This is a genomic window from Streptacidiphilus sp. EB129 (assembly GCF_041262645.1).
Lineage (GTDB): Bacteria > Actinomycetota > Actinomycetes > Streptomycetales > Streptomycetaceae > Streptacidiphilus.
Window position 1 is genome coordinate 55,911 of the sequence record NZ_JBGCCS010000003.1, and the last position, 115,343, is coordinate 171,253.

Genomic DNA, 115,343 nt, shown 5'->3' on the forward strand with positions numbered 1-115,343 from the left:
GACGGCCCGGCGGGAAGGACCGAGGATGACGCTGCGGACCCTGGAGGGACAGGTCGCGCTGGTCACCGGCGCCGGACGGGGCATCGGACGGGAGATCGCACTCGGCCTGGCCGAGGAGGGGATGCACCTCGGCGTGCTCGGCCGGCACCGGGAGACGCTGACCGACACCCTGCGGTCCTGCGCCCGGCACGGGGTCCGCTGCGTCGCCGTGGTGGCGGACGTCACGCACCCCGGCGCGGTACGCGAGGCGGTGCGCAGCGTGGAGCGCGACCTGGGGCCGGTGGATCTGCTGGTCAACAACGCCGGCCAGGTCGACCGGGCCGAGGTGCCGCTGTGGGAGGCGGACGCCGCGCAGTGGTGGTCCGTGGTGGAGACCAATCTGCGCGGCCCGTTCAACCTGATGCGCTCGGTGCTGCCGGGCATGGTCGAACGCCAGCGCGGGCGGGTGGTGAACCTGAACTCGGGCTTCGCGCTGCGCCCGGAGTGGCGCTACTCCGCGTACGCGACGTCCAAGGCCGCGCTGCTGCGGCTCAGCGACAACGTGGCCGGTCCGCTGCGGCCGCACGGGGTGACCGTGCTGGACGTCAGTCCGGGGGCGGTGGCCACCGAGATGACCGCGGGCATGCCGATGTTTTCCGACATGGTGCACTGGGGCAGCATCCCGCTGCTGGTCTCCACCGTGGTGGACGCGGCGCGCGGGCGGCTGGACCTGCTGCACGGCCGGTTCCTGCACCTGGGCCAGGACAACATCGGCGAACTGCTGGAGCAGGCCGGGGCGATCAGCGAGTTCGACGCCCGGACCCTGCGGCTGCGCCCCTACGGGCCCGGGGACCCGCTGCGCTCGCACGCCTGACGACGCCTGTCCGACGATGTCTGATTGCATGAATGTGCCTTCCTTCGTATAGTTATCCCGACGGAGGAGGAGTCATGGCATTCCCGCCTGGGGCCGGCACGACGTTCAGAGCAGCGGTGGCAGGGGCGAGCGGCTACGCGGGGGGCGAGGTGCTGCGCCTGCTGCTGAACCACCCCCGGATCGAGATCGGCGCGCTCACCGGCGGCGGCAACGCCGGCACCCGCCTGGGCGAGCTCCAGCCCCATCTGCTGCCGCTGGCCGACCGGGTACTGCAGCCCACCAGCCAGGAGGCGCTGGCCGGGCACGACGTGGTGTTCCTCGGTCTGCCGCACGGCCAGTCCGCCGCCGTCGCCGAGCAGCTCGGCGACGAGGTGCTGGTCGTCGACTGCGGGGCGGACTTCCGGCTGAACGACCCGGCCGACTGGGAGACCTTCTACGGCAGCCCCCACGCCGGCACCTGGCCGTACGGTCTGCCGGAGCTGCCCGGGGCGCGCGAGGCGCTCAAGGGCAGCAAGCGCATCGCCGTCCCCGGCTGCTACCCCACCGCCGTCACCCTGGCGCTGATCCCCGCCTACGCGGCCGGACTCGCCGAGCCCGAGGCGGTCGTCGTCGCGGCCTCCGGCACCTCCGGCGCGGGCAAGGCCGCGAAGACCCACCTGCTCGGCAGCGAGGTCATGGGCAGCATGAGCCCGTACGGGGTCGGCGGCGTGCACCGGCACACCCCGGAGATGACCCAGAACCTGAGCGCGGTCGCCGGGGAGCGGGTCGCGGTCTCGTTCACCCCCACCCTCGCGCCGATGTCCCGGGGCATCCTGGCCACCTGCAGCGTCAGGGCCAGGCCGGGCGTGACCGCCGAACAGGTCCGCGCCGCCTACACCGCCCACTACGCCGACGAGCCCTTCGCGCACCTGCTCCCGGAGGGTCAGTGGCCGTCCACCGCTGCCGTGCTGGGCTCCAACCACGCCCTGGTGCAGGTGGCGCTCGATCCCGCGGTCGGGCGGATCACCGTGGTCAGTGCCATCGACAACCTCACCAAGGGCACGGCCGGCGGCGCCGTGCAGAGCATGAACATCGCCCTCGGCCTCCCCGAGGAGCTCGGCCTCCCGCAGACTGGAGTCGCACCGTGACCAGCCCCCTCACCCCTGTAGCCGGCGTCGGAGTGACCGCGGCCCAGGGCTTCCGCGCGGCCGGCGTCACCGCCGGGATCAAGGCCTCCGGCACCCCCGACCTGGCTCTGGTGGTCAACGACGGTCCCGGGCGGGCCGCCGCCGGCGTCTTCACCTCCAACCGGGTCAAGGCCGCTCCGGTGCTCTGGTCCGAGCAGGTGCTGCGGGCCGGGCGGCTGGCCGCGGTGGTGCTCAACTCCGGTGGCGCCAACGCCTGCACCGGTCCGCTGGGCTTCCAGGACACCCACGCCACCGCCGAGAAGGTCGCCGCCGCGCTCGGCGTCGAGGCGGCCGAGGTCGCCGTCGCCTCCACCGGCCTGATCGGCATCCGGCTGCCGATGGACCTGCTGCTGACCGGGGTGGACACCGCCGCCGCCGCGCTCGGCGCGGACGGCGGCGAGGCCGCCGCCATCGCCATCAAGACCACCGACACCGTCCACAAGACCAGCGCGGTGACCCACCGGGACGGCTGGACCGTCGGCGGCATGGCCAAGGGCGCCGGCATGCTCGCGCCCGGCCTGGCCACCATGCTGGTGGTGCTGACCACCGACGCGGACGTCGACAGCGCCGCCACCGACGCCGCCCTGCGCGCCGCCACCCGGACCACCTTCGACCGGGTCGACTCCGACGGCTGCATGTCCACCAACGACACCGTGCTGCTGCTGGCCTCCGCCGCCAGCGGGGTGACGCCGGCCCAGGACGACTTCGCCGAGGCGGTCCGCACCGTCTGCGCCGACCTCGCGCTGCAGCTGGTCGGCGACGCCGAGGGCGCCAGCAAGGACATCCGGATCGACGTGGTCAACGCCGCCACCGAGGCCGAGGCCGTCGACGTGGCCCGAACCGTCGCCCGCAACAACCTGCTCAAGTGCGCCATCCACGGCGAGGACCCCAACTGGGGCCGGGTGCTCGCCGCGATCGGCACCACCGCCGCCGCCTTCGACCCCGACGCGCTCGACGTCGCCATCAACGGCGTCTGGGTCTGCAGGGGCGGCAGCGTCGGCGAGGACCGCGACCTGGTCGGCATGAAGGACCGTCAGGTCGTGATCACCGCCGACCTGCACGCGGGTACGGCCGCCGCCACCGTCTGGACCAACGACCTCACCGCCGACTACGTCCATGAGAACAGCGCCTACTCCAGCTGAGGACTGATGATCGTGCAGCTCGCACCCAAGGGCGAACAGGCCCGCAACAACACCGCGTTGCCCAAGGCGCTCACCCTGGTCGAGGCGCTGCCCTGGCTGGAGCGCTTCCACGGCAAGACCGTGGTGGTCAAGTTCGGCGGCAACGCCATGGTCGACGAGGCGCTGAAGCGGGCCTTCGCCCAGGACATCGTCTTCCTGCGCTACGCCGGGCTGCGCCCGGTCATCGTGCACGGCGGCGGCCCGCAGATCAGCGCCCAGCTGGACCGGCTGGGCCTGGAGTCCTCCTTCACCGCCGGACTGCGGGTCACCACCCCGGAGACCATGGACGTGGTCCGGATGGTGCTGGCCGGCCAGGTCCAGCGCGAGCTGGTCGGGCTGCTCAACGACCACGGCCCCTTCGCGGTCGGCATGACCGGCGAGGACGCCCACACCATGACCGCCGTCAAACGCTACGCCCAGGTGGACGGGGAGCCGGTGGACATCGGCCTGGTCGGCGACATCGCCCATGTCGAGCCGGGCGCGGTCAACGCCCTGCTCGCGGACGGCCGGATCCCGGTCATCTCCTCGATCGCCCGCGGCGGCGACGGCCATGTCTACAACATCAACGCCGACACCGCCGCGGCCGCGATGGCGGTGGCCCTGGACGCCGAGATGCTGGTGGTGCTCACCGACGTCGAGGGCCTCTACGCCGACTGGCCCGCCAGCGACGACGTGATCAGCCAGCTCAGCGCGTCCGAGCTGGAGAAGATGCTGCCCACGCTGGCCAGTGGGATGCTGCCGAAGATGGAGGGCTGCCTGCGCGCCGTGCGGGAGGGCGTGGGCACCGCCCGCGTGCTCGACGGGCGGGTCCAGCACAGCCTGCTGCTGGAGATCTTCACCGACGAGGGCATCGGCACCATGGTCGTGCCCGACGCCGAGACCGACACCGAACCGCTCATCACCGGGGGCCTCGCATGACGAACGCCGGCACGACGAACAGCCAGGAGCTGACCGCCCGCTGGCAGCACACCCTGATGAACAACTTCGGCACCCCGCGGATCCCGCTGGTCCGCGGCGAGGGCGTGCACCTGTGGGACGCCGACGGCAAGCGCTACACCGACCTCTTGGGCGGCATCGCCGTCAACGCCCTCGGCACCGCCCACCCGGCGATCGTCGCGGCCGTCAGCGAGCAGATCGCCACCCTCGGGCACATCTCCAACTTCTTCTTCACCGAGACCACGGTGACGCTCGCGGAGCGGCTGGTCGCCCTGGACGGACGCCCCGACGGCCGGGTCTACTTCTCCAACTCCGGCGCCGAGGCCAACGAGGCCGCCTTCAAGATGGGACGGCTCACCGGCCGCACCCACATGGTCTCCGCCCAGGGCGGCTTCCACGGCCGGACCATGGGCGCCCTGGCGCTGACCGCCCAGCCCGGCAAGCAGGACCCGTTCCGGCCGCTGCCCGGTGACGTCACCCATGTGCCGTTCGGGGACGTGGAGGCGCTGCGGGCCGCGGTCACCACCGACACCGCGCTGGTCATCCTGGAACCGGTGCAGGGCGAGAACGGGGTGGTCGTGCCACCGGCCGGCTACCTGCGCGCGGCCCGCGAGATCACCCGCGCCACCGGCACCCTGCTGGTGCTGGACGAGATCCAGACCGGCATCGGCCGCACCGGCCACTGGTTCGCCCACCAGGCCTTCGACGGGGTCGACCCGGACGTGGTCACCCTGGCCAAGGGCCTGGGCGGCGGCCTGCCGATCGGCGCGACCCTCGCCTTCGGCGACGCCGCCGGACTGCTGCACCCGGGCCACCACGGCAGCACCTTCTCCGGCAACCCGGTGGTCTGCGCGGCCGCGCTGGCGGTCCTGGACACCATCGAGTCCGAGGGCCTGCTGGACCAGGTCGCCAAGGTGGGGGAGCGGCTGCGCACCGGCGTCGAGGCCGTCGGCGACCCGCTGGTGGACCACGTCCGGGGCGCGGGTCTGCTGCTCGGCATCGTGCTCACCGGACCGCTGTCCGCGCAGGTCCAGGCCGCCGCGCAGCGGGCCGGGTTCCTGGTCAACGCGGCCGTCCCGGACGTGGTCCGGATCGCCCCGCCGCTTATCCTCACCGAGCGGGACGCGGACGCCTTCCTCGCCGTGCTCCCCGGCATCCTGCGCTCCGTACGAGAGGCTTCCTGACCCATGACCGATGCCCACGCAGACTCCGGCGCCACCGGACCGGTGTCCCAGCTGCCGCAGACGCGGACAGCCCGGCACCGTCGCATCGTGGACCTGCTGACCCGTCAGCCCATCCGCTCGCAGAGCCAGTTGGCCAAACTGCTCGCGGACGACGGGCTCGCGGTGACCCAGGCCACGCTGTCCCGGGACCTGGACGAGCTGGGCGCGGTCAAGATCCGCAACCGGGACGGCGCGCTGATCTACGCCGTCCCGGCGGAGGGCGGGGACCGCACCCCGCAGGCCCCGGTGGGGGAGTCCGGCAACGAGGGCAGGCTGGCCAGGCTCGCCTCCGAACTGATGGTCTCCGCCACCGCCTCCGGCAACCTGGTGGTGCTGCGCACCCCGCCCGGCGCGGCCCAGTTCCTGGCCTCCGCCATCGACCAGTCCGGCCTGCACGAGATAATCGGCACCATCGCCGGCGACGACACCGTCCTCCTCATCAGCCGCGACCCCTCCGGCGGCCAGGCCCTCGCCGACCGCCTCCTCCAGATGGCCCAGTCCTGACCCGGTCGGCACCGGCTCGGGCGCGCGGACGGACGGCATCTGCCGTCCGGGGAATCGGCCGTGGGCGCTACTAGCGTGGGGACATGAGCTACGAGGGCGACGAGGAACGCGAGATCCAGCGGCTGTGGAACGAGCTGGAGCTGCCGAGCGGGGCCTGGGCCGAGCTGCTGGACTCGCGGATCGTCATGCAGGCGAATGCCACGCATCTGCATGACGTTCCGGGCCGCGTCTTCGTGCGGACCGTGCCCGAGCCGTTCGAGGCGTTCTCCGGGCGCGGCATCGCCATCGGCCCGGCCGACCGGCCCCGTCCCGACGTCGCGATCGCTCTCGGCGAGGACATTCCCGAGGACGTGCGCGAACATGCGAAGGGCGCGTTCGGGCAGCCCATCCCGCTGCCCGAGCCGCTGGGCTTCCCCATTCCCACGGTCGCCTTCCACCGCTACCCCGCCTGAGGCAGCAGGGTCCTGCTTCGCGTGCCGCGTCGCGTTTCATGCCGCTTCGCGTTTGATTTCCATACGGGAGCGTGCATAATTATTCCAAGCACCGCATGAAGCCCGCACCGCATGCAGCGCCCCTGAACTGCTACGCACCCTGAATGGAGATAGCCATGACCGAGCGCGTCGTACTCGCCTACTCGGGCGGTCTGGACACGTCCGTCTGCATCGGCTGGATCGCCGAGGAGACCGGCGCCGAGGTCATCGCCGTCGCGGTCGACGTCGGCCAGGGCGGCGAGGACCTGGACGCGATCCGCCAGCGGGCGCTGGACTGCGGTGCGGTCGAGGCCGAGGTCGCCGACGCGCGGCAGGAGTTCGCCGACGAGTACTGCCTGCCGGCGCTCAAGGCCAACGCGCTCTACCAGGGCCAGTACCCGCTGGTGTCCGCGCTCTCGCGGCCGGTCATCGTCAAGCACCTGGTCGCCGCCGCGAAGAAGCACGGCGCCGGCACCGTCGCCCACGGCTGCACCGGCAAGGGCAACGACCAGGTCCGCTTCGAGGTCGGCATCAACTCGCTGGCCCCCGGCCTGACCTGCATCGCGCCGGTGCGCGACTACGCGATGACCCGCGACAAGGCGATCGCCTTCGCCGAGGCCAAGAACCTCCCGATCGTCACCACCAAGAAGAACCCCTACTCGATCGACCAGAACGTCTTCGGCCGCGCGGTGGAGACCGGCTTCCTCGAGGACATCTGGAACGCCCCGATCGAGGACGTCTACGAGTACACCCAGGACCCCGCCGCCGCGCGGGAGGCCGACGAGGTCGTCATCAGCTTCGAGGCCGGTGTCCCGGTCGCCATCGACGGCCGCAAGGTGACGATGCTCCAGGCCATCGAGGAGCTCAACAAGCGCGCCGGTGCGCAGGGCATCGGCCGGCTGGACATGGTCGAGGACCGGCTGGTCGGCATCAAGTCCCGGGAGATCTACGAGGCCCCCGGCGCGATCGCGCTGATCACCGCGCACCAGGCGCTGGAGAACGTCACCGTCGAGCGCGAACTCGCCCGCTACAAGCGGCAGGTGGAGCAGCGCTGGGCCGAACTGGTCTACGACGGCCTGTGGTTCTCCCCGCTCAAGCGGGCTCTGGACGGCTTCGTGAACGAGGCCAACCAGCATGTCACCGGCGAGATCCGGATGGTCCTGCACGGCGGTCGCGCCGTGGTCAACGGCCGCAAGTCGAGCGAGTCGCTCTACGACTTCAACCTCGCCACCTACGACACCGGCGACACCTTCGACCAGTCGCTGTCCAAGGGCTTCATCGAGATCTTCGGCATGTCCTCGAAGATCGCGGCCAAGCGCGACCTGGGCTGATGCGGCGATGAGCAACGACAACGTACGGATGTGGGGCGCGCGGTTCGCCGACGGCCCCTCCGAGGCACTGGCGGCACTGTCCGCCTCGGTGCACTTCGACTGGCGGCTCGCGCCCTACGACATCGCCGGGTCCAGGGCCCACGCCACGGTGCTGCACCGGGCCGGGCTGCTCTCCGACGGCGAGCTCGTCCGGATGCTGGACGGCCTGACCGTCCTGCTCGCCGACGTCGCGTCAGGCGCCTTCACCGGTACGGTCGCCGACGAGGACGTGCATTCCGCCCTGGAGCGCGGACTGCTGGAGCGCATCGGGCCCGACCTCGGCGGCAAGCTCCGCGCCGGGCGCTCGCGCAACGACCAGATCGCCACCCTGGGACGGATGTTCCTCCGGGACCACGCCCGGATCATCGGCGGCCTGATCCTGGACCTGCAGCAGGCCCTGGTGGGCCTGGCCGAGGCGCACCCGAACACGGCCATGCCCGGACGGACGCACCTGCAGCACGCCCAGCCGGTGCTGTTCGCGCACCATGTGCTGGCCCACGTCCAGGCCCTGGGCCGGGACGCCGAGCGGCTGCGGCAGTGGGACACCCGTACCGCCGTGTCGGCCTACGGCTCGGGCGCCCTCGCCGGCTCCTCGCTGGGCCTGGACCCGCAGTTCGTCGCCGCCGAACTCGGCTTCGAGGGCGGCTCCGCGGCCAACTCCATCGACGGCACCGCCTCCCGCGACTATGTCGCGGAGTTCGCCTTCGTCACCGCGATGATCGGCGTCAACCTCTCCCGGATCGCGGAGGAGGTGATCATCTGGAACACCAGGGAGTTCGGCTTCATCACGCTGCACGACGCCTTCTCCACCGGTTCCTCGATCATGCCGCAGAAGAAGAACCCGGACATCGCCGAGCTGGCGCGGGGCAAGTCGGGACGCCTGATCGGCAACCTGACCGGCCTGCTGGCGACGCTCAAGGCGCTGCCGCTGGCCTACAACCGGGACCTGCAGGAGGACAAGGAGCCGGTGTTCGACTCCTGCGACACGCTGGAGGTGCTGCTGCCGGCGTTCACCGGGATGATGGCGACCCTCACCGTGCACGAGGAGCGGCTGGAGGAACTGGCCCCGGCCGGGTTCTCGCTCGCCACCGACATCGCCGAGTGGCTGGTCAAGCAGGGCACCCCGTTCCGGGTCGCGCACGAGGTGGCCGGCGCCTGCGTGAAGTTCTGCGAGCCGCGCGGCCTGGAGCTGTCGGATCTGACGGACGAGCAGTTCGCGGAGATCTCCCCCTCGTTGACGCCGCAGGTGCGCGAGGTGCTCACGGTGCACGGCGCGATCGCCTCGCGCGACGGACGCGGCGGCACCGCGCCGTCCGCGGTCGCGGTGCAGCTGGCCGAGGTCAAGGCCGACCTGGCGGTCCAGCAGGAGTGGGTCGCCGCGAGGAAGTAGTGCGGACCGGCGACGGCGCGGGACCGGCGAACCGCCGGGCCCGCGCCGCCGGCGTTGCGGGGGGCGGGGTCCGCGCCCGGAGGTGTTGCAGAGGCGGGTGGTCGGGGGCGCGCGATTCGGTGCCGGCGGGTGCTGGGCGGGGCGACTGCCGACCGACGGCGTCGGCGCGGCGGGGCGCGGGGTGCGGCCGGATGCCCGCGGCGTCGTCGGGAGGTCACTCGTGCGGGTGGTCCGGGCCGGTGACGGGATCGGTCGGCGCAGCTGCGGACGTCTGCTGGGGTGATCCATTCGCGCCGAGCCACCCGGAGCCGCGTATGCCGTCAGCCGCCGATCCCACGCTGCGGAAGTTCTTCCTCGGCCTGCTGCAGGCCGTCGCCCGGGCGCACGGCCTCGCACTGGAGGACCGGGAGGACTGGGAACAGCAGGTCTGGCTGCGCGCCGCCGCCGCGCCGCCGGTGTCCGATCCGGTGTCGCTGCTGCGGGCGCTGACGCTGCAGGAGTTCCGGGACCTCTCGACGGTCCACGGTGCGGAGCACCCGGTCGGCCTGACCCCGCCCCGGGCCTGCGGCGGGTCGCCGGAGGAGCTGGCCCTGGCCGGTGAGCGGGACGCCGAGCTGCGCGCCATGGTGGCCCGGCTGCCCGCGCGCTGCCCGGCCCTGCTGACGGCGCTGCTGGCGCAGCCCCCGTACAGCTACCAGGAGCTGGTGGAGGAGCTGGGCATGCCGCGCGGCAGCATCGGGCCGACCCGGTCCCGCTGCCTGAACTGCCTGCGCCGGTCGCTGGGCCCGGACTGGCATCCGGGGTCGCTTCGGCCGGTGGTGCTGCCGGCCGTGCTGCCGGGGGCCGGACCGGTCACGGCGCCGGAACCGCCCCGAGGTGACTCCTGAGCGCCATCGCGGTGGCCTCCGGGCTGGGGTGTTCCGCGGCCCAGGCCGCGTAGCCGTCGGGGCGCACCAGCACCGTGGTGCCGAGCCCGCCGGCCGGGACCACGCAGGTCAGCCGGCCCGCCCCGGCCCACTTCGCGCCACGCTCCGGGTTCGCGCCCACCAGCACGAAGGTGCCGCCCCTGAGCGCCTCGTGCAGGCGGGCCGGGTCGTGCTCCCTCGGCGTGGCGAGCCTGAGGTCCGGGATCCGGCGCCCGGTCAGCGGGTGCGCGCCCCTGGGGGCGTGCGCCGCGTAGGAGACGTCGATGCCGGAGACGGCCCGTCCGCCGCGCCGGGCCAGCGGTGTGAGCCGGTCGGCCAGCGCGGAGACGGCTCCGCGCAGCACCCGGGTGGTGGTGGTCTGCGCCAGGGCGACCCGGATCAGCCCGCCCGAGGTGCGCAGCACCCTACGGCCGACCGGGTGACGTTCGGTCTGGTAGCTGTCCAGCAGCCCGGGCGGCGCCCAGCCCTGGACGGCGGCGGCCAGCTTCCAGCTCAGGTTCGCCGCGTCCTGGAGGCCGGTGTTCAGGCCCTGGCCACCGGCCGGGGAGTGGCAGTGCGCGGCGTCCCCGGCCAGGAACACCCGTCCCTCGCGGTAGGACGGCGCCTGCCGCTCGTCGCTGTGGAACCGGGACAGCCAGCGGGCGTCGTGCATGCCGTAGTCGTCGCCCAGCACCCGCCCGGCCAGCGACCGGACCTCGGCCAGTTCCACCGGCGCGCCGTCGGGCAGCTGCCGGTCCCGGTCCCAGGCCACCACCCGGTACCAGCCGTCGCCGAACGGGGCCACGAAGGCGAAGCCCTGCTCGTTGGCCCCGACCGAGAGCAGCTCGTCCGGGGCGTGCTCCAGGCGGACGTCGGCCAGCATCACCGAGTTGACCACGGCCTGGCCGGGGAAGGCGATCCCGAGCAGCTCGCGGACGGTGCTGCGGACCCCGTCCGCGCCCACCGCGTAGCGGGCGCGGTAGCGCACCGGGGCCGGGTCCGTGCCGGGGACCGGATCGGCGCCCCGGGGCTCGGCGTCCAGTTCCACGCCCTCGGAGTCCTGGCGCAGCCCGACCACCCGGGCACCGCGCACCAGGACCACCCCGGCCGCCAGCGCCCGGCGCTCCAGCAGCCGCTCGGTGTTGGACTGCGGGGTGATCAGCACGAACGGGAAGCGGGACGGCAGCGTCGACAGGTCCACCGTGAGCCTGCCGAAGATCTGCAGCGAGCCCAGCGCGGTGCCGGTGGCGATCAGCTCGTCGGCGAGATCACGCGCGTCCAGCTGCTCCAGGCTGCGGGCGTGCACGGCGAACGCCCGGGTGAGGTTCGACTCCTCGGCGCGTTGCTCCAGCAGGGTGACTTTCAGCCCTGCCGCGGCGAGGTCCCCGGCGAGCAGCAGACCGGTCGGTCCGGCACCGACGACGAGGACGTCGGCTTGCGCGACTGTCGGGTCGGCTGTCATATGGGTCCCCCAAGGTCGGTGCCCTCGTCCGGATGAGTGATGATCGAGCATGAAGATCGAACCCTGCGGTCTCCACTATGCCGCTGAATCGAAGGTTGGAAGTGGGGAACGAATGGGTAATGGGCAGTGAAACGTACGCCCGGTCCGGTCGGCTGTCGCCGTCGGGGCCGACCCACCTCCGGTCAGGGCAATCCGGTCCGCATCCCCTCATCCTCGCGGCCGGAGTACACAGAAAGGGAGGAAAGCGCGCATGGGCATGAGCGTGACCACCTCGATCGCCACCGAGGACGACGCCGAGCGGATCCTGAAACTCCAGTTCCTCTGCTACCAGAGCGAGGCCGAGCTGTACGGGGACTGGGGCATCGAGCCACTGACCCAGACTCTGGACAGTCTTCGGACCGAGTTGAAGGAGCGTCATGTGCTGGTCGCCCGACTGGGTGACGAAGTCGTCGGCAGCGTCCGCGGCTGGATGGACGCCGACGGCGTGGGGCGCATAGGCCGCCTCTGCGTGCACCCCCGGATGCAGCGCCATGGGCTCGGCACCCGCCTGGTGCGCGCGATGGAGCAGACGCTGGCGGCCGGCGACCAGCCGGTACGGGCCTACCGGCTGTTCACCGGGCACCGCAGCATCGGCAATCTGCGCCTCTACCAGCGGCTGGGCTACCGGCAGACGGAGGTTGAGGAGGTGTCCGGCCGGCTCAGCTTCGTCGCCATGGAGAAGCCGGTGCCGCAGCTCGCGGCCACCGCCTGACCGTTCCTCCGCCGGCTCCCTCTCTGAACACCGTGTCGCCCCGGCCGCTTCGGCCGGGGCGACATGTCCGTTTGGGTGATCTCCGTACCTTCTGTTTTACTTGTCCCCATGACCACGCACACGACCATGCTCCCGACCGGCGCCATGCCGGCCGGTGGTCGCTGTCTGCGTATGTGTCGAATGTGCGCCTGCTGCTGAGGGCCTGAGCCCCGCCACGCGTACCCCGCCGTTCCCGTACCGCCGCTGATCCCTGTAGCGCGCGTTCCGGCGGCGTACGAGTGCCTCCCGCACCTTCTCGCACCCCCTGATCTGTCCATCCCGCGCCGGGCCCTTTCGCCGTGCGCGCCAGACCCACGGACCTCCCTGTGATCACCACCACTGACCTGACCAAGGTCTACCGCTCCCACGGCCGGGAGACGGCCGCTCTGGACGGCGTCGACCTGCACGTCCGCGAGGGCGAGGTGTACGGCGTCGTCGGCACCAGCGGAGCGGGCAAGAGCACCCTCATCCGCTGCGTGAACCTGCTGGAGCGGCCCAGCTCCGGCACCGTCACCGTCGACGGCCGCGACCTCACCGCGCTGGCCTCGCGCGGCGACCGTGCCAACCGCGAGCTGCGCGAGGCCCGGAGCGCCATCGGCTTGGTCTTCCAGCACTTCAACCTGCTGGGCCGGCGGACCGTGCGGGAGAACGTCGAACTGCCGCTGGAGATCAGCGGCCTGGACCGGCGCGCCCGGGCCCGCCGTGCCGCCGAGCTGCTGGAACTGGTGGGCCTGGGCGACAAGGCCGGTGCCTACCCGGCACAGCTGTCCGGCGGCCAGAAGCAGCGCGTCGGCATCGCCCGCGCGCTGGCCGGCGACCCCAAGGTGCTGCTCTGCGACGAGGCGACCTCGGCACTCGACCCGGAGACCACCCGCTCGGTGCTGACCCTGCTGCGCGACCTGAACCGGCGGCTGGGCCTGACCGTGCTGCTGATCACCCATGAGATGGAGGTGATCAAGTCGGTCTGCGACTCGGCGGCGCTGATGCGCGGCGGCCGGATCGTGGAGTCCGGCACCCTGGGCGAGCTGCTGGCCGCCCCCGGCTCCCGGCTCGCCCGCGAGCTGTTCCCGCTGGGCGCCGCCCCGGAGCCGTCCGCCGCCGGAGAAGCCGCCGCCGGAGAAGCCGCCGCCGGAGAAGCTGCCGCCGTGGGGACCGTGCTGGAGATCACCTTCCACGGCGACGCCACCGCGCAGCCGGTCATCTCGCATCTCGCGCGCACCTACAACGTCGACATCACCATCCTCGGCGCGGCCGTGGAGACCATCGGCGGACGCCAGGTCGGCCGGATGCGGGTGGGCCTGCCCGGAACCTACGAGGAGAACGTGGTGCCCATCGGCTTCCTGCGCGAGCAGGGCCTGCAGGTCGAGGTCGGCGGTACCGGCGGCCCGGCCGCTGACGCCGGCACAGCTGACGCTGACGCACGCACCGAGGCGGAGGTGGCGGCATGACCTGGCAGGACATGCAGCCGCTGCTGCAGCAGGCCACCCAGGAGACGCTCTGGATGGTCGGCCTCGCCGCCCTGGTCACCGTGCTGGCCGGGCTCCCGCTCGGCGTGCTGCTGGTGCTCACCGGCCGGGACGGCCCGCTGCGCAACCAGGCCGTGAACAAGCTGATCGGCGCGGTCGTCAACGTGGGCCGGTCGCTGCCGTTCGTCATCTTGATGGTGGCCATCATCCCGTTCACCCGCTGGGTCGTCGGCACCACCCTCGGCTGGCAGGCCGCCACCGTGCCGCTGGCCGTCGGCGCGATCCCGTTCTTCGCCCGGCTGGTCGAGAGCGCCGTCCGCGAGGTGGACGGCGGGCTGGTCGAGGCGGTCCGGGCGATGGGCGGCTCCACCTGGACGGTGGTGCGCAAGGCGCTGCTGCCCGAGGCGCTGCCGACCCTGGTGTCCGCGCTGACCACGACCGTGATCGCACTGATCGGCTACTCGGCGATGGCCGGCACGGTCGGCGGCGGCGGGCTCGGCACGCTGGCCGTCAACTACGGCTACATGCGCTTCGAGACCGGCTTCATGGTCGTCATCGCGGTCGAACTGATCGTCCTGGTCACGGTGATCCAACTGCTCGGCGACCTGGTCGCCCGCCGCCTGGACCACCGCCGGGCCGGCTGACCCCACCACCTCATTACCCCACCACCTCATTACCGCACCACCTCATTACCGCAAGAGATCGAAAGCAAGAAAGGGCACTTTTCGTGCGTACTTCCCTGAAGGTCACCACCGTTCTCGTCACCGGCGCCCTGGGCCTCACCCTCGCCGCCTGCGGCTCGTCTGGCAGCGGCAGCAGCGCCGCCAGGGCGGACCAGCCCCTGGTCGTCGTCGCCAGCCCCACCCCGCACGCGCAGATCCTCGAGTACATCGAGAAGAACCTCGCGGCCAAGGCCGGGCTCAAGCTGGACGTGAAGGTCGTCACCGACTACGTCACCCCCAACACCGCCGTGCAGGACGGTTCGGCCGACGCCAACTACTTCCAGCACGTGCCGTACCTCACCGACTTCAACAAGACCCACGGCACCGACCTGGTCTCGGTCGAGACGGTCCACCTGGAGCCGCTCGGCCTCTACTCCCACAAGGTCAAGTCCGCGGCGGCGCTCGCCGACGGCGCGACCGTGGCGCTGCCCAACGACGCCACCAACGAGGGCCGCGCCCTGAAGCTGCTGGCCGACAACGGCCTGATCACCCTGAGGAGCGGGGCCGGCACCAGCGCCACCCCGGCCGACGTCACGGCCAACCCCAGGCACCTGCAGTGGAAGGAACTCGACGCCGCGCAGCTGCCGCGTTCGCTCGACGACGTCGACGCGGCGGTCATCAACGGCAACTACGCGCTGGACGCCGGGCTCAAGCCCGCCGCCGACGCGCTGCTGCTGGAGAAGGCGGCCGGCAACCCCTACGCCAACATCCTGGCGGTGAAGAACGGGGAGCAGAACGACCCGCGCGTGCTCAAGCTCGCCGCACTGCTGCACTCCCCGCAGGTGAGGCAGTACATCGAGAGCACCTTCCACGGCTCGGTGCTGCCGGCCTTCTGACCCGCCGCAGCTGACCTCCCGTCACCCCTCGGTTCCGGCGCGCCGGACCCAAGGGGTGACGGGAGCCCCCCTCCTGCCGCATGATCGTTCCAGCAGCCCCGCAGCGGAGCGGCGACAGACCAGGAGCCGTGGTGATGACGTCCAGTTTTCCCGAGATCTCGATCAGCACCGACAGGCTGGTGCTGCGCGCGTTCGAACCGGAGGACGTCCCCGCGCTCGCCGACATGATGAGCGACGAGCTGGTCCGGATCTGGACCACCGTCCCGCCCTGCTACACCGTCGAGGACGCCCGGCACTGGGTCTCGCTGGGCGCCCCCGCCGTGCGCACCCAGGGCCGCGGCATCGTGCTCGCGGTCCACGAGTTCCTCACCCAGCGGCTGGTCGGCAGCGTCCGGCTGCGCGGCACCGACTGGCGGCTGCGGGCCACCGAGGCCACCGTCGTCACCGCCCCCTGGGCGCGCGGCGAGGGCTACGCCGCCGAATCGCTGCTCGGCGTCGCACACTGGCTGTTCGAGGACCAGCGGTTCGAGCGTCTTGAGCTGCGCACGGCAGCCGGTAACTCCGCGGCCCAGCAGGTCGCCCAGAAGATCGGCTGTATCAGCGAGGGCGTGCTCCGCAACGCCTGGATCACCCGCGACGGCGAGCAGCCCGGCCGGTCCCGCAGCGACCTCATCCTCTGGAGCCTGCTGCCCGAGGACCTCGACGGGCTCGACGGCCACTCCCCGGACGCCCCCGACCCCAACTGGACCGACCCGAACTGGTGACGGAACGGCTACTCTCGCCTGGTGCCGTCGATCACCCCGACCGCGCGTCCGTACGAGTTCACGGCGCCGGTCGCGGCAGGAGCAGCGGCACCAGTCACAGCATCAGCCATGTCGACAGCGCATGAGCATGAGGGGGAGCAGCCTCGATGGCCGACCGGGTCACGGTGATCGGCTGGGACGGATCACCGCTCTCGCAGACAGCGCAGGCAGCCCTGGACGCGGCGACGCTGGTCGCCGGCGGCAGCTACCAGCTGCAGAACCTCACCATCCCGGCCGGCGCCGACCGGATGGCGCTCGGCAGCGTCGAACTCGTCGCCCGGCGGGTCGCCGACCACCGCGGCACCGCCGTCGTGGTGGCCGAGGGCGACCCCGGGTTCTTCGGGGTGGTGCGCACCCTGCGCCGCCCGGAGTACGGGCTGGAGCTGGAGGTGCTGCCGGCGGTCTCCTCGGTCGCCGCGGCCTTCGCCCGCGCCGGGATGCCCTGGGACGACGCCCAGGTGGTCAGCACCCACGGCCGCGGGCTGCGACGGGCAGTCAACGTCTGTCGTGCGCACCCCAAGGTCGCCGTGCTGACCTCTCCCGGGGCCGGTCCCTCCGAGCTCGCGCTGATGCTGCGTGACGTGCACCGCACCTTCGTCATCTGCGAGGCGATGGGCACCCCGGACGAGGACATCTCGATGCTCACCTCGGACCGGGTCCCGGACCACCTGTGGCGGGACCCCAACGTGGTGCTGGTGCTCGGCGGCGGCAGCGCACGCGGTCCGGTACCGCCGTCGGGCTGGATCGCCGGACGTCCGCTGGACTACCCCGGCCCCGGGCGCGGCTGGGCCGCCGAGCCGTCCCCGGCCGGAGGGTCACAGGCTGGAGCCTCTCAAACCGGAGTCTCTCAAGCCGGGGCGTCGCCGGCTGTGGCGTCTCAGGAGCCGGACGAACTCCCGGCCGCGGTACGGGCACTGGTGCTGGCCCGGCTCGGTGCCAGACCCGGGGACCTGCTCTGGGACGTGGGCGCCGGCCGCGGCTCGGTCTCCCTCGACGCGGCCCGCGGCGGCGCCGCCGTGATCGCCGTGGACCGCGACGGCGACGCCTGTGCCCGGCTGGACGTCAGCGCCCGTCGCCACGGCGTGGAACTGCAGACGGTGCAGGGCACCGCCCCGGCCGTGCTCGCCGACCTGCCCGAGCCGGACGTGGTGCTGGTGCGCGGCGGCGCGGAGATCCTGCGCGCCTGCCTGGGCCGCCGCCCGGAGCGGATCGTCGTGCTGCCCCGCGGCCTGCGGGAGGTGGAGGAGGCACGCCGGGCCTTCACCGAGGTCGGCTACTCCGTCGACGGGGCGCTGCTGCAGGCATCGCCGCTGGTCAACATGCCGGGCCAGAGCGGGCATTCGCTCGGCCCGGCGACCCCGGCGGTGGTCCTCTGGGGCGACCGCTGACGGCTGTGTCGGTGGTGGCCGGTAGGCTGACGCCTGGTTCTCACGGACCGGCCGTCCAGTGGTCGAGACAGCTGTTGGGACAGCTGCCGAACGTGGCGCAGACCACACGTCGAGTCGGCGTGCGGGTGCGCCCCTGGGCCGGGCGGAACGGGAGAATGCCGGTATGTCCCGGGCGATCGTGCCGATTGCCCGGGTTCAGTCGTTGTTGTTGAGGAGCAGACCGGTGCCTGCCGGTTCGTCGCAGCGAGGCGAGGACCGGAAACAGATGGGTGCTGCGGTCTGTGATCGCGCCGCCAAGGACGCCACGCGGCCCTGGAAGGAGCTAGTGACATGAGCGATACCGGCCACGTCCCGGCAGGGGGGCTGACCGAGCTGCCGCTCGCCGCCGACGGCGCGCAGCAGTCCCCGAACGGAGCGCACGCCCCGGGCGGGGAGCAGCCCGCGCGCGACCCCTTCGGCGCGGACCCCTCCTCGGGGGGCAACGACCTGGGCGCCCACTCCGCCGTCGCCGCGGGGGAGCCGCTGCGCCCCCCGTACACCTTCCTCGACCTGCCCGACGGCATGGACGACGACGAGGACGAGCTGCTGATGCCCGGCCCGCAGGGGTCCTGGAGCGAGTCGGCCACGCCGTCCTTCGGACGCGAGGTGCCGCTCGCCGCCCAGCCGCTTGCCCCGCAGCCCCTCGCCGCGCAGCAGCAGATGGCGATGGGGCAGGTCCCGTCGCAGGAGCCGATGCAGGACCGGACGGTGATGCTCAGCCAGCCGCTGTCGCAGGCCGGTCCCTCCCTGTCCTCCGAGCCCGCTGAGCCCACCCAGCCGGTCCAGGCGGAGCCGGCCGGCGTGCCGGTGGAGCCGTCCTGGCCTCCGCTGCAGCCGCCGATGTCCGCGATGGCACCGGCACCCGAGGCGCCGCAGCCCGCCGTCGCGGCCCCGCGCCGACCGCTGCACGCCGGTCCGCCCATCCCCGACCCGTCGCTGATGACGGGCCAGGTGCCGGTGCGCTCGCTCGCGGATCGCGGTCCCTCCTCGAACAACGACTCCCCGTTCACCGTCTACGCCCCCTCGACCCCGCCGCACGGCACGGTGACGACGGCGGTGGCGCCGCAGCCGCAAGCCGACCCGGAGTACCTGGACCTGTCCGCCACTGCCGCAGCCCCTGCCGTGCTGTCGGCTGAGGCGCCGTCGACCGAGGCGCCGTCGGCGCCGGTCGCGTCCGTCCCGGTGCAGATGCCGTCGCCGGAGAGCACCCTCGGCGGCAACGCCGCACAGCCGGCCGTCGAGGTGGTCGCGGCCCCCGTCGAGGCGACAGCCGGTCCGGTGTTCGTCGAGCCCGCCGCAGCGTCGGTCCCGGACCTGGTACCGGCGGTGGAACAGCCGTCCGAGATGCCGCAGTCGGCCGAGCCGCTGTCCTCGGAGCAGCTGCAGCAGCCGGAGCCGCTGACTTCGGAGCAGCCGCAGCAGCCGTCGGAGCAGCCGCCGACGGCATCCGAGCCGCTCGCCGTCGCGATTCAGCCCGAGGTGGCGATCCCCGCGCAGAGCACCCTGCCTGACGCCGGTTCGAGTCGCATCGCCGCGTTCATGGCACCTCACACCCCGGTCTTCGCGGTCCCGGTCGAGCCGGAGCAGCCGCAGCCGTTGCAGCAGCCCGAGCCCTCGCAGCCCGAAACCCCCCAGCCCGAAGCTTCGCAGCCCGAAGCTTCGCAGCCCGAGCCGCAGCTGGTGGAACCGCAGCAGCCCGAGCCCCCGCAGCCCGTCCCGGTGGAGCAGCCGGTCGCCCAGGAGGCGGAGACCACCGCCCTCGGGACCGGTCTGCTCACCGACCCCGTCGTCACCCCCCTGCCGCCCACGGCACTTGCACCCGAGCCGGAAGCGGAAGCCCTCCCTGTGATCCAGCCCAGCACGCAGTCCGACAGCACCGAGACCCCGGCGATAGTGACCGGGTCCGTCCCCCATCAGGTCCAGCCGGCCGAGCCGCAGCCCTCCGACTCGCTGCTTTCCGACCCGCTGCTTTCCGAGCCGCAGCTTTCCGACCCGCAGAGCCCGGCCTCCGCCGAGGCCCAGGCCCCGGTCGAAGCCCCCGCTCGGACGCCTGCCGAGACGCCGGCCGAGGCCGTCGCGGAGCCCCTCGCCGAGGCAGCTGCGCCGATCGCGGTCCAGGTCACCGAGGGTGAGCCGGTCGCGGCGGAGACCGGCCCGGCCGAGCAGCTCCCGGCCGAGCCCGTCGAGTCGCAGCCCCTGGAAGCAGCAGTCCCGGCCGAGCCCGGCGCGCCCACGGCCGAGGAACCCACCCCGGCGCAGACCCCGCTGCCCGCAGCCGAGACCGCCGCCTCCGACGGTCCTGCCGCGCCCGCCGCCGAGTCCGGCCCGGAGGGTGTGGACAGCGTGGAGAGCGCCGAGATCCCGCCCATGGAGGGCACCGCCGCCCCGGCGTACGACGACGAGATGCGCGACGCGGTCCACCGCGTCATGCGCGAGCGCCGCGACATCCGCAACGGCTTCCGCCCCGACCCGATCCCGCACGAGGTGCTGATCCGGGTGCTGGAGGCGGCCCACACCGCGCCCAGCGTCGGCTACTCCCAGCCCTGGGACTTCGTGGTGATCCGCTCCGCGAAGACCCGGGCCCGGATGCACGAGCTGGCGGAGCGTCAGCGGGACGCCTACGCCGAGTCGCTGCCCAAGGGCCGGGCCAAGCAGTTCAAGGAACTGAAGATCGAGGCGATCCTGGAGACGCCGGTCAACATCGTCGTCACCGCCGACCGCACCCGTGGCGGACGGCACACCCTGGGCCGCCACACCCAGCCGCAGATGGCCCCGTACTCGGCCGCGCTCGCGGTGGAGAACCTGTGGCTCGCCGCCCGCGCCGAGGGCCTCGGCGTCGGCTGGGTCAGCTTCTTCGACGAGCGGGAGATGGTCACCGAGCTCGGCCTGCCCGAGCACCTGGACGTGGTCGCCTACCTCTGCGTCGGCTACGTCAACGAGTTCCCGGCCGAGCCCGAGCTGGCGCAGGCCGGCTGGGCCAAGAAGCGCCCGCTGTCCTGGGTGGTCCACGAGGAGACCTACGGCCGCCGCGCGCTGCCCGGCGAGGAGCCGCACAGCGTGCTCCAGGAGACGCTGCGCGGGATCCGCCCGCTGGACGCCAAGGCGCTCGGCGAGGCCTGGGACCGGCAGAAGCGGATGACCAAGCCGGCCGGCTCGCTCGGGATGCTGGAGATAATCTCCGCACAGCTGTGCGGTCTCTCCCGGAAGTGCCCGCCGCCGGTGCCGGAACCCGCCTGCGTGGCGGTGTTCGCCGGGGACCACGGCGTGCACGCCCAGGGGGTCACCCACTGGCCGCAGGAGGTCACCGCGCAGATGGTGGCCAACTTCCTGGCCGGGGGCGCGGTCGTCAACGCCTTCGCGACCCAGCTCGGCGCCGAGGTCTGCGTGGTGGACGTGGGCGTCGCCTCGGAGCTGCCCCCGGCCGTCGACTCCGGACGCACCACCGGCCTGCTGCCGCGCAAGGTCCGCGCCGGGACTGCCGACATGACCCAGGGTCCGGCGATGACCCGCGAGGAGGCGCTGCGCGCCGTCGAGGTGGGCATCGAGACCGCTCGTGACCTGGTCGCCGCCGGCAACAAGGCGCTGATCACCGGCGACATGGGCATCGCCAACACCACTGCCGCGGCCGCGCTGATCTGCGTCTTCACCGGTGAGGACCCGTCCGTGGTGACCGGTCGCGGCACCGGCATCGACGACGAGACGCACGCCCGCAAGATCGCGGTGATCCGCCAGGCGCTGGACCTGCACCGCCCGGACACCACCGACCCGATCGGTGTGCTCGCGGCGGTCGGCGGTCTGGAGCACGCGGCCATCGCCGGGTTCCTGCTGGGCGCGGCGAGCCTGCGTACCCCGGTCATCCTGGACGGCGTGATCGCCGGCGCGGCCGCGCTGGTCGCCAAGGCCATCGCCCCCGAGGTGCTGGCCGCGTGCATCGCCGGGCACCGCTCGGCCGAGCCGGGCCACAAGGCGGCACTGGCGAAGCTGGGGCTGCGGCCGCTGATCGACCTGGACCTGCGTCTCGGCGAGGGCACCGGCGCCCTGCTGGCACTGCCGCTGGTGCAGTCCGCCGCGCGGGCGATGCACGACGTGGCGACGTTCGACTCGGCCGGCGTCACCGAGAAGCACTGACGCGACGCACCACCGACCCGCAGCAGCCAGAATCACAGGAGCGACCATGCCCGCCGTCACCGACCCCGCCGCCGCCCCGCCGTACCCCGCAGGCCTGCGGTTGACGGGCCGTCGCGTCGTCGTCCTCGGCGGCGGCACGGTGGCCCAGCGCCGGCTGCCCGCGCTGCTGGCGGCCGGGGCCGAGGTGCACCTGATCGCCCCGGAGACCACCCCGGCCGTCCAGGCCATGGCCGACGCGGGCGAGCTGACCTGGCACGCCCGCCGCTACCGGGCCGGCGACCTCGCCGGCGCCTGGTACGTCCTGGCCGCCACCGACGACCCGGCGGCCAACACCGCGGCGTCCGCCGAGGCGGAGGCCGACCGCACCTTCTGCGCCCGCAGCGACGACGCCTCCGCGGCCACCGCCTGGACCCCGGCCACCGGCCGCCACGACACCACCACCATCGCCGTGCTCTCCGGGGACCCGCGCCACTCGGCCGGCCTGCGCGACGGGATCGTGGCCGGCCTCAGGGACGGCAGCCTCGCCGCCGCGCACCACCGCGGCCACACGCCGGGCGTCGCCCTGGTCGGCGGCGGCCCCGGCGACCCGGACCTGATCACGGTGCGCGGCCGTCGGCTGCTCGCCGAGGCGGACGTGGTCGTCGCCGACCGGCTCGCCCCGCGCGAGCTGCTGGAGCAACTGCCGCCGCACGTCGAGGTGATCGACGCGTCCAAGATCCCCTACGGCCGCTACATGGCCCAGGAGGCGATCAACAACGCGCTGATCGAGCACGCCAGGGCCGGGAAGTTCGTGGTCCGGCTCAAGGGCGGCGACCCGTACGTCTTCGGCCGGGGCATGGAGGAACTGCTGGCCTGCGCCGAGGCGGGGGTCCCGGTCACCGTGGTGCCCGGGATCTCCAGCTCCATCAGCGTCCCGGCGGCCGCCGGGATCCCGGTCACCCACCGGGGCGTGACCCACTCGTTCAGCGTCATCTCCGGTCACGTCGCCCCGGAGGACTCCCGCTCCCTGGTCGACTGGGACGCCGCGGCGAAGATCGGCGGCACCCTGGTGCTGCTGATGGCGGTGGAGCGGATCGCCGCCATCGCCGCCGCCCTGATCGCCGGGGGACGCGCGGCCGAGACCCCGGTCGCCGTGATCCAGGAGGGCACCACCGCCGCGCAGCGCAGGGTGGACGCCACCCTGGCCACGGTCGCCGCCGTCGTCGAGGCCGAGCAGATCCGGCCCCCGGCCGTGGTCGTCATCGGCGACGTGGTCACCCTGGCCGGCCGAACCACCGGCTGAACCGCTGACCGAACCACCGGCTGAACCGCTGACCGAAGCAGCCCGCCGCGCCTTGGCAGGCGCACCCCGAGCAGGCAGGATCGACCCCGTGGCTGAGCTCATCTCGATCGAGGACCCGCAGGACCCCCGCCTGGCCGACTACGTCGCCCTGACCGACGTGGAGCTGCGCCGACGGCGTGAGCCCGAGCAGGGACTGTTCATCGCCGAGGGCGAGAAGGTGATCCGCCGCGCCCGTCAGGCGGGGTACCGGATGCGGTCGATGCTGCTCTCGGCCAAATGGATCGACGTCATGCGCGACGTCATCGACGAGGTCCCGGCCCCGGTCTACGCGGTGGCGCCGGAGCTGGCCGAACAGGTCACCGGCTACCACGTGCACCGCGGCGCGCTCGCCTCCATGCAGCGCAAGCCGCTGCCCGACGCCGCCGAACTGCTGTCCACCGCCCGCCGGGTGGCCGTGCCGGAGGGCATCGTCGACCACACCGACATCGGCGCGGTGTCGCCTTCGGGTCCACAGGAACGTGCGGTGCAGCGCGTCGCCGTCTTCGAGGACATCGTCGATCACGCCAATCTCGGGGCTGCCTTCCGTAACGCGGCAGCCCTCGGCGTCGACGCCGTGTTCCTGACGCCTCGTTGCGCGGACCCGCTGTACCGGCGGGCCTTGAAGGTCTCGATGGGGGCGGTGCTCCAAGTGCCGTGGACGCGTCTGGAGTCCTGGCCCCGGGACGTCGATCTCCTGCGTTCTGCGGGCTTCACCGTCGCCGCGTTGTGCCTGAGCGATCAGGCGATCACGCTCGACGAGCTCGCCTCGCGGGAGTACGAGAAGCTCGCCTTGGTTTTCGGCACCGAGGGCGACGGCCTCTCGCCGGAGGCCCTGGTTGCAGCGGATGAGCACGTTCGCATCCCGATGGGCTCCGGTGTCGACTCCTTGAACGTGGCAGCCGCCTCGGCTGTCGCCTTCTACGCGACGCGCCGCAAGCCGACCTGACCCGGCGTCCCCGCCATCTCGGATGCGGGATCAGCCCCGGGGATCATCCTCTGCATGGTGAAACTCCACGTACTCAGCGTTCGATCAGCCGAGGATTCCGGGCAGGAAGATCAGTGCTGTGGCGATGAAGATCAGGGCGATCGGGATACCGATGGGCATCGCAGGTCACGCGGCCTTGGCTTCGACGTAGACCTCGAGGTGCGCAGACATCAACACCTCCTGCTCGTGCTGGGTGTTATGCCGTCAGCCTGTGGCTATCCGGCTCGGTCGGCATCCTGGGCAGTTGCAACCGCGCCTGCCCGAGTGAACAACGGCGCGATCGGCAGTTCGTTCACAGCCAGAGCCAGGAACGCGGGGCCCACGTTCTGGTGTGTGCCGGGGTCCGCACCCGTGATGGCGGTGGCCGCCATGAACAGTGCGGACAGCAGGGCCACGCCGGTCGCCCCCGCGAGGGCGAAGGGTGCGGCGCCTGCGAATACGCGCCCGGCCGGGTGGGTGGAGCTGAGCCGGGTGCGCAGCCGTAGCGCGTGCGCGGCCAGGCTGGCGTGCTCGCGCAGCAGCGTCAGCCCGGTCAGGTCGGCCGTCGCCTCCTCATGCACCGCGGCGATCTCCTGGCCGTGGGCGGCGCGGTAGGGCGCCGGATACAGGCGCAGCAGAAAGCAAGCGGGGTCAGGGGCCTGGGCGGTCATGCCGTCACCGTCACCGTCCCGCTGACGCCGCAGCCCTGTCCCCATCCGCGCCGTGGTCTCCGGTTTCCGGGCGTCCGATCCTTCGGGCTGCCCCCGCCTTCAGGCCGCCGCGCCCGATCGGTATGTGCTCAACGGGCTGACACGTCGGATGTCTTGACAGTCCCTCAGGGCATCAGCACGATTACTCATCGGATGAATTCCCGCACATCGCCACTCCGATTGCCCTATGCGCGCCACACCTGCCCACGGTGTGGCCCATACATCCGATGACCTCCCTGGTGGGGTCGCACAGGAGGATTGATGACGTCCCCTCTTCGTCGATCGTCGGACCAGCAGCCCGTACGCCGGCGTCAGATCCTCGGTGCCGCCGCCGGTGCCGCGCTCGCCGGAACCGCCGTCTCCGTCGGCTTCGGCGGCGCCACGCCCGCGGCTGCCGCCCAGCCCGCCGCACCGTCGCCCGCCGGTGCGCCGAACCGCGCCGGCACGCCGAGCGGCGCCGGCACTCCCGTCCCCGCGCCGGTACCGGTCCCGCTCGACGCGCTCTACGACAACGACGGCATCGACACGGCGACCGCCCACGGCGGAAGTTTCGACGGCTCCGGCTACACCTTCCCCGGCGAGGTTCTGACGGCGGGACCGGTCACCGTCGGCGGCGTGCCCTACCTGCTGGGCCCGTCCACGGCCGGGGCGAACAACAACGTGGTGGCCCTGGGCCAGCGGATCGCCCTGCCGGCCGGCCACTACCTCAGCGCCCTGTTCCTCGTCGCGGGCAGCTACGGCGCCGCCTCCGGCACCGCCGTGGTCGGCTACGCGGACGGGACGACCACCCAGGCCGCGATGGTTGCCCCGGACTGGTACGGCGCCGGGGGAGCGCTGACCGCCCCGTACCGCTACACCCCGTCCGGGGCGCAGGACCCCAACCCGGTGTCGCTCTGGTTCTGCGAGGTCGACCTCGACCCCGCCCGCCAGGCGGTCGCACTGACCCTGCCCACCACCGCGGCCCCGGCGCCCAACGTGACCAGCATGCATGTCTTCGCGCTCAGCCTGCAGGCCGCCGCCCAGGGCCGCGCCGTCATCATCCGTGACGCGCGCTGCACCAACGCCCTGCTGGGCGGCAGCGCCCCGCAGACGGTGGAGGCCACCGTGGTCAACGCGGGCAGCGTCTGGCTCACCGCCGCCGACCAGGTCACCGTCAGCGTCGAGGTCGCCGGGGCGCGCACCACCGTCCCCGCCGGGATCACCCGGCTCGCGCCGGGCGAGCAGGCACGGGTCCGGATCGGCATCGCCCCCGGCGCCGGGAACACCCCCGGCACCAGCGCCACCGGCGACGTCGCCGTCGACGCCAAGGGTGGCCGGCTGGCCACCCGCTCCACCGGGCTGATCCTCGGCGTGCCCGACTACCAGCCCACCGACTCCTCGTTGGCGGCCCATCAGGCGCCGTACTGGTTCGACGACGCCAAGTTCGGCATCTTCATCCACTGGGGCGTCTACTCGGTGCCGGCCTGGGGGCCCGTCGGCAAGGAGTACGCCGAGTGGTACTGGGACCACATGCAGGACCCCAACGACCCCACCTACGCCTACCACGCCCAGACCTACGGTCAGAGCTTCAACTACGACGACTTCATCCCGCGCTTCACCGCGGAGAAGTTCCAGCCCACCAGCTGGGTGCGGTTGTTCGAGGACGCCGGGGCCGAGTACTTCGTGCTGACGTCCAAGCACCACGAGGGCTTCGCGCTGTGGGACTCCAAGGTCTCGGACCGCAACGCGGTCAAGCTCGGCCCGCACCGCGACCTGGTCAAGGACCTGTTCGACGCCTCCAGGACGCACACCCCGGGGCTGCACAACGGGCTGTACTACTCCCTCCCCGAGTGGTTCAACCCGGACAACCCGTGGATGGGCCACGCCCCGCGCAACCCGTACACGCTGGCCCCGGTCCCGTACACCGGCTACCAGTCGGGCCGGGACTACGTGAAGGACTACCAGACCAAGCAGGTCCTGGAACTGGTCGAGGGCTACGACCCGGACATCATCTGGTACGACATCGGCGGGGCCAACGACACCCGCGACGTCCTGGCCGAGTACTTCAACCGCGCCAAGAACCGCCCCCGGCCCAAGGACGTCACCGTCGACAACCGCGGCGGCATCCCGGCACACGACTTCACCACGCCGGAGTACACCACCTACCCCAACACCGTGGTGGCCAAGTGGGAGGCCAGCCGCGGCCTGGACCCCTTCTCCTACGGCTACAACTCGGCCACCCCGGACAGCCAGTACATGACGGGGGAGCAGGTCGTGCAGACCCTGGTGGACATCGTCAGCAAGAACGGCAACTTCCTGCTGGACATCGGCCCCAAGGCGGACGGCACCATCCCGGCGATCATGCAGCGGGTGCTGCTGGACACCGGCGCCTGGCTGCGGGTCAACGGGGAGGCGGTCTACGGCACCACCTACTGGTCGCGGATGGCCCAGCTCGGTGAGCTGCGCTTCACCGTCAAGCAGAACGAGGCCTTCTACATCCACTCCTTCGCCCAGCCGGGCGACACCCTGGTGGTACAGGCGCCGGTGCCGATCCGACCCAGCGACCGGATCACCCTGCTCGGGTACCACGGACGGCCGCTCAACTGGTCGATCGACACCAGCGGTTCGCTGGTGATCGAGGTGCCCAGGGCGGCCCAGCGCAGCGGCCTGTACGACTGGGTCTTCAAGATCGCCTGATCCGGCGGTCCGTGCGCCTCGCCGTGAGCGCTCAGCCCTGCTGGCCCGCCACCGTCCCGGTGCCGGGCCAGCTCTCGGTCATGGTGCCGTTGGCCAGCGGGGTGTAGCGGGTGGTGCTGGCCAGGAGGGGGCCGGAGGCGGCGGTGTGCTCCTCGCGCAGCACCGCACCGTCCGCGATCCGCCAGCTCCCGGTCCCCTGGGGGTCGCCGGTGGACGCGTGCGAGGCCAGCAGAACCGGTTCTGCACCGCCATCGGTGGGCAGGCCGAAGAGTTCCACCAGATCTTCCGGCACGGTCCCGTCCCGGCGGGTGAGCACCACGACGGCGGCCGGGGCACCCCGGTACCGCGCGGGCAGCACGGCGGTCAGCGTCACCGGCGGCACCGCCGTCGCCGAAGCCGTACCCGTACGGGTACCCGCAGCCGCCGAGGACGCGGCCGGCCCGGGGGCGGGGGCGGAGGGAACCGCTGGGCCGGGGCCGGTCGCGGTCGTGGTCGCGGGGACGGAGCGGCCGCCGCGCAGCAGCACGGTCGAGCCGTCGCCGGGGTCGGGGTAGCGGCGGTCGGCCCAGTCCACTCCGGCCAGCGCGCCGTCCTGGGCCATGGTCGACGCCACCAGCCCGCCGTTCGCGGACAGTCCGCCGTTCGCCGCCGGTCCGCCGGCGGACCCCGGTACGGCTGCGGGCTGCGCCGGGTGGGTGGCCGGCGGCGGCACGGCGCCGGGAGTGACCCCCAGTCCCTGGCTGTGCCGGTTCTCACAGCCCTGGGCGGCGGCGATGGCCAGCGCCACGCCCGCCGTCACGGTGACGAAGACCACCAGCCGCTGGCGCAGCAGCCGTCGCGCCGACGCCGGGCCCGGCCGCTGCTGGCCCGCGCCCGGCGGGGGAGTGCGGCGCCCGGCCGGTGTCGGCGCCGCGCCGGGACCGGCGGTGCTCGCCGAACCGGCCGAGGGGCGGGGCAGCGGCCGGGTGTCGTGCAGGTTCGGCCGGGGCTCGCGCAGCGTCGGCGGCATCGGCCGCCGCACGCCGGGGCGCGCCCCCGGCTGCTGGACGCCGGGCCGCTGCGCCCCCGGACGCTGTGCGCCCGACCGATCTGCACTCGGGCGCTCGGAACCCGACCGCTCGGCCCCCGGGCGGTCACCGGCTGACCGCTCGGCGGCCGACCGGTCCGCGGCCGAACGCTGCGCCGTGCCCTGCCGGATCTGCGGATGCGGCACCGCGGCCGGCGGGTGCGGCAGTTGGGCGCGGCCGATGGCCGCCCCACGTGCCGTCATCTCCCGCAACTGCTGGTGCAGTTGCGCGGTGGTGGGACGGTCGGCGGCCTCCTTGGCCAGGCAGGCGCGGATCACCGGGACCAGGGTCGCGGGCAGCCCGCTCAGGTCCGGCTCCTCGTGCACCACCCGGTAGAGCATCACCTCGGAGCTTCCGGAGCCGAACGGCGAGTCGCCCATCGCGGCGTAGGCCAGGGTCGTGCCGAGGGCGAACACGTCGGTGGCGCTGGTCACGGCGATGCCGCGGACCTGTTCCGGGGCCAGGAACCCGGGGGAGCCGACGGCCGTGCCGACGTGGGTCAGCGTGCTGGCACCGGTCGACCAGGCGATGCCGAAGTCGATGATGCGCGGGCCCTTGGGGGAGAGCAGGATGTTGGAGGGCTTGAGGTCGCGGTGCACCACCCCGGCCTCGTGGACGTGCACCAGGCCCTCGGCCAGCGCCGCGCCGATCGCGGCGACCTCGGGCCAGGGCAGCGGACCCTCGTCGCCGACCCGCTTGTAGAGCGAGGGGCCGGGTACGTAGGAGGTGGCCAGCCAGGGCCGTTCGGCGTCGATGTCCGAGTCCATCAACCGGGCGATGCAGCCGCCCCGGATCCGGGCGGCGGCGGCCACCTCGCGGGCGAAGCGGGTGCGGAACTCCTGATCCTCCGCCAGTTCGGCACGGATCAGCTTCAGGGCGACCTTCTGGCCCCTGCGGTCCGATCCCAGGTAGACCACGCCCATGCCGCCGGTCCCCAGCCGCCGATGGAGACGGTAGGGGCCGACGACACGCGGATCCTCCCGCCGGAGCCGCATCATCGCCACACATCCATCCCGCCGTCAGGTCCCCGTGCCGGGACGTGTTCTGCTGGTCGCAAGCCCTGCTGATCTTCAGTGCCAGGCCACAGCTTACGGACTGGGCCGGGTGGTGCGCTGATACGCAACGCCTGGGTACCCGTCGGATTGTCGGACTTGCGGCGGCCCGCGACCCCTCCGCGCTCCCCGGACGCCACCCCTGAGCGCCCCCGGGTGCCGCCTCGGGGCCGGCTTTCGGGGTGCTTCTCCGGGACACCCCTCAGGGGTACCCCTAATACCGGCGGGGACGGGACTCCCCCTGCGGTAGTAGTCCTCAGGTACCGGGCTCCTCCTCCGGGATGCCCGAGAAGGAGTCCCGGGGCATGACGCCCCGGAAGGTTCCCGACCGTAGTTTTGTTACCAGCGGTGGGCGGGCAGCTCGTCCCCCGAGGTACTCCGCCCATCGCGACCACGTGCAGTGACGCAAGAGCGCAGTGATGCAGTGACGCCAGAGATGTAGGCACCGCGTAGCGAACGCGGAGACGACGAGAGTGGGATGCGGGCATGTCTGTGTACACGGGAGAACCAGCACGCCGAAGCTCCGTCCGCCGTTCCGCCGAGCGGCACCAGGGCAGCCGCAACCCGCTGGTGGCCCTGGCCATCGCGCTGCCGGTCGCCGCACTCCTGGCGTTCGCCTTCGGGGGCTGGTCCCAGTTCGAGGTGCAGGCCACCTCGGTGGTGCATCTGATGAGCCGCTGAGGCGGCATCACAAGGACTGCGACGTCGCGTCCGGACTGTCGGTGAGGGCAGCCCGGACGCGACGGTCGCGCAGAACCCCGTCGCACCCGGCCCACCCGCACCCGTCCCACCCGCGCTTGGCCCGCACACGGCCGGCCGGGCCCGGCGACGCCGAAGGCCCCCGTCCGACCTGCGGACGAGGGCCTTCGTGCGTGCCTGCTGGTGCGCGATACTGGGATTGAACCAGTGACCTCTTCCGTGTCAGGGAAGCGCTCTCCCGCTGAGCTAATCGCGCGGGACGTACTGCGGTACTGCGATGCGACAGGCATACAAGCCCCCGAGGGGGCAGTGCGCGATACTGGGATTGAACCAGTGACCTCTTCCGTGTCAGGGAAGCGCTCTCCCGCTGAGCTAATCGCGCCTGAGACCCCGAGCGGTGAACCGCTCAAAACCTCTGTGAGGTGGAGACGGGATTTGAACCCGTGTACACGGCTTTGCAGGCCGTTGCCTCGCCTCTCGGCCACTCCACCGAGCAAGGGCCCACCTACGACCCTCAACCGAGCGGACGACGGGATTCGAACCCGCGACCCTCACCTTGGCAAGGTGATGCTCTACCAACTGAGCCACGTCCGCATGCTCCCCATTCGGCCCACCGCTCGTTTCCTTGCGGTCCGCGTCCTGGCGACGTGTTGAACTTTAGCGGATTCCCGGCCCAGCTCAAATTCCGTATCCGCGCAGCGTGCCGCCGGGGTCCCCGCCGTGACCTGCGGCAGCCCCTCGGGACGGGCCACGGCAGGCGCTCCCACCACCCGTTACCTAGACTCCGCGCAGCGCGGAGACCCCGCAGACCCGCAGAGAATCAAGAGCGAACGTGACCGACAATTTTCCGCAGCTCGTCCCGCTGGCCCGTTTCGACGACCGCGTCGCCACCGGCCTGCTGGACGTCACCGACGACCCGGCCGCCCTCGACGGCACCGGCTTCTGGGCCGTCGTCGCCGACTTCGAGGGCGGCCTCACCTGCGCCCGCTTCGCCGACGTCCGCCCTGCCGGCCCGCACACCGTCTCGTCCGGCCGCTGGCGCGGCCCTGCCCGCGACTCCTGGACCAGCTCGCTCGACCACGCCGCCTACACCGCCGGGGTGCGCGCCATCCGCGACCGGATCGCCACCGGGGAGGTCTACCAGGCCAACCTCTGCCGGGTGCTCTCCGCGCCGCTGCCCGACCCCGGGCACGGCGCCGACGTGGACGCCCTCACCCGGCTGCTCGCCCACGGCAACCCCGCCCCCTACGCGGGCACGATCCGGCTGCCCGGGCACAGGGTCGAGGTCGCCACCGCCTCGCCCGAGCTGTTCCTCGCCCGGACCGGGCAGACCGTCCGCTCCGGGCCGATCAAGGGCACCGGACGCACCGAGGCGGACCTGCTGGAGAAGGACTACGCGGAGAACGTCATGATCGTCGACCTGGTCCGCAACGACCTGGGCCGGGTGTGCGGCACCGGCAGCGTCACCGTCCCCGACCTGTGCGCGGTCGAGAAGCACCCGGGGCTGGTGCACCTGGTCTCCACCGTCGAGGGCGAGCTGCGCCCCGGCGCGGGCTGGCCGGAACTGCTGGACGCGACCTTCCCGCCCGGGTCCGTCACCGGCGCGCCCAAGTCCAGTGCGCTGCGGATCATCCAGGAGCTGGAGACCGCCCCGCGCGGTCCCTACTGCGGCGCGGTCGGCTGGGTCGACGCGGACCGCCGGGAGGCACGGCTCGCCGTCGGCATCCGCACCTTCTGGCTGGACCGGGACGACCCGGCCGGCCCGCAGGTCCGGTTCGGTGCCGGCGCGGGCATCACCTGGGGGTCGGACCCGGAGGGCGAGTGGGACGAGACGGAACTCAAGGCCGCCCGGCTGCTCGCGATAGCGTCTGCGGGAACAGACTGAGCCGGACCTTCGGAGCAAGAGCAGAGGAGCACCATCGTGCGGATCTGGGTCAATGACACGCTGCGGGAGTCCGCCGACGCGGCGGTCTCCGTCCTCGACCACGGGATGACCGTCGGCGACGGGGTGTTCGAGACGGTCAAGGCGGTCGACGGCCGCCCGTTCGCGCTCGGCCGCCACCTCGACCGGCTGGCCCGCTCCGCGCGGGGCCTGGGCCTGCCGGCGCCGGACCGTGACCAGGTCCAGCACGCCTGCGCCGAGGTGCTGGCCGCCAATCCGATGCCGCTGGGACGGCTGCGGATCACCTACACCGGCGGCGTCGCCCCGCTCGGCTCCGACCGGGGCGACAGCGGTCCGACCCTGGTGGTCGCACTGGGCGAGGTCGTCCGCCGCCCCGAGACCGCCGCGGTGATCACCGTCCCGTGGACCCGGAACGAGCACAGCGCGGTGGCCGGACTGAAGACCACCTCCTACGCCGAGAACGTGGTCGCGCTGGCCCGCGCGCACGAGTACGGGGCGTCGGAGGCGATCTTCGCCAACACCAAGGGCCGGCTCTGCGAGGGCACCGGCTCCAACGTCTTCGTGGTCATCGGCGGACGGGTGCTCACCCCGCCGCTGACCTCGGGCTGCCTGGCCGGGATCACCCGCGCCCTCACCCTGCAGTGGCTGGAGGCCGAGGAGGCCGACCTGCCGCTCTCGGCGCTGCAGGACGCCGACGAGGTGTTCCTCACCGGGACCCTGCGGGACATCCAGGCCGTCTCCCGGGTCGACGACCGCGAGCTGCCGGGTGCCCCCGGCCCGATCACCGCCAAGGCCGTCGCGCTGTTCACCGAGCGCGCCGCCGCCGACCTGGAGCCCTGAGGTGACCACCACGCTGCGCCCGTTCACCCCCGAGGCCGTCGGGCCGGACGGTGCCCGCAGCCGGGAGTACGCGATCTGCGTCAACGGCCGACCGGTCGGAACGGCCCGGCTGCTCGCCCCGGCGGGACCCTCCCGGGTGGGCCGGATCGAGGAGTTGACGGTGAATCAGGGCGAGCGGGGGCGCGGCCGGGGGACCGTCGCCGCGCTCGCCGCCGAGGAGGTGCTGCGCGGCTGGGACTGCACCCGGGTCGAACTGGGGCTCGCCGAGACCCCGGACACCCCCGCCGCGCTGCGCTTCGCCGAGGCCCTGGGCTACACCGTCCGCTCCCGCAATATGGTCAAGGACCTGCCCGCCGAGGCCCCGGCGCTGCCGGCGGGCACCTCGGCACGGCCGATCCTCGACGCGGAGTTCCCGGCGTGGCAGGCCGCGGGTCTGGCCGGCTACGTTCAGTCGCTGATCGGCGGGGGCCTCAGCGAGGACGACGCGCGCGTCGAGGCCGAGGCTTCCCACGCCGCGCTGCTCCCGCAGGGCCCGCACACCCAGGGGACCGTGCTGCGGGTGCTGGAGGCGGAGGGCGAGCGCGTCGGCTCGCTCTGGGTCACCCTGGCCGGTCCCGACGTCCTGGCCGGCCGGCGGCTCGCCTGGGTGTACGAGGTCGAGGTTCCGCGCGCGGGCGGGGCCACGGCCGCGCGCTGATGCTCCTCGCCGAACGGGAGTGCCTCGCGGCGGGCCTCGGCCGCCTCGGCCTCAACGTCTTCGCTGACAACGTCCCCGCCAACGCCCTCTACGCCGCCCTGGGCTACCGCACCTACCGCACCACCCTGCAGAAGTACCTCTGAGCTGCGCGGGCTTCAGGTTCCAGAGGTGCAGGTGGCAGGGGTTTCAGCCACCGCTGAGCAGTTCGGTGATCCGGGCGCGCAGGCCCTCCTGGGACCTGCCGCCGTCCAGACGTTGTCCGGCGACCACGTAGGTGGGGGTCCCGGTGACGCCGATGGCCTTGCCCTCGGCCTGGTCGGCGTCGACGACCAGGATGTGTCGGCCGTCGATCAGGGCGGTGTCCATCTCCTCGGCGTCCAGTCCGAGTTCCCCGGCGACCCGCACCAGGAACTGCTCGCCGCCGGTGGCCAGCTCCTCCGTCCGGGCCAGCACGGCCTCGACGTAGGGCCATCCCATGCCCTGGGCGAACGCCTCCTCCGCAGCCTGCGCTGCCGCGAAGGCATGCTTGTGCTTCTCCAGCGGGAAGTGCCGCAGCACGATCTCCAGCCGGTCACCGAAGGCGGCGCGCAGCGCGCGGATGTCGTCGAGGGCGGCGGTGCAGTCGGGGCACTGCAGTTCGCACCAGTACTCGACGATGGGAAGGGGAGTCTCGCTCATGGTCCACAGTCTCCCATCCCGGGTGGCCGCAGCCCCGCGACCGGTCCGCCCGCCTTTGACCGGGGCCAGGGTGGGCATCATGGCTGGGACGGTATTTTCGAACAGCGTGGAGGGAGACGGGGACCGATGACCGCGATCGTCTGCATGGCACTCTCGGGGGCGGGGCTGGTGATCGCGTTGCTGGCCGCGCTGCGCGGCCGGTTCCGCACGGCGCTCCGCCTGACCGCCCTGGCACTGGTGCCCGCCGGCCTCTACCTGACCGGGCTGATCCCGGTGTTCAGCCACATCGGCCACATCCTCGGGACCTGGGGCAGCCACCTGGTGTTCGACCCGCGCGTGTGGACCGGCGTCGGCCTGCTCGGAGCCGCCGTCCTGCTGCTGCTCGCCACCGGCTTCCGCCGCCGCAGCCGCGCCGGTACGGCCCCTGCGGCGGCTCCGTCCCGCCCCACCGGCACCGCGCTCGCGCCCACCACCCCGGCGGGCCGCGCCGCACCGGGCGCTCCGGCGAAGAAGCCGGACGACCTCGGCGACTTCTCCGACATCGAGGACATCCTCAAGCGCCGCGGCATCTGACCCGCCCGCCCGCCACCCATGCTGTACGCGGGCCGCCGAGCGGTGTTGACGGGAAGCCACCGACCCTGACCTGCTGGGACGTAGGGGCCGGGGACGAAGTGGTAGGACACGGTGCTGAGCATGTATATGATCATCAGTCGGCGCTAGCATGACCGGCCGGGACCGGCGGCCCAAGGGTGGCCGTGCCATCGAGGAACGTCACGCGTTCTCAACCGGCGGCGGGGGGCTACGACATGGCGCGGTGGAAGGCATTGCCCGAGGGGCTTGACCCGACGGTCGTCCAGTACGTGGCGCAGTTGCGCCGGTTGAAGGACGAGAGTCGGCTGAGCCTCAAACAGCTCGCGCTGCGGACCGGCTACAGCACCTCGTCGTGGGAGCGGTACCTCGGTGGGCGGGTGCTGCCACCGCGCGGGGCCGCCGAGGCGCTGGCCGAACTCGTCGGCGTGGATCCGGTACGACTGGTCGCACGGTACGAGGCGGCAGCGGAGGCCTGGCAGTCCGAAGCAGCGGACCGGGAACGGAAGCAGGGCCGGGAACCGGGCCAGGATCCCGGGACGGGGGTGACGGAGGTCCGCGGCGACACGTCACCGGAGCAGCCGCGTGGGATCGGCTCCGGCAGCGCCGAGGCCCCGCCACCTCCCGGCGTCGGACCGTGGAGCGGCCAACGTCTGCGGACCGCCCTGATCGCCCTGGTCGCCGCCCTCGCCGGTGCGGGCATCACCCTGCTCGCCGTCCAGCCCGCGCGGCAGGTGGCGGCCGGTCCCGCCGCGCATCCGATCGCACCGGTCGCGTCGCAGGTGTCGTATCTCTGCACCTATGCCCGTCGTGGCGGGCTCTGGTACGCGGGGAACAGCACCACCACCACGGAACTCGTCGAGGTCGACATGTACGGCCCGGTCGTGGCCGAGCTGCAGTGCCTGCTGCAGCGAGCCGGCATCTCGCCCGGCGGCATCGACGGCGCCTTCGGACCGCTCACCGAAGCGGCGGTGATCCAGGCACAGAAGAAGTACCACCTTGACGTCGACGGTCAGGTGGGGCCGCACACCTGGGCGGCGCTGCGCGGATGAGCGAGATCCCCCCGGAGTGCCGGCGCCTGGCCGCCGAACTCCGCGCGCTGCGCGTGCGCTGCGGAATGAGTCTGGCGGCGCTGGGCGCGGAGTCCGCCTACAGCAAGTCGTCCTGGGAGCGGTACCTGAACGGCAAGGCGCTGCCACCCTGGCCGGCGGTGCGGACGCTGTGCCGGCTGGCCGACGAGCCCGAGCCACGGGTACGGGCGCTGTGGGAGCTGAGCGAGTCCGCGTGGAGCGGACGCGCCGCCGTGAGCCGTGCCGCCAGGCCCGAGCCCGCACCGGCCGTGGCGCCCGAGCCCGGGACATCTCCGGCACCTCCGGCGGGGGTGGCGGCCGACGCGGCGGAGGTTCCACCCGCCCAGGCCCAGGCATCGGCGCCGCCGGCCGCCGCGCGGTCGTGGCGTCCACGCTGGTCGCGCGTGGGCCTGGCGGTGGCCGTCGCGATCGCGTGTGCCGCGCTGACGGCGGGGGCTGCGTTCGAGTGGCAGGACGCGCACCGGGGGTCGTCGGCCCAGAGCCCGGCCTCCACCTCGTCCCACGACGGCTTTCACGTCGGGTGCACCGGTGCCGCCTGCGGCGGGCTCGACCCGCAGGCGGCGCTGTGCGGGGTGCAGCCGCAGACGCTGGCCGACTTCCGGACGACCACGGGTGCCGTGCTGGAGATCCGCTACAACCCGCTCTGCAGGGCGGCCTGGGCCCGGACCTGGAACACCGGGATCGGCGACCGGATCGCGATCTCCGCGCCGGGCGAGTCGACCCGCAGCGTCGACGTACGCGACCTGGCCGCGTCCGAGAGGTTCCTCTACACGCCCATGATCCCGGTGGCCGGCACGGGAACCGTGCTCACCGCCTGTCTGACCCCGCACGGCAGCAGACCGCAGTGCTTCACGACGGGGTCTCCCTAGTGCCAGTGCCTGCCCCACGCACGTCTGTAGCGGGGTGCTGGTCAGGGCGGGCGGTCGCCGAGACGGAGGCCGCAGGCGCAGTCCAAGCAGAGCCGTCCCCCCGGATCCGCACCGAATTCCGCGTCCCCGCAGGTCACAGCGGAGCCGTCCCAGGAATCCGTCAACCGGTAGGCGGCTCTTGTTCTCGGGACGCCTTCCCCGTCAGGATCGGCGTGCTCCGGGCCCGAAGGGATCGGGTCCCCGAGCCCAGAACACCCGAACCCCAGAACACCCCTTGTCCCAGGAGGAGAAGCAGATGAGGATGCCCCAGCGACTCGTGACCGGCATGGCGGCCTTCGCACTGATCGGGAGCGTGACGGCGGTCGCCGCGGCCCCGGCCCAGGCGGCGCCGTCGGTTGAGGCCGCTTGTAAATTCCAGCCGGGCACGACGGGCACGACGGGCACCAACGCGCACGGTCTCCCCGAATTCTTCGGCGGCACGACCTTCACCAAGCCGAGCACGTCCAGCACCACCTGCCATGACCTCAACCTGTGGTCGGGCAGGGCCGGTGTCAGCTACGAGGGCTGGCTCTACTACGGCAACGGGAACTGGGGTGCGTGCAACGCCGGGTACGTCAGGTACTCCGGCGGCCCCGTCGTCCTCTGCACCGACGTGCTGCCCGGTACCACCATGGGTGTGACCTCGACCAACGGTGCCGGCCAGAGCATCCAGATCGAGGACTGACCTGAATCACCCTGCTGCTCCGGCGGGCTCCGGCACCGGGCTCCGGATCAGACCCGGACCGGCTGCTCCGGCGCGGTGCGCCGGCGGGCGCGGTACGCGGCGACGTGGAGCCGGTTGCCGCAGGTGCGGCTGTCGCAGTAGCGACGCGAGCGGTTGCGGGAGAGGTCCACGAACACCCGCGCGCAGCCCGGGGCCTCGCAGAAGCGCAGCCGGTCCCGCTCCTCGCCGGCGACGATGAACGCCACCGCCATGCCCGAGTCGGCCGCGAGGTGGTCCGCCAGTGCCGCGCCCGGCGCGAAGAAGTGCAGGTGCCACTCGTGGCCGTCGTGGTCGGTCAGCCGGGGGGTGGTCCCGGCCCGCGCCACCAGGGCGTTGACCAGGTCGGCCGCCACCCTGGTCGAGGGGGCCCGGAACACCTCCTGGAAGCGTGCCCGCACCGCCCGGACCGCATCCAGGTCGGCGGCGGTGAGCGTGCCGACCTCGCTGACCGCGTGCCGCACCACGAAGTCGCGCAGCGCCGCGAGATCCGGCAGGCCCTCCTGCCCGCAGGCGTCCGGGGCGGTGTTCACGAGGTCGACGAGGACGTCGAGCGCGCACTGCGTGTCGTGGTTGATCAGCACGTCGAGACTCCCTGGCCCGGCGTCGCGCCCAGCGCCCTGTGGCGGCCGGACCGTTGGCGGTGACTCTACCGCTGACCACGTCCGGGCAGGACTGTTCGACGGTGCCGTCGGACCGGCCCGTCGGGCGGGGCGGCATGACAGCGAGCCGCCGCAGTCCTGGAGCGGACTGCGGCGGCTCGCTGTCGTGCCGTGCCCCCGAGTAGCACGGCTGCGCACGGTCGAAGGGACGGGAGGATCAGCTTTCCGCCAGGATGTGGGAGAGCTCTCGGTCGAGGTCGAAATGGCGGTGCTCGGTACCGGGCGGCACGGCCGCGTCGGTCCTCTTGAGGAAGGACTCCAGCGCGCGGGCCGGGGCTTCCAGCAGGGCTTCTCCTTCCGGAGAGCTCAGGGCGATGCAGACGACTCCTTGTCCGTGGCTGCGTGAGGGCCAGACACGGACATCGCCGGTCCCGGTCGGCCGGTGCAGCCCCTCCGCAAGGAGGTCGCGGGCGAACACCCAGTCGACGGTTTCGTCGGCGCCCGTGTGGAACGTGGCGTGCACGGCATAGGGGTCGGCAGTGTCGTAGCGCAGGCCCGCGGGGACGGGCAGGGATGACTCGCTCGACACGATGAGGCGCAGGTGCAGCTCGCAGCTGACCGTGGTGTTCATAAGCGCCAGGGCCTTTCGCTCAGTGTGCGCTCGGGGATCGCACGTCGGCGAACGGACCATCCCACCTCGGCGACCGGTGTAAACCCCTCTGTCCTGATTAGTACGCACCTGGTACCCCATCCGGCGCACTTTTCTCTCAGGTCACAGCGGTCCCGTTACGCTGCGCTCATACCGGTCGGGAGCGACCGCAGAGCGTACGTTTCCGGTCACCCGCGGACAGGGGGGTGCGGGAGCACGGCCTGCGATGCGGTAATGTTTTCCCTGCAAGCGAGCACCACAACCCGCGCGATTAGCTCAGTGGGAGAGCGCTCCGTTCACACCGGAGAGGTCGCTGGTTCGAACCCAGCATTGCGCACCGCACAGTAGCCCCGCAGGCCGATGGCCTGCGGGGCTACGTCGTGTTTTCTGGGCCCCAGCTTTTCTGGGCGTCAGCGGAAGGCGATCTCCTCGACCGGGGCGATGGTCGCGCCCGCGGCGGACAGCTCCAGCTCCACGGCCTGCGCCGTCGTCTCGGCCGACTGCTCGCCCGGGTAGGTGCCGTGCGCGCCGGCCGCCAGCGTGACCCGGTGGCCGCGGGAGAGAGCCGCCAGTGCGGTGGCCCGCACGCAGTACTCGCTCTGCATGCCGGCGAGCACCAGGGCGGTCCCGGGCGGGAGCAGCTCGCCGAGTGCGGTTCCGGCGAAGCTGTTCTGCCGGGACTTGTCCACGACGTGCTCGCCGGCGCCGGGCTGGTGCACCAGCTCCCAGCCCTCGGTGCCGGGGCGGTCCGGATCGTCCTCCCCGCCGTTGTTGCGGATGAAGACGACGGTGGCCCCGGCCGCGCGGGCGCGGGCCAGGAGCGCGTCCAGCGCCTGGGTGACGGTGGTGGCGGCGGGGATGGGCGCGTCCAGCTGCAGCATGTTCCGCTGGGCGTCGATCACCAGCAGGGCGGTGGCCGCGGTGACCGCGGTGGCCGGAGGAGGGGTCATGACCAGCGCGCTAGTACTGGTGTTCGAATGCCGGTATGCGAATGAGGGCACGGTTAAGGCATTTCGACCAGCCGGGACGGCGATGCTACTGTTCTGCCTGTGCCCGCGCGATTAGCTCAGTGGGAGAGCGCTCCGTTCACACCGGAGAGGTCGCTGGTTCGAACCCAGCATTGCGCACCGGAAGCACTGAAGGCCCCTCAGAGCAGGGGCCTTCAGTGCGTTCTGAGGTGGTGCGTTCTGAGGCGGTTCCGACGTCGGCTCGGGCGGGCCGGTTCAGGCTGCGCGCTCCGCGTCGCCGGGGGCGTGCGGCCGTAGCGGCCAGGAGGTGTCGACCAGTTCCGGCGAGCCGCTGCGGGTGAACCACTGCTGCAGCCCCCGTGCCTGCGCCGCGTGCCACACCGCCTGACGCAGGTGCAGTTCCCCCGGCGCCAGCCCGTCCAGCCGCTCCGCGTGGCGGCGGCCTATCGCCCGTACGAGCTCCATGGCGGCGGTCGCGTCCGCGGTGGCGTCGTGTGCGGCACCCAGTTCCACGCCGTAGTGCGCGCACAGGTCGGTCAGCGTGCGGCGGCCCTTGCGGTAGCGGTCCAGGTGCTTGTCCAGCACGCGCGGGTCCAGCACCAGCAGCGGTGCGCCGGTCAGGTACTGGCCCAGCGTCAGGTTCCGGTGCCGGCGCAGCTCGCGGTCCAGCAGGGTCAGGTCGTAGGGGGCGTTCATGATGACCAGCGGCACTCCGGCCCTGGCCGCGTCGGCCAGGGCGCGGGCTATCTCGTCCAGCACCAGCTGCGGGGCGCCGCCGTGCTCGCGCGCCCAGTCGTCGGTCAGGCCGTGCACCGCCGTAGCCCCGGCCGGGATCGGCACGCCCGGGTCGGCGGCCCACTGCCGGCCGCGGACCGGACCGTCGCCGGCGTCCTGGGCGACCAGCGCGGCCGTCACGATCCGGTCCCGCTCCACGTCCACGCCGGTGGTCTCGGTGTCGAAGGAGGCCAGCGGCCCTTCGTACCAGTGCGTCATGGTGGCCTCCCCCTTCGGCGCGACGGCCCCGAACCGTCACACCGGGGTGATACCCGGTCACCCTGTGCGTTCAATCGCGGCCGGGGCCGCGGATCCGGATGGATCGGGCCGGCGGATCCGGCCATCGGCCGGCGGGGACCTGTTTCGTGCCGACTTCCGGCGGAGACAACAGAGGTGACGGCCCGTCCGGTCCGGACGGAGGGCCGCCGGTCGACGGGGAAGACGGCAGCGATGGCGCTGACACAGCCCGAACCGGCCACCCCGCCGCCCGGCGGCTGGGGCAGGGGCGGTTCAGGGCAACCGATGCGAGGTCAACTCGCGGTCACCTCCTGCATGGAGACGCTCCAGGTGGGATACCTGCACGCGGTCGCGGCGGCGGCCGGCTGCGCGCTGTGCTCGCCGTTCCCCGACAACGGGATCGACTGGCACGTCAGTCACGGCAGCCCCGCGCACGTCGAGGACGACGAGGTCACCATCAAGGTACAGTTGAAATGCACCTATCAAATCGCGCCGAATCCGCCCGGCCCGTCCTTCGGCTTCACCCTCGACAACGACCACCTGCGCAAGCTCTCCCACAGCCGGGTCGCGGTGCACAAGATCCTGGTGGTGATGCTCGTCCCGAGGGAGGTGGACCAGTGGCTGCTCGCCGCGCCGGACCGGCTGGAGCTGCGGCACTGCTGCTACTGGGTCAATCTGGCGGGGCACCCGGTCACCGGGAAGCGACGGACGAATGTCCGGATACCGACGGAGCAGGTCTTCGATGACCGCGCGCTGTGCGCCATCATGGCGCGTGTAGGAGCGGGCGAGCGGCCTTGACCAGCGCACACCGGCCCGGAGCGCCGAAGCCTTCGGTCTCCCGGGTCCCTGGCCTCACCAGCTCCCAGCCCCCACGGCCGGTACGGCCCGGCGACCCCTGCGGAAGGGAAGGCGTGACAGCGATGCGGCGTGACACCCGACCAGAGGCCCTGGACGCCGTGGGGCGCGACGCCGTCCGAGCCCGCGCGGGCCAGGGGCTGCGCGCCCCCGACGCGCTCTCACTGCCGGACCCGGCCAGGGTCGACCCCGACATCCTCAGCACCCTGCTGGCCCGGCACGGCTGGTGCCGGCGCGGCGGCGCGCAGGGCCGCTACGCCCGGTGGACCCCGCCCGACGACACCGAGCCCGACACCAGCCTGCTGGTGCCCTCGGACCGGGCCTTCGAGGACAGCACCGACCTGCTGGAGGAGGCGGTCGGCGCGCTCTCCCGCTCCGGCGTCCCCTCGGCCCGCGCCATCCTCGCCGCGCTGCTGGTCCCCGGCGACGAGATCCACTGGCGCCGGGAGACCCCCGGTGTGGGCGGGGCGGTGCCCTGGGCCATCGAGGACGAGCTGCGCACGGCGGCCAGCGCCATGCTGGTCGCCGCCGCCAAGGCCGGGCACTCCCGGGCCGCCTACTTCGGCGCCCGGCTGGACGCCTACGCGGCCGACTTCCTGGACCGGGTCCTGGTCGTCGCCCCGGGCACCGGCGCCGGGCTGCTCACCGCCTACACCCCCGCGCCGGAGGACCGCCCCACCACGATGACCCTGGTCCGCGCGCTGGAGGCGACCCGGGACGCGATCGACCTGCAGCGGGTCACCGGCCAGACCGACGCCTTCGACGCCGGTGTCCGGCTCGGCGTCAGCCGGGAGCTGATCGCCTCGGTGGTGCAGCTGGTCCGCGGCAGCGAGGGCGCGGAGGTGGCGCTGTCCTGGGCCGCGGCGGTCGGCACCCCGCACGGTTTCGCCAACCGGCGGCTGCTGCTGGAGTTCACCCCCGGCGACCTGCCCGCGCTGGAGGCGGCGGGGGAGCGGCTGGAACGCAGCGAGCCCCCGGTGGACGTGGAACTGACCGGGTCGGTGGTCCGGCTCAAGCGGCCCGCGCCCGGCGGCGACGGAGTGGTGCGGCTGCGGGTACTCAGCGGCGCCGAGGTGGACGAGGTGCGGATCCGGCTGGACGAGGCGGCCTACCGGGTCGCGGTCGAGGCCCACCTGGCCGGCGTTCCGGTGCGGCTGAACGGCCGGCTGCAGCGCAAGGGCGGCTTCCGCCGCCTCAGCGGCGCGGCCGGCATCACGCCGGTCGAGCTGGACGACGCCGAACGCGACCGGATGCTGAAGGCGCTGCGGCTCCGCGGCCGCCGCGAACCGGCCGACCCGGACGAGGCCCCGTAGCCGCACGGCCACGTCGGGTTCGGCGCGAGCAGCACCGCACTCTCGGTACCATCGTGGCTGGCAGCGCCCGCTGCCGGCGAAGTCAGGTATGCCGAGAGTCAGGAGAGTCCGGTGTCGGACGTCCGTGTGGTCATCAGTCGCGAACCCGATCGGGAAGAGCGCGTGGTCACGACGGGCACGACCGCCGGTGACCTCTTCCCCGGCGAGCGCGCGGTCATCGCGGCCCGGGTCGGCGGCGAGCTCAGGGACCTCGCCCATGTGCTGGCCGACGGCGACGAGGTCGAGCCGGTCGCCGTCGACAGCCCCGACGGCCTGTCGATCCTGCGGCACTCCACCGCGCACGTGATGGCGCAGGCCGTGCAGGAGCTGCACCCCGAGGCCAAGCTGGGCATCGGCCCGCCGGTCAAGGACGGTTTCTACTACGACTTCGACGTCGAGAAGCCGTTCACCCCCGAGGACCTCAAGGCCATCGAGAAGAAGATGACCGAGATCGTCAAGCGCGGGCAGAAGTTCGCCCGCCGGGTGGTCAGCGACGAGGCCGCCCGCGAGGAACTCGCGAACGAGCCCTACAAGCTGGAACTGATCGGCCTCAAGGGCGGCGCCTCCAGCGAGGACGGTGCGGACGTCGAGGTGGGCGGCGCCGAGCTGACCATCTACGACAACCTCGACCCGAAGTCCGGCGAGCTGTGCTGGAAGGACCTCTGCCGGGGTCCGCACCTGCCGTCGACCCGCATCCCCGCGTTCAAGCTGATGCGCAACGCCGCCGCGTACTGGCGCGGCAGCGAGAAGAACCCGATGCTGCAGCGCATCTACGGCACCGCCTGGGCCACCAAGGACGAGCTCAAGGCCTACCTGGACCGCCTGGCCGAGGCCGAGAAGCGGGACCACCGCAAGCTCGGCGCCGAGCTGGACCTGTTCTCCTTCCCCGAGGAGATCGGCTCCGGCCTGCCGGTGTTCCACCCCAAGGGCGGCACCATCCGCCGGGTGATGGAGGACTACTCCCGCAAGCGGCACGAGGAGGAGGGCTACTCCTTCGTCAACACCCCGCACATCACCAAGGAGGAGCTCTACCAGACCTCCGGCCACCTGGACTGGTACCGCGACGGCATGTACCCGCCGATGGAGCTGGAGGAGGGGCAGCGGTACTACCTCAAGCCGATGAACTGCCCGATGCACAACCTGATCTTCCGCTCGCGTGGCCGCTCGTACCGCGAACTGCCGCTGCGGACCTTCGAGTTCGGCACGGTCTACCGCTACGAGAAGTCCGGCGTGGTGCACGGTCTGACCCGGGTCCGCGGGCTGACCCAGGACGACGCGCACATCTACTGCTCCAAGGAGCAGATGGCGGACGAGCTGGACTCGCTGCTGACCTTCGTGCTCAACCTGCTCCGCGACTACGGTCTGGACGACTTCTACCTGGAGCTCTCCACCAAGGACCCGGAGAAGTCCATCGGCTCGGACGAGGTCTGGGAGGAGGCCACCGAGACGCTGCGGCAGGCCGCCCAGAAGCAGAACCTGGAACTCGTCATGGACCCGGGCGGCGCCGCCTTCTACGGCCCGAAGATCTCGGTCCAGGCCCGCGACGCCATCGGCCGCACCTGGCAGATGTCGACCATCCAGGTCGACTTCAACCTGCCCGAGCGCTTCGAGCTGGAGTACGCGGCGGCCGACGGCAGCCGGCAGCGGCCGGTCATGATCCACCGGGCCCTGTTCGGCTCGATCGAGCGCTTCTTCGGCGTGCTGCTGGAGCACTACGCCGGCGCCATGCCGCCGTGGCTGGCCCCGGTCACCGTGGTCGGCATCCCGATCACCGACGAGCACGTGCCCTACCTGCAGCAGGTGTCGGCGGAGCTGCGCAAGCAGGGGATCCGGGTCGAGGTGGACGCCTCGGACGACCGGATGCAGAAGAAGATCCGCAACGCCCAGAAGCAGAAGGTCCCCTTCATGCTGCTGGCCGGCGACGAGGACATCGCCAACAACGCGGTCAGCTTCCGCTACCGCAACGGCGAGCAGAAGAACGGCATCCCGGTGGCCGGCGCGGTCGCCGAGATCGTCGACGCGGTGGCGCGCCGCATCCAGGTCTGACCGCTCCGGGCGGAACGCGGGGGCGGGCTCATCCGTGAGCCCGCCCCTCGGCGTCGGTGCGGCAGCGCCTATGCTGATCAGCATGACGACGGAGCCGGAGCTGCAGGACGGGGTGGGCGTCCAGGACGCCTTTCAGCGCCTTTGGACGCCGCATCGCATGGCGTACATCAAGGGTGAGAACAAGCCCAGCGGTCCCGAGCCCGCCGACGGCTGCCCGTTCTGCGCGATCCCGGCGATGACGGACGAGGACGGACTGATCCTGCGCCGCGCCGAGCACGCCTACGCGGTGCTCAACCTCTACCCGTACAACGGCGGCCACCTGATGGCCGTCCCGTACCGGCACGTCGCCGACTACACCGAGCTGACGCCGGAGGAGACCGCCGACGTGGCGGCGCTCACCAAGCAGGCGATGGTGGCGCTGCGCGCGGCGTCGGGGGCGCAGGGCTTCAACATCGGCATGAACCAGGGTGACGTGGCCGGCGCCGGCATCGCCGCGCACCTGCACCAGCACGTGGTGCCGCGGTGGGGCGGGGACACCAATTTCATGCCGATCGTCGGCCACACCCGGGTGCTGCCGCAACTGCTGGCCGACACCCGCAAGATGCTCGCCGACGTCTGGCCCGGCTGAGAGGTCTGGCCCGGCTGAGGTACGGCCCGGCTGAGAGATCAGCCCGCGTCGTAGACGTCCGCGTTGCTGGGGCGCGCGCCCTGCACCTCCATGCCCAGCAGCAGCGAGCGGTTCTGGAAGCGGTCGAGGTTGACGTCGTGCTCCTTGAGCACCTCGATCATCGCCTGGTGCACCGCGCGCAGCACCGGGGTGGCGATCCGGATCGCGTCGTCGGCCATGAACCGGCGGTTCCACGGCCGGTCCGCCCAGACGTGCCGCAGGCCGAAGGGCTCGGGCAGCTTGTAGGTGCCGCCGAGCCAGTCCAGCAGCGTGGTCCCCCAGGGCCAGGTGAACGGGGCGCGCACGGCGAGCCGGACCACCTCCTGGCTGCTGACGACCGGGCGGTGCTTGGTCTGCTCCTCCCAGAACTTCCCGGGCTTGGGGACGGAGTACTCCTCCATGGCCGGCTTCGCGGTGAACAGCGGTGGCAGCGGGCCGAGCGCGTGCCCGGTCACCTCGATCCGCAGGGTGTCGTGCAGCACGGTCACGGTCACCAGCATGGTCAGCACCAACTGGCCCTGCCAGAGCACGAACTGGGTGCCCAGGTAGTGCCGCGGCCCGTCCCCGAACTGCTGCTTGTTCGCCAGTGCCGCCAGTGCCGGTCCGCTCATCCGGGTCTGCGGGTAGCTGGAGTCGCCCGCCAGCCGCATGCCCTCCATGACCTCGCCGCTGGGCCGGGCGATCTCGCCCGCGCCCTCGCCGATCTCGGTCACCGCCCAGTGGCCCACCCTCGGCCGCGGGATCCCTCCGGTGGCCAGGGTGCTGCGGGAGAGCTGGTTGAGATGCTCCTCGATCTTCCGGATCACGTCGAACGGGTGGAACCGGCGGATGGCGTCCACGCCCTCGCGCGGGTCCAGCTGCTCGGCGAGCTGCCAGGAGCCCCAGCGCTTGCCCATGCCCAGGATGCCCTTGGTCCCGGCGTAGTGGGCGATGTTGCTGTCCTGTTCGGCGCCGAGGAACTCCAGCTGGGTGCGCAGCAGTTCGGCCCTGGCGTCGGCCGGTCCGATCGGCACCGCCTCGGGGATGGTCGGGCCGATCGCGCTGCCCTCCAGCAGCGCCGACCAGCGGCTGCGCATCACTTCGGCGCTGCTCTTGCAGATCCGGTCGGCGACGTACCAGCCGACGAGCGGTGCCAGCATCATGACCCGGATGTAGAGCCCGGCGTAGCCGGACGCGTAGGGCCGCCACTCCAGGAAGGCGGTGATCAGCCCCATCACGACCAGCGCGATCCCGCGCAGCCAGGAGCGGCCCTCGGCGGCGTTGGCGCGCCGCTCGGTCTCGAAGGCCAGCAGCCACAGCAGCGCGCCGGGCAGGAACAGGAACCCGGCGACGAAGGACACCGCGGTGAGCTTGCGGTCACGCTGGTGCCGCAGCGCCTCGGCCTCGACGCAGTGCTCGACCACCAGCCGGGCGTCGGTGCCGTAGGAGGGCACGATCGGCTTGCGGCCGCGGCCCAGGGTGCGGGCCACCACGGCGCGGCAGAAGGCCTCGCCGAGGGTCGGCGCGAACAGCTTGATCTTCGGCCGCTTGCCGGCCGAGCCCTCGTGCAGCGCGGCCAGCGCGGCCAGCGGGCTGTCCCGGTACGCGGCGGACGCCAGTGCGGCGCTCGCCCCGGTGTGCGGGGTCGGGTCGGAGCTGGGGACCTGCGGGCCGAGGCCGCCCCTGTCCATCGGTGTCGACATCCTGGCCCCCGTCTGTCTGAAGCTGTCTACCCCGCCACCGTGGTGATCATCCGCTGAGCGGATGTCAGGAACCGGCGGAGCCAGGGTATCGCCGTGGATCAACCTCCGTCAGTTCCTTGCGCAGCTCGCCCACGAGCAGCAGGGGCGGCCGGACCCGCGCGGGCCGGGCGCGCGGCCCGTCCCGCGCGCCCCACGGCGGCCCTCGCCGCCACGGCCACCGTTCCGCCTCGGTCAGGACAGCCGGGCGGCCACGGCCTCCGGCATCGGCTCGTGCCGGACGTAGCTGCGGGTGAAGTCGCCGGCGCCGTGCGAGAGCGAGCGCAGATCGACCGCGTAGCGGACGATCTCGACCTCGGGGACCTCGGCCCGGACCAGGGTCCGGCCGGTGCCCACCGGTTCGGTCCCCTGGACCCGGCCGCGCCGGCCGGACAGGTCGCTGAGCACGCCGCCGACGTACTCGTCCGGTACCAGCACCCGTACCTCGGCCACCGGTTCGAGCAGCCGCACCGTGGTCGCCGCCGCGGCCTCGCGCAGCGCCAGCGCCCCGGCGGTCTGGAACGCGGCGTCGGAGGAGTCCACCGAGTGGGCCTTGCCGTCGACCAGGCTGACCCGCACGTCCACCACCGGGAAGCCCGCGCTGACACCCCGGAGCAGCTGGGCCCGTACCCCCTTCTCGACCGAGGGGATGAACTGGCGCGGCACCGAGCCGCCGACCACGCGGTCGACGAACTCGAAGCCGCTGCCGGGCGGCAGCGGTTCCACCTCGATCTCGCAGATGGCGAACTGCCCGTGACCGCCGGACTGCTTGACGTGCCGTCCGCGTCCCCGGGCCGGCCCGCCGAAGGTCTCCCGCAGCGGTACCACGTAGGGCACCGGGTCGACCTGGACGCCGTAGCGGCTGCGCAGCCGCTCCAGCAGCAGGTCGGCGTGGGCCTCGCCGAGGCACCAGAGGATCAGCTGGTGGGTGTCCGGGTTCTGCTCCAGCCGCAGCGTCGGGTCCTCGGCGACCAGCCGGGCCAGGCCCTGGGAGAGCTTGTCCTCGTCGGTCTTGCTGTGCGCCTCGACGGCGACCGGCAGCAGCGGGTCCGGCATCGCCCAGGGGGCGACCAGCAGCGGTTCGGCGGGCGCGGACAGGGTGTCGCCGGTCTGCGCGCGGCCCAGCTTGGCCACGCAGGCGATGTCCCCGGCGACGGCCTGCGCCAGCGGGTGCTGGGCCCGGCCGAAGGGCGAGGAGAGCGCGCCGACCCGCTCGTCGACGTCGTGGTCCTCGTGGCCGCGGTCGGTCAGGCCGTGGCCGGAGACGTGGACCGGCTGGTCCGGACGCAGCGTCCCGGAGAAGACCCGGACCAGGCTGAGCCGGCCGACGTACGGGTCGCCGCTGGTCTTCACCACCTCGGCGGCCAGCGGCCCGGCCGGGTCGCAGCTCAGCGGCGGACGGGCGGCGCCGTCCGGGGTGGTCGCGGCCGGCACCGGGTGCTCGCCGGGGGAGGGGAAGGCGGCGGTGACCAGCTCCAGGATCTCGGCGGTGCCCAGACCCTCCCGGGAGCCCCCGTGCGGCGCGGCGGAGGCCAGCACCGGGTGGAAGCTGCCGCGCGCCACGGCCCGTTCCAGGTCGTCGACCAGCGTCTTGGTGTCGATGTCCGCACCGGAGAGGTAGCGGTCCATCAGCGCCTCGTCCTCGCTCTCGGCGATGACCGCCTCGATCAGCCGGTCCCGGGCCGGGCCGGCCGCCGCCAGCAGGTCGGCGTCCGGCTGCTGCTCGGTGCGCTGCCCGCTGCCGTAGTCGAAGCAGCTGCCGCTGAGCAGGCCGAGCAGGCCGGAGATCCGCGGGTTGCCGTCGGCGCCGATCGGACCGTGGTCGACCGGCAGGTAGAGCGGCATCACGCACTCGGGGTTCTCGCCGCCGAAGGCGGCCCGGCACAGTTCGACGGTGGCGGCGAAGTCGGCCTGCGGGGCGTCGAGCTTGGTGACCACCAGGGCGCGCGGCATGCCGACCGAGGCGCACTCCTCCCAGAGCATCCGGGTCGCCCCGTCGATGCCGTCGGTGGCCGGGACCACGAACAGCGCGGCGTCGGCCGCGCGCAGCCCGGCCCTGAGCTCGCCGACGAAGTCGGCGTAGCCGGGGGTGTCCAGCAGGTTGACCTTGGTCCCGTCGTGCCGCAGCGGCACCAGGGAGAGCTGGACCGAGCGCTGCTGGCGGTGCTCGATCTCGTCGTAGTCGGAGACGGTGCTGCCGTCCTGGACCCGGCCGGCCCGGGTCAACGCGCCGGTCGCCAGCGCGAGTGATTCGGTGAGTGTGGTCTTTCCGGCTCCGCTGTGGCCGACCAGCACGACGTTCCTGATCCGTTCCGGCCCGTATCCGGCCGGCTGGTCGGCCGTCGTACCCCTGCCGGCGGCCCCTGCGTCCCTCGTCCTGTCGCCCATGGCCTGCTCCTCCCGCCTGCGCGCACCGGTTGCGCCACGGGGGACCGCGCAGAGTGGGAATGGTGTCACCCGCGGTGATGTGGAGCTTGGCACCAGCTCGCGCACAGGTCCATAGCTCCCGCAGCACACTCCACAGCTCACCCGGGGCGGCGTGCCCGGCCCGGTGCGGCGCTCCGGCCCCGGATACGATGTCCCGGCCCGGGGCCCACGCTGGTCCCCGACGTCAGCGGAGCCAGATCGGAGCGGTCGGCAGGCCCATGCTCAACAAATACGCGCGAGCTTTCTTCACGCGGGTCCTCACCCCCTTCGCGGCCCTTCTGCTGCGGATCGGCGTCAGCCCGGACATGGTCACCCTGGTCGGAACGGCCGGGGTGGTGGCCGGTGCGCTGGTCTTCTTCCCCCAGGGTAGTTTCTTCTGGGGCACAATCGTGATCACCGCCTTTGTCTTCTCCGATCTCGTCGACGGCAACATGGCCCGTCAGGCGGGCACCTCCAGCGTCTGGGGCGCGTTCCTGGACTCCACCCTGGACCGGGTCGCCGACTCGGCCATCTTCGGCGGCATCGCCTTGTGGTACGCCGGGCGCGGTGACAACCTGCTGCTGTGCGCGGTGGCGCTGTTCTGCCTGGCCAGCGGCCAGGTGGTGTCGTACACCAAGGCGCGGGCCGAGAGCCTCGGCCTGAAGTGCGACGTCTCCGGTCTGGTGGAGCGGGCCGAGCGGCTGACGGTGACCCTGGTCGCCGCAGGCCTGGCCGGACTGCACGGCTTCGGGGTGCCGGGGATCGAGTGGCTGCTGCCGATCGCGCTGTGGCTGATCGCGGCGGGGAGTCTGGTGACGCTGATGCAGCGGATCCTGACAGTGCGTCGGGAGGCCGCGGAGGCCGCGGCCCTGGACCAGGGGGGTGGCCGGGTATGACGGACGGCGGTAGTGACAGGAGCGCCGGTGACAGGAGCGCCGGTGTCCGCAGCGCCGGTCGCGGGAGTTCCGGGGTGCGGGACCAGCTGACCTACGCGGCGTACGCGGCCGGCTGGGGCGCGGTGAAGAAGCTGCCCGAGCCGGTGGCCGAGCGGCTGTTCCGGCGGATCGCCGACTTCACCTGGAAGCGGCGCGGCAAGAGCGTGCTGCGCCTGGAGGCCAATCTGCGCCGGGTCCGCCCCAAGGCGACCGACGCCGAGATCGCCGAGCTGGGCCGGGCCGGGATGCGCAGCTACCTGCGCTACTGGTGCGAGTCCTTCCGGATGCCGGTGTGGAGCGAGGAACGGATCCGCGGCTCCTTCGACCCCGAGTTCATCGAGCGCCTGGACCAGGCCATGGCCTCCGGACGCGGCGCGGTGCTGGCACTGCCGCACATGGGCAACTGGGACCTGGCCGGCGCCTGGGTGGTGGTGCGCGGCTACCCGTTCAGCACCGTCGCCGAGCGGCTCAGGCCGGAGAAGCTGTTCGACCGCTTCGTGGCCTATCGGGAGGGCCTCGGCATGGAGGTGCTGCCGCTCACCGGCGGCGCCAACACCCTCGCCACGCTGGCCAGGCGACTGCGTGCGGGCGGCCTGGTCTGCCTGGTCGGCGACCGTGACCTGTCCGCCTCCGGGGTCGACGTCGAGTTCATGGGCGAGGCCGCGCGGATGCCGGCCGGCCCGGCCGTGCTGGCCGCGCAGACCGGCGCGGCCCTGCTGCCGGTGACGCTCTGGTACGACGGCACACCGGTGATGAAGGGCCGGGTGCACGCCGAGATCCCGGTGCCGGAGAGCGGCAGCAAGCGGGAGAAGACCGCGGTGATGACGCAGGCGTTGGCCGACGTCTGGAGCGAGGGCGTGCGCGAGCACCCGGAGGACTGGCACATGCTGCAGCGGTTCTGGCTCGCCGACGTCGACCAGGACCGGCTCCGGCCGACGGCCGCGGACCCTGACAACGGCGACGCCGGGGACGGCGCGACCGGCGGGCCCGACGGCGCCGGCGCGCGGCCGGCGACCGGGGCGGGGGCGGGGTCATGAGGATCGGCATCGTCTGCCCCTACGCCTGGGACGTCCCCGGCGGCGTCCAGTTCCACGTCCGCGACCTGGCCGAGCACCTGATCCGGCTGGGCCACACGGTGTCCGTGCTGGCCCCGGCCGAGGACGACACCCCGGTGCCGCCGTACGTGGTGCCGGCCGGCCGGGCCGTGCCGGTGCCCTACAACGGCTCGGTGGCGCGGCTGAACTTCGGCTTCCTCTCCGCCGCCCGGGTGCGCCGCTGGCTGCAGGACGGCGACTTCGAGGTGCTGCACATCCACGAGCCGGTCACCCCCAGCCTGGCGCTGCTCGCCTGCTGGGCCGCCACCGGCCCGATCGTGGCCACCTTCCACACCTCCAACCCGCGCTCCCGCGCCATGATCGCCGCCGAACCGATCATGCAGCCGGCGCTGGAGAAGATCAGCGCCCGGATCGCGGTGAGCGAGTACGCCCGGCGCACCCTGGTGGAGCACTTCGGCGGTGACGCGGTGGTCATCCCCAACGGCGTCGACGTCGGCTTCTTCGCCCGCGCCGAGCCGCAGCCGCAGTGGAGCGGCGGCACCATCGGCTTCGTCGGCCGGATCAACGAACCCCGCAAGGGCCTGCCCACGCTGCTGGAGGCGATGCCCCGGATCCTCGCCGAGCTCCCGGACACCCGGCTGATCGTGGCCGGCAAGGGGGACGAGGAGGAGGCCCTGAAGGGGGTGCCGGAGGCGGTGCGCAAGCGGATCCGCTTCCTCGGCATGGTCAGCGACGAGGAGAAGGCGCAGCTGCTGCGCAGCGTCGACCTCTACGTCGCGCCCAACACCGGCGGCGAGAGCTTCGGCATCATCCTGGTCGAGGCGATGTCGGCCGGTGCGCCGGTGCTGGCCAGCGACCTGGACGCGTTCCGCCAGGTGCTGGACGGCGGCGCGGCCGGGGAGCTGTTCCCGGTCGAGGACGCCGCGGCGCTGGCCGACGCGGCGGTACGGCTGCTCGGTGATCCGGTCCGGCTGGCGGCGCTGCGCGAGGCCGGGTCACGGCATGTGCGCCGGTTCGACTGGGAGAGCGTCGGCGCGGACATCCTGTCGGTGTACGAGACCGTCGCCGCCGGCGCCGCCGCGGTCACCGACGCGGCCCCTGGCCCCAGCCCGACCTGGCGCTCCCGGCTGGGTCTCGCGGCCCGGGACGAGGCCCGGAAGGCCTGAGTCCGGCGGCTGTCCCGATTCGCTAGGGTGACTGCCCGTGAGCACCTGGATCTGGATCGCCGTCGCCGTCGTGGCCGTGGGCCTCTACCTCAGCTGGACGGCGGGGCGGCTGGACCGCCTGCACGCCCGGATCGACGCGGCCAGGGCCGCGCTGGACGCGCAGCTGCTGCGCCGCGCCTCGACCACCCTGGAGCTGGCCACCTCCACCCTGCTCGACCCGGCCGCCTCGATCGTCCTCTACCAGGCCGCCCACGCCGCCAGGACGGCGACCGAGGAGGGCCGCGAGGTGACCGAGAGCGAACTCAGCCAGGCGCTGCGCGCGGTCCTCGGCGACCAGGCCCAGGTCGACGCGCTGCGGACGCTGGTCGGCGGCGAGGAGATCGTCGCCGACCTGGCCTCGGCGGCGCGCCGGGTGCCGATGGCGCGGCGCTTCCACAACGACTCGGTGCGGGCCGCGCGGGCGGTGCGCAGGCACCGGGTGGTCCGGCTGTTCCGGCTGGCCGGGCACGCGCCGTTCCCGATGGCGTTCGAGATGGACGACGAGCCGCCGGCCACGCTCAGCCCGGCGTGAGCCGCGGATCCGGGGTGAGCCGCGGGGGCTCGACGCGGGAGGCGGGATCGAGGTGAGACGCGCCACTGCGGCGTGTGCGGTGATCCCCGTCTGGACCCGGTGGAGCATCGGCTAGGGTCGGTCCGGGCCTACGATGGCCTTATCGCACCACTGTCCGTGTCTTCAGTGAGGTCTTTCGTGTCCACCAACACCCCCGCCCCGACCGACCAGCCCGCGATCGGCACTGCTCGCGTCAAGCGCGGCATGGCCGAGCAGCTCAAGGGCGGTGTGATCATGGATGTGGTCAACGCCGAGCAGGCGAAGATCGCCGAGGACGCGGGCGCCGTCGCCGTCATGGCGCTCGAGCGCGTGCCCGCCGACATCCGCAAGGACGGCGGCGTGGCCCGGATGTCCGACCCGAACATGATCGAGGAGATCATCGACGCGGTCTCCATCCCGGTCATGGCCAAGTCCCGGATCGGTCACTTCGTCGAGGCCCAGGTGCTGCAGGCCCTCGGTGTCGACTACATCGACGAGTCCGAGGTGCTCACCCCGGCCGACGAGGTGAACCACTCCGACAAGTTCGCCTTCACCACCCCGTTCGTCTGCGGCGCCACCAACCTGGGCGAGGCGCTGCGCCGCATCGCCGAGGGTGCGGCCATGATCCGCTCCAAGGGCGAGGCCGGCACCGGCAACGTGGTCGAGGCCGTGCGCCACCTGCGCCAGATCAAGGCCGAGATCGCCAAGCTGCGCGGCTGCGACAACAACGAGCTCTACGCCGCGGCCAAGGACCTGCGCGCCCCGTACGAGCTGGTCAAGGAGGTCGCCGAGCTCGGCAAGCTCCCGGTGGTGCTGTTCTCCGCCGGTGGCGTGGCCACCCCGGCCGACGCCGCGCTGATGCGCCAGCTCGGCGCCGAGGGCGTCTTCGTCGGCTCCGGCATCTTCAAGTCGGGCGACCCGGCCAAGCGCGCCGCCGCCATCGTCAAGGCCACCACCTTCTTCGACGACCCGAAGATCATCGCGGACGCCTCCCGCAACCTGGGCGAGGCCATGGTCGGCATCAACTGCGACACCCTCCCGGAGACCGAGCGGTACGCCAACCGCGGCTGGTAGTGCACAGCCGGCCGGTAGTGCACAGCACAGTGCCGGCATGACCGTGGGGAGCGCGGCCGTCAGGTCCGCGCTCCCCACGTCCGTTCCCGGGTCCGCCGGACCAGCAGTACGCCCGTCCCCCGGGCCGTGCTTCAACCCGTACGCGGGTGCGGCGGTACCCCCGCCCTCCGCCCGTGCCCCTTCCCGATCGAGGTCCTCCACCGTGTCCAGCAGCTCTCCCGTCGTCGGTGTCCTCGCCCTGCAGGGCGATGTGCGCGAGCACCTGGTGGCCCTGGCCGAGGCCGACGCGCTCGCCCGTCCGGTCCGCCGGCCGGAGGAGCTCGCCGAGGTCGACGCCCTGGTGATCCCCGGCGGCGAGTCCACCACCATGTCCAAGCTGGCGCTGCTCTTCGGTGTGATGGAGCCGCTGCGGGCCCGGGTGGCGGCCGGGATGCCGGTCTACGGCACCTGCGCCGGCATGATCATGCTGGCCGACAAGATCCTCGACGGCCGCGACGACCAGGAGACGGTCGGCGGCATCGACATGGTGGTGCGCCGCAACGCCTTCGGCCGGCAGAACGAGTCCTTCGAGCTCGGCGTCCACTTCGCGGGCCTGCCCGACGAGTCCCGCCCGGTGCACGGCGTCTTCATCCGCGCCCCCTGGGTCGAGTCCACCGGCACCGGCGTCGAGGTCCTCGCCTCGCTGCGCACCGAGGCCGGGGTGGACCACCCGGTGGCGGTCCGTCAGGGCAACCTGCTGGCCACCTCCTTCCACCCGGAGCTGACCGGCGACCACCGCGTGCACGCCTACTTCGTCGACCTGGTGCGCGCCGCGGGGAACTGAGCCCTCGGCCCCGGTCGGCCCGGCGCCGGACCTTCCGCACCCAACGGCTGGCGCCGCGTCAGTGAATCCCCGTTCAACGGCGGGAGGACGGGGCCAAGGTAGGATCTCGCATGTTCATCTTCCCGGTGTTGCGTTAAGGAGCTACTCGATGTCCGGCCACTCCAAGTGGGCTACCACCAAGCACAAGAAGGCCGCCATCGACGCGAAGCGCGGCAAGCTCTTCGCGAAGATGATCAAGAACATCGAGGTGGCGGCCCGCACCGGCGGCGGCGACCCGGCCGGCAATCCGACGCTCTACGACGCCATCCAGAAGGCGAAGAAGAGCTCGGTGCCGATCGACAACATCAACCGCGCGGTCAAGCGCGGCTCCGGCGCCGAGGCCGGCGGCGCGGACTACAGCACCATCATGTACGAGGGCTACGGCCCCAACGGTGTCGCGGTGCTGATCGAGTGCCTCACCGACAACCGCAACCGTGCCGCCTCCGACGTCCGGGTCGCGATGACCCGCAACGGCGGCTCGATGGCCGACCCGGGCTCGGTCTCCTACATGTTCACCCGTAAGGGCGTCATCGTGGTGCCCAAGGGTGACAAGCTGGACGAGGACACCGTGCTGGACGCGGTCCTCGACGCCGGCGCCGAGGAGGTCAACGACCTCGGTGACACCTTCGAGGTGATCAGCGAGGCCACCGACATGGTGCCGGTGCGCACCGCGCTGCAGGCCGCCGGGATCGACTACGACTCCGCCGACGCCAGCTTCGTGCCCAGCGTCCAGGTCGAGCTGGACGTCGACGGCGCCCGCAAGATCTTCAAGCTGATCGACGCGCTGGAGGACAGCGACGACGTGCAGAACGTCTTCGCCAACTTCGACCTCAGCCCGGAGACCGCCGCCGCGCTCGACGAGGACGAGTAGTCCCGGGTCTGACGGTACGTCGCCGCCCGGCGCCCGCTGCGGGTGCCGGGCGGCGGCATGTCCGGGGCCGGGTTGTCCGACCCGACCGATAGCCTCACCGCAGAACCACTTGTTCGAGAACGTCGAGAGAGAGGCTGCGGCGCGTGCGCGTACTGGGGGTGGACCCGGGCCTGACCAGGTGCGGCGTCGGCGTGGTCGACGGCGCGCCGGGCCGCCCGCTGCGCATGGTCGCCTGCGGAGTGGTCCGCACCCCGGCCGACCTCGACGTGGCCCGGCGGCTGCTGCGCATCGAAGAGGGCCTTGAGCTCTGGTTCGACCAGCACCAGCCCGAACTCGTCGCCGTCGAACGGGTCTTCGCGCAGCACAACGTCCGCACCGTGATGGGCACGGCCCAGGCCAGCGCGGTCGCCATGCTCTGCGCCACCCGCCGCGGAATACCCGTCACCCTGCACACCCCCAGCGAGGTCAAGGCGGCCGTCACCGGCAGCGGCCGCGCCGACAAGGACCAGGTCGGCGCGATGGTCACCCGGCTGCTGCGGCTGGACGCGCCGCCCAAGCCCGCCGACGCGGCCGACGCCCTGGCCCTCGCCATCTGCCACATCTGGCGCGGCACGGCCGCCGACCGGATCGCCGCCGCCGTGGCCCTGGCCCCCGGAGCGTCCAGCGCCGGAGCCCCCCGAACCGGAGCCCCCCGAACGAGTCCCGCCCGCAAGGAGTACCGCAGGTGATCGCCTTCGTCAGCGGCCCCGTCGCCGCAGTCAGCCCCGGCTCCGCCGTGATCGAGGTCGGCGGCGTGGGCATGCTCGTCCAGTGCGCCCCCGGCACGCTGGCCACGCTCAGGGTCGGCGAGCCGGCCCGGCTGGCCACCTCGCTGGTGGTCCGCGAGGACTCGCTCACGCTCTACGGCTTCGCCGACGACGACGAGCGGCAGACCTTCGAGCTGCTGCAGACCGCCAGCGGCGTCGGCCCGAAGGTCGCCCAGGCCATGCTGGCCGTGCACAGTCCCGAGGCGCTGCGCGTCGCCGTCCAGCGCGGCGACGCCAAGGCGCTGACCGCCGTCCCCGGCATCGGCCCCAAGGGCGCGCAGAAGCTGCTGATCGAGCTCAAGGACCGGCTCGGCGCGCCCACCGGCGCCGTGCCGGCCCAGCACAAGGCCGTCGCCGCGGGTCCCGCGCCCTGGCCCGAACAGCTGCACGCCGCCCTGGTCGGCCTGGGCTTCGCCCCGCGCGAGGCCGACGACGCCGTCACCGCGGTAACCCCCGAGGCCGAGGCCCAGGCCAGGCCCGACATCTCCGCCCTGCTGCGCAGCGCCCTGCGCACCCGTAACCGCGCCCGCTGAGGAATCATCCACCCATGAGCACCCATGACGAGTCCTCCTCCCCGGTCGCCTCCACCGCCGACGGGGAGGACCGGGCCGTCGAGGCCGCGCTGCGCCCGAAGGACCTGGAGGAGTTCATCGGCCAGGAGCGGGTGCGCGAGCAGCTGTCCCTGGTGCTGCAGGCCGCCCGGCACCGCGCGGCCACCCCGGACCACGTGCTGCTCAGCGGCCCGCCCGGACTGGGGAAGACCACCCTGTCGATGATCATCGCGGCGGAGCTGAACGCGCCGATCCGGATCACCTCGGGACCGGCGATCCAGCACGCCGGCGACCTGGCCGCGATCCTGTCCTCGCTGACCGAGGGCGAGGTGCTCTTCCTCGACGAGATCCACCGGATGTCCCGGCCCGCCGAGGAGATGCTCTACATGGCGATGGAGGACTTCCGGGTCGACGTCATCGTCGGCAAGGGCCCGGGCGCGACCGCGATCCCGCTGGAGCTGCCGCCGTTCACCCTGGTCGGCGCCACTACCAGGGCCGGCCTGCTGCCGCCGCCGTTGCGGGACCGCTTCGGGTTCACCGGGCACATGGAGTTCTACGCCCCGGCCGAGCTGGAACGGGTGATCCACCGCTCGGCCCGGCTGCTGGACGTGCGGATAGACACGGCCGGAGCCGCCGAGATCGCCGGGCGCTCGCGCGGCACCCCGCGCATCGCCAACCGGCTGCTGCGCCGGGTCCGCGACTACGCCCAGGTCCGGCACGACGGGGTGGTCACCCAGGAGATCGCCGAGGCCGCGCTGGCGGTGTACGAGGTGGACGCGCGCGGCCTGGACCGGCTGGACCGGGCCGTGCTGCACGCCCTGCTCAAGCTGTTCGGCGGTGGTCCGGTCGGCCTGTCCACGCTGGCGGTCGCGGTGGGGGAGGAGAGCGAGACGGTCGAGGAGGTCGCCGAGCCGTTCCTGGTCCGCGAAGGCCTGCTGGCCCGTACCCCCAGGGGCCGGATCGCCACCGCCGCGGCCTGGCAGCACCTGGGCCTCACCCCGCCGCAGCTGCCGCCGCACGCCTCCCTGCCGATACAGCAGGAGCTCTTCGGCGGATCCGCGCAGAGCCCGGCCGCGCCGGCCGCCGAATGACCGATGTGCGCGTCCTCACGCACGGGACTCGCTATCAACGGAACCGGGATGCGATGCTTGACGTTGTCCGACCAGGGCGCGTCCCCTAGACTCCGCCCGCCGCCCCTCTCACCGGGTGGACCACCACCGAGATGACCGGCCGCTTCCCTTGCGGCCTCGCAAAGGACCCTGTCAGTCGTGAATCCCACTTTCCTCGTCATCATCATCGTGATGTTCGGTGCCATGTACGCGATGACCCGCTCTGCCAAGAAGAAGCAGCAGCAGGCCGTCGAGATGCGCAACAAGATGGAGCCCGGCTCCGGTATCCGCACCATCGGTGGCATGTACGCCCTGGTGAAGTCGGTCGAAGAGGAGACCGTCGAGCTTGAGGTCGCCCCCGGCGTGCACGCGATCTACGCGAAGAACGCGATCGCGGTGGTCATGGACGGCGCCGAGTACAACCGCATCGTGCATGGCGACACCCCGGACGAGGCCGACGACGTCGAGGACGAGTCGGACACCGACGCGGTGGTGGCGGAGACCGTCGAGCTGGACAAGAAGGGCGTCGACGAGACCGAGCCGGCCCAGGCCGACTCGGACGTGTCCGACCTGAAGCCGGCCGACGCCGCGAGTGTCGGGACCCAGACCGACGCAGACAAGGGCGTAACCGCCAAGTAGCCTGCCCCTTACGGCAGCGCCTGGAGCCACCAGCTCCGGGACGGCCCCAACGACCGCTGCGTCGTGGCCGCGCCATCCCCTGTCCGTCGAAACCCTCGACGGTGGTGGCGCGACCCACCCACGGCATGGACAGAGAGAATCGAGAAGGTGGCATCACCCAAATCCCGTCCGCGTGACGGATACCCGGGGCGTGCGTTGAGCCTGATCCTGGCGGTCGCGGTGGCCCTGGTGGCCATCATGTTCGCCACCGGGAACACCAAACCCCGCCTCGGCATCGACCTCGCCGGTGGTACCAGCGTCACGCTCAAGGCGGTCGCCCCCAAGGGCGACCCGGGCGCGGTCAACTCGACCAGCATGAACGAGGCCGTCTCGATCCTGCAGCAGCGGGTCAACGGCCTCGGCGTGTCCGAGGCGACGGTGCAGACCCAGGGCAGCGACACCATCGTGGTGACGATCCCCAAGGGCACCGACTCGACGACGATCGCCAGCGAGATCGGCAAGACCGCGAAGCTCTACTTCCGTCCGGTCCTCGCCGAGGCTCCCTCCGGTGTCGCGGTCAGCCCCTCTCCCTCCTCCTCGGGGTCCTCCTCGGCCAGCCCCAAGCCGTCCACCTCGGCGACCGGCACGGCCAAGCCCCAGGCCGCGGCTCCGTCCGGCGGTGCCTCGGCACTGCCGTCCGCGAGCAAGACGCAGGGTGACGCGGTCACCAAGGACCTCACCGCCGCCACCGCCTCGCCCGGTACGGCGAAGCCGGCCGCCAGTGCCTCGGGCAAGCCGGTCGCGGCCACGCCCAGCACCGCGGCCGCCGCTCCGCCGACCACCTCGCTCACCACGGGCACGGTGCCGGCCGACCTCACCGCGCAGTTCAACGCCCTGGACTGCTCCAAGTCCGCGCAGCGGCTCAACTACCAGACCGCCGACGCCGCCGACACGGTCGCCTGCTCCTCCGACCCGGATCCGACCACCGGGGTGTACTACAAGTACGCGCTGGGCCCGGTCGCCGTCCCTGGGACGAACATCAGCAGCGCCTCGGCCGGCGTCAGCCAGCAGACCGGCGCCTGGCAGGTCAACCTGAGCTTCAACGGCGCGGGCAGCTCGCAGTTCACCAACGTGACCGGCCAGCTGGCGACCAAGACCACGCCGCAGAACCAGTTCGCGATCGTGCTGGACGGCCAGGTGCAGTCGGCCCCGTCGGTCGCGGCGGCCATCCCCGGCGGCCAGGCCCAGATCACCGGCAGCTTCGACCAGCAGAGCGCCGGCGCGCTCGCCAACGTGCTGAACTTCGGCGCGCTGCCGCTGACCTTCCAGCAGCAGGAGGTCGTGACGGTCTCGCCCGAGCTCGGCGGCAGCCAGCTCACCGCGGGTCTGGTCTCCGGCGCCATCGGCCTCGCCCTGGTGATCCTCTACTCGCTGCTGTACTACCGCGGCCTCGGCTTCGTGGCCATCGCGGGTCTGGCCGTGTCGGCACTGCTCACCTACTCGATCATGGCCCTGCTGGGCGCGACCATCGGCTTCGCGCTGAACCTGCCGGCGGTCTGCGGCGCCATCGTAGCCATCGGTATCACCGCCGACTCGTTCGTCGTCTACTTCGAACGGATCCGCGACGAACTGCGCACCGGCGCCTCGCTGCGTCCGGCCGTGCAGCGTGCGTGGCCGAAGGCCCGGCGCACCATCCTGGTCGCCGACTTCGTCTCCTTCCTGGCCGCAGCGGTGCTGTTCTTCTTCACCGTGAGCAAGGTGCAGGGCTTCGCGTTCACGCTGGGTCTCACCACCCTGCTCGACGTGGTCGTGATCTTCCTGTTCACCAAGCCGCTGATCACGCTGCTGGCGCGGCGCAAGTTCTTCGCGAACGGTCACCCCATGTCCGGGCTCGACCCCAAGAGCCTGGGTGTCCACCCGCCCATCCGCGGCGGACGTCGCCCCGCCGCCCCCAAGGAGGCCTGACCAGATGTCTCGCTTCGGCAACATCGGCCACCGGCTCCACACCGGTGAGCTCAGCGTCGACTTCGTCGGCCGCCGGAAGCTGTGGGTGGCGATCTCCGGCATCATCCTGCTCGCCGCCGTCCTCGGCCTGGGCATCCGCGGCCTGAACCTCGGCATCGAGTTCAAGGGCGGTGACATCTACACGATCACCAAGCCCGGACTCACCGTCAGCCAGGCTCAGGACGCCGCCAACAAGGTCACCGGCGACACCTCGTCCCAGGTCCAGACGGCCACCAGCAGCGCCGGCCGGCAGATCACCATCCAGATCAACTCCTCGGAGAACGTCCCGGCCGCCAAGGGCACCGTCGAGCTGGCCGCCAACCTGGGGATCCCGCCGAACCAGATCCAGAACCAGATCAGCACCCAGTCGATCGGCGCCAGCTGGGGCAAGGACATCAGCCAGAAGGCCCTGTACGGCCTGATCGCCTTCATGGTGCTGGTGACCCTGTACCTGGCCATCGCCTTCGAGTGGCGGCTCGCCGTCGCCGCCCTGGTCGCGCTGATCCACGACCTGCTGATCACCATCGGGGTCTACGCCCTGCTGGGCTTCACGGTGACCTCCGGAACGGTGATCGGCTTCCTGACCGTCCTCGGTTACTCGCTGTACGACACCGTCGTCGTCTTCGACGGTCTCAAGGACGCCACCAAGAAGCTCACCAGCCAGACCCGGATCACCTACAGCGAGGCCGCCAACCGCTCGCTGAACGGCACCCTGGTCCGGTCGATCAACACCACCGTGCTGGCACTGCTCCCGGTGGCGGCACTGCTGTTCATCGGCGGCGGCCTGCTCGGCGCGGGCACGCTGAACGACATCTCGCTGGCGCTCTTCGTCGGCCTGAGCGCCGGTGCGTACTCCTCGATCTGCGTGGCCACCCCGCTGGTGGCCTGGCTCAAGGAGAAGCAGCCGGAGTACCAGGCGCTGACCAGGAAGGTCATGCAGCGCCGCGCCGCGGACGCCAAGGCCCAGGCCGAGGGCCGCACGGTGCCGTCCGACCGTGACAGCCAGGACGCCGACAACCAGGACGCCGACGGCGATCCGCGCGACGACCTGCCCGTGGGCAGTGGCACGGGTGCGATCCGGCGTCAGCCGACCAACCGCAGCCGCAGCGACCGCCGCTCGACCGGCAAGCGCAAGTAGGGGGAGACCGCAGATGAGCACCGACGACCTGGCCGTACGGCTGGCCGCCCTGATCCGCGACGTCCCGGACTACCCCAAGCCCGGTGTGGTCTTCAAGGACATCGCCCCGATGCTGGCGGACGGTCCGGGCTTCGCCGCCCTGGTCGACCACATCGCGGCGCGGGCCCGGGTGCTCGGCGCGACCAAGGTCGTCGGGCTCGAGGCGCGCGGCTTCATCCTGGCCGCCCCGGCGGCCTACGCCGCCGGGGCCGGGTTCGTCCCGGTGCGCAAGGAGGGCAAGCTCCCCGGGGCCTGCCTCAGCCAGGCCTACGACCTGGAGTACGGCTCGGCGGTGATAGAGGTCCAGTGCGACGCCTTCGTCCCCGGTGAGCGGGTCCTGGTCGTCGACGACGTGCTGGCCACCGGCGGCACCGTCGAGGCCTCGCTGGACCTGGTCCGGCGGGCCGGGGCCGAGCTGGCCGGGGTGCTCGTGCTGATGGAGCTGGGCTTCCTCGGCGGACGCGAGCGGCTGGCGCCGCACCTGGGGGACGCTCCGCTGGAAGCGGTCATCCAGGTCTAGGCACACCTCAGGCACAACAGGGGCGCGAGGCTCTGCTTGATCAACTGCGCGCGCTGCCCACCATGCACCTCCGTAGAGGGCTGGTCGCGCAGTTCCTCGCGCCCCTGTTGTGCTACCTCACCTGCCTCATGCAACGACCTGCGGCGCCTCTCGGTACCATGAGTAATCGCCGCACATGAAAACGGCCGGCGACTCCCGCTCTAGGAGTGCACTTGCCCGAAGAGGTCGTGCCCACCGCTGCCACCGCGCAGGACGGCGCCCCCGCCGCAGACCAGGCGCAGGGGCCGCGCCCCGGCACGCCCAAACCGGCACCCCCCGCTTCGGCCCCGGCCGCCGCTCCTGCCGCCGCCCAGGCACCTGCCACGCGGGCCTCCGCGCCCGCCGCTCCCTCGACGCCGGCAGCGCCACCGCGCCCGGCGACCTCGTCCGCGCTGCGGCCCTCCTCGGCCTCGCCCAGCCGGGTGCGGGCCCGGCTGGCCCGTCTGGGCGGGCAGCGCACCAACGCGGTGAACCCGGTCCTGGAGCCGCTGTTCCGGATCGTCCGCAGCAACGACCCCAAGGCCGACCTGGTCACCCTGGAGCGGGCCTACCAGGTCGCGGAGCGCTGGCACCGGGGCCAGAAGCGCAAGAGCGGCGACCCGTACATCACCCATCCGCTCGCGGTCGCGACCATCCTGTCCGAGCTGGGCATGGACACCCCGACGCTGATGGCGGGGCTGCTGCACGACACCGTCGAGGACACCGACTACGGCCTGGAGACGCTGCGCCGCGACTTCGGCGACACCGTGGCGATGCTGGTCGACGGCGTCACCAAGCTGGACAAGGTCAAGTTCGGCGAGGCCGCGCAGGCGGAGACGGTCCGCAAGATGGTCGTGGCCATGGCCAAGGACCCGCGCGTCCTGGTCATCAAGCTGGCCGACCGGCTGCACAACATGCGCACGATGCGCTATCTCAAGCGGGAGAAGCAGGAGAAGAAGGCCCGCGAGACGCTGGAGATCTACGCCCCGTTGGCGCACCGGCTGGGCATGAACACCATCAAGTGGGAGCTGGAGGACCTCGCCTTCGCGATCCTCTATCCCAAGATGTACGACGAGATCGTCCGTCTGGTCGCCGAGCGCGCCCCCAAGCGCGACGAGTACCTGAGCACGGTCACCGACCAGGTCGTCAACGACTTCCGGGCCGCCAGGATCAAGGCCACCGTCACCGGGCGCCCGAAGCACTACTACAGCGTCTACCAGAAGATGATCGTGCGCGGCCGCGACTTCGCCGAGATCTACGACCTGGTGGGCATCCGGGTCCTGGTCGACTCCGTCCGCGACTGCTACGCGGCGCTGGGCACCATCCACGCGCGGTGGAACCCGGTGCCGGGGCGGTTCAAGGACTACATCGCCATGCCCAAGTTCAACATGTACCAGTCGCTGCACACCACGGTCATCGGCCCCGGCGGCAAGCCGGTCGAGCTGCAGATCCGCACCTTCGATATGCACCGCCGCGCCGAGTACGGCATCGCCGCGCACTGGAAGTACAAGCAGCAGGCCGTGGCCGGCACCTCCAAGGTCCGCACCGACACCCCCACCGGCAAGGGCGCCAAGGCCGACACCGTCAACGAGATGGCCTGGCTGCGGCAGCTGCTGGACTGGCAGAAGGAGACCGAGGACCCGAGCGAGTTCCTGGAGTCGCTGCGGTTCGACCTCTCCAACAACGAGGTCTTCGTCTTCACGCCCAAGGGCGACGTGATAGCGCTTCCGGCCGGGGCAACCCCGGTGGACTTCGCCTACGCCGTCCACACCGAAGTCGGCCACCGGACTATAGGCGCCCGCGTCAACGGCCGGCTGGTGCCGCTGGAGAGCACCCTGGACAACGGCGACCTGGTGGAGGTCTTCACCTCCAAGGCCGCCAACGCGGCGCCCTCGCGGGACTGGCTCGGCTTCGTCAAGTCGCCGCGGGCCCGCAACAAGATCCGCGCCTGGTTCTCCAAGGAGCGCCGCGAGGAGGCGATCGAGCAGGGCAAGGAGGCCATCACCCGGGCCATGCGCAAGCAGGGCCTGCCGCTGCAGCGGATCCTCACCGGTGACTCCCTGGTCACCTTGGCGCACGAGATGCGCTACCCGGACATCTCCTCGCTCTACGCCGCGATCGGCGAGGGCCATGTCTCCGCGCAGACCATCGTGCAGAAGCTGGTCCAGGCCCTGGGCGGGGAGGAGGGCGCCACCGAGGACATCGCCGAGACCACCACCCCGACCACCGGCGGCGGCCGTCGCAACCGGCGCACCGCGGCCGACCCGGGCGTCGTGGTCAAGGGCGTGGCGGACGTCTGGGTCAAGCTCTCACGCTGCTGTACGCCGGTCCCCGGCGACCCCATCGTCGGCTTCATCACCCGCGGCAACGGCGTCTCGGTGCACCGCGCCGACTGCGTCAACGTGGACTCGCTGGCGCAGCAGCAGGAGCGCATGGTCGAGGTCGAGTGGGCGCCGACGCAGTCGTCGGTGTTCCTGGTCGCCATCCAGGTCGAGGCCCTGGACCGGTCCCGGCTGCTCTCGGACGTCACCCGGGTGCTCTCCGACCAGCACGTCAACATCCTGTCGGCGGCGGTGCAGACGTCCCGCGACCGGGTGGCGATGAGCCGCTTCACCTTCGAGATGGGCGACCCCAAGCACCTCGGCCACGTCCTGAAGGCGGTCCGCGGCGTAGAGGGCGTCTACGACGTCTACCGAGTGACGTCCGCGCGCCAGCGGTAGCTCAAGGCAGACGAGAAACAACAACAGGGGCGCGGGGAACTGCGCGACCAACCATCTACGATCTGCATGGTTGGCAGCACAGTTCCCCGCGCCCCTGAAAAGTGCGGGGTCAGCCGCCGAACTCCTGGAGCCCCTTCAGGGCCTGGTCCAGCAGCTCGCGGCGCCCCGCCAGCTCCGCTTCGAGCTTGGCGACGCGACCGTTGTCGCCCTTGGCGCGGGCGGCCTCGATCTGCTTCTCCAGCTTGTCGACCGCGGCCTGCAGCAGCCCCGTCATGCCCTGCGCGCGGGCGCGCGCCTCGGGGTTGCTGCGCTGCCACTCGGCCTCCTCGGCCTCGCGGATCGCGCGTTCCACCGTGTGCAGCCGGGCCTCCAGCTTCGGCCGGGCGTCGCGCGGCACGTGGCCGATCTCCTCCCAGCGCTCGCTGACCGACCGCAGCGCGGCCTTGGCGACCTTGAGGTCGTCGATCGGAAGCAGCGCCTCCGCCTCGACCACCAGGGCCTCCTTGAGCGTCTGGTTCTCCCGCTCACCGGCGTCACGCTCGTCGAACACCGACGAACGGGCCTGGAAGAAGACGTCCTGCGCGCCCCGGAACCGGGTCCACAGCTCGTCCTCGGCCTCGCGCTGGGCGCGTCCGGCCGCCTTCCACTCCGTCATCAGCTCGCGGTAGCGGGCCGCCGTGGCGCCCCAGTCGGTCGAGCCGGAGAGCGACTCGGCCTCCTTGGCCAGCTTCTCCTTGTGCTGCCTGGCCTCGTCGCGCTGCTGGTCCAGCGTCGCGAAGTGCGCCTTGCGGCGCTTGGAGAACGCCGAACGGGCATGCGAGAAGCGGTGCCACAGCTCGTCGTCGGACTTGCGGTCCAGCCGGGGCAGGCCCTTCCAGATGTCCACCAGGGCCCGCAGCCGGTCGCCGGCCTCGCGCCACTGGGTGGACTCCGCCAGCTGCTCGGACTCCGCGACCAGCGCCTCCTTGGCGACCTTCGCCTCGTCCTGGGCCTTGGCCCGGGCCGCCCGGCGCTCCTCGCGGCGGCTCTCCACCTCGGCGACCAGGGTGTCCAGACGCTTGGCCAGCGCGTCCAGGTCACCCACCGCGTGGCCTTCGGCGACCTGCGCGCGCAGGTGCTCGATCGCGGTCATGGCGTCCTTCGCGGCCAGGTCGGTGGTGCGGACCCGGCGCTCCAGCAGGCCGATCTCGACCGCGATGCCCTCGTACTTCCGGGTGAAGTAGGCAAGCGCCTCGTCGGGCGACCCTGCCTGCCACGAGCCGACGACGCGTTCGCCCTCGGCCGTCCGCACGTAGACGGTCCCCTCGTCGTCGACACGGCCCCACGGGTCGCTGGTCACAGCGCCTCCTCCATATGGTGGTCCCTCGTCCGTCCGGACAGGGCCACCGTCCACAGTTCGTTGTCCGGGCGGTCCGTCACATCGCCGCCGGGTTCAGGCACCCTACAAGACGCCAACATAGGCGACCGGCACTGGTGCTGTCCGTATCCCGGCGGCGAAAACTGTCCCGCGTGCCGTCACCCGGGCCGGTCCGCGACGTGGCGGACCGGCCCGGGCGGCGGGCTAGCCCTTGGCGGCGGTGACCGTGTTCATCACGACGCTCTGCAGCGGGGCGCCGTCCCCGGTGCCGTTGGCGTTGTCGGTGCCGGCGGCGGCGACCTTCTGCAGGATGTCCATGCCGCCGGTGATGGTGCCGAACGGCGTGTAGTTAGCGGGCAGCTGGCTGTCCTTGTAGACCAGGAAGAACTGGCTGCCGTTGGTGTTGGCGCCCGAGTTGGCCATGGCCACGGTGCCGGCCGGGTAGGTGCCGCCCTTGATGCTGGGGTCGGTCAGGTTCTCGTCCTTGAAGCTGTAGCCGGGGCCGCCGGAGCCGGTGCCGGTCGGGTCGCCGCACTGCAGCACCGACAGCCCGCCGGTGGTGAGCCGGTGGCACTTCACATGGTCGAAGAAGTGCTGGCCGGCCAGGTACACGAAGGAGTTGACGGTGTGCGGCGCCTTGGCCGGGTCCAGCTTCAGGGTGATGTCGCCGCAGTTGGTGGCGATCGTCGCGGTGTAGGTCGTGGTGGTGTCCACGGTCATCGCCGGCTCGGTCTTCCACTGCTGGGTGGTGGGCGCGCCGGGGGCGGCCGCGGAGCAGCCGGCCACGTGCACCGCCGCCGCCTTGGCGGTGGTGCTCGCGCTCGCCGAGGGGGTCGCCGCGGCGGACGCGGTGGTGGCCTTCTTGCTGCTGGAGGAAGTCAGCGCCCAGGCGCCGCCGGCGACGGCGACGAGGCCGACCACCACCGCGCCGACCACCGCGGTGCGCTTGCGCGCCCGGACCACCGCATCGGCCCGTCGCTGCTGCTGCCGCTGCAGTTTCAGCCGCTCCAGTTCCCGGCGCCGCCGCTCCTTGTCCTTCGGGAGGGGCTTGCTCGGCCTGTCATTGGGTGCCACCGACTGTTCACTCCTTCATGTCCGCCACACCTCGCCGGTGGGGAACTGCCTACCCGTCGGCCGCTCAGTGTAGGGAGAGAATCTGTAGGACGGGTGTCAACGTATCCTGATCGAGTCCCGGAACTACTGGTTCGCAAACGCCCCCGCGCCGCCGGTAGGCTGCGTGCAGACTTCCACCCTGACGTGCAAAGGACCGATGTGTTCATCGCCGGATTCCCCGCGGGGGCCTGGGGCACCAACTGCTACCTGGTCGCCCCCGCCGCCGGCGAGGAGTGTGTCATCGTCGACCCCGGCCACCAGGCGGCCGCCGGCGTCGAGGACGCGGTGCGCGAGCACGGGCTCAAGCCGGTCGCCGTGGTCCTCACCCACGGCCACATCGACCACGTCGCCTCGGTCATGCCGATCTGCGGCGCGCGCGGGATCCCCGCCTGGATCCACCCCGAGGACCGCTACATGCTGGCCGACCCGGAGAAGGCCCTGGGCCGCTCGCTGGGCGCGCAGCTGATGGGCGAACTGGAGCTGGGCGAGCCGGACGACGTCCGGATACTGGCCGACCGCACCGTCCTCGACCTGGCCGGTCTGCGGCTGACCGTCGACCACGCCCCGGGCCATACCGGGGGGTCGGTGACGTTCAGGACCCCCGCCGCACCGGACCTTCCCCCGGTGCTGTTCTCGGGAGACCTGCTCTTCGCCGGCTCGGTAGGACGTTCCGACCTCCCCGGAGGCGATCACGACGCCCTCCTGAAGTCGCTGGCCCGCGTGTGCCTGCCGCTCCAGGACGAGACCGTGGTGCTGTCCGGACACGGCCCCCAGACCACCATCGGCCGCGAGCGCGCCACCAACCCGTACCTGCTGCAGGTCGCGGGCGCGACAGCCGAGCCCGGCGCAGCGCGTCGGGGACTCTGATTCGAGACGAGACGTGAGCAGTTCTTTCCAGGCACCCAAGGGCACGTACGACATCCTTCCGGCCGACGCGCCGACCGTGCTGGCGATCCGCGAGGCCTTCGCCGCGCCGCTGCGCCGCGCCGGCTACGGCTACATCGAGACGCCCGTCTTCGAGGACGTCAAGCTCTTCTCGCGCGGTGTCGGTGAGTCCACCGACATCGTCAGCAAGGAGATGTTCACCCTCACCAAGCGCAGCGACGAGGATCTCGCGATGCGCCCCGAGGCCACCGCTTCGGTTCTCCGGGCCGCGCTGCAGGCTAATCTGCACCGGATCGGCAACCTCCCGGTCAAGCTGTGGTACTCGGGCTCCCAGTACCGCTACGAAAAGCCGCAGAAGGGCCGCTACCGGCAGTTCTGGCAGGTCGGCGCCGAGGCGATCGGCGCCGAGGACCCGGCCCTGGACGCCGAGCTGATCATCCTCGCCGACGACGCCTTCCGCTCGCTGGGCCTGCGGAACTTCCGGCTGCTGCTCAACAGCCTCGGCGACAAGCAGTGCCGCCCGGTCTACCGGGCCGCGCTGCAGGACTTCCTGCGCGGCCTGGACCTGGACGAGGACACCGTCCGGCGCGCCGAGATCAACCCGCTCCGGGTGCTGGACGACAAGCGCGAGTCGGTACAGGCCCAGCTGGTCGGCGCGCCGATGCTGCGGGACTACCTGTGCGAGGAGTGCAAGGCCTACCACGAGCAGGTCCGCGAGATCCTGACGGCCGCTCAGGTCCCCTTCGAGGACGACCCCAAGCTGGTCCGCGGCCTGGACTACTACACCCGTACGACCTTCGAGTTCGTGCACGACGGCCTGGGCTCGCAGTCCGCGGTCGGCGGCGGCGGGCGCTACGACGGGCTGTCCGAGATGATCGGCGGCCCCGCGCTGCCGTCCGTCGGCTGGGCCCTGGGCGTGGACCGCACCGTCCTCGCGCTGGAGGCCGAGGGCATTCAGCTGCCCACCCCCGGCAGCAGCGACGTCTTCGCCGTGCCGCTCGGCGAGCAGGCCAGGACCGTGCTCTTCGGCGCCGTCACCGAGCTGCGCCGGGCCGGCGTCCGGGCCGACTTCGCCTACGGCGGCAAGGGCCTCAAGGCAGCGATGAAGGCCGCCGACCGATCCGGCGCGCGGTTCGCACTGGTCGCCGGCGAGCGGGATCTCGCCGAAGGCGTCGTGCAGCTCAAGGACCTCAGCACCGGTGACCAGACCGCGGTCGCCCTGGACGCTCTCGTCAGCACCCTCAAGGAGAAGCTCAAGTGATCCGCAGCCACGAAGCCGGCACGCTCCGCCCGGAGCACGCCGGCACCAGCGTGACCCTCGCCGGCTGGGTCGCCCGCCGCCGTGACCACGGCGGGGTCGCCTTCATCGATCTGCGCGACGCCTCCGGCACCGTCCAGATCGTGGTGCGCGACCTGGAGGCGGTCTCCGAGCTGCGCTCCGAGTGGTGCGTCAAGGTCGTCGGCGACGTCCGGGTCCGCCCCGAGGGCAACGCCAACACCGAGATCCCCACCGGTGAGATCGAGGTCGTGGTTCACGAGCTGACCGTGCTCTCCGAGGCGGCCGCGCTGCCGTTCCAGGTCGCCGAGTACGAGCCCGGCTCGGTCAACGAGGAGGTCCGGCTCCGGTACCGCTACCTCGACCTGCGCCGCGAGGGCCCGGCGAAGGCGCTGCGGCTGCGCTCGCGGGCCACCCACATCATCCGCACGGTGATGGAGGAGAACGGCTTCCTCGACATCGAGACCCCGTACCTCACCCGGTCCACCCCCGAGGGGGCCCGCGACTTCCTGGTCCCGGTCCGGCTCCAGCCCGGCCACTGGTACGCGCTGCCGCAGTCCCCGCAGCTGTTCAAGCAGCTGCTGATGGTCGCCGGCATGGAGCGCTACTACCAGATCGCCCGCTGCTTCCGGGACGAGGACTTCCGCGCGGACCGCCAGCCGGAGTTCACCCAGCTCGACGTCGAGGCCTCGTTCGTCGACCAGGAGGACATCCTGGCGCTGGGCGAGAAGCTGGTCGCCCGGATCTGGAGCGAGGTGCACGGCTACGAGGTGCCCACCCCGCTGCCGCGCCTCACCTACGCCGACGCGATGGCCCGCTACGGTTCCGACAAGCCGGACATCCGCTTCGACAACGAGCTGACCGACCTGACCGAGTACTTCGCCGGCACCGAGTTCCGGGTGTTCCAGGCCGCGTACGTCGGCGCGGTGGTCATGCCCGGCGGCGCCTCGCAGCCGCGCAAGCAGCTGGACGCCTGGCAGGACTGGGCCAAGGCGCGCGGCGCCCGCGGCCTGGCGTACGTCCTGGTGGACGCGGAGACCGGCGAGCTGCGCGGCCCGGTCGCCAAGAACCTCTCCGCCGAGCACCTGGCCGGCCTGGCCGAGGCGGCCGGCGCCAAGCCGGGCGACGCGGTGTTCTTCGCGGCCGGCCGGAAGACCGACTCGCAGGAGCTGCTGGGCGCGGCCCGGCTGGAGATCGGCCGCCGCTGCGAGCTGATCGACGAGTCCCGCTGGGCCTTCCTCTGGGTCGTCGACTTCCCGATGTTCGAGCACCTGTGGGACGACAAGGGCGAGCACATCGGCTGGCACGCCGTGCACCACCCGTTCACCGCCCCCACCGCCGAGTCGATGGACACCTTCGACAAGGACCCGGGCAACGCCCTCTCCAACGCCTACGACCTGGTGCTCAACGGCTCCGAGATCGGCGGCGGCTCGATCCGTATCCACCAGAAGGACGTGCAGAAGCGGGCGTTCGACGCGATCGGGCTCTCCGAGGAGGAGGCCCAGTCGCAGTTCGGCTTCCTGCTGAACGCCTTCGACTTCGGCCCGCCCCCGCACGGCGGCATCGCCCTGGGCCTGGACCGGCTGGTGGCGCTGCTGGGCGGCTACGACACGATCCGCGACGTGATGGCCTTCCCGAAGACCTCCACCGGCGGGGACCCGCTGACCGGGGCGCCGACCCCGATCACCGCGCAGCAGCGCAAGGAGGCAGGCGTGGACGCCACGCCCAAGGAGCAGCAGGCTGACGCCTGACGTATGCCAAGGGGGCGCGGGGCTCTGCTTGATCAACTGCGCGCGCTGCCAGGCCTCTACGGAGGTGCATGGTTGGCAGCGCAGTTCCCCGCGCCCCTCTTGTGCTGCCGCAGTACCTCAGCTGATCCGTGCGAGATATCCCTGATCGACCAGCCAGAGGACGTTCAGGCGGGACGGTGCGCCGGACACGAGGCTGCCGTCCAGCTGGTACTGCCAGCCGTGGCCGGGCTGGCCGAACCAGGGGGCGATCGGGCCGGCGTCCACCGTGAACGGCTTCAGCACCCGGTAGTCGTGGTAGTTGCAGCTCGCGGCCGGGGTGCTGTCCAGGCTGGACGGCGGGATGGACCTCGCGGCGTAGGGCAGGCCCTCGGGGGCGAGGAACGAGCCGTACTCGCTGCCGTAGCGGTCGATGTCCGCTCCGGGGAACAGCGTCTGGGTGATCTCCTCGGGCTGTCCGTTCCGGATCACATAGCCGTTGTCCGGCGGGTAGATCCACCCGGGCGAGCCGGAGTTCGCGGTCGGACTGTAGTACTGCGCCAGCAGCTGGGCGTCGGTGAGGTCACCGGAGCGGTGGTAGCCGAGCAGTTCGACGCCCGCCCGGCCGAACAGCGGCAGCTGGTCGGGGCCGAGCCGGGAGTCGTTGTCGTGGAAGGCCGCCGAGCACTGGTCCAGCGGGATGGACGTGGCCGCTGCCGCGCTTCCCGCGCTGAGCGCCGTGCCGGTCAGCAGGGCGGCGGTCGCGATGAGCGCTGCGATGGTCCGTCGGATGTGCATGGTCCCCCTTGGTCGGGTTGGTCACCGTACGTGTGCGTACGGTGACCATCCAAGGGGTGCTGGCCGTGCGCAGTCAAGACCTCATCGGGGTGAAGGGATCATGGCGTCGGGCTCGCGCTCGGCGCTCGGCTCCGGCTCCCCGGCCGGCCGCGCCAACTGTGTGCTCTCGTCGAACGGCAGGCCGCCACCCAGCACCAGGGCCAGCCGCCGGTGGTCGAGCTCCCCGGTCCAGTGGCCGATCAGGACGGTGGCCACGGCGTTGCCGGCGAAGTTGGTCAGGGCGCGGGCCTCGGACATGAAGCGGTCGATGCCCACGATCAGGCCGACGCCGTCGACCAGGGCCGGCTGGTGCGACTGCAGGCCGCCGGCCAGGGTGGCCAGGCCCGCGCCGGTGACGCCGGCGGCACCCTTGGAGGCGATCACCATGAACAGCAGCAGCGAGATCTGCTCGCCCAGTGACAACGGCTTGTCCATCGCCTCGGCGACGAAGATGGACGCCATGGTCAGGTAGATGGCCGTGCCGTCGAGGTTGAAGCTGTAGCCCGCAGGGACGGTGATGCCCACCACCGGGCGGCTCACGCCGAGGTGCTCCATCTTGGCGATGAGCCGGGGCAGGGCGCTCTCCGAGGAGGAGGTCGAGAGGATCAGCAGGAACTCCCGGCCGAGGTAGCGCAGCAGCGCGAGGACGTTGACCCCGGCGACCAGTCGCAGCAGCCCGCCGAGCACCAGCAGCACGAAGATCGCGCAGGTCAGGTAGAAGCCGAACATGATCACGGCAAGGCTCTTCAGTGCGGCCACCCCGGTCGCGCCGACCACTGCCGCCATCGCGCCGAAGGCACCGAGCGGGGCCACCCACATGATCATCGACATCACCTTGAACATCAGCCGCTGCACATGGCCGAGTCCGCGCAGCACCGGCACGCCAGCCGGGCCCAGCGACTGCAGCGCGAAGCCCACCAGCAGCGCGACCAGCAGTGTCTGCAGGACCTGACCGCCGGTCAGGGCGGAGACCAGGGTGGTCGGGATGATGCCGAGCAGGAAGTCCGCGGTGCCCTGCGTCGCGCCGGCGACCGCCTGCGCATGGCCGGACTTGGCGAGGGCCGCGGTCAGATGCAGTCCACTGCCGGGGGTCAGCAGATTGCCGACGAGCAGTCCCAGCGCCAGCGCCACGGTGGACATGACCAGGAAGTACCCCAACGCCAGCCCGCCGACCTTGCCGACCTTGGCGGCCTTGGTCACCGAGCCGATGCCCAGCACGATCGTGGTGAAGATGATCGGACTGATCATCATCTTGATCAGATTGACGAAACCGGTGCCGATCGGCTTCATCTGCACGGCGAACGAGGGTGCGGTCAGGCCGACCACGATGCCGGCGACCACTGCCGCGATCACCATCAGATAGAGCACATGTGTACGACCAGCCGGGCGTCTGCCCATGGCCGGTGCGGTTGCCTCGGTGGTCATGCTGCGGCTCCTTCGCCGGTCGGACTCCCGTCCCCAGGTGTGGTGGGCCGGTTCGACGACTATCGGCGCGGAGGTGGTGTGCGTCACGTTTGCGTTCATACTGTTCACGCCGTGCGGGTTCGCAGACCGCGCGCCAGCGGGCACACTGTCCCGCATGTCGCGCATGTCCAGACCGCAGCGTCAGCCGCCGCGCCGGGCCCGCAGCCTGGCCGGGCAGCTGTTCGCCGTCCAGGTGCTGATCGTGGCGCTGGTCGTGGTCGCGGGCGCGGTGCTGGCGTACTGGCTCACCGACGAACGTACCCAGCAGTCCGCCGCGCGCCAGGTCACCGCGACCGCCCGCGCGGTCGCGGACTCCCCGACCGTGCGCGCCGCGGTCACCCTGCCCGACCCCAGCACCGTCCTCCAGCCCTACGCCCAGCAGGTGGGCGTGGACGCCGGGGTGGACTTCGTCACCATCATGAACACCGACGGCATCCGCTGGACCCACCCCGACCCGGCCGAGATCGGAAAGCCCTTCCTCGGGCACATTGCGGCCGCGCTGGCCGGGCACACCTTCACCGAGACCTACACCGGTACCCTCGGCCCCTCGCTGCGCGTGGTCACCCCGGTGCTGGACGCCCACGGCAGGGTCGTCGCCCTGGTCAGCGTCGGCCTGAAGCTGCAGTCCATCACCGGCCAACTGCGCGCGCCGGTCACCGCGCTGGTCCTGGTCGCCGGCGCCGCGCTGCTGCTGGGTGCGCTCGGCAGCTGGCTCGCCAACCGCCGCCTGCGCCGCCACACCCACGGGATGGGCGCGGCCGAGCTCAGCCACCTGTACGAGTACCACCAGGCCACGCTGCACTCGGTGCGGGAGGGCCTGGTGCTGCTCGACCGTGCCGGCACGGTGGTGCTGTGCAACGACGCCGCCCGCGAGCTGCTCGGGCTGACCGGCGAGGTCGACGGCCGTCCGCTTGCCGGCCTGGGACTGCCGCAGCCACTGTGCGAGGCGGTCACCGGTCCCGAGCCGCTGCGGGACGAGGTGCGGCTGACCGCGGAGCGGGTGGTCGTTGTCAACACCTCCGCCATCGGCAGCGGCGCCGGCCTCGGCACCGTGGTCACGCTGCGGGACCACACCGAGCTGCAGGCGCTGTCCGGCGAACTGGACTCGGTCCGGGGATTCGCCGAGGCCCTCGGTGCCCAGGCGCACGAAGCCGCCAACCGGCTGCACGCGGTCGTCTCGCTGATCGAACTGGGCCGTCACCGTCAGGCGGTCGACTTCGCCACCGCCGAACTGGAACTCGCCCAGCAGCTCACCGACCGGGTCGTCGGCGCCGTCGGCGAACCGGTGCTGGCCGCACTGCTGCTCGGCAAGGCCGCGCAGGCCGCCGAGCGGGGTGTGGAACTGACCGTGACCGAGGACAGCCTGATCGACGACTCCCTGGCCGGCGCGGTCGGCGCCCGCGACCTGGTCACCCTGCTGGGCAACCTGATCGACAACGCCATGGACGCCGCCATCGAGGGAGCGGCCGAGCACCCCGGCCCGCCCGAGGTCACCGTCACCGCCCGCAACGACGGCGGCGAGTTGCTGCTCCGCGTCGCCGACACCGGTCGCGGGATAGACCCGGACGCGGTCCGCCAGGTCTTCCGGCGCGGCTGGTCCACCAAGCAGCCGGGCCGCGGTCTCGGCCTGGCGCTGGTCGCGCAGACCGCGCGCCGCAACGGCGGCAGCGTCGAGGTCGACAGCCGGGCCGGTGCCGGCGCGGTGCTGACGGTCCACATCCCGCTGCAGCGCGGCCCGTCGCAGCCCAGCCCGGTGCGGCGCGGCGCGGTGCAGAGCGGCGCCTCGCCGCGCCCCGTGGGGGAGGCGGCGGGATGATCGACGTCCTGGTGGTCGAGGACGACCCCGTCGCGGCCGACGCGCACGCCCTCTACGTCGAGCGCGCCCCCGGTTTCCGCTGCGTCGGCACTGCCCGCAGCGCGGCCGAGGCGCTGCGCTTCCTTGAGCGGCGCCGGACCGAGGGTGCCCCGGTCGCGCTGCTGCTGCTCGACCTCTACCTCCCCGACGGCCACGGTCTGGAGCTGTGCCGCCGACTGCGCGCGGCCGGGCACGGCGCCGACATCATCGCCGTCACCTCGGCCAGGGACCTGGCGACGGTCCGGCAGGCGGTCTCGGCCGGGGTGGTCCAGTACCTGCTCAAGCCCTTCGCGGCCGCGTCGCTGCGCGGTCGGCTGGACCGCTACGCCCGCTACCGGGCCTCGCTGTCCCGCGACGGTGAGGCGGTGGGGCAGGACGAGGTGGACCGGGCCTTCGCCGAGCTGCGCACCGCGGACACCAGCACCCTGCCCAAGGGCCTGACCACCGCCACCCTGGAGTCCGTCGCCGCCGTGCTGAGAGAGGCCACCGGCGGCCTGGCCGCCGCCGCGGTCGGGACTGCCGCCGGAGTGTCCCGGATCACCGCCCGGCGCTATCTGGAGTACCTGGTCGAGACCGGGCGAGCGGTCCGGGAGCCCCAGTACGGCCAGGTCGGCCGTCCCGAGCTGTGCTACCGCCGGACCTGAGGCGGCGGTAGCAGCCGGGGGACGGGCCCGGCTCCGGACGCCGCTGCCGTAGGGTCGGGGCGTGGAACCGGACCTCTTCACCACCGCCGCCGACGAACGCCTGGCCACCGAGCCCGGCCGGGCCCCGCTGGCCGTACGGATGCGCCCGCGCACCCTGGACGAGGTGGCCGGCCAGCGGCGGCTGCTGGGGGAGGGGTCGCCGCTGCGGCGGCTGGTGGCCGGGGCCGCCGGGCCCGCCGCGACCTCGTCGGTGATCCTCTACGGGCCGCCCGGGACCGGGAAGACCACCCTCGCGTATGTGATCAGCCAGGCCACCGAGAAGCGCTTCGTGGAGCTCTCCGCGATCACCGCCGGGGTCAAGGAGGTCCGCGCGGTGATCGAGTCCGCGCGGCGCGAGGTGGGCATGTCCGGGCGGGAGACCACGCTGTTCCTGGACGAGATCCACCGCTTCTCCAAGGCCCAGCAGGACAGCCTGCTGCCGGCGGTCGAGAACCGCTGGGTGACGCTGATCGCCGCGACCACCGAGAACCCGTACTTCTCGGTGATCTCCCCGCTGCTGTCCCGCTCGCTGCTGCTCACGCTGGAGTCGCTGACCGAGGACGACATCCGGGGCCTGCTGCACCGGGCGGTGGCCGACGAGCGCGGCCTGGGCGCGGCGCTGACGCTGGCGCCGGACGCCGAGGACCATCTGGTCCGGATCGCCGGCGGCGACGCCCGCAAGGCGCTGACCGCGCTGGAGGCGGCGGCCGGGACCACGCTGGCGCTGGCCGGGCCGGAGATCCGGCTGGCGGACGTGGAACAGGCCGTCGACAAGGCGGCGGTGCGCTACGACCGGGACGGCGACCAGCACTACGACGTGGCCAGCGCGCTGATCAAGTCGATCCGGGGTAGCGACGTCGACGCGGCGCTGCACTACCTGGCGCGGATGATCGAGGCGGGGGAGGACCCCCGGTTCATCGCGCGCCGGCTGATGATCTCGGCGAGCGAGGACATCGGCCTGGCCGACCCCAACGCGCTGCCGATCGCGGTGGCCGCCGCCCAGGCGGTGGCGATGATCGGCTTCCCCGAGGCGGCGCTGACCCTCTCCCACGCCGTGATCGCGCTGGCCCTGGCGCCCAAGTCCAACGCCGCGACCACGGCCATCGGCGCCGCTCTCGCCGACGTCCGCAAGGGCCTGGCCGGGCCGGTGCCGCCGCATCTGCGGGACGGTCACTACGCGGGGGCGAAGAAGCTGGGCCACGCGCAGGGCTACGTCTATCCGCACGACCTGCCCGACGGCGTCGCCGCGCAGCAGTACGCCCCCGACGCGGTGCACGGCCGGCGCTACTACGAGCCCACCCGGCACGGCGCGGAGGCCCGCTACGCCGACATCGCCGAGTGGGTGCGCGGCAAGCTCGGCGGTCAGTAGCACCCGGTAGTCAGTAGCACCCGGTAGTCAGGGGCGCGGATCTGGTGGTCGGTGGCACCGGGAGCGGTCCGTTAGACTGTCCCGAGCGAGATGTCCCGTGCCCAGGCGCAAGCCTGGCATCACCAGCGGGGCGTCATACAGGGAGCCGCACCCGCGAGGGAACGGTTCCAGGAGCGTCGCGCACCCTTCGGGTGTCGCGTGCAGCCCACCACCTTGACGGCGGTGGGCCGTTCGTGTGCTGCACATTGTGCCCGGTACCGGAGAGCGGCTGATTACCCTGCCTCGCGGCAGGGTGGTTTCCCCGGACCGCGAGAGGCGACCTCCTTCAACAGTGGTGAGCCATTCACAAGTGAGATGAGGTTTGGTTCATGGCGAACCAGAAGCGTCCCAAGGTCAAGATTGCCCGTGCCCTGGGTATTCCGCTGACCCCGAAGTCCGTCAAGTACTTCGAGGCCCGCCCGTACCCGCCCGGCCAGCACGGCCGTGGCCGCAAGCAGAACTCGGACTACAAGGTCCGTCTGGTCGAGAAGCAGCGTCTGCGCGCTCAGTACGACCTGAGCGAGACCCAGATGGCCCGCGCGTTCGACCGTGCTCGCAAGGTCGAGGGCAAGACCGGTGAGGCGCTGATCTCCGAGCTGGAGACCCGTCTGGACTCCCTGGTGCTGCGTTCGGGCATCGCCCGGACCATCTACCAGGCCCGCCAGATGGTCGTCCACGGCCACATCGAGGTCAACGGCAGCAAGGTCAACCGCCCCTCGTTCCAGCTCAAGCCTGGCTTCGTGGTGACGGTCCGCGACCGCTCCAAGGAGAAGACCCCCTTCCAGGTCGCCCGTGAGGGTGGCAACGCGGGTGAGGGTCAGACCCCGAAGTACCTCGAGGTCAACCTGAAGGCCCTGGCCTTCCGTCTGGACCGCGCGCCGCAGCGCCGCGAGGTTCCGGTCATCTGCGACGAGCAGCTCGTCGTCGAGTACTACTCGCGCTGACCCGCGACAGTCCTCCACCGCGCCCCCCGCAGCCGAAAGGCCGCGGGGGGCGCGGTGCGTTGCGGCGTGGCTGCCGCGGGGCACGCGGCGTCCGCCTGCCCGGCGGGGGTGCCCGTGCCGTCGGAGGTCAGGCGTCGGCCGGGGCCGGGGCGCGCGGGGTGCTGGGTACCGGCAGCAGGGGCCCGGGCGGGCCGTCGGTGCCGCGGCCGGAGGCCGGGTCGGCTCCGTGCAGGGCCCGCGCCACCGCCGCGTCCAGGTCCAGCGCCGAACCCGAGCGGAACGATTCGGCAGCCTCCTCCTCGCCCAGCCCCGCCAGCACCCGCAGCTCGCACTCCGCATGCGCCGCGTTGAAGCTGCGCGAGCCGAACAGCGGGATGCCGACGTCCTGCCAGATGGAGTGCGCCGCACCCTGCAGCAGCCGGGCCTCGCGCAGGTCGCCGGGGGCGCCCTCGTCGCCCGGCTCGGTCGCCAGCAGCGCCAGCACCTCGATCCCCAGCACCACGCCCACCAGGTCGCGGAAGACGTGGTTCAGCCGCACGCACTCGCGGGCGTGCGCCCGGGCGGCCCGGATGTCGCCGCCGAGCCAGGACGAGTAGGCCACCGCGAACAGCCCGTACGCGTAGGCCCACTGCTCGCCGAACTCCTCGCAGACGTCGCGGACCTTCGCCATCCACCGCTCGCCGTCGCCGGTGTCGCCCTGGAAGATCATGGCGAGGCCCAGCTCGAACATCGCCATCACCACGTTGCTGTTCAGCTCGCCCAGCTTGTCGTAGTGCCACAGCGCCTCCTCGAACAGCTCGGTGGCGCGCGGAAGGTCGTCCCCCATCAGCGCGGCGCAGCCCTGCCGGTGCACCGCGTAGGCCAGCGCGCGGTCGTCCCCGGTCTCCAGCGCCTGGCGGCGGCACTCCTCCAACAGCGGTGCCGCGCACCGTAGGTCGCCCTGCAGGGTGGCCGTGTAACCGGTGACCCAGAGCGCCTTGGCCCGGGCCTCGGTCGGCTCGGGGGACAGTGCCAGCGCCCGGTCCAGCCAGTGCCGGCCCTCGTTGAGGTGCCCGCAGCCGACCCAGAAGTACCACAGCGTCCCGGCCAGCAGCAGTGCGGTCTGCTCCTCGCCGGGCTCGCCGAGGCAGAACTCCAGGGCGGCCCGCAGATTGGGGTGAGCCCGGTGGGTGCGGTCGCTGGTCTGCGCCTGACGCGGGCTGAACCACTCCAGCTCGCCCCAGCTGGCCAGCCCCAGGTACCAGTCGCGGTGCCGGCGGCGCATCAGGTGCTCGGTGCCGCTCTCGGCCAGCCACCGCGCCCCGTAGGCGCGCAGGGTGTCCAACTGCCGGTAACGGTCCTGCTCGCGCAGCACGATGGACTTGGCAACCAGCTCCGACAGCAGCTCCAGCACCTCGTCGGCGGCCAGGCCGTCGCTGGAGCACACGTACTCGGCCGCCTCCAGGTCGAAGCCGCCGGCGAAGACCGAGATCCGGGCCCAGAGCAGCCGCTCGGCCGGGGTGCACAGCTCGTGGCTCCAGCCGATGGCGGTGCGCAGCGTCTGGTGCCGGGGCAGCGAGGTGCGCGAGCCGCCGGTGAGGATGCGGAACCGGTCGTCGAGCCGCTCGCCGATCTGCTGCAGGGACAGCACGTGCAGCCGCCCGGCGGCCAGCTCCAGCGCCAGCGGGATGCCGTCGAGCCGGCGGCAGAGCGAGCGCACCGCCTCCCGGTTCCGGTCGGTGATCCGGAAGTCCGGGTCGACGGCGGCCGCCCGCTGGGCGAAGAGCTCGACCGCCTCCGCCTCGGGGGTGTCCACCGCCAGCGGCGCCACCCGCAGCAGGTGTTCGCCGGACACGCCCAGCGGCTGTCTGCTGGTGGCCAGGATCCGCAGCCGCGGCGCGGCGGCGAGCAGTCGGGCCGCGAGCCGGGAGCAGCCGTCCACCAGGTGCTCGCAGCCGTCCAGGACCAGCAGCAGGTCGCGGTCGCGCAGGTGGTCGACCAGGACCTCGGCGGCCGGCCGGGCGGTGCCGTCGGTCAGCTGCAGCGACTGGGCCACCGCGTGGCCCAGCAGGCCCGGGTCGGTGACCAGGGAGCACTCGACCACCCAGGCTCCGCCGGGGGTTCCCGGGGCGGCCGCCGCGGCGGCGCGCAGCGCCAGCCGGCTCTTGCCGACCCCGCCGGGGCCGATCACGGTGACCATCCGGGCACGGGTCAACAACCGGGCCACCACCGTGAGTTCGGGGCCACGGCCGACGAAGCCGGTGGTCTCCGCCGGGAGGTTGCCGGTGCCGCTGCTGTCCAACGCGTTCCCCTTCGGGAGTCTCATGGTTTCCTGATGGGGCGCCTGGTGCGGGGAGCCGCGTGGACGGTGCCGTCGCAGTCGTGCCCTCAACGGCCCAACGAGGTGACGCGGCGTAGGTTACGAACGCCGCCGGAACCGCCGGGAAGCCGGGGACGGCGGCGCCGCGTCCCCCAGGGCGGTCGGGAAACCACGGCCGGTCACGATAGGGTTCCAGCACGTCCGGACCGCATCGCGGGGGCGGTGCGCGGGCGAGCGGAGCGAGGGAGCGTCACAGTGTCGGGTGGAGAGGTCGCGGGCCTCGTCGTCGCGGTGTTCTGGGCGGTGCTGGTCACCCTGCTCGCCGTGGTGCTGGTCCGGCTCGCGGGCGCGCTGCGCGCGGCCACCACCCTGGTCGCCACGGTCACCGAACGCACCGTGCCGCTGCTGGACGAGGCGGCCGAGACCCTGCGGGCCGCCAACGACCAGCTGGTCCGGGTCGACGAGATCACCGCCAACGTCCAGGACGCGGCGGCCAACGCCAACGCGCTGTCCTCGACCATGGCGGCCACCCTGGGCGGCCCGCTGGTGAAGCTCTCCGCGTTCAGCTACGGCGTCCGCAGCGCCGTCGCCCGGCAGCGGTCCAACGGCCGGCCCGAGCGGTACGTGCCGCAGCAGACCGAACGGGACCTGATCGCGCGGATGGTCAAGGCCGAGGTGCAGGCCGCGACCGCGCGGCGGCGCGGGATGTTCGCCCGGCTACTGCTGACGAAGAAGGGCTAGACCACGATGCGTCGGATCTTCTGGATGGCCGTGGGCGCGGGCGCCACCGTGTGGACGCTGAACAAGGCCAACCAGGTCGCCCGCAGCCTGACCCCCGGTAGCCTGGCCGACAGCGCCGCACGCGGCGCCGTCGACGTCGGCGAGGCGGTCCGCTCCTTCGCCGGCGAGGTCCGGGCCGGCATGGTCCAGCGCGAGCTGGAGCTCAACCGGCAGCTGGGCCTGGACGGCAGCGTGCTGGCCGCCCCCGGCACGCCGGGAGCACCGGTGCTGCGCGGCAGTGCCGCACAGCAGCGCGTGGTCGCGCAACAGCGACTTTCCGACCGAAAACGAGTCGCGCTTTCCCCCGCCGCACCCTCTACTACAGACATCACCCCGTACAACCGGAATGAGGACAACTGATGGAGTCGGCTGAGATCCGCCGCCGCTGGCTGCGATTCTTCGAGGAGCGCGGGCACACCGTCGTCCCCTCGGCGTCGCTGATCGCAGACGACCCGACGCTGCTGCTGGTCCCGGCCGGCATGGTGCCCTTCAAGCCCTACTTCCTCGGCGAGGTCAAGCCGCCCTTCAGCCGCGCCACCAGCGTGCAGAAGTGCGTCCGCACCCCGGACATCGAGGAGGTCGGCAAGACCACCCGGCACGGCACCTTCTTCCAGATGTGCGGCAACTTCTCCTTCGGCGACTACTTCAAGGAGGGAGCCATCAGCTACGCCTGGGAGCTGCTCACCTCCTCGGTCGCCGACGGCGGCTTCGGGCTGGACCCGGAGCGGCTGTGGGTCACGGTCTACCTGGACGACGACGAGGCCGAGTCGATCTGGCGCGACAGGATCGGCGTCCCGGCCGAGCGGATCCAGCGCCTGGGCAAGAAGGACAACTACTGGTCCATGGGCGTGCCCGGCCCCTGCGGCCCGTGCTCGGAGATCAACTACGACCGCGGCCCGGAGTTCGGCGTCGAGGGCGGCCCGGCCGTCAACGACGAGCGCTACGTGGAGATCTGGAACCTGGTCTTCATGCAGTACGAGCGCGGCGCGGGGGACGGCAAGGAGGACTTCCCGATCCTGGGCGACCTCCCGGCCAAGAACATCGACACCGGCCTCGGCCTGGAACGCCTCGCGATGATCCTGCAGGGCGTGCAGAACATGTACGAGACCGACACCCTGCGCGTGGTGATGGACAGGGCCACCGAGCTGACCGGCGTCCGCTACGGCGCCGCCCACGGCAGCGACGTCTCGCTGCGCGTGGTCGCCGACCACATGCGCACCTCGGTGATGCTGATCGGCGACGGCGTCACCCCCGGCAACGAGGGCCGCGGCTACGTGCTGCGCCGCATCATGCGCCGCGCGGTCCGCAACATGCGGCTGATGGGCGCCACCGGTCCGGTCGTCGGCGAGCTGGTCGACACCGTGATCAGCACCATGGGGCAGCAGTACCCGGAGCTGGAGACCGACCGCAAGCGCATCGAGACCGTCGCGCTCGCCGAGGAGAGCCGCTTCCTGAAGACGCTCAACGCCGGTACCAACATCCTGGACACCGCCGTCAGCGAGACCAAGGCCGCCGGCAGCGCTGTGCTGGCCGGGGACAAGGCCTTCCAGCTGCACGACACCTACGGCTTCCCGATCGACCTCACCCTGGAGATCGCGTCGGAGCAGGGGCTGACGGTGGACGAGGACGGCTTCCGCCGTCTGATGAAGGAGCAGCGGGACGCGGCCAAGGCCGACGCCAAGGCCAAGAAGATGGGCCACGCCGACGTCTCCGCCTACCGCGAGGTGGCCGACCGCGCCGGGGCCACCTCCTTCATCGGCTACACCAGCAACGAGGGCGAGTCCACCGTCGTCGGCCTGCTGGTGGACGGGGCCCCGGCCCCGGCCGCGCTGGAGGGCGACGAGGTCGAGGTGGTCCTGGACCGCACCCCCTTCTACGCCGAGGGCGGCGGCCAGCTCGCGGACCAGGGCCGGATCCGGCTGGAGTCCGGCGCGGTGGTCGAGGTCCGCGACGTCCAGCAGCCGGTGCCCGGCGTGTACGTGCACAAGGGCAGCGTGATGGTCGGCGAGGTGGTGCTCGGCGCCTCCGCGCACGCCGTCATCGACGTCACCCGGCGCCGGGCCATCGCCCGCGCCCACAGCGCCACCCACCTGACCCACCAGGCGCTGCGCGACGCGCTCGGCCCCACCGCCGCCCAGGCCGGTTCGGAGAACTCGCCCGGCCGCTTCCGCTTCGACTTCGGCTCGCCCAACGCCGTTCCCGGCGGGGTGCTCTCGGACGTCGAGCAGAAGATCAACGAGGTGCTGGCCCGTGAACTCGACGTCACCGCCGAGGTGATGGCGATCGACGAGGCCAAGCGGCAGGGCGCCATCGCCGAGTTCGGCGAGAAGTACGGCGAGCGGGTCCGCGTGGTCACCATCGGCGACTTCTCCAAGGAGCTCTGCGGCGGCACGCACGTCGGCAACACCGCCCAGCTGGGCCTGGTGAAGCTGCTCGGCGAGGCCTCCATCGGCTCCGGCGTGCGCCGGGTCGAGGCCCTGGTCGGCGTGGACGCGTACCGCTTCCTGGCCCGTGAGCACACCGTGGTCTCGCAGCTCACCGAGCTGGTCAAGGGCCGCCCGGAGGAGCTGCCGGAGAAGATCGCCGGGATGCTCGGCAAGCTCAAGGACGCGGAGAAGGAGATCGACCGCTTCCGCGCCGAGAAGGTGCTGCAGGCCGCGGCCGGTCTGGCCGCCGCGGCCGAGGACGTCGCCGGTATCGCGCTGGTCGCCGCCCGGGTCCCGGACGGTACGTCAGCGGACGACCTGCGGAAGCTGGTTCTCGACGTCCGCCAGCGCGTCACGGGGGGACGCCCCGCCGTGGTCGCGGTGTTCACCGTCGCCAACGGCCGTCCGCTCACCGTGATCGCCACCAACGAGGCGGCCCGTGAGCGCGGGGTCAAGGCCGGGGCGCTGGTGCGCGCCGCCGCCAAGACCCTCGGCGGCGGCGGTGGCGGCAAGGACGACGTCGCCCAGGGCGGCGGCACCGACCCGAACGCCGTCGAGCAGGCCATCGCCGCGGTGCGCCGCGAGGTCGGCCAGGCATGACCGGGAGCACGTTCCGGCGGGGGCGGCGGATCGGCGTGGACGTGGGCGACGCCCGGATCGGGGTCGCGTCCTGCGACCCCGACGGGATGCTGGCCACCCCCGTCGAGACCGTCCCCGCCGGGCCGCGCTCCCAGGCGCGGCTGGTGGCGCTCGCCGAGGAGTACGAGGCGGTCGAGGTGGTCGTCGGGCTGCCGCGCTCGCTGAACGGACGGGAGGGCCCGGCCGCCGTCAAGGTCCGGGCCTACGCCGAGCAACTGGCCCGGCGGCTGGCGCCGGTGCCGGTGCGGCTGGTGGACGAGCGGATGACCACGGTGACCGCCGCCGCCGGGCTGCGGGCCTCGGGGGTGAAGGCGAAAAAGGGACGCTCCGTGATCGACCAGGCCGCGGCCGTGGTGATCCTGCAGAGTGCCCTGGAGGGCGAGAAGACCAGCGGCAGGCCGCCGGGCCAGGTCGTGGAGCCGGTACGGCCATCGGAGTGAACTGGGCGCCCCGGACGGCGCGGGAGAACGGCGTGACTCGGCGTTAGCGGTTGATTTGTCCTACTGCGCTGCCTGCTTCCGGGTGGCTTAGGGTAACGTTCCGCATCACGACTTGCCGGATGGCGCGTCGGTTCGATCGTCGGCGGGGAAGTCCCGTCCGGCCGGAGGGGATGCCGGTCGCCACGTCGTCCAAGGGGAAGCATGACCGACCAGGGCCGCGGCTACGGCAGCGCACCGTGGGGACACGAGGACCCGCAGCAGGGCGTCCCGTACCCCCAGATGTCCGGCGGACCCCAGCCACACGGCTGGGGTGGCCCCCAGGGACAGGACCCCTATCAGACCGGCCAGCAGCCGGTGCATCCCTACCCGCAGCAGCAGCCCCAGCAGGGATACCCGCAGCAGGGCTACCCCCAGCAGCAGCCCCAGCAGGGCTATCCCCAGCAGCCGGGGTACGGGCGGCAGCCGGACTACCCGCAACAGCCCGGGTACGGGCAGCAGCCGGGCTATCCGCAGCAGCCCCAGCAGCCTCACCAGCAGGGTTACCCGACGCGCGGCCGGGCCAACGTGCCCGGCGCGGCCCCGGTCCAGCCGCAGGCACCGGTCCCGCAGGCCCCGGTGCTCGGCCCGGACGGGATCGACTGGGAGGCCGAGGCGGCGGCGCTGGACGCGCACGCCGCGGCCCCGGTCCACGAGGAGCCGCCGCCGGCGGACGGGTTCGGCGCGGAGGAGTACCCGCAGGACGAGCACGCCGACGGCGAGCACGAGCAGGGCGCCGGGGAGTACGACGAGGAGGAGGACTACCAGCCCTTCCTCGCCGAGGAGGACGACAGCCGCAGTGGCGAGCGCCGCCGCAAGCAGCAGGGCCGCAGCGAGCGCAAGCGCAGCGGCGTGGCCTGCCTGGGCATGTCGTTCCTGCTGGTCGCCGCGGTCGCGGCCGGCGGCTACTTCGGCTACGGCTTCTATCAGAGCCACTTCGGCCCCGCGCCGGACTACGCGGGCGCCGGGACCGCCAACACGGTGACGATCACCATCCCGGACAGTGCGACCGGCTGGGTGATGGCCAACACGCTGAAGTCGGCCGGGGTGGTCAAGAGCAGCCAGGCCTTCGTCGACGCCTACCAGAAGAACCCCAAGGGCACCAGCATCCAGCCCGGCTCCTACACCATGCACCTGGAGATGTCGGGCACCGACGCGGTGGCCTTCCTGGTGGACGCCAACGGCGGCGACGCGCTGATCATCCCCGAGGGCCTGCGCGCCACCCAGATCTTCCCGCTGATCGACAAGAAGCTCGGCGTCGCCGCGGGCACCACCGCCGCCGCCGCCAAGGCCGACGTCAAGCAGCTGGGCCTGCCGGCCTTCGCCAACGGCAACATCGAGGGCTTCCTGTGGCCGACCCGGTACTCGGTCAGCCAGGGCATGAAGCCGGACGACCTGCTGAAGCAGATGGTGGCCAACGCGGTCGGCAAGTTCCAGTCGCTGCAGATGGACAGCGGCGCGTCCGGCGCCAGCCTGCAGAGCGGCTACCAGGTGCTGATCGAGGCCAGCATCCTGCAGGCCGAGGGCAACAACTCGGAGGACTTCGGCAAGATCGCCCGGGTGCTGAACAACCGGCTCAACTCCACCGCGGCCAGCCCGACCCAGGGCAAGCTGGGGCTGGACACCACGCTGCAGTACTTCCTGGGCCGGAAGAACTTCACCAACCACGAGAAGGACACCATCACCTCGGGCTACAACACCTACTACAACAAGGGCCTGCCGCCCGGCCCGATCACCAACCCGGGCGACGCGGCGATCCAGGCGGTGCTCAACCCGACCCCGGGCGGCTGGATGTACTTCATCGCGATGGACTCCAACAACACCCAGTTCGCGAACACCTTCGACGAGTTCAAGGTCTATGTGAAGCAGTACTGCACGGACCACCACCAGGGTTTCGACCCGGTCGCGGGGCAGTGCAACTGATGCGCGCCGCCGTCCTGGGGTCGCCGATCGCGCACTCGCTGTCGCCGGTGCTGCACCGGGCCGCGTACGCGGCGCTGGGCCTGAGCGGGCACCGCTACGACCGCTTCGAGGTGGACGAGGCCGCGCTGCCCGGCTTCCTGGCCGGGCTGGACGTGGCCGGCGAGGGCTGGACCGGGCTGTCGCTGACGATGCCGCTGAAGCGGGCGGTGATCCCGCTGCTGGACCGGGTCAGCGACACCGCGCTGGCGGTGGACGCGGTCAACACCGTGCTGTTCCACGCCGACGGCAGCCGGAGCGGGGACAACACCGACGTGCCCGGCCTGGTCGCGGCGCTGCGGGAGCGGGGCGTCGGCACGGTGGAGTCCGCGGCCGTGCTCGGCGCCGGTGCCACCGCCTCCTCGGCGCTGGCCGCGCTCGGCCAGATCTGCACCGGCGAGGTCACCGCCTATGTCCGCGGGCCGGAACGGGCGGCGCAGATGCGGGAGCTCGGCGAGCGGCTGGGGGTGAAGGTCGGCACCGCGCCCTGGGAGCGCGCGGCCGAGGCCTTCGCGACCCCGCTGACGATCTCCACCACCCCGGTCGGCGCCACCGACCACCTCGCCGACGCCGTCCCGGCCGCGCCCGGGGCGCTGTTCGACGTGCTCTACCACCCCTGGCCGACGGCGCTCGCCGCCGCCTGGTCCGGCCGTGGCGGCACCGTGCTCGGCGGCCTCGACCTGCTGGTGCACCAGGCGGTGCTGCAGTGCGAGTTCTTCACCGGCGTCCGCCCGGCTCCACTGGCCGCCATGCGCGCCGCCGGTGAGGCGGCGCTCGCGGCCGGCGGCTGACCGCCGACGGGCCGGCAGCCGCCGACGAGGGCGGGGCGGACGGCGGCTGGGCCGGCGACGGTGCGCCGGTCCCACCGGGGGTCCGGGACCTGGACGGATTCGAAGCTCCGGCACTGATCGTGGGAGGATCATCGTGACGGACGACTGATCTAAGGAGCACCGTTGGGTACCTTGCGCTGGCTGACGGCGGGGGAGTCGCACGGCCCTGCACTGGTGGCGACGCTGGAAGGCCTGCCGGCCGGTGTCCCCGTGACCTCCGAGCTGGTCGCGGACGCGCTCGCGCGCCGGCGGCTCGGCTACGGGCGTGGTGCCCGGATGAAGTTCGAGCAGGACCAGGTCACCTTCCTGGGCGGGGTCCGGCACGGGCTGACCATGGGCAGCCCGGTGGCCGTGATGGTGGGCAACACCGAGTGGCCCAAGTGGGAGCAGGTCATGTCGGCCGACCCGGTCGACCCGGAGATCCTCGCCGGTCTGGCCCGCAACGAGCCGCTGACCCGGCCCCGGCCGGGCCACGCCGACCTGGCCGGAATGCAGAAGTACTCGCTGGACGAGGCCCGTCCGATCCTGGAGCGCGCCAGCGCCCGGGAGACCGCGGCCCGGGTGGCGCTGGGCGCGGTCGCGCGCGCCTACCTCAAGGAGACCTGCGGGATCGAGCTGGTCTCGCACGTGGTGGAGCTCGGCGCGGCCAAGGCCCCGGCCGGCGTGGTCCCGGTGCCCGCCGACGAGGCGCGGCTGGACGAGGACCCGGTGCGCTGCCTGGACGCCGACGCGTCCAAGCGGATGGTCGCCGAGATCGACCAGGCCCACAAGGACGGAGACACCCTGGGCGGTGTGGTCGAGGTGCTCGCCTACGGCGTTCCGGTGGGTCTCGGCTCGCACGTGCACTGGGACCGGCGTCTGGACGCGCGGCTGGCCGCCGCGCTGATGGGCATTCAGGCGATCAAGGGCGTCGAGGTCGGCGACGGTTTCGAGCTGGCCCGGATCCCCGGGTCCCAGGCGCACGACGAGATCGTCCCCGGCGCCGAGGGGGTGCGCCGCACCTCCGGCCGCTCCGGTGGCACCGAGGGCGGCCTGTCCACCGGCGAACTGCTGCGGGTCCGCGCCGCGATGAAGCCGATCGCGACGGTTCCGCGGGCACTGGCCACCATCGACACCCGCACCGGCGAGGCCGCCAAGGCGCACCACCAGCGCTCCGACGTCTGCGCGGTGCCGGCCGCCGGCATCGTCGCCGAGGCGATGGTCGCGCTGGTGCTGGCCGACGCGGTGGCGGAGAAGTTCGGCGGCGACAACGTCTCCGAGACCCGCCGCAACGTCCAGGGCTACCTCGACCACCTCGTCGTCCGATGACCACCCCGCAGACCACCCCCGACACCACCGCGGAGAGAACCGCGGGGACCACCACTGCGGCGGCCGGGCCGCTGGTCGTGCTGATCGGGCCGCCCGGCTCCGGGAAGTCGACCGTGGGCGCGATCCTGGCGGCCCGGCTGGGCGTCGGCTACCGGGACACCGACGCCGACGTCGTCGCCACCGCGGGCAAGCCGATCGCGGACGTGTTCGTCGACGACGGCGAGCCGCACTTCCGCGCGCTGGAGGCGGCGGCGGTGCGGGACGCCCTGGCCGGGCACCGCGGCGTGCTGTCCCTCGGCGGCGGCGCGATCATGCGTGCGGAGACCCGCGCGCTGCTGGCCGGCCGCCCGGTGGTCTTCCTCGACGTGGGCCTGCACGACGCGGTCAAGCGGGTCGGCCTGGACGCCCCGCGCCCGCTGCTGATCGGCAACCCCCGCGCCCGCTGGCGCGAGCTGATGGAGCAGCGCCGCCCCCTCTACACCGAGGCCGCCCGTGTCGTGGTGGCCACCGACGGCCTGACCCCCGACCAGGTGGCCGACGCCGTCCTCAACGCGCTGGAGCTGGAGAAGGCATGACGGACAGCCACCCTGCGTCCCCCGACGAGGTGACGCGTATCCGTGTCGGCGGCACCGCCGGCACCGCCCCGTACGACGTGCTGCTGGGCCACAACCTGCTCGGCGAGCTGGCCTCGCTCATCGGGAGTTCGGCCCAGCGGGTCGCGGTGGTGCACCCGGAGGCGCTGGCCGCCACCGGTGAGGCCATCCGCGACGACCTGGCCGCCCAGGGCTACCAGGCCATCGCGCTGCAGGTGCCCAACGCCGAGGAGGCCAAGAGCGCCGAGGTCGCCGCCTACTGCTGGTCGGTGCTCGGGCAGACCGGCTTCACCCGTACCGACGTGATCGTCGGCGTGGGCGGCGGCGCGACCACCGACCTGGCCGGGTTCGTGGCCGCGTCCTGGCTGCGCGGGGTGCGCTGGATCGCCATGCCCACCACGCTGCTGGGCATGGTCGACGCGGCGGTCGGCGGCAAGACCGGCATCAACATCGCCGAGGGCAAGAACCTGGTCGGCGCGTTCCACCCGCCGGCCGGCGTGCTGGCCGACCTGGCCACGCTGGCCTCGCTGCCGCGCAACGACTACATCAGCGGCCTGGCCGAGGTGATCAAGACCGGCTTCATCGCCGACCCGGCGATCCTGGACCTGATCGAATCCGACCCGCAGGCCGCCACCAGCCCCGAGGGCCCGCACACCACCGAGCTGATCGCCCGCTCGATCAAGGTCAAGGCCGAGGTGGTCTCCGGCGACCTCAAGGAGTCCGGCCGCCGGGAGATCCTCAACTACGGCCACACCCTGGCGCACGCGATCGAGCGCAACGAGCGCTACAAGTGGCGGCACGGTGCGGCGGTCAGCGTGGGCATGGTCTTCGCCGCCGAACTCGGCCGGCTGGCCGGGCGGCTGGACGACGCCACGGCCGACCGGCACCGCGCGGTGCTGGCCTCGGTGGGCCTGCCGCTGAGCTACCAGGCGGACGCCTGGCCGAAGTTGCTGGACACCATGAGGCTGGACAAGAAGTCGCGCGCCGACATGCTGCGCTTCATCGTGCTGGACGGCCTGGCCAAGCCCACGGTGCTGGAGGCGCCGGACCCGACGCTGCTGGTCGCGGCCTACGCCGAGGTGGGCAAGTGAGCGGGCCGCAGCGGGTGCTGGTGCTCAACGGCCCCAACCTGGGCCGCCTGGGCAGCCGCGAGCCCGACGTCTACGGCTCCACCTCCTACGCAGGGCTGGTGCAGCGCTGCACCGCGCTGGGCCGGGAGCTGGGCCTGGAGGTCGAGGTCCGTGAGACCAACGACGAGGGCGAGATGATCCGCTGGCTGCACGAGGCCGCCGACGGCAAGCTGCCGGTGGTGATCAACCCCGGCGCGTTCACCCACTACTCGTACGCGATGCGGGACGCGGCGGCGCAGCGGACCGCGCCGCTGATCGAGGTGCACATCTCCAACCCGCACGCCCGCGAGGAGTTCCGGCACACCTCGGTCATCTCCGCGGTGGCCTCCGGCACCATCGCGGGCTTCGGCGTCGGCTCCTACGAACTGGCGCTGCGCTCGCTGGTCTGACCGTGCGCCTGCCCCATCCGGCGGCGCCCGCACCGCTGTTGTGACCGCCCCCGCCTCGCGCCCCCTCCGGGACAGCCCTGATGGAGAGGCGTGGGGCGGCGCGGTATCGTCGTTTCGGCGACGGCAGCGAGCAGGAGGTGACGCCGTGAGCGAGGGGCACTACCAAGGCAGTCTGCCCGCGCCCACGCCAGGGCCGCCCAGGGCCACGCTGCAGCTGCGGGCCGTGCCCCAGTCCGCCGTGCCCGAGGCCGCCGCGCACCAGCACAGCCACCCGCAGCACGGCCAGCCACACCCCTTTCCGGTGCCGCCGCCGGCGCCGGCCGGGCACTTCCTGATGCCGGGCCCCGCCGCGCGGCCGACGCCCCCGCACGGGCCGGTCGCGGTGCTGCTGATCGGCCCGGCGGGCGCCGGCAAGACCTCGGTGGCCCGGCACTGGGCCGACCACCGCGCCACGCCCACCGCGCACATCAGCCTGGACGACGTCCGCGAGTGGGTCAGGGCCGGTTTCGCCAACCCGCAGCAGGGCTGGAACGACCAGTCCGAGGCCCAGTACCGGCTGGCCCGCCGCACCTGCGGCTTCGCCGCCCGCAACTACCTCGCCAACGGCATCTCCTGCATCATCGACGACGCCGTCTTCCCGGACCGCCCGGCGATCGGCCTCGGCGGCTGGAAGCGGCACGTGGGGCCCGCGCTGCTGTCGGTGGTGCTGCTGCCGGGCCTTGACGTGGTGCTGGCCCGCAACGCCGAGCGCTCCGGGGTGCGCAGGCTCTCCGACGAGGAGGTGGCCCGGATCCACGGCCGGATGGCCGGCTGGTACGGCTCGGGGCTGCCGATCATCGACAACTCGAAGCTGGACGTCCCCGGCACCGCCGCCGCCCTGGACCGGGTCGTCGCCGGAGCCCTGGCCCACCAGCGCCCCTGGTGACACCAGCGCGCCCGAGCGGCGCGCTGACCGGTCAGTGCCTACGCTCGGAGCATGGCCGAAGGGTATGCGGACCGCTGTGACCGACTGCGCGAGCGCTGCGGCGCCGCCGGGCTCGACGCGGCGCTGGTCACCAGCCCGCCGAACATCCACTGGCTCACCGGTGCCGACCCGACTGGTGCGGCCGCGCTGCTGCTCACCCGTACGGAGGTGCGCACCGGCGATCCGGTGGTGCTCGCGGCCACGTTCTGCGCCGGGCTGGCGCTCGGCGTGGAGGAGCACGACCTGACCGTGGCCCGGCACCGCGCGGTGACCGCTGCGGCCGCCGCCCGCGAGATCAGGGACCTGGGCCGGGCCGTCGAGCAGCTGCGGACCGTCAAGGACGAGAGCGAGATCTCCCTCCTGCGGATCGCCGGGGAGATAGCCGACCAGGCCCTGGGCGAACTGCTGGAGTCCATCCTGGTCGGCCGCACCGAGCGGCACCTCGCCATGGAGCTGGAACGCCGGATGGTCGACCACGGCGCGGACGGCACCGCCTTCCCCACCCGGGTCGGCACCGGTGACCACTCCGGCCTGGCCGACCACCACCCGGACGACCGCAGGGTCGAGGACGGCGACCTGCTCACGGTCGCCCTCGGCGCCTGCTACCGGGGCTACCGGACCGCGGCGACCAGGACCTTCGTGGTCGGCCTCAGCCCGGCGGAGTGGCAGACCGAGCTGCACCGGCAGGTGTTCGACGCCCAGCGCGCCGCCCGCGAGTCGCTCGCACCGGGGGTCCCGCTCGACGCCGCGGACCGGGCCGCGCGCCGGGTCCTGGACGCCGCCGGACACGCCGTGGACCACCCCGAGGAGGGCGCCGGACGGGGAGTCGGCCTCCAGATCGGGGAGGACCCGCACCTCGGTCCCCAGGAGTTGGGTAAGCTTGACAATCGTGTGCCGGTCACCGTCGGCGTCGGGGTCACTCTCCCGGGCCGGGGCGGCGTCCGGATCGAGGACACGCTCGTCGTCCGTCCCTTCGAGGACGGGGGCCCCGAGCTGCTCACCATAACGACCAAGGAGCTCCTCGCCCTGTGACCCTCCCGGGTCCGTGGACACGGTGTCTTGGTTCTGTTGCTTGACAGACAGCGAATATCTCAGGAGTTAGTGCGACCGTGGCTTCCACCAACGACCTCAAGAACGGCATGGTGCTCAAGCTCGACAACGACCAGCTGTGGTCCGTCGTCGAGTTCCAGCACGTCAAGCCCGGCAAGGGCCCGGCCTTCGTGCGCACCAAGCTGAAGCACGTGCTGTCCGGCAAGGTCGTCGACAAGACCTTCAACGCCGGCGTGAAGGTCGAGACGGCCAGCGTCGACAAGCGCGGGATGCAGTTCTCGTACAAGGACGGCGAGGACTTCGTGTTCATGGACATGGACACCTACGACCAGATCCACATCGGCACCGCCGTCCTCGGCGACGCCGCCAACTACCTGCTCGAGGGCAACGAGGCCACCGTGGCGATGTACGAGGGCGCGCCCCTGTACGTCGAGCTGCCGACCTCGGTCGAGCTGGTCATCGAGTACACCGAGCCCGGCGTCCAGGGCGACCGCTCCACCGGCGGCACCAAGCCCGCCCGTCTGGAGACCGGCCACGAGATCGGCGTTCCGCTGTTCATCACCACCGGTGAGAAGATCAAGGTCGACACCCGCACCGGTGACTACCTCGGCCGGGTGAACTCCTAACCGTGTCGACCGCACGCAACAAGGCCCGCACGCGCGCCTTCCAGATCCTCTTCGAGGCGGACCACCGGGGTGTCGCTCCGCAGTCCGTGCTCGCCGACTGGGTGCGCCGCGCCCGGACCCCGGACGAGGGCACGCCGCAGGTCAGCGAGTACACGATGGAGCTGGTCGAGGGCTACACCCAGCACGCCGCGCGCATCGACGACCTGCTCGCGACGTACGCGGTCGGCTGGACCCTGGACCGGATGCCGATCGTGGACCGCAACGTGCTGCGCCTCGGCGCGTACGAGCTGATCTGGGAGGACGGCGTCCCCGACGCCGTCGTCCTGGACGAGGCGGTCGAGATCGCCAAGGAGTTCTCGACCGACGACTCCCCGGCGTTCGTCAACGGACTGCTGGCCCGCCTCAAGGACCTCAAGCCCTCGCTGCGCGCCACCCGCGACTGACGTCCCGTACGCCGCGAGCCCGGCTCCGTCCCCCCTCGGGGAGCGGTGCCGGGCTCTTTGCGGTCACCGCGTGTCACTTTTGGTGACACTTCTGTTACACAGCGTGCGTATGGGGCTGTCGGGGCGGGGGAGGACGGGAGTAGTAGCTGCACCGCCAGCCGGACCCGAGGAGACACCATGGCCGCCAGGCACGCCCGTACCCGCCCCGCCGCCCGGACCGCAGGCCCCTGCCGTCACGCCTCTGCCGGCCGGACGTCGAGTGGCCAGCCGTCGAGTGGCCAGGCAGCCCGCCGCCAGTCCTCCGGCCACCGGCCGGTCCGGGCCCCGCGCTGCGTCCCGGCCGCCGAGGCCACCCTGCTCGGGGTGATCACCACCCGTGAGGACTTCGAGCTGCTCCGGCTGGACGGCGGCACCGAGTACGCCTCCTTCGCCGAGTACCTGTGCGACGTACGGGAGCTGCTGGAGGACCTGGACCACACCGACGGGGTGGTCCGGGGCCGCGCCTTCCACCCCGGCGACCTGGCCGAGTTCTGCGAGCGCCACGGTCTGTCCCCGGCCGACCCGGAGAGCCACGCCGCCTACACCGCCGACCCGACCGCCGACGTCGAGTGGGTCCGCTACGAGGGCGAGACGCTGGGCGAGTTCCTCGCCCGGCTGATCGCCGCCCGCGAGCGCGGCCAGCTGCACCGGCGGCTGGAGCGGCTGCTGCTGGAGACCGCCGAGGCCGCCCCGACCGGGGTCTTCCCGGACGAGCCGCTGCGGGTCGCCTACGAGCAGGGGGCGGTCGCGCTGCGGCGGATCCTGGTCGGCGCCGGACCGGGACGGTTCCGGCTGGTCTGCGGGATCCGCCCGCCGGAGGGCCCGGTGGAGGCCTGCGCCGATCTGGTGCTGGACAGCGTCCCCGGCGCGGAGCAGCGGGGCGAGGTGCTGCGGATCGAGGAGGCCGACCTGGATCTGCTCTGCTCGCTGCTGTGCACCGCGTTCGCGCTGGGACTCCCGGGCAGCGTGCTGCTCTCGGGAGTCTGCGACCGGCGCGGCTCGGTCGCCTGGGGCTGGGAGTTCACCGGGGCGGACTTCGTCCCGCGGAACGCGGCGGACGTGCTGATGGAGCTGAGTGGGACGGCGGCGGCGTGGGTGGGGGTGTGCCTGCCGGGGTTTCCGCTGGAGCGGATCGGGCTGGAGTGAGGAAGGGGCGCGGGGAGCTGTGCTGCCGACCTGCACCTGTGTGGTGGGTTGGCAGCGCAGTTCCTCGCGCCCCTGGGGGTGCTTGCTCGTGTGCCTAGGCCTGGGTCTTGCGGGGGAGGAGCTGGACCAGGGCGGCGAGGAGGAGTTCGACGGCGACGAGGCCGACGAGGCCCTGCCGGAAGGCGGTGGGGAAGCCTTCCCCGTGGCCCAGGGCGCCGTAGAAGACGATGCCGATCAGGGCGATCCCGAGGGCCCCACCGACCTGCTGCACGGTGGCCAGTACTCCGGAGGCCGAGCCTGCCAGCTGCGGACTGACGCGGGTCAGCACCGCGCCGGTCAGCGGGGCGATCACCATGCCCATCCCCAGACCGTCCACGACCAGGCCCGGCACCAGCCAGGCCACTCCGGCGGTGCCGCCGCCGGTGCCGATCCCGCCGACGGCGGCCCACAGCAGGGCCAGGCCCAGTGCCATCACCACCGCGCCCAGGGCCACCACCTGACGGCCCATCCGGGCGGCCAGCAGATGCGCGGTCATCGAGGTGGCCAGGTAGCCGGCACCGATGGCCATGAACACCACGCCCGAGGCGAGCGCGTTCAGTCCGCGTCCCTGCTGCAGGTACAGCGCCAGCACCAGGAAGAACGAGCCCTGGCCGAGCCAGAAGGCGAGGGTGGCGAGCATCCCGGCACTGAAGGCCCGCTCCCGGAACAGCCCGGTGTGCACCAGCGGGGAGCCGGGGCCGTCCGCCGCCGTGCGGCTGCTGAGCCGGTGCTGGTGGCCGACGAAGGCCGTGAACAGCAGCGCGGAGCCGCCCAGGCAGAGCCAGGTCCACAGCGGCCAGCCCTGCGACTGGCCCTGGATCAGCGGCAGGACGAGGGACACCAGCGCGGCGGAGACCAGCGCGACACCGGTGTTGTCCAGCCGGGGGCGGTGCGGTGCGCGGGACTCGGGAACGCTGCGCGGTACCAGCAGCAGGGTGACCGCCCCGACCGGGAGGTTGATCAGGAAGCAGCTGCGCCAGTCCAGGCCGAACAGGTCGGCCCTGATCAGCACCCCGCCGATGAGCTGCCCGAACACCGCACCGATGCCCATCGTCAGCCCGTACATCGCGAAGGCCTTGGCCTGTGCCGCGCCCTGGTAGGTGGTCCGCAGGATCACCAGTACCTGGGGCCCCATCAGGGCAGCCGACAGGCCCTGGACGATCCGGGCCCCGATCAGGAACCCCGGTGTCGGGGCCAGCCCGCAGGCCGCCGAGGACACCGTGAACAGGCCCAGCCCCAGGGCGAAGATCCGGCGCCGCCCGAGGATGTCGCCCAGGCGGCCCGCGGTGATCAGCCCGGCGGCCAGAGCCAGGCTGAAGCCGGCCACGATCCACTGGATGGCGGAGGCGCTCGCGCCGAGGCGCAGCTGCATGGAGGGGATGGCCACGTTGACGATGAAGAAGTCCAGCGCGGTCATGAAGGTCGCAGTCAGTACCACCGGCAGCAGACCCCTGGGCGGTGGAGTCGGTATCGGGGCCGGCGTGGAAGCGGTGGTGGCCGGGGCGGTGGAGGTGGTCATCAGGTGCTCCTGAAGTCTGGGACGGGACACGCGGATTGGGTATGTGCGGTGGGGCTCCGTACGGGGCTGAGGGAGCAGCCCCGTACGGAGAACCGGGGGTGGGCCGGGCGGATCAGGCGGACGGGACCTTGTCGAGGAAGCCGTGCACGTCCTTGATGCGCCCGTCGCCGTCGGCGACCAGTACGTCGAAGCCGACGACCAGCGCCTCGCCGCCCTGCGGGCCGAGCTCCCAGGTGAAGCGGGCGATGTCGTGGTGCGCGTCGACCGGCCCGCCGAGGGTGAACACCAGGCCGGCGAACTGGCCCTGCACCGCGCCGAGGGTGGCGTCGATCGCCTCCCGGCCGACTGCGGCGACCAGCGGGTCGGTGTAGCTGCACTGCTCGGCCCACAGTTCGTCGACCAGCAGTCGGCGCGCGGTGGGGTCGGTCTCGTTCCAGGTGGCGATGTAGCGCTCGGCCAGGTCCTGGAGGTCGCGGAGGTCGCTCATTTTTCTGGTTCTCCCTGTCGTTCCGTGTGGCTGACTCGGTGTGTTCCTGCAGGTCAAAAAGTTACGCGGGACGGAGCGGGCCGGAATCAGTCACGCTTAGGTACTTTCCGCGCGGTGTCGACCGGCGGCCCTGGGTAGGGTTCGGACAGACGGGGACGGGGAGGGAACCGGTGCTGTACGGGCGTGAGTACGAGTGGGCCGCGGTCGAGGCGCTGCTGGACGGGGCGCGGTCCGGCCGCAGCGGGGTGCTGGTCCTGCGGGGGGAGCCGGGGATCGGCAAGACCGCCCTGCTGGACCACGCGGTGGGTGGTGCACCGGAGTTCGGCCTGCTGCGTGCCACCGGGGTGGAGTACGAGGCCGAGATGCCGTTCGCCGGATTGAGCCTGCTGCTCACCCCCGCCCTGGACCGGGTCCCGGAGCTGCCGGGGCCGCAACGGCGGGCCCTGGAGCGTGCGTTCGGGCTCGTGGACGACGCGGCGCCGTCCGCGTCACCCTCCGACCGGCTGCTCACCGGGCTCGGCGTGCTCACCCTGCTTGCCGAACTCGCCGAGGAGAAGCCGCTGTTGTGCGTCGTCGACGACGCCCAGTGGCTGGACCGGGCCTCCGCCGAGGCGCTGCTGCTGGCCGCGAGGCGGCTGCAGGCCGAGGGAGTGGTGCTGCTGTTCGGCGCCCGGGACGGCGAGGGGTCATGGTCCGCCCCGGGTCTGCCCGAGCTGTGCCTGGGCCCGATCGCCGAGGAGGACGCCACCGCCCTGCTGGCCGAACGGGCCGCCGGGCTGTCGGACTCCGGCCGCCGGCAGGTGCTGGACCAGGCGCACGGCAATCCGCTGGCGCTCACCGAGCTGCCGGCCACGGTCGCCGCCGAGGACCGGGCCGCGACGGGTGGGCCCGTCGGGCCGGTCGACTCCGCGGGTTCGGTGCCGGTCGCCGGGCGGCTGCAACTGGCCTACCACGGCCAGGTCAGCCGGCTCCCGGCCGCCACCCAGACGCTGCTGCTGGTCGCCGCAGCCGAGGAGTCCGGGGACCTCGACGTGATCCTGCGCGCCTCGGCCGCGCTGGGGGCGACCCCCGAGGACCTGCGCGCCGCCGAGGACGCCGGTCTGGTCCGGATCGCCCACCTCGACGGGCAGCGCCAACTGGCCTTCCGGCACCCGCTGCTGCGCTCCGCCGTGCACCAACGGGCGCCGCTGGCCCAGCGACTGGCGGCGCACCGCGCGCTGGCCGAGGCGGTGGGCGACGGGAGCCGTCGCGCCTGGCATCTGGCCCTCGCCGCCACGGGTCCGGACGAGTCCACCGCGGCCGCCCTCGAAAGCGCCGCCGAGCAGGCGGCCCAGCGCGGCGGCCATGCCGGAGCCGCCGCGGCCTACGAGCGCGCCGCCCGGCTCACCCCCGACCCCGGCGCCGCGACCCGCCGCTACACCTGCGCGGCCGAAGCCGCCGCCGAGGCAGGCGAGTTGCCACGGGCCGCCGACCTGGCCACCCGTACGCTGCGCCGGCTCCCGGTCGGTGGCGAGGAGCTGACGAGAGCCCAACTCCTGCTGGTGCAGGGGGTCACCCAGTTCTGGCGCGGCTCGCACCAGGCCGCGCTGGACCTGCTCTGCCGCACCGCCGACCTGGCCGCCGAGGTCGCGCCGCAGCAGGTCGCCCGGGTCCTGTTGCAGGCGTTCCACGTCGCCTGGTACCTGGGGGAGCAGCCGCTCGGGCAGGTCGTCGACCGGCTTGCCGTGCTGGACCGGTCCGGCCGTGGCGCGACGCCCGGTCCCACCACCGCGCAGGTGCGCTACCTGCTGGACGTCACCGAGTCGCTGCTGGGCCGTACCGACCGGATCGCCCCGCCGCTGGCCGACACGGTGACCAGGGCCCGCCGGGCCGGGGCCCAGATCCCCGCCGACCTGGCCACGGTCTGCGGGGCGGCCCTCATCCTGGGCCGCGACGACGAGGCCGCGCGGCTGGCCGAGGACCTGGTCGGCGAGGCGCGCGCGGTGGGCGCGGTCGGGGCGCTGCCGACGCTGCTGTTCTTCCTGGCCGAGGGCGAGCTGTTCCACGGACGGCCCGGCGAGGCGCTGGCCCACGCCGCCGAGTCGCTGCGGATCGCCGAGGACATCGGCCAGGACCAGTGGGCCAGCCAGATGCACAGCTTCCTCGCCTATCTGGCCGCCGTGCGCGGCGACGAGCAGGCCACCCGCGACGGCGCCGACCGTTCGCTCGCCGCCGCGATCGCCGGGCGGCCCTGGACGCAGTGGGCCCTGGGCCTGCTCGACCTCGGCCTGGGCCGCGCCGAGGACTGCCTGACCCGGCTGGAACCGCTGGTGCACGGGGTGCAGCGGCACCATGTGGCCGGGCTCCGGGCCGTCCCTGACCTGGTCGAGGCGGCGGTACGGCTGCGCTGTCCGGAGCGTGCGGGCGACGCGTTCGAGTACTTCCGGAACTGGGCCGGACGGACCGGGCAGCCCTGGACCAGGGCGTTGGTGCTGCGCTGCGAGGCACTGCTCGGCGCGGACACCGACGCCGAGGAGCGCTACACCGCCGCACTGAAGCTGCACGACGAGCAGCAGCGCCCCTGGGACCGGGCCCGCACCGAACTGCTGTACGGGGAGTGGCTGCGCCGCGAGCGTCGCCGGAGCGAGGCGCGCGCGCCGCTGCGCTCGGCGCAGTCCGCGTTCGAGCAGTTGGGGGCGGCCCCGTGGGCGGAGCGGGCCCGAGCCGAACTCGGGGCCACCGGCACCCCGGCTCCGCAGGGGCGGACCGCCCCGGGCGCGCTGGCGGCGCTGACCCCGCAGGAGTCGCAGATCGTGCGCCTGGCCGCCCAGGGGCTGTCCAACCGGGACATCGCCGCGCAGCTGTTCCTCAGCGCGCGGACCGTCGGCTACCACCTCTACAAGGCGTATCCCAAGCTCGGCGTGGCCTCCCGGGCCGAGCTGGCCGGGGTGCTCTGAGGCGGCCTCAGGAGACCGGGGTCCAGGCCTGGGTGGTGGAACCCGCGCCGGCCGGGTCGGCGACCACCGGGGACAGTGCGGCGCTGCCGGTGCTGTCCAGGACGTAGCCGGTGGCGGGGTTGGTGATGGTCAGCGCACCGGTGGCGGCGCTCTGGGTGACGTTCCACTTCTGGTAGGCGTTGGCGGGGTCGTCGGTGTTGGACACGGTTACCGTGCCGCCCGCGCCGGTCGGAGCGGTCAGCGTGCCGTCGATCTGGGTGCCGGTGTAGCAGCGGTCGTGGATCCTGACGGTGCCGTCGGCGTTCGCGGTGAACTGCCACTGCTCGGAGGTGTGGGTGGGCCACCAGGTGTTGAGGTCGGCGTCGCCGCCGGCCGGGGCGCTGCAGGTTCCGGCCACCTCAAGGACGGTGCCGGTGCTGCCGCCGTTGCTGATGCTGTGGAACCTGCCGTCGTTGACGACGGCCGCGGGCACGGTGGCCGGGGGAGCGCTGAGCCGGTACATCGCCACGCCGTGCGGTGCGACGGTGGCCTGCAGCGTGCCGGTGACGGTGCCGGTGGCCTTCGACCACAGGTCCTCGGCGGCGTAGCTGCCGCCGGTCAGCCCGAGCGCGGAGAGGCTGGTGCTGACGGTCTGGCTGTTGTTCGGGTCCTGGTTGACCAGCAGTACCGCCGTGTCGCCGTTGGCCAGTTGGCGCTTGAGCACCACGGGCGCGGTGGCGGAGCCGGGCGGGCTGCCGACCAGGGTGGCCGGCTTGGCCAGGGTGTCCTGGTCGACCGCGACCACGTCGGCGTTCTTGTAGATCGCCAGGCCGGCGGCGCTGACTCCGGTGGACCAGGTGACGCCGCCGGAGGTGTGCTGGGAGTCGGCGGCGGTGCGGAAGTCGGCACCGGAGATCAGCGGGGCGGCCATCATCGACAGGATCGACACCTCGGACTGCGACTCGGTGTCGGTGAACGGCTTGTGGCAGCCGCAGGTGTCGGTGACGCCGTAGTCGCCGTAGGGGTCGTTCCAGCCGGCGAACATCATGTCCATGTCGTTCCAGCTGCCGGGGCGGACGTTGCCCGGGTACTGCAGCGCGGTCTGCAACTGGCCGTTGTAGAGCACGCCGTTGAGATCGCTGCCGCGGTCCCCGCCGATCCGGCAGAGGTTGGCCACCTGCCCGCACCACACGCCGGTGGGGGAGTAGCCGGGCGCGTTGTACTGCGGGGTACCGGCCGCCACCACCACCGGGTCGGTGCGGGCCGGGTCGTTCGCCGCCTCCAGGTAGGGGACCCCGGTGTGCACGGGCTGGGCGGAGACGCTGAGGGTGACCCGGGGGCGGCCCTGGGCGGCGGAGGCGGCGTCGAGGGCCTTCTGGAAGGTCTGCACCCGGGCGTACATGGACTCGGTGAGTTCCCTGCCCTCGCCCTGGGTCCCGTAGTTGTGGCCGTCGGGGCCGGTGATGGCCGGGCCGTAGGGGCAGTCGTCGTACTTGACGTAGTCGACGCCCCAGGAGACGAAGTCGTTGGCGTCGGTGGTCTCGTGGCCCAGGCTGCCGGGGTGGCCCTGGCAGGTGGTGTAGGTGTCGGTGCCGTAGATCCCGAACTTCATGCCCTTGCTGTGCGCGTACCAGGCCAGGTACTGGATCCCGTTCATCGTCCGGCCGTTGACGGTCTGCGAGGGGAAGCTGCCGTTCGGGACCAGGTGGCCGGAGGTCGGGTCGTTGCCGGTGCCGTCGGTGCCCAGCACCGGGTTGCCGCTGTTGTCGTACAGCTGCATCGCACCGTAGGCGTTCTTCACCAGATCGCTGCTCTGGTCACTGCGGTGCGACAACGACCAGCCGTCGTCGATCGTCACCGTGTTGTACCCCGCCGCCACCAGGCCGTTGGCCGACATGAAGTCGATCGTCTGCTGCACCTGCTGCTCGGTGACCCCGGTCCCCAGGCTGTTCCAGGAGTTCCAGCCCATCGGCGGAGTGAGAGCGGTCCCGTTGTTCAGGGCGGCTGCTGGGGTGGCGGTGTCCAGTGCGGCTATGCCCAGGCCGGGGAGGGCCAGGGTCAGGGCGAGCAGGGCGCGGGTGAGGCGCACGGTGGCTCCAGGGAAGGTGTGGCGGGTGGGGGATTGACTGTCGACTTCTGTTGAAAATGAACACATGCCAAACAGGCATCAACAGAAGTGAACGGAACCGTAGCCGCTCGTGCCATGGCATACAAGACATGTCACAGAACACGTCACGCCTGAAGGCGCACCAAGCCCGCCGCGCGGAGACGTCACGCCGGCGGGCCACCACTGCGGGTCACCCCGACGTCAGCTGCCGCTCCAGCGGGGTGCGGAACCGCGGCGTGACGCGGACCTCGCCGATGAACGCGCTCAGCCGGGCCGCCTCGGCCCCGACCGCCGCCTCGGCCTCTCGGCCCACGTCCTCCAGCAGCCGCCAGACCAGCTCACCGTCGGCGCGCTGCGCCCAGCCGCCGACGATCCGCCCGTCCCACCACACGCTGGGGCCGATGTTCCCGGTCCGGTCGAACAGCTCGGCGGTGTGCTCCGGTGGCAGGTACCAGTCGCGCTGCCGCCAGCCCATCCCGGTCGGGTCCAGGGCCGGGAGCAGTGCCGGATACGGTGCGGCGGGCTCGGTGCGGCCGGTGTCCCCGGGCAGCACCCAGCCGGTCCCCTGGTCCAGCGTCACCGACCGCGCCGCGCAGGCGGTCAGCGCGGCGCGGACCTGGCCCAGGGTCCAGCCGGTCCACCACTTCAGATCCTCCTCGGTGCCCGGGCCGTAGCCTGCCAGCCAGCGGCGGACCAGCTCGGCCCGCGCCTCGGCGGCGGGCAGCGCGGGCAGCGGCTCGCCGGGCACCCAGCGGAACTGGCTGGACGCCCAGCTGCCGCGCGGACGGTCGCGGCGGATCCTGTTCTCGGCGGCCAGCACCCGCAGCACCCGGCTGGCCACGGCCTGCCTGGTCTCGTAGGGCTTGCCGACGGCGACGGTGACCTGCTCCCGCAGTGCCGGCACCGCCGCTCCCAGCTCGGCGCCGGTCAGCGGCCCGGACCCGGTCAGCGCGGCGAGCACGTCCCGTTCGGCGGCGGCCAGCCAGGCCGCGTCCCAGCCGCCCCCGTCGGCCAGGTGCGCCACCAGGCCCTTGCGCTCCTTCGCGGCGATCGGACGGGCGGCGGCCGAGTCCACCACCGCGGCAAGCTCCGAACCGACCACGAACATGGTCCGGCGCATCGCCAGCAGCCGGACCAGCGTCACGTCCGCGTAGAGCGCCTGTTCCAGGCGCTCGGGGCTGGGGTCGTCCATCCGGGCCGCGACGGCCAGGAAGACCGTGGCCGCGTCGGTGGCGTGCAGCCCGACGAGCGTGTCTGCGACGGCCTCGGGGGTGAGTACCCGGGCCGACGGGGCGAGGAGGTGGCGGGTGGCCAGCCGGGCCCTGCGTTCCGCGACGGTGATCTGCACGGCACCAGGGTAGGCGCCGGGCGCGGGGACGGCCCGCGCCCACGGCGGGTCGGCGCCGTTGACGGACAGATCACCGCCGCAGATTTATTGATGGTTCGTCAGATTCTGGTTAGCCTCGCACGACCGGTGAACAGACGGCCGCCCTTCGCGTGGCCGGACCGGAGAGGAGCTGTCATGCCCGAGGTGTCCGTCAGCGCGACCGTGCCCGCCCCCGCCGACAAGGTGTGGGCGCTGATCACCGACTTCGGCCGGTTCGCGGAGTGGAACACGATCCACACGTCCTTCCCCAACGGCGGCCCGGCCGAACTGGTCGTCGGGGCCGAGTACAGCGAGAAGATGACCCTGATGGGGATGCCCTCCGAAGCGGCCTGGAAGGTCACCGAGGTCGACCCGGCCCACTCCTGGGCCCTGGAGGGCAAGGGCCCGATGGGGATCACCCTGCGCCAGCACTACATCCTGACCGCCGACGGCGAGGGCACCCTGGTCACCGTCGAGAGCGAGTTCAAGGGCGCCGCCGTGAACATGCTGGCCTCGCGGGTGAAGGAGGCGACCACCACCGCGCTGAACGAGTCGCTGCGCAAGCTCGCGGCTCTGGTCGGCTGATCGGCGCACTCGCTACCGTGGGTGCATGCCCACTGCACTCATCACCGGCGCGACCGCCGGAATCGGCGCCGCCTTCGCCCGTCGCCTCGCCAGGGACGGCCTGGACCTGGTGCTCGTCGCCCGTGACACCGCCCGACTGGAGGACACCGCCGCCGAGTTGACCAAGGAGTTCGGGGTCGCGGTGCGGACGCTGCGGGCCGACCTCGCCACCGACGAAGGCATCGCCGCCGTCGAGGCGAGGCTGGCCGACCCGGAGCACCCGGTCGACATGCTGGTCAACAACGCCGGCTTCGGCTTCCGGGACCGCTATCTCACCGTCCCGGTGGCGGACGAACTGGCCATGGTGAAGCTGCACATCGAGGCGGTGCTGCGGCTCAGCAGCGCGGTTCTGCCCGGCATGCGCGAGCGCGGCCGCGGATACGTGATCAACGTCGCCTCGGTGGCGGCCTTCGTGCCGCGCGGCACCTACGGCGCGAGCAAGTCCTGGGTGGTCCAGTTCACCCAGGGGGCCGCCCGCGACCTGGGCGGGACGGGCGTGCGCCTGCTCGCGCTGTGCCCCGGGTTCACCCACACCGAGTTCCACCAGCGGGCCCGGGTCGACATGTCCGAGGTCGGCGGCTGGATGTGGCTGTCGGCCGAACGGGTGGTCGACGACGCGATGCGGGACCTGGCCCGGGGCCGGGTCGTCAGCATCCCCTCGCGTCGCTACAAGGCGCTGGTCGCGGTCGCGCGGAAGGCGCCGCTGGGGGTGCTCGGCGGACTGTCCTCGCGGGCCGGCCGTCGGCTCGACCGGCGCTGACGGGCCTCGCGGGCCGGATCTGGTGCGCAGCGTGTGGAGTGTGACATAGTACTGATGTGAGTGAGAGTCGGAGCTGGGACGTCGTCGTCATCGGCGCGGGCATGGTCGGCGCGGCCTGCGCCCACTACGCCGCCGCGGCCGGGCTGCGGGTCGCCGTCGTGGACCGGGGGTCCGTCGCCGGCGGCACCACCGGTGCGGGCGAGGGCAACCTGCTGGTCTCGGACAAGGAACCGGGACCCGAACTCGACCTCGCCCAGCTCTCGCTCCGGCTGTGGAGCGACCTCGCCGCGGAACTCGGGCCCGACGTCGTCGAGTTCGAGGCGAAGGGCGGCCTGGTGGTCGCCTCGACCGAGCCCGGCCTGATCGCGCTGCGCCGCCTGATGGACGATCAGACGGACTGCGGGGTCAAGGCCGAGGAGGTCTCCGCCGAGCGGCTGCGGGAGCTGGAGCCGCACCTGGCACACGGGTTCGCCGGTGGCGTCCGCTATCCGCAGGACGCCCAGGTGCAGCCCGCTCTCGCCGCCGCGCACCTGCTGCGCGCCGGCGGCGCGGTGGAGCTGCTCCCGGACACCGAGGTCACCGGCTTCGCCCTGGCCCCGGACGGTGCGGTACGAGGGGTGCGCACCGCCCGGGCCGGGACGCTGTCCTGCGGGGCGGTGGTGAACGCGGCCGGCACCTGGGGCGGCGCCGTCGCCGCCCTCGCGGGCAGTCACCTGCCGGTGCTGCCGCGCCGGGGTTTCGTCCTGGTCACCGAGCCGCTGCCGCGGGTGGTCCGGCACAAGGTCTACGCGGCCGACTATGTCGCCGACGTGGCCAGCGGGTCGGCCGGGCTGCAGAGTTCGGGCGTGGTCGAGGGGACGGCGGCCGGGCCGGTGCTGATCGGCGCCAGCCGGGAGCGGGTCGGCTTCGACCGCACCCTGTCGGTGCCGGTGCTGCGGCGGCTCGCGGCCCAGGCGGTGGCGCTGTTCCCGGTGCTGGCGCAGGTGCGCACGCTGCGCGCGTACCGGGGCTTCCGCCCCTACCTGCCCGACCACCTTCCGGCGATCGGCCCCGATCCGGTGGTCCCCGGGCTGTTCCACGCCTGCGGCCACGAGGGCGCGGGCATCGGCCTCGCCCCGGCCACCGGGATGCTGCTGGCCCGGCTGCTCTGCGGGCAGCAGCCCGGCGAGCTGGACCTCAGCCCCTTCGACCCCGGCCGCTTCGCCACGAGCGGCAGCGGTGACGCAAACAGCGGTGACACAAACGGCAGTGACACAAACAGCAGTGACATGACCGCGGACCACACCACCGGGGAGGGCCTGTGAGCCGCGATCCGTTCGACCTGGTCAGGGCCCGGCCCGAGCCGGGATTCACGTTCGACTTCGACGGCGCGCCGGTGCCCGCGCTACCGGGCCAGACCGTCGCCGCCGCGCTGTGGGCGTCCGGACGGATGTCCTGGCGCAGCACCAGGGTCGGCGGGCGGCCGCGCGGCGCGTTCTGCGGCATGGGCGTCTGCTTCGACTGCCTGGTCGTGCTCGACGGCCGCCCCAACACCCGCGCCTGCCTGGCTCCGGCCACGCCCGGCGCCCAGGCGACCACGCAGCAGGGGGACGGCCATGACGCGCTCCGATGACCACCCGGCCCCGGAGCCGGCGCGCCTCGCCGAACGCGCCGGGCTCGCCGACCCGGTGGACCCCGGCGGCCGGGCGGACCTCGCCGTCGTCGGCGCCGGGCCGGCCGGCCTGGCGGCCGCCGTCACCGCCGCCGACCTCGGCCTGCGTACGGTGCTGCTGGACGCCGCGCCCCGGCCCGGCGGCCAGTTCTACCGCCGGCCGGCCCCCGGTCTCGGCGCCCGCCGCCCCGAGGCGCTGCACCACGGCTGGAGCGCCTTCGCGAACCTGGCCCTGCGGCTGGGACGGCACACCGCGTCCGGCTCGGTCGAGCACCTGGCCGAGCACCATGTCTGGTCGGTGCGGGCGGTGGACGGCGGCTGGCTGCTGCACGCGCTCGTCGGCCCGGAGGGCGGGGCCGCCGCCACGGTCCATGCAGCAGCAGTGCTGTTCGCGACCGGTGCGCACGAGCGCCAACTCCCGTTCCCCGGCTGGACCCTGCCCGGGGTGGTCGGGGCCGGCGGGGCGCAGGCGATGCTCAAGGCGGGACTGGTGCTGCCCGGACGGCGGGTGGTGGTGGCCGGCAGTGGCCCGCTGCTGCTGGCCGTCGCCGCCTCGCTGGCCGAGGCGGGAGCCCGGGTGCCGCTGGTCGCGGAGGCCGCGGGCTACGGCGCGTACGCCAGGGGTGCACGGACACTGGCGGCCAACCCGGCCAAGCTCGCCGAGGGTGCCGGGTACGGGGCCCGGCTGCTGCGGCACCGCGTCCCGGTGCGCTCGCGCAGCGCGGTGGTCGCCGCGCACGGCCGCGAGCGGGTCGAGGCGGTCACCGTCGCCCGGCTGGACCGCGACTGGCGTCCGCTGCCCGGCAGTGAGCGGCGGATCGCCTGCGACGCGGTCGCCACCGGGTACGGGCTGCTGCCGCAGCTGGAGCTGCCGGCCGAACTCGGCTGCCGCACCCGGACCCTGCCGGACGGCAGTCCCGCGCTGGAGGTCGACGCCGAGCAGCGGACGTCGGTCGCGGGCGTGTGGGCGGCGGGCGAGACCACGGGCGTGGGCGGGGCCGCTCTGGCCCTGGCCGAGGGCGAGCTCGCGGCCCGCTCCGTCGCAGCCCGGCTGCGCGGCGCCCACGAGGCGCCGTCCACCCAGGCGGCGCTGTCCGCATCGGCCGCGCTGTCCGTACAGGCGGGGCCACCCGCCCAGGCCGCGCCGCCCGCACCGGCTGGGCCGTCCGTACAGGCTGGGCCGTCCCTACAGGCTGGGCTGGCCGACGCCGGGCATGCGGCTGACCGGGTGATGGTGCGCAGGGTGCGGCGGCTGCGGGCCTTCGCCGACCTGATGGCGGCGGTGCACCGGCCCGCCGTAGGGTGGACCGGCTGGTTGACCGACGACACCGAGATCTGCCGCTGCGAGGAGGTGACGGCCGCTCAGGTCGCCGAGGCTGTCACCGAGTTGGGTGCCGGGGACGCGCGTACGGTCAAGCTGCTGACCCGGGCCGGGATGGGCTGGTGCCAGGGCCGCATGTGCGGCCCGGCGGTGGCCCGGCTGGCCGGCGCGGACGCCGACCCGGTCGGCAACCGGCCGCTGTCCTGCCCGGTGCCGCTGGGACTCCTCGCCCGGGACGGGCAGTGACGAGTACCGACCCGGACTGACCGACGGACACCGACCGACCGACCCGGACCGACGCCACGCCACGCCACGCCGGGTGTGATCTCTTGTCGTGAACTCTCGACCCTCTATACAATGTCACATCGCATAAAGGAGCCACTATGCCGCACACCCACCCCTGGCGGGGCATCATGGTCGCCACCGCCCTCCCCTTCCGCGAGGATCTCAGCGTCGACCACGAGGCCTTCGCCGCCCATGTCCGCTTCCTGCTCGACAACGGCTGCGACGGCGTGGTGCCCAACGGCTCCCTCGGCGAGTACCAGACCCTCACCGACCACGAGCGCGCCCAGGTCATCCGTACCGCAGTCGAGGCCGCCGGCGACGGCGCGCGGGTGATGGCCGGCGTGGCAGCCTACGGCAGTGCCGAGGCCCGCCGCTGGGCCGAGCAGGCCGCCGGGGCCGGTGCGGGATCGGTCCTGCTGCTGCCGCCCAACACCTACCGCGCGGACGCCGCCGCCATCCGCGCCCACTACGCCGAGGTCGCCCGAGCCGGGCTGCCCGTCGTCGCGTACAACAACCCGCATGACACCCGGGTCGACCTCACCCCCGCGCTGCTCGCCGAACTGCACCAGGACGGCAGCATCGTCGCGGTCAAGGAGTTCAGCGGCGACGTTCGCCGGGCCTACGAGATCGCCGAACTCGCGCCCGGCCTGGACCTGCTGATCGGCGCCGACGACGTGCTGCTGGAGCTGGCGGTGGCCGGGGCGGTCGGCTGGATCGCCGGCTACCCCAACGCCCTCCCGCGCTCCTGCGCCGAGCTCTACCACGCCGCAGTGGCGGGGGACCTGGCCACCGCCGTGCCTCTCTACCGCTCGCTGCACCCGCTGCTGCGCTGGGACTCCAAGACCGAGTTCGTGCAGGCCATCAAGCTCTCCATGGATCTGGCCGGACGCCGCGGCGGCGGCTGCCGTCCGCCGCGCAGCGAGCTGGCCCCGGCGCAGCACGAGGCGGTCACCCGCGCCACCGAGAAGGTCCTCGCCGAGGGACTGCGCTGACCGCGGACCACCGTCCGGGCGCAGGCCCGGCCCGCCCGCCCACGGGCGGGCCGTTCACTGGCACACCGTTCACAGGCACACCCGTCCACCCGTCCACCTGAGTCCGGGGCCGGCGCCGAGCGCGCCGGCCCCCGGGGGGAGAACTGCCGCCATGCGCAGCCGACTTGTCCTGCACGCCGTCGACTCCCACACCGAGGGCATGCCCACCCGCGTGATCACCGGCGGGGTCGGCGTGATCCCCGGTGCCACCATGGCCGAGCGCCGGATCTGGTTCCGCGAGAACCGCGACGACCTCCGCACCCTGCTGATGTACGAGCCGCGCGGCCACGCCGCGATGAGCGGCGCCATCCTGCAGCCGCCCACCCGCGAGGACTGCGACTGGGGCGTGCTGTTCATCGAGGTCTCCGGCTACCTGCCGATGTGCGGCCACGGCACCATCGGCGTGGCGACGGTGCTGGTGGAGACCGGCATGGTGCCGGTCACCGAACCGGTCACCACGGTCCGGCTCGACACCCCGGCCGGGCTGGTGGTGGTGGACGTGGCGGTCAGCGGCGGCGCCGCCACCGCCGTGACGCTGCGGAACGTCCCGGCCTACTGCGACCGCCTGGACGCCGTCGTGGACGTCCCGGGGGTCGGCGGCGTCCGCTACGACCTGGCCTACGGCGGCAACTTCTACGCCGTCGTCCAGTTGGACGACTACGGGCTGCCGTTCGACCGCGCCGCCAAGAACGAGATCATCACCGCCGGTCTGGCCACCATGGCCGCCATCAACGCCAAGGACGAGCCGGTCCACCCGGAGGACGACCGGATCCGCGGCGTGCACCACGTCTACTTCGCCGCGCCCGGCTCCGACGCCACCCACTCCCGGCACGCCATGGCGATCCACCCCGGCTGGTTCGACCGCTCGCCCTGCGGCACCGGAACCTCGGCCCGGATGGCGCAGCTGCACGCGCGCGGCGAGCTGCCGCTGCATCAGGACTTCACCAATGAGTCCTTCATCGGCACCACCTTCACCGGCCGCCTGGTCGAGCAGACCACCGTGGCCGGGCGCCCCGCGGTCGTCCCCACCGTGACCGGCCGGGCCTGGGTCACCGGAACCGCCCAGTACCTGCTCGACCCCAGCGACCCCTTCCCGGCCGGATTCCTGCTGTGAGCCCCGCCTTTGAGGGCGTGGTGTCGTGGGGCACGCCGGCCGGGACGGGTGACGCCGTCGAGTGCGTGGACTACCACACCGCCGGCGAGCCGTTCCGGATCGTCGGCCACGGCCTGCCGCCGGTCCCCGGCGACAGCGTGGCCGAGCGCCGGGCCATCGCGCTGCGCAGCAACCCGGAGCTGGACCGGCTGCGCAGGCTGCTCTGCCACGAGCCCCGGGGCCACGCCGACATGTACGGGGGCTTCCTGGTGCCGCCGGACGACGAGGGCGCGCACCTGGGGGTGCTGTTCTGGCACAAGGACGGCTACTCCACCGCCTGCGGGCACGGCACCATCGCCCTCGGCGCCTGGGCCGTCGACAGCGGTCTGGTCGCCGCTCCCCGGAACGGCACCGTCCCGGTCCGGATCGACGTGCCGTCCGGCCGGGTCACCGCCCTGGTGCACCGTCAGGACGGCCGCACCACCGGGGTGTCCTTCCGCAACGTCCCGGCCAGGGTCGCCGCCCTCGACGTGACGGTGCGGACCGAGGACTTCGGCACCGTTCGGGTCGACCTGGCCCATGCCGGGGCCTGCTACGCGGTGCTGCCGGCCGGGGACCTGGGCCTGGCCCCGGTCCCCGAGCTGCTGCCCGAGCTGATCCGGGCCGGACGGCAGGTCAAGGCCGCGCTGCGGGACCACCCCGACACCCGCGACCTCCACGATCCGCGGCTGTCCGGCGTATACGGTGTGCTGATGTACCAGGACATCGCCGACAAAACGGTCAGCAGTGTGGAGGGCATGGTGGACGGAACCGCAGGCGGCACGCCGGTCCAGCGCAGCGTGACGGTCTTCGCCGACGGGCAGGTCGACCGCTCGCCCTGCGGCTCCGGGACCTCCGCGCAGCTGGCGCTGCTCACCCGGCGCGGGCGGCTCGCGCCCGGCGCGCGGCTGCGCCACGAGTCGGTGCTGGGCACCGTCTTCACCGGCCGGGTGGTCGGTACCGCCGAGGGCGGGGTGGTCACCGAGGTCACCGGCACCGCCCACCGCACCGGCACGCACCGCTTCGAACTGGACCCGGACGACACGCTCGGCACCGGTTTCGTGCTGCGATGACCGCCCACACGAGCGGGCACGGCACCGGGCACAGCACCGGACCCGGCACTGGACGTGCAGCCGCACACCCGCATCCGCACGCCGCCGGTGACTTCGCGGCGCTGCCGGTGATCGGCGCGGCCCGGCTGGCCGAACTGCTGGACGAGGTCGGCGCCGTGGACGCGATCGAGGCCGCCCTGCTGGGCGGCCTCGATCCGGCGTCCGCCGGCCCCGCGCGCACCCGGGTCCCGGTCGACGCGGGCGAGCTGCTGCTGATGCCGGCCGCCTGGGGCCGCTACGCCGCCGTGAAGATCGCCGGTGTCGCCCCCGGCAACGCCGCGCACGGCCTGCCCACCATCACCGGCGGCTGCCTGCTGCTGGACGGCGGCACGCTGCGTCCGCTCGCGATGTTCGACGGCGCCGCGCTGACCGCGCTGCGCACCCCGGCGGTCTCCGCGCTGGCCGCGCGCCACCTGGCCCGTCCCGGCGCGACCCGGCTCACCCTCTTCGGCACCGGCCCGCAGGCCTACGGGCATCTGCGCGCCCTCGCCGCCACCGTGCCGACGCTGCGCGAGGTCGCGGTCGTCGGCCGCCGCCAGGAACCGGCCCGCGCGCTGGCGAAGCGGGCGGCGGACCTCGGCGTCAGCGTCCGGCTCGGCGGCACCGCCGACGTCCCCGAGGCCGACCTGATCTGCTGCTGCACCACCGCGGAGCAGCCACTGTTCGACGGCGAGCTGGTCGGTGCGGACGCCACCGTGATCGCCGTCGGCTCGCACACGCCCGGGGCCCGCGAGGTGGACACGGCCCTGGTGCGGCGCGCCACGGTGGTGGTCGAGGAGGTCGGGGCGGCCCTGCGCGAGGCGGGCGACCTGCTGGTGCCCATCGACGAGGGCGCCTTCTCGGCCGGCCAGATCGCCGGCGACCTGGACGAACTCGTCTCCGGCGGCCTGATCCTGCCGACCGGCCGCCCCCGCCTGTTCAAGGCCGTCGGCATGGCCTGGCAGGACCTGGTCGTCGCCGCGGCCGCCTACGAGCGGCTCTGAGCTCAGACCGGGTACGGCTCCCGGTACAGGTCGGCATGCACCGTCGAGTTGACCTCGGCCCGAATCCGACGGAGCACCGCGCCGCCGGTGTAGCGCAACCTGTGAGCCTTGCGGCGGGGTGCTTGCGGAGGGGCTGGGGCGGGGGGCCCGGGCGCGCTGCCGGCCCGGCTCCTGGGGTGAGGGGGCCGGCAGCGCGCGCGGGGGTCAGACGTCCGGTGGTCAGCCGGACGGCTCTTCGGGGAAGTGACAGGCCGCCAGCTGGCCGTCGGTCAGCTCGCGCAGCTCGGGGCGCTCCAGGGCGCAGAGGTCCTGGGCCTTGGGACAGCGGGTACGGAACCGGCAGCCGGACGGCGGGTCCACCGGGCTCGGCACGTCGCCGGTCAGCCGGACCTGCCCGGCCGCCGCGGCGGCCCGCGCGGCGGGGCGCGGGTCAGGCTCGGGCACGGCGGAGAGCAGCGCCTTGGTGTAGGGGTGGCGCGGGGAGCCGTACAGCTGCTCCCTGCTGCCGCTCTCCACCACCGCGCCGAGGTACATCACCATCACCCGCTGCGAGAAGTGCCGTACCACGGCCAGGTCGTGGGCGATGAAGACGAAGGCGATGCCCAGCTCCCGCTGCAGCCCCTGCATCAGGTTGACCACCTGTGCCTGGATCGAGACGTCCAGCGCCGACACCGGCTCGTCGGCCACGATGATCCGCGGCTCCAGCGCCAACGCTCGGGCGATGCCGATGCGTTGGCGCTGTCCGCCGGAGAACTCGTGCGGGAACCGGTTGTAGTGCTCGGGATTGAGGCCGACGGTCTCCAGCAGCTCGCCCACCCGGGCCCGGCGCCCGCCGGCCGGCTGCAGACCGTGCACCTCCATCGGGGTGGAGATGATGGCTCCGACGGTCTGCCGGGGGTTCAGCGAGGCGTAGGGGTCCTGGAACACCATCTGGATCTCGGAGCGGATCGGGGCCAGCTGCTTGCGCGAGGCATGGGTGATCTCCTCGCCCCGGTAGCGCAGCACCCCGGAGGTGGGCTCCAGCAGCCGGGTCAGCAGCCGGCCGGCCGTGGACTTGCCGCAGCCCGACTCGCCGACCACCCCGAGGCTCTCACCGGCACGGATGGTCAGGTCGATGCCGTCGACCGCGCGCAGCACCGGGCGCGGCCCGCGCCCCCACGGCAGCACGCCGGTGCCGCGGACCGGGAAGTGCTTGGTCAGGCCGACGGCCTCCAGCAGAGGAGTGGTCATCAGATCTCCGTCAGGGGGAGCAGGTCGGTCAGCGCGCCGCGCTGCTCCCGGGTGAGGTGGCAGGCGGCGCGGTGGCCGTCCGGGCCGCTGAGTTCGGGGCGCTCGGTGCCGCAGGCGCCGGAGCCGACCAGGCCGGGGGAGTCGCAGCGGGGCCGGAAGGAGCAGCCCGGGGGCAGCCCGCCCAGCAGCGACGGCGGGTTCCCCGGCACCGGCAGCAGCGGCTGGTCCACGTCCGAGCG

General features: G+C 72.8%; 100 protein-coding genes, 6 tRNA genes and 1 pseudogene (1 of these 107 only partly in view). 82 read left to right on the forward strand and 25 right to left on the reverse strand.

Translation table 11 applies throughout. The features are described 5' to 3' along the window. The first annotated feature begins 25 nt into the window (after positions 1-25). From ABH925_RS04455 to ABH925_RS04500, 10 genes are all read left to right on the forward strand, one after another. Entirely contained in the window at positions 26-853 is an 828-nt protein-coding gene (locus tag ABH925_RS04455) for an SDR family NAD(P)-dependent oxidoreductase (protein WP_370145483.1), read from the forward strand. A 74-nt stretch (positions 854-927) separates the two neighbouring features. Continuing rightward, positions 928-1,980 carry an N-acetyl-gamma-glutamyl-phosphate reductase gene (gene argC / locus ABH925_RS04460; RefSeq protein ID WP_370145484.1) on the forward strand — a complete coding sequence of 351 codons (1,053 nt, stop codon included), beginning with the start codon at positions 928-930 and terminating at the stop codon, positions 1,978-1,980. Then, positions 1,977-3,161 (forward strand): bifunctional glutamate N-acetyltransferase/amino-acid acetyltransferase ArgJ, encoded by a 1,185-nt coding sequence (argJ, locus tag ABH925_RS04465; protein WP_370145486.1) that lies wholly within the window; start codon positions 1,977-1,979, stop codon positions 3,159-3,161. The genes argC and argJ overlap by 4 nt, the downstream gene beginning before the upstream one ends. 6 nt (positions 3,162-3,167) lie before the next feature. Then, positions 3,168-4,118 (forward strand): acetylglutamate kinase, encoded by a 951-nt coding sequence (argB, locus tag ABH925_RS04470; protein WP_370145487.1) that lies wholly within the window; start codon positions 3,168-3,170, stop codon positions 4,116-4,118. Further along, entirely contained in the window at positions 4,115-5,320 is a 1,206-nt protein-coding gene (locus tag ABH925_RS04475; RefSeq protein WP_370145489.1) for an acetylornithine transaminase, read from the forward strand. Before argB ends, ABH925_RS04475 begins: the two co-directional genes overlap by 4 nt. A gap of 3 nt (positions 5,321-5,323) precedes the next feature. Continuing rightward, the gene (locus ABH925_RS04480) at positions 5,324-5,863 is read left to right on the forward strand and encodes an arginine repressor (RefSeq protein ID WP_370145490.1); all 540 of its coding nucleotides are present in this window, start codon (positions 5,324-5,326) and stop codon (positions 5,861-5,863) included. An 83-nt stretch (positions 5,864-5,946) separates the two neighbouring features. Further along, entirely contained in the window at positions 5,947-6,315 is a 369-nt protein-coding gene (locus tag ABH925_RS04485; protein WP_370145492.1) for a hypothetical protein, read from the forward strand. Between the two features lie 155 nt (positions 6,316-6,470). Continuing rightward, complete coding sequence (locus ABH925_RS04490; RefSeq protein ID WP_370145493.1) at positions 6,471-7,664, forward strand: argininosuccinate synthase; 1,194 nt, start codon at positions 6,471-6,473, stop codon at positions 7,662-7,664. Positions 7,665-7,671: 7 nt separating this feature from the next. After that, complete coding sequence (argH, locus tag ABH925_RS04495; protein WP_370145495.1) at positions 7,672-9,093, forward strand: argininosuccinate lyase; 1,422 nt, start codon at positions 7,672-7,674, stop codon at positions 9,091-9,093. A gap of 314 nt (positions 9,094-9,407) precedes the next feature. Then, positions 9,408-9,980, forward strand: coding sequence for a sigma-70 family RNA polymerase sigma factor (locus ABH925_RS04500; RefSeq protein ID WP_370145496.1), 573 nt, complete (start codon positions 9,408-9,410; stop codon positions 9,978-9,980). Here the strand turns inward: ABH925_RS04500 and ABH925_RS04505 are convergent. Further along, the gene (locus ABH925_RS04505; protein ID WP_370145497.1) at positions 9,946-11,460 is read right to left on the reverse strand and encodes an FAD-dependent monooxygenase; all 1,515 of its coding nucleotides are present in this window, start codon (positions 11,458-11,460) and stop codon (positions 9,946-9,948) included. The two genes, ABH925_RS04500 and ABH925_RS04505, sit on opposite strands and share 35 nt — an antisense overlap. Positions 11,461-11,710: 250 nt before the next feature. Here ABH925_RS04505 and ABH925_RS04510 point away from each other — a divergent pair, with 250 nt between their 5' ends. From ABH925_RS04510 to ABH925_RS04550, 9 genes are all read left to right on the forward strand, one after another. Then, positions 11,711-12,211 carry a GNAT family N-acetyltransferase gene (locus ABH925_RS04510; protein ID WP_370145498.1) on the forward strand — a complete coding sequence of 167 codons (501 nt, stop codon included), beginning with the start codon at positions 11,711-11,713 and terminating at the stop codon, positions 12,209-12,211. A 365-nt stretch (positions 12,212-12,576) separates the two neighbouring features. Next, positions 12,577-13,698 (forward strand): methionine ABC transporter ATP-binding protein, encoded by a 1,122-nt coding sequence (locus tag ABH925_RS04515; protein ID WP_370145499.1) that lies wholly within the window; start codon positions 12,577-12,579, stop codon positions 13,696-13,698. Beyond that, positions 13,695-14,360 carry a methionine ABC transporter permease gene (locus ABH925_RS04520; protein WP_370145500.1) on the forward strand — a complete coding sequence of 222 codons (666 nt, stop codon included), beginning with the start codon at positions 13,695-13,697 and terminating at the stop codon, positions 14,358-14,360. The genes ABH925_RS04515 and ABH925_RS04520 overlap by 4 nt, the downstream gene beginning before the upstream one ends. 83 nt (positions 14,361-14,443) lie before the next feature. Next, a complete protein-coding gene (locus ABH925_RS04525) occupies positions 14,444-15,274 on the forward strand; it encodes a MetQ/NlpA family ABC transporter substrate-binding protein (protein WP_370145501.1) in 831 nt (276 codons plus the stop codon). Positions 15,275-15,408: 134 nt separating this feature from the next. Continuing rightward, positions 15,409-16,038 (forward strand): GNAT family N-acetyltransferase, encoded by a 630-nt coding sequence (locus ABH925_RS04530; RefSeq protein ID WP_370145502.1) that lies wholly within the window; start codon positions 15,409-15,411, stop codon positions 16,036-16,038. Between the two features lie 146 nt (positions 16,039-16,184). Beyond that, positions 16,185-17,465: a precorrin-6y C5,15-methyltransferase (decarboxylating) subunit CbiE gene (cbiE, locus tag ABH925_RS04535; RefSeq protein ID WP_370145503.1), complete on the forward strand. Its 1,281-nt coding sequence runs from the start codon at positions 16,185-16,187 to the stop codon at positions 17,463-17,465. A 330-nt stretch (positions 17,466-17,795) separates the two neighbouring features. Further along, entirely contained in the window at positions 17,796-21,632 is a 3,837-nt protein-coding gene (cobT, locus tag ABH925_RS04540; RefSeq protein WP_370145504.1) for a nicotinate-nucleotide--dimethylbenzimidazole phosphoribosyltransferase, read from the forward strand. A gap of 46 nt (positions 21,633-21,678) precedes the next feature. Beyond that, positions 21,679-22,914, forward strand: coding sequence for a uroporphyrinogen-III C-methyltransferase (cobA, locus tag ABH925_RS04545; RefSeq protein ID WP_370145505.1), 1,236 nt, complete (start codon positions 21,679-21,681; stop codon positions 22,912-22,914). 88 nt (positions 22,915-23,002) lie between these two features. Continuing rightward, positions 23,003-23,899: a TrmH family RNA methyltransferase gene (locus ABH925_RS04550; RefSeq protein WP_370145506.1), complete on the forward strand. Its 897-nt coding sequence runs from the start codon at positions 23,003-23,005 to the stop codon at positions 23,897-23,899. A gap of 254 nt (positions 23,900-24,153) precedes the next feature. On the opposite strand, the gene ABH925_RS04555 is transcribed toward ABH925_RS04550, so the two are convergent. Further along, positions 24,154-24,588 carry a hypothetical protein gene (locus ABH925_RS04555; RefSeq protein WP_370145507.1) on the reverse strand — a complete coding sequence of 145 codons (435 nt, stop codon included), beginning with the start codon at positions 24,586-24,588 and terminating at the stop codon, positions 24,154-24,156. A gap of 300 nt (positions 24,589-24,888) precedes the next feature. Here ABH925_RS04555 and ABH925_RS04560 point away from each other — a divergent pair, with 300 nt between their 5' ends. Then, positions 24,889-27,303: an alpha-L-fucosidase gene (locus ABH925_RS04560; protein WP_370145509.1), complete on the forward strand. Its 2,415-nt coding sequence runs from the start codon at positions 24,889-24,891 to the stop codon at positions 27,301-27,303. Between the two features lie 643 nt (positions 27,304-27,946). On the opposite strand, the pseudogene ABH925_RS04565 reads toward ABH925_RS04560, so the two are convergent. Then, a pseudogene (locus tag ABH925_RS04565) lies at positions 27,947-29,374 on the reverse strand (protein kinase); the annotation flags it as partial. 534 nt (positions 29,375-29,908) lie between these two features. Here ABH925_RS04565 and ABH925_RS04570 point away from each other — a divergent pair. Then, a complete protein-coding gene (locus ABH925_RS04570) occupies positions 29,909-30,103 on the forward strand; it encodes a hypothetical protein (protein WP_370145510.1) in 195 nt (64 codons plus the stop codon). Positions 30,104-30,302: 199 nt separating this feature from the next. On the opposite strand, the gene ABH925_RS04575 is transcribed toward ABH925_RS04570, so the two are convergent. From ABH925_RS04575 to ABH925_RS04590, 4 genes are all read right to left on the reverse strand, one after another. Next, positions 30,303-30,377, reverse strand: a tRNA-Val gene (locus tag ABH925_RS04575). A gap of 54 nt (positions 30,378-30,431) precedes the next feature. Next, positions 30,432-30,503, reverse strand: a tRNA-Val gene (locus ABH925_RS04580). Between the two features lie 38 nt (positions 30,504-30,541). After that, positions 30,542-30,612 (reverse strand) — tRNA-Cys (locus ABH925_RS04585). A 30-nt stretch (positions 30,613-30,642) separates the two neighbouring features. Further along, positions 30,643-30,715 (reverse strand) — tRNA-Gly (locus tag ABH925_RS04590). A gap of 238 nt (positions 30,716-30,953) precedes the next feature. Between ABH925_RS04590 and ABH925_RS04595 the strand changes: the two genes are divergently transcribed. From ABH925_RS04595 to ABH925_RS04610, 4 genes are read left to right on the forward strand one after another with little or no spacing between them, the layout of a single operon-like run. Further along, complete coding sequence (locus tag ABH925_RS04595; RefSeq protein ID WP_370145511.1) at positions 30,954-32,006, forward strand: chorismate-binding protein; 1,053 nt, start codon at positions 30,954-30,956, stop codon at positions 32,004-32,006. A gap of 36 nt (positions 32,007-32,042) precedes the next feature. Beyond that, entirely contained in the window at positions 32,043-32,864 is an 822-nt protein-coding gene (locus tag ABH925_RS04600; RefSeq protein ID WP_370145512.1) for an aminotransferase class IV, read from the forward strand. A 1-nt stretch (position 32,865) separates the two neighbouring features. Next, positions 32,866-33,561, forward strand: a complete 696-nt coding sequence (locus tag ABH925_RS04605) for a GNAT family N-acetyltransferase (RefSeq protein WP_370145514.1) — start codon at positions 32,866-32,868, stop codon at positions 33,559-33,561. Then, the gene (locus ABH925_RS04610) at positions 33,561-33,704 is read left to right on the forward strand and encodes a GNAT family N-acetyltransferase (RefSeq protein WP_370145516.1); all 144 of its coding nucleotides are present in this window, start codon (positions 33,561-33,563) and stop codon (positions 33,702-33,704) included. Before ABH925_RS04605 ends, ABH925_RS04610 begins: the two co-directional genes overlap by 1 nt. A gap of 43 nt (positions 33,705-33,747) precedes the next feature. Here the strand turns inward: ABH925_RS04610 and ABH925_RS04615 are convergent, their stop codons facing one another. After that, entirely contained in the window at positions 33,748-34,239 is a 492-nt protein-coding gene (locus ABH925_RS04615; protein ID WP_370145517.1) for a DsbA family protein, read from the reverse strand. Positions 34,240-34,365: 126 nt separating this feature from the next. On the opposite strand from ABH925_RS04615, the gene ABH925_RS04620 reads away from it, so the two are divergent. The 4 genes from ABH925_RS04620 to ABH925_RS04635 all read left to right on the forward strand — a co-directional run bounded on the left by ABH925_RS04620 (position 34,366) and on the right by ABH925_RS04635 (position 37,511). After that, complete coding sequence (locus tag ABH925_RS04620; RefSeq protein ID WP_370145519.1) at positions 34,366-34,812, forward strand: hypothetical protein; 447 nt, start codon at positions 34,366-34,368, stop codon at positions 34,810-34,812. A 251-nt stretch (positions 34,813-35,063) separates the two neighbouring features. Next, positions 35,064-35,879 (forward strand): peptidoglycan-binding protein, encoded by an 816-nt coding sequence (locus tag ABH925_RS04625; RefSeq protein WP_370145521.1) that lies wholly within the window; start codon positions 35,064-35,066, stop codon positions 35,877-35,879. After that, positions 35,876-36,787 (forward strand): DUF2690 domain-containing protein, encoded by a 912-nt coding sequence (locus tag ABH925_RS04630; RefSeq protein ID WP_370145522.1) that lies wholly within the window; start codon positions 35,876-35,878, stop codon positions 36,785-36,787. Before ABH925_RS04625 ends, ABH925_RS04630 begins: the two co-directional genes overlap by 4 nt. 295 nt (positions 36,788-37,082) lie before the next feature. Beyond that, positions 37,083-37,511 (forward strand): hypothetical protein, encoded by a 429-nt coding sequence (locus ABH925_RS04635; RefSeq protein ID WP_370145524.1) that lies wholly within the window; start codon positions 37,083-37,085, stop codon positions 37,509-37,511. A gap of 47 nt (positions 37,512-37,558) precedes the next feature. Here ABH925_RS04635 and ABH925_RS04640 read toward each other — a convergent pair whose 3' ends face one another. Continuing rightward, complete coding sequence (locus ABH925_RS04640) at positions 37,559-38,131, reverse strand: CGNR zinc finger domain-containing protein (protein ID WP_370145526.1); 573 nt, start codon at positions 38,129-38,131, stop codon at positions 37,559-37,561. Between the two features lie 235 nt (positions 38,132-38,366). Then, a complete protein-coding gene (locus ABH925_RS04645) occupies positions 38,367-38,780 on the reverse strand; it encodes an SsgA family sporulation/cell division regulator (protein WP_034091203.1) in 414 nt (137 codons plus the stop codon). 283 nt (positions 38,781-39,063) lie between these two features. On the opposite strand from ABH925_RS04645, the gene ABH925_RS04650 reads away from it, so the two are divergent. Continuing rightward, positions 39,064-39,135, forward strand: a tRNA-Val gene (locus tag ABH925_RS04650). A gap of 73 nt (positions 39,136-39,208) precedes the next feature. Here the strand turns inward: ABH925_RS04650 and ABH925_RS04655 are convergent. Continuing rightward, the gene (locus ABH925_RS04655; protein ID WP_370145527.1) at positions 39,209-39,748 is read right to left on the reverse strand and encodes an isochorismatase family protein; all 540 of its coding nucleotides are present in this window, start codon (positions 39,746-39,748) and stop codon (positions 39,209-39,211) included. A 105-nt stretch (positions 39,749-39,853) separates the two neighbouring features. On the opposite strand from ABH925_RS04655, the gene ABH925_RS04660 reads away from it, so the two are divergent. After that, positions 39,854-39,925, forward strand: a tRNA-Val gene (locus tag ABH925_RS04660). Between the two features lie 96 nt (positions 39,926-40,021). On the opposite strand, the gene ABH925_RS04665 is transcribed toward ABH925_RS04660, so the two are convergent. Then, positions 40,022-40,759, reverse strand: a complete 738-nt coding sequence (locus tag ABH925_RS04665) for an exonuclease domain-containing protein (RefSeq protein WP_370145528.1) — start codon at positions 40,757-40,759, stop codon at positions 40,022-40,024. Positions 40,760-40,990: 231 nt separating this feature from the next. On the opposite strand from ABH925_RS04665, the gene ABH925_RS04670 reads away from it, so the two are divergent. From ABH925_RS04670 to ABH925_RS04685, 4 genes are all read left to right on the forward strand, one after another. Further along, complete coding sequence (locus ABH925_RS04670; protein WP_370145530.1) at positions 40,991-41,575, forward strand: DUF4365 domain-containing protein; 585 nt, start codon at positions 40,991-40,993, stop codon at positions 41,573-41,575. 122 nt (positions 41,576-41,697) lie between these two features. After that, a complete protein-coding gene (locus tag ABH925_RS04675; protein WP_370145531.1) occupies positions 41,698-42,945 on the forward strand; it encodes a hypothetical protein in 1,248 nt (415 codons plus the stop codon). 111 nt (positions 42,946-43,056) lie between these two features. Beyond that, complete coding sequence (gene thrS / locus ABH925_RS04680) at positions 43,057-45,030, forward strand: threonine--tRNA ligase (RefSeq protein WP_370145533.1); 1,974 nt, start codon at positions 43,057-43,059, stop codon at positions 45,028-45,030. A gap of 70 nt (positions 45,031-45,100) precedes the next feature. Beyond that, positions 45,101-45,658, forward strand: a complete 558-nt coding sequence (locus ABH925_RS04685; RefSeq protein ID WP_370145534.1) for an HIT domain-containing protein — start codon at positions 45,101-45,103, stop codon at positions 45,656-45,658. A gap of 38 nt (positions 45,659-45,696) precedes the next feature. Here the strand turns inward: ABH925_RS04685 and ABH925_RS04690 are convergent, their stop codons facing one another. Continuing rightward, positions 45,697-47,379 carry a hypothetical protein gene (locus ABH925_RS04690; RefSeq protein WP_370145535.1) on the reverse strand — a complete coding sequence of 561 codons (1,683 nt, stop codon included), beginning with the start codon at positions 47,377-47,379 and terminating at the stop codon, positions 45,697-45,699. A 231-nt stretch (positions 47,380-47,610) separates the two neighbouring features. Then, positions 47,611-49,803, reverse strand: coding sequence for an elongation factor G-like protein EF-G2 (locus ABH925_RS04695; protein ID WP_370145536.1), 2,193 nt, complete (start codon positions 49,801-49,803; stop codon positions 47,611-47,613). A gap of 257 nt (positions 49,804-50,060) precedes the next feature. Here ABH925_RS04695 and pgsA point away from each other — a divergent pair, with 257 nt between their 5' ends. From pgsA to ABH925_RS04770, 15 genes are all read left to right on the forward strand, one after another. Further along, entirely contained in the window at positions 50,061-50,717 is a 657-nt protein-coding gene (gene pgsA, locus ABH925_RS04700; protein ID WP_370145537.1) for a phosphatidylinositol phosphate synthase, read from the forward strand. Positions 50,718-50,791: 74 nt separating this feature from the next. After that, the gene (locus tag ABH925_RS04705) at positions 50,792-51,793 is read left to right on the forward strand and encodes a phosphatidylinositol mannoside acyltransferase (protein WP_370145538.1); all 1,002 of its coding nucleotides are present in this window, start codon (positions 50,792-50,794) and stop codon (positions 51,791-51,793) included. Beyond that, positions 51,790-52,977 carry a glycosyltransferase family 4 protein gene (locus ABH925_RS04710; RefSeq protein ID WP_370145540.1) on the forward strand — a complete coding sequence of 396 codons (1,188 nt, stop codon included), beginning with the start codon at positions 51,790-51,792 and terminating at the stop codon, positions 52,975-52,977. Before ABH925_RS04705 ends, ABH925_RS04710 begins: the two co-directional genes overlap by 4 nt. A gap of 37 nt (positions 52,978-53,014) precedes the next feature. Further along, positions 53,015-53,548, forward strand: a complete 534-nt coding sequence (locus ABH925_RS04715; RefSeq protein ID WP_370145541.1) for a hypothetical protein — start codon at positions 53,015-53,017, stop codon at positions 53,546-53,548. Between the two features lie 177 nt (positions 53,549-53,725). Beyond that, positions 53,726-54,640: a pyridoxal 5'-phosphate synthase lyase subunit PdxS gene (pdxS, locus tag ABH925_RS04720; RefSeq protein WP_370145542.1), complete on the forward strand. Its 915-nt coding sequence runs from the start codon at positions 53,726-53,728 to the stop codon at positions 54,638-54,640. A 202-nt stretch (positions 54,641-54,842) separates the two neighbouring features. Continuing rightward, entirely contained in the window at positions 54,843-55,463 is a 621-nt protein-coding gene (gene pdxT / locus ABH925_RS04725) for a pyridoxal 5'-phosphate synthase glutaminase subunit PdxT (protein ID WP_370145543.1), read from the forward strand. Positions 55,464-55,611: 148 nt separating this feature from the next. Then, positions 55,612-56,373 carry a YebC/PmpR family DNA-binding transcriptional regulator gene (locus ABH925_RS04730; RefSeq protein WP_370145544.1) on the forward strand — a complete coding sequence of 254 codons (762 nt, stop codon included), beginning with the start codon at positions 55,612-55,614 and terminating at the stop codon, positions 56,371-56,373. Between the two features lie 143 nt (positions 56,374-56,516). Next, the gene (gene ruvC, locus ABH925_RS04735; protein WP_370145545.1) at positions 56,517-57,101 is read left to right on the forward strand and encodes a crossover junction endodeoxyribonuclease RuvC; all 585 of its coding nucleotides are present in this window, start codon (positions 56,517-56,519) and stop codon (positions 57,099-57,101) included. Continuing rightward, positions 57,098-57,712: a Holliday junction branch migration protein RuvA gene (ruvA, locus tag ABH925_RS04740; RefSeq protein ID WP_370145546.1), complete on the forward strand. Its 615-nt coding sequence runs from the start codon at positions 57,098-57,100 to the stop codon at positions 57,710-57,712. Before ruvC ends, ruvA begins: the two co-directional genes overlap by 4 nt. Positions 57,713-57,726: 14 nt before the next feature. After that, positions 57,727-58,821, forward strand: a complete 1,095-nt coding sequence (gene ruvB, locus ABH925_RS04745) for a Holliday junction branch migration DNA helicase RuvB (RefSeq protein ID WP_370145547.1) — start codon at positions 57,727-57,729, stop codon at positions 58,819-58,821. 177 nt (positions 58,822-58,998) lie between these two features. After that, positions 58,999-59,478, forward strand: coding sequence for a preprotein translocase subunit YajC (gene yajC, locus ABH925_RS04750; protein ID WP_370145549.1), 480 nt, complete (start codon positions 58,999-59,001; stop codon positions 59,476-59,478). 147 nt (positions 59,479-59,625) lie between these two features. Continuing rightward, a complete protein-coding gene (gene secD / locus ABH925_RS04755) occupies positions 59,626-61,422 on the forward strand; it encodes a protein translocase subunit SecD (protein ID WP_370145550.1) in 1,797 nt (598 codons plus the stop codon). A 4-nt stretch (positions 61,423-61,426) separates the two neighbouring features. Continuing rightward, entirely contained in the window at positions 61,427-62,599 is a 1,173-nt protein-coding gene (secF, locus tag ABH925_RS04760) for a protein translocase subunit SecF (RefSeq protein ID WP_370145551.1), read from the forward strand. 13 nt (positions 62,600-62,612) lie between these two features. After that, entirely contained in the window at positions 62,613-63,158 is a 546-nt protein-coding gene (locus ABH925_RS04765; protein ID WP_370145552.1) for an adenine phosphoribosyltransferase, read from the forward strand. Positions 63,159-63,370: 212 nt separating this feature from the next. Next, positions 63,371-65,896 carry a bifunctional (p)ppGpp synthetase/guanosine-3',5'-bis(diphosphate) 3'-pyrophosphohydrolase gene (locus ABH925_RS04770; RefSeq protein WP_370145553.1) on the forward strand — a complete coding sequence of 842 codons (2,526 nt, stop codon included), beginning with the start codon at positions 63,371-63,373 and terminating at the stop codon, positions 65,894-65,896. 109 nt (positions 65,897-66,005) lie between these two features. Here ABH925_RS04770 and ABH925_RS04775 read toward each other — a convergent pair whose 3' ends face one another. Together ABH925_RS04775 and ABH925_RS04780 are read right to left on the reverse strand one after the other, a co-directional pair. Further along, positions 66,006-67,235, reverse strand: a complete 1,230-nt coding sequence (locus tag ABH925_RS04775) for a DUF349 domain-containing protein (RefSeq protein WP_370145554.1) — start codon at positions 67,233-67,235, stop codon at positions 66,006-66,008. 222 nt (positions 67,236-67,457) lie between these two features. Further along, a complete protein-coding gene (locus tag ABH925_RS04780) occupies positions 67,458-68,327 on the reverse strand; it encodes a peptidylprolyl isomerase (protein WP_370145555.1) in 870 nt (289 codons plus the stop codon). A 198-nt stretch (positions 68,328-68,525) separates the two neighbouring features. On the opposite strand from ABH925_RS04780, the gene ABH925_RS04785 reads away from it, so the two are divergent. Genes ABH925_RS04785 through aspS form a run of 3 tightly spaced genes read left to right on the forward strand, consistent with a single transcriptional unit; the run spans position 68,526 to position 72,278 of the window. Next, complete coding sequence (locus ABH925_RS04785; RefSeq protein ID WP_370145556.1) at positions 68,526-69,233, forward strand: MBL fold metallo-hydrolase; 708 nt, start codon at positions 68,526-68,528, stop codon at positions 69,231-69,233. A 13-nt stretch (positions 69,234-69,246) separates the two neighbouring features. Next, the gene (gene hisS, locus ABH925_RS04790) at positions 69,247-70,512 is read left to right on the forward strand and encodes a histidine--tRNA ligase (protein WP_370145557.1); all 1,266 of its coding nucleotides are present in this window, start codon (positions 69,247-69,249) and stop codon (positions 70,510-70,512) included. Then, positions 70,509-72,278, forward strand: coding sequence for an aspartate--tRNA ligase (gene aspS / locus ABH925_RS04795; RefSeq protein ID WP_370145558.1), 1,770 nt, complete (start codon positions 70,509-70,511; stop codon positions 72,276-72,278). Before hisS ends, aspS begins: the two co-directional genes overlap by 4 nt. A gap of 117 nt (positions 72,279-72,395) precedes the next feature. Here the strand turns inward: aspS and ABH925_RS04800 are convergent, their stop codons facing one another. Both ABH925_RS04800 and ABH925_RS04805 read right to left on the reverse strand, forming a co-directional pair. Continuing rightward, the gene (locus tag ABH925_RS04800) at positions 72,396-73,052 is read right to left on the reverse strand and encodes a TNT domain-containing protein (protein ID WP_370145559.1); all 657 of its coding nucleotides are present in this window, start codon (positions 73,050-73,052) and stop codon (positions 72,396-72,398) included. An 81-nt stretch (positions 73,053-73,133) separates the two neighbouring features. After that, positions 73,134-74,516, reverse strand: a complete 1,383-nt coding sequence (locus ABH925_RS04805; RefSeq protein ID WP_370145561.1) for a cation:dicarboxylate symporter family transporter — start codon at positions 74,514-74,516, stop codon at positions 73,134-73,136. A gap of 163 nt (positions 74,517-74,679) precedes the next feature. Here ABH925_RS04805 and ABH925_RS04810 point away from each other — a divergent pair, with 163 nt between their 5' ends. From ABH925_RS04810 to rpsD, 4 genes are all read left to right on the forward strand, one after another. Then, complete coding sequence (locus ABH925_RS04810) at positions 74,680-76,371, forward strand: ATP-binding protein (protein ID WP_370145974.1); 1,692 nt, start codon at positions 74,680-74,682, stop codon at positions 76,369-76,371. Next, entirely contained in the window at positions 76,368-77,054 is a 687-nt protein-coding gene (locus ABH925_RS04815; RefSeq protein WP_370145562.1) for a response regulator, read from the forward strand. The genes ABH925_RS04810 and ABH925_RS04815 overlap by 4 nt, the downstream gene beginning before the upstream one ends. Before the next feature lie 61 nt (positions 77,055-77,115). Beyond that, entirely contained in the window at positions 77,116-78,462 is a 1,347-nt protein-coding gene (locus ABH925_RS04820) for a replication-associated recombination protein A (protein WP_370145563.1), read from the forward strand. A gap of 368 nt (positions 78,463-78,830) precedes the next feature. Beyond that, on the forward strand, positions 78,831-79,445 hold the full coding sequence (gene rpsD, locus ABH925_RS04825; protein WP_034091232.1) for a 30S ribosomal protein S4: 615 nt from the start codon (positions 78,831-78,833) through the stop codon (positions 79,443-79,445). Between the two features lie 127 nt (positions 79,446-79,572). Here the strand turns inward: rpsD and ABH925_RS04830 are convergent, their stop codons facing one another. After that, a complete protein-coding gene (locus tag ABH925_RS04830) occupies positions 79,573-81,750 on the reverse strand; it encodes a regulator (protein ID WP_370145564.1) in 2,178 nt (725 codons plus the stop codon). A gap of 249 nt (positions 81,751-81,999) precedes the next feature. Between ABH925_RS04830 and ABH925_RS04835 the strand changes: the two genes are divergently transcribed. The 15 genes from ABH925_RS04835 (at position 82,000) to ABH925_RS04905 (ending at position 96,542) form a co-directional block, all read left to right on the forward strand. Continuing rightward, entirely contained in the window at positions 82,000-82,485 is a 486-nt protein-coding gene (locus tag ABH925_RS04835; protein WP_370145566.1) for a DUF948 domain-containing protein, read from the forward strand. Positions 82,486-82,491: 6 nt separating this feature from the next. Next, positions 82,492-82,884 carry a DUF6167 family protein gene (locus ABH925_RS04840; protein WP_370145568.1) on the forward strand — a complete coding sequence of 131 codons (393 nt, stop codon included), beginning with the start codon at positions 82,492-82,494 and terminating at the stop codon, positions 82,882-82,884. Beyond that, positions 82,884-85,550: an alanine--tRNA ligase gene (gene alaS, locus ABH925_RS04845; RefSeq protein WP_370145569.1), complete on the forward strand. Its 2,667-nt coding sequence runs from the start codon at positions 82,884-82,886 to the stop codon at positions 85,548-85,550. The genes ABH925_RS04840 and alaS overlap by 1 nt, the downstream gene beginning before the upstream one ends. Then, positions 85,547-86,029: a Holliday junction resolvase RuvX gene (ruvX, locus tag ABH925_RS04850; RefSeq protein WP_370145570.1), complete on the forward strand. Its 483-nt coding sequence runs from the start codon at positions 85,547-85,549 to the stop codon at positions 86,027-86,029. Before alaS ends, ruvX begins: the two co-directional genes overlap by 4 nt. 201 nt (positions 86,030-86,230) lie before the next feature. Beyond that, positions 86,231-87,988: an endolytic transglycosylase MltG gene (gene mltG, locus ABH925_RS04855; RefSeq protein WP_370145571.1), complete on the forward strand. Its 1,758-nt coding sequence runs from the start codon at positions 86,231-86,233 to the stop codon at positions 87,986-87,988. Further along, positions 87,988-88,815 (forward strand): shikimate dehydrogenase, encoded by an 828-nt coding sequence (locus ABH925_RS04860; RefSeq protein ID WP_370145572.1) that lies wholly within the window; start codon positions 87,988-87,990, stop codon positions 88,813-88,815. Before mltG ends, ABH925_RS04860 begins: the two co-directional genes overlap by 1 nt. A 162-nt stretch (positions 88,816-88,977) precedes the next feature. Continuing rightward, positions 88,978-90,162, forward strand: a complete 1,185-nt coding sequence (gene aroC / locus ABH925_RS04865) for a chorismate synthase (RefSeq protein WP_370145574.1) — start codon at positions 88,978-88,980, stop codon at positions 90,160-90,162. Further along, the gene (locus tag ABH925_RS04870; protein ID WP_370145576.1) at positions 90,159-90,737 is read left to right on the forward strand and encodes a shikimate kinase; all 579 of its coding nucleotides are present in this window, start codon (positions 90,159-90,161) and stop codon (positions 90,735-90,737) included. Before aroC ends, ABH925_RS04870 begins: the two co-directional genes overlap by 4 nt. Further along, positions 90,734-91,846 (forward strand): 3-dehydroquinate synthase, encoded by a 1,113-nt coding sequence (aroB, locus tag ABH925_RS04875; protein ID WP_370145578.1) that lies wholly within the window; start codon positions 90,734-90,736, stop codon positions 91,844-91,846. The genes ABH925_RS04870 and aroB overlap by 4 nt, the downstream gene beginning before the upstream one ends. Next, a complete protein-coding gene (gene aroQ, locus ABH925_RS04880; protein ID WP_370145579.1) occupies positions 91,843-92,274 on the forward strand; it encodes a type II 3-dehydroquinate dehydratase in 432 nt (143 codons plus the stop codon). Before aroB ends, aroQ begins: the two co-directional genes overlap by 4 nt. A 145-nt stretch (positions 92,275-92,419) precedes the next feature. Then, complete coding sequence (locus tag ABH925_RS04885) at positions 92,420-93,199, forward strand: AAA family ATPase (protein ID WP_370145580.1); 780 nt, start codon at positions 92,420-92,422, stop codon at positions 93,197-93,199. Between the two features lie 51 nt (positions 93,200-93,250). Next, complete coding sequence (locus ABH925_RS04890; protein ID WP_370145581.1) at positions 93,251-94,270, forward strand: M24 family metallopeptidase; 1,020 nt, start codon at positions 93,251-93,253, stop codon at positions 94,268-94,270. A 77-nt stretch (positions 94,271-94,347) separates the two neighbouring features. Then, positions 94,348-94,914, forward strand: a complete 567-nt coding sequence (efp, locus tag ABH925_RS04895) for an elongation factor P (protein WP_370145583.1) — start codon at positions 94,348-94,350, stop codon at positions 94,912-94,914. A gap of 2 nt (positions 94,915-94,916) precedes the next feature. After that, positions 94,917-95,357 (forward strand): transcription antitermination factor NusB, encoded by a 441-nt coding sequence (nusB, locus tag ABH925_RS04900; protein ID WP_370145585.1) that lies wholly within the window; start codon positions 94,917-94,919, stop codon positions 95,355-95,357. A gap of 177 nt (positions 95,358-95,534) precedes the next feature. Next, positions 95,535-96,542: a hypothetical protein gene (locus ABH925_RS04905; protein WP_370145586.1), complete on the forward strand. Its 1,008-nt coding sequence runs from the start codon at positions 95,535-95,537 to the stop codon at positions 96,540-96,542. Positions 96,543-96,636: 94 nt separating this feature from the next. Here ABH925_RS04905 and ABH925_RS04910 read toward each other — a convergent pair whose 3' ends face one another. After that, positions 96,637-98,100: an MFS transporter gene (locus tag ABH925_RS04910; protein WP_370145587.1), complete on the reverse strand. Its 1,464-nt coding sequence runs from the start codon at positions 98,098-98,100 to the stop codon at positions 96,637-96,639. A 112-nt stretch (positions 98,101-98,212) separates the two neighbouring features. Then, entirely contained in the window at positions 98,213-98,587 is a 375-nt protein-coding gene (locus tag ABH925_RS04915; RefSeq protein WP_370145588.1) for a nuclear transport factor 2 family protein, read from the reverse strand. Between the two features lie 170 nt (positions 98,588-98,757). Between ABH925_RS04915 and ABH925_RS04920 the strand changes: the two genes are divergently transcribed. Beyond that, the gene (locus tag ABH925_RS04920; RefSeq protein WP_370145589.1) at positions 98,758-101,523 is read left to right on the forward strand and encodes an AAA family ATPase; all 2,766 of its coding nucleotides are present in this window, start codon (positions 98,758-98,760) and stop codon (positions 101,521-101,523) included. Positions 101,524-101,530: 7 nt separating this feature from the next. Here the strand turns inward: ABH925_RS04920 and ABH925_RS04925 are convergent, their stop codons facing one another. Continuing rightward, a complete protein-coding gene (locus ABH925_RS04925; protein ID WP_370145590.1) occupies positions 101,531-103,591 on the reverse strand; it encodes a hypothetical protein in 2,061 nt (686 codons plus the stop codon). A gap of 208 nt (positions 103,592-103,799) precedes the next feature. Next, complete coding sequence (locus ABH925_RS04930) at positions 103,800-104,957, reverse strand: winged helix DNA-binding domain-containing protein (protein ID WP_370145592.1); 1,158 nt, start codon at positions 104,955-104,957, stop codon at positions 103,800-103,802. Between the two features lie 174 nt (positions 104,958-105,131). Here ABH925_RS04930 and ABH925_RS04935 point away from each other — a divergent pair, with 174 nt between their 5' ends. The 9 genes from ABH925_RS04935 to ABH925_RS04975 all read left to right on the forward strand — a co-directional run bounded on the left by ABH925_RS04935 (position 105,132) and on the right by ABH925_RS04975 (position 113,874). Further along, on the forward strand, positions 105,132-105,560 hold the full coding sequence (locus ABH925_RS04935; RefSeq protein WP_370145593.1) for an SRPBCC family protein: 429 nt from the start codon (positions 105,132-105,134) through the stop codon (positions 105,558-105,560). Between the two features lie 25 nt (positions 105,561-105,585). Then, entirely contained in the window at positions 105,586-106,359 is a 774-nt protein-coding gene (locus ABH925_RS04940) for an SDR family NAD(P)-dependent oxidoreductase (RefSeq protein ID WP_370145594.1), read from the forward strand. A gap of 56 nt (positions 106,360-106,415) precedes the next feature. Next, a complete protein-coding gene (locus ABH925_RS04945; RefSeq protein WP_370145595.1) occupies positions 106,416-107,663 on the forward strand; it encodes an NAD(P)/FAD-dependent oxidoreductase in 1,248 nt (415 codons plus the stop codon). Beyond that, positions 107,660-107,971 (forward strand): (2Fe-2S)-binding protein, encoded by a 312-nt coding sequence (locus tag ABH925_RS04950; RefSeq protein ID WP_370145596.1) that lies wholly within the window; start codon positions 107,660-107,662, stop codon positions 107,969-107,971. The genes ABH925_RS04945 and ABH925_RS04950 overlap by 4 nt, the downstream gene beginning before the upstream one ends. After that, positions 107,955-109,577 (forward strand): FAD-dependent oxidoreductase, encoded by a 1,623-nt coding sequence (locus ABH925_RS04955; protein ID WP_370145598.1) that lies wholly within the window; start codon positions 107,955-107,957, stop codon positions 109,575-109,577. The genes ABH925_RS04950 and ABH925_RS04955 overlap by 17 nt, the downstream gene beginning before the upstream one ends. 137 nt (positions 109,578-109,714) lie before the next feature. Next, positions 109,715-110,608 (forward strand): dihydrodipicolinate synthase family protein, encoded by an 894-nt coding sequence (locus ABH925_RS04960; RefSeq protein ID WP_370145600.1) that lies wholly within the window; start codon positions 109,715-109,717, stop codon positions 110,606-110,608. A gap of 151 nt (positions 110,609-110,759) precedes the next feature. Continuing rightward, entirely contained in the window at positions 110,760-111,761 is a 1,002-nt protein-coding gene (locus ABH925_RS04965) for a proline racemase family protein (protein WP_370145601.1), read from the forward strand. Then, a complete protein-coding gene (locus ABH925_RS04970) occupies positions 111,758-112,852 on the forward strand; it encodes a proline racemase family protein (protein ID WP_370145602.1) in 1,095 nt (364 codons plus the stop codon). Before ABH925_RS04965 ends, ABH925_RS04970 begins: the two co-directional genes overlap by 4 nt. Further along, the gene (locus tag ABH925_RS04975; RefSeq protein ID WP_370145603.1) at positions 112,849-113,874 is read left to right on the forward strand and encodes an ornithine cyclodeaminase family protein; all 1,026 of its coding nucleotides are present in this window, start codon (positions 112,849-112,851) and stop codon (positions 113,872-113,874) included. The genes ABH925_RS04970 and ABH925_RS04975 overlap by 4 nt, the downstream gene beginning before the upstream one ends. A 219-nt stretch (positions 113,875-114,093) precedes the next feature. Here the strand turns inward: ABH925_RS04975 and ABH925_RS04980 are convergent, their stop codons facing one another. Continuing rightward, positions 114,094-115,104, reverse strand: a complete 1,011-nt coding sequence (locus ABH925_RS04980) for an ABC transporter ATP-binding protein (protein ID WP_370145604.1) — start codon at positions 115,102-115,104, stop codon at positions 114,094-114,096. Next, positions 115,104-115,343 carry the final stretch of an ABC transporter ATP-binding protein gene (locus ABH925_RS04985; protein WP_370145605.1) on the reverse strand. The gene runs 792 nt beyond the window's last position, so only the last 240 of its 1,032 coding nucleotides appear in the window; the start codon falls outside the window, past its right edge — the gene reads right to left on this strand; the stop codon is at positions 115,104-115,106. The genes ABH925_RS04980 and ABH925_RS04985 overlap by 1 nt, the downstream gene beginning before the upstream one ends.

Excerpts from the sequence above, each read along its gene's own strand:
- ABH925_RS04890 (WP_370145581.1), top strand. The coding sequence starts at position 93,251 with ATGGCCGAAGGGTATGCGGACCGCTGTGACCGACTGCGCGAGCGCTGC.
- cobT (WP_370145504.1), top strand. The coding sequence starts at position 17,796 with ATGAGCGATACCGGCCACGTCCCGGCAGGGGGGCTGACCGAGCTGCCG.
- ABH925_RS04630 (WP_370145522.1), top strand. The coding sequence starts at position 35,876 with ATGAGCGAGATCCCCCCGGAGTGCCGGCGCCTGGCCGCCGAACTCCGC.
- ABH925_RS04915 (WP_370145588.1), bottom strand. The coding sequence starts at position 98,587 with ATGAGCGACCTCCGCGACCTCCAGGACCTGGCCGAGCGCTACATCGCC.
- ABH925_RS04870 (WP_370145576.1), top strand. The coding sequence starts at position 90,159 with ATGACCACCCCGCAGACCACCCCCGACACCACCGCGGAGAGAACCGCG.
- ABH925_RS04695 (WP_370145536.1), bottom strand. The coding sequence starts at position 49,803 with ATGGGCGACAGGACGAGGGACGCAGGGGCCGCCGGCAGGGGTACGACG.
- ABH925_RS04805 (WP_370145561.1), bottom strand. The coding sequence starts at position 74,516 with ATGACCACCGAGGCAACCGCACCGGCCATGGGCAGACGCCCGGCTGGT.
- ABH925_RS04560 (WP_370145509.1), top strand. The coding sequence starts at position 24,889 with ATGACGTCCCCTCTTCGTCGATCGTCGGACCAGCAGCCCGTACGCCGG.
- ABH925_RS04935 (WP_370145593.1), top strand. The coding sequence starts at position 105,132 with ATGCCCGAGGTGTCCGTCAGCGCGACCGTGCCCGCCCCCGCCGACAAG.
- mltG (WP_370145571.1), top strand. The coding sequence starts at position 86,231 with ATGACCGACCAGGGCCGCGGCTACGGCAGCGCACCGTGGGGACACGAG.
- cobA (WP_370145505.1), top strand. The coding sequence starts at position 21,679 with ATGCCCGCCGTCACCGACCCCGCCGCCGCCCCGCCGTACCCCGCAGGC.
- ABH925_RS04940 (WP_370145594.1), top strand. The coding sequence starts at position 105,586 with ATGCCCACTGCACTCATCACCGGCGCGACCGCCGGAATCGGCGCCGCC.
- rpsD (WP_034091232.1), top strand. The coding sequence starts at position 78,831 with ATGGCGAACCAGAAGCGTCCCAAGGTCAAGATTGCCCGTGCCCTGGGT.
- ABH925_RS04505 (WP_370145497.1), bottom strand. The coding sequence starts at position 11,460 with ATGACAGCCGACCCGACAGTCGCGCAAGCCGACGTCCTCGTCGTCGGT.
- secF (WP_370145551.1), top strand. The coding sequence starts at position 61,427 with ATGTCTCGCTTCGGCAACATCGGCCACCGGCTCCACACCGGTGAGCTC.
- ruvX (WP_370145570.1), top strand. The coding sequence starts at position 85,547 with ATGACCGGGAGCACGTTCCGGCGGGGGCGGCGGATCGGCGTGGACGTG.
- ABH925_RS04710 (WP_370145540.1), top strand. The coding sequence starts at position 51,790 with ATGAGGATCGGCATCGTCTGCCCCTACGCCTGGGACGTCCCCGGCGGC.
- ABH925_RS04860 (WP_370145572.1), top strand. The coding sequence starts at position 87,988 with ATGCGCGCCGCCGTCCTGGGGTCGCCGATCGCGCACTCGCTGTCGCCG.
- ABH925_RS04480 (WP_370145490.1), top strand. The coding sequence starts at position 5,324 with ATGACCGATGCCCACGCAGACTCCGGCGCCACCGGACCGGTGTCCCAG.
- ABH925_RS04620 (WP_370145519.1), top strand. The coding sequence starts at position 34,366 with ATGACCGCGATCGTCTGCATGGCACTCTCGGGGGCGGGGCTGGTGATC.
- ABH925_RS04980 (WP_370145604.1), bottom strand. The coding sequence starts at position 115,104 with ATGACCACTCCTCTGCTGGAGGCCGTCGGCCTGACCAAGCACTTCCCG.
- pgsA (WP_370145537.1), top strand. The coding sequence starts at position 50,061 with ATGCTCAACAAATACGCGCGAGCTTTCTTCACGCGGGTCCTCACCCCC.
- ABH925_RS04485 (WP_370145492.1), top strand. The coding sequence starts at position 5,947 with ATGAGCTACGAGGGCGACGAGGAACGCGAGATCCAGCGGCTGTGGAAC.
- ABH925_RS04815 (WP_370145562.1), top strand. The coding sequence starts at position 76,368 with ATGATCGACGTCCTGGTGGTCGAGGACGACCCCGTCGCGGCCGACGCG.
- ABH925_RS04965 (WP_370145601.1), top strand. The coding sequence starts at position 110,760 with ATGCGCAGCCGACTTGTCCTGCACGCCGTCGACTCCCACACCGAGGGC.
- ABH925_RS04490 (WP_370145493.1), top strand. The coding sequence starts at position 6,471 with ATGACCGAGCGCGTCGTACTCGCCTACTCGGGCGGTCTGGACACGTCC.
- ABH925_RS04730 (WP_370145544.1), top strand. The coding sequence starts at position 55,612 with ATGTCCGGCCACTCCAAGTGGGCTACCACCAAGCACAAGAAGGCCGCC.
- ABH925_RS04830 (WP_370145564.1), bottom strand. The coding sequence starts at position 81,750 with ATGAGACTCCCGAAGGGGAACGCGTTGGACAGCAGCGGCACCGGCAAC.
- ABH925_RS04530 (WP_370145502.1), top strand. The coding sequence starts at position 15,409 with ATGACGTCCAGTTTTCCCGAGATCTCGATCAGCACCGACAGGCTGGTG.
- ABH925_RS04800 (WP_370145559.1), bottom strand. The coding sequence starts at position 73,052 with ATGCACATCCGACGGACCATCGCAGCGCTCATCGCGACCGCCGCCCTG.
- ABH925_RS04570 (WP_370145510.1), top strand. The coding sequence starts at position 29,909 with ATGTCTGTGTACACGGGAGAACCAGCACGCCGAAGCTCCGTCCGCCGT.
- ABH925_RS04840 (WP_370145568.1), top strand. The coding sequence starts at position 82,492 with ATGCGTCGGATCTTCTGGATGGCCGTGGGCGCGGGCGCCACCGTGTGG.
- ABH925_RS04500 (WP_370145496.1), top strand. The coding sequence starts at position 9,408 with ATGCCGTCAGCCGCCGATCCCACGCTGCGGAAGTTCTTCCTCGGCCTG.
- ABH925_RS04975 (WP_370145603.1), top strand. The coding sequence starts at position 112,849 with ATGACCGCCCACACGAGCGGGCACGGCACCGGGCACAGCACCGGACCC.
- argC (WP_370145484.1), top strand. The coding sequence starts at position 928 with ATGGCATTCCCGCCTGGGGCCGGCACGACGTTCAGAGCAGCGGTGGCA.
- aroB (WP_370145578.1), top strand. The coding sequence starts at position 90,734 with ATGACGGACAGCCACCCTGCGTCCCCCGACGAGGTGACGCGTATCCGT.
- argB (WP_370145487.1), top strand. The coding sequence starts at position 3,168 with ATGATCGTGCAGCTCGCACCCAAGGGCGAACAGGCCCGCAACAACACC.
- ABH925_RS04955 (WP_370145598.1), top strand. The coding sequence starts at position 107,955 with ATGACGCGCTCCGATGACCACCCGGCCCCGGAGCCGGCGCGCCTCGCC.
- ABH925_RS04810 (WP_370145974.1), top strand. The coding sequence starts at position 74,680 with ATGTCCAGACCGCAGCGTCAGCCGCCGCGCCGGGCCCGCAGCCTGGCC.
- ABH925_RS04905 (WP_370145586.1), top strand. The coding sequence starts at position 95,535 with ATGGCCGCCAGGCACGCCCGTACCCGCCCCGCCGCCCGGACCGCAGGC.
- ABH925_RS04455 (WP_370145483.1), top strand. The coding sequence starts at position 26 with ATGACGCTGCGGACCCTGGAGGGACAGGTCGCGCTGGTCACCGGCGCC.
- ABH925_RS04555 (WP_370145507.1), bottom strand. The coding sequence starts at position 24,588 with ATGACCGCCCAGGCCCCTGACCCCGCTTGCTTTCTGCTGCGCCTGTAT.
- ruvB (WP_370145547.1), top strand. The coding sequence starts at position 57,727 with ATGAGCACCCATGACGAGTCCTCCTCCCCGGTCGCCTCCACCGCCGAC.
- ABH925_RS04615 (WP_370145517.1), bottom strand. The coding sequence starts at position 34,239 with ATGAGCGAGACTCCCCTTCCCATCGTCGAGTACTGGTGCGAACTGCAG.
- ABH925_RS04665 (WP_370145528.1), bottom strand. The coding sequence starts at position 40,759 with ATGACGCACTGGTACGAAGGGCCGCTGGCCTCCTTCGACACCGAGACC.
- ABH925_RS04635 (WP_370145524.1), top strand. The coding sequence starts at position 37,083 with ATGAGGATGCCCCAGCGACTCGTGACCGGCATGGCGGCCTTCGCACTG.
- ABH925_RS04520 (WP_370145500.1), top strand. The coding sequence starts at position 13,695 with ATGACCTGGCAGGACATGCAGCCGCTGCTGCAGCAGGCCACCCAGGAG.
- ABH925_RS04765 (WP_370145552.1), top strand. The coding sequence starts at position 62,613 with ATGAGCACCGACGACCTGGCCGTACGGCTGGCCGCCCTGATCCGCGAC.
- argH (WP_370145495.1), top strand. The coding sequence starts at position 7,672 with ATGAGCAACGACAACGTACGGATGTGGGGCGCGCGGTTCGCCGACGGC.
- ABH925_RS04655 (WP_370145527.1), bottom strand. The coding sequence starts at position 39,748 with ATGACCCCTCCTCCGGCCACCGCGGTCACCGCGGCCACCGCCCTGCTG.
- ABH925_RS04910 (WP_370145587.1), bottom strand. The coding sequence starts at position 98,100 with ATGACCACCTCCACCGCCCCGGCCACCACCGCTTCCACGCCGGCCCCG.
- ABH925_RS04690 (WP_370145535.1), bottom strand. The coding sequence starts at position 47,379 with ATGTCGACACCGATGGACAGGGGCGGCCTCGGCCCGCAGGTCCCCAGC.
- cbiE (WP_370145503.1), top strand. The coding sequence starts at position 16,185 with ATGGCCGACCGGGTCACGGTGATCGGCTGGGACGGATCACCGCTCTCG.
- ABH925_RS04675 (WP_370145531.1), top strand. The coding sequence starts at position 41,698 with ATGCGGCGTGACACCCGACCAGAGGCCCTGGACGCCGTGGGGCGCGAC.
- ABH925_RS04510 (WP_370145498.1), top strand. The coding sequence starts at position 11,711 with ATGGGCATGAGCGTGACCACCTCGATCGCCACCGAGGACGACGCCGAG.
- ABH925_RS04685 (WP_370145534.1), top strand. The coding sequence starts at position 45,101 with ATGCTGATCAGCATGACGACGGAGCCGGAGCTGCAGGACGGGGTGGGC.
- ABH925_RS04610 (WP_370145516.1), top strand. The coding sequence starts at position 33,561 with ATGCTCCTCGCCGAACGGGAGTGCCTCGCGGCGGGCCTCGGCCGCCTC.
- alaS (WP_370145569.1), top strand. The coding sequence starts at position 82,884 with ATGGAGTCGGCTGAGATCCGCCGCCGCTGGCTGCGATTCTTCGAGGAG.
- ABH925_RS04475 (WP_370145489.1), top strand. The coding sequence starts at position 4,115 with ATGACGAACGCCGGCACGACGAACAGCCAGGAGCTGACCGCCCGCTGG.
- ABH925_RS04960 (WP_370145600.1), top strand. The coding sequence starts at position 109,715 with ATGCCGCACACCCACCCCTGGCGGGGCATCATGGTCGCCACCGCCCTC.
- ABH925_RS04645 (WP_034091203.1), bottom strand. The coding sequence starts at position 38,780 with ATGAACACCACGGTCAGCTGCGAGCTGCACCTGCGCCTCATCGTGTCG.
- ABH925_RS04670 (WP_370145530.1), top strand. The coding sequence starts at position 40,991 with ATGGCGCTGACACAGCCCGAACCGGCCACCCCGCCGCCCGGCGGCTGG.